At 63.9% G+C, this 108,392-nt stretch carries 132 protein-coding genes and 4 pseudogenes (2 of these 136 running past the window's edge); 90 read left to right on the top strand and 46 right to left on the bottom strand.

The genetic code is table 11. From position 1 onward, the window contains the following. A protein-coding gene (locus J8F10_RS09265) for a type IV secretory system conjugative DNA transfer family protein (protein ID WP_210653546.1) crosses the window boundary here: on the bottom strand, window positions 1-759 show its start. It extends 975 nt beyond the left edge of the window; only the first 759 of its 1,734 coding nucleotides appear in the window; its start codon is at window positions 757-759; its stop codon lies off the left edge, out of view. After that, window positions 756-950, bottom strand: a complete 195-nt coding sequence (locus tag J8F10_RS09260) for a hypothetical protein (protein WP_210653545.1) — start codon at window positions 948-950, stop codon at window positions 756-758. Before J8F10_RS09260 ends, J8F10_RS09265 begins: the two co-directional genes overlap by 4 nt. A 389-nt stretch (window positions 951-1,339) precedes the next feature. On the opposite strand from J8F10_RS09260, the pseudogene J8F10_RS09255 reads away from it, so the two are divergent. Beyond that, a pseudogene (locus tag J8F10_RS09255) lies at window positions 1,340-1,422 on the top strand. Here J8F10_RS09255 and J8F10_RS09250 read toward each other — a convergent pair. Then, window positions 1,423-2,217 (bottom strand): ParB/RepB/Spo0J family partition protein, encoded by a 795-nt coding sequence (locus J8F10_RS09250; RefSeq protein WP_210653544.1) that lies wholly within the window; start codon window positions 2,215-2,217, stop codon window positions 1,423-1,425. Between the two features lie 389 nt (window positions 2,218-2,606). Here J8F10_RS09250 and J8F10_RS09245 point away from each other — a divergent pair, with 389 nt between their 5' ends. Continuing rightward, window positions 2,607-3,152 carry a hypothetical protein gene (locus tag J8F10_RS09245; RefSeq protein WP_210653543.1) on the top strand — a complete coding sequence of 182 codons (546 nt, stop codon included), beginning with the start codon at window positions 2,607-2,609 and terminating at the stop codon, window positions 3,150-3,152. A 69-nt stretch (window positions 3,153-3,221) separates the two neighbouring features. On the opposite strand, the gene J8F10_RS09240 is transcribed toward J8F10_RS09245, so the two are convergent. Then, window positions 3,222-3,887, bottom strand: a complete 666-nt coding sequence (locus J8F10_RS09240) for a GP88 family protein (protein WP_210653542.1) — start codon at window positions 3,885-3,887, stop codon at window positions 3,222-3,224. A 175-nt stretch (window positions 3,888-4,062) separates the two neighbouring features. Between J8F10_RS09240 and J8F10_RS09235 the strand changes: the two genes are divergently transcribed. The 17 genes from J8F10_RS09235 (at window position 4,063) to J8F10_RS09155 (ending at window position 12,194) form a co-directional block, all read left to right on the top strand. Beyond that, on the top strand, window positions 4,063-4,329 hold the full coding sequence (locus J8F10_RS09235) for a hypothetical protein (protein ID WP_210653541.1): 267 nt from the start codon (window positions 4,063-4,065) through the stop codon (window positions 4,327-4,329). 112 nt (window positions 4,330-4,441) lie between these two features. Beyond that, a complete protein-coding gene (locus J8F10_RS09230) occupies window positions 4,442-5,017 on the top strand; it encodes a hypothetical protein (RefSeq protein WP_210653540.1) in 576 nt (191 codons plus the stop codon). A gap of 166 nt (window positions 5,018-5,183) precedes the next feature. Next, on the top strand, window positions 5,184-5,384 hold the full coding sequence (locus J8F10_RS09225) for a hypothetical protein (protein ID WP_210653539.1): 201 nt from the start codon (window positions 5,184-5,186) through the stop codon (window positions 5,382-5,384). Between the two features lie 197 nt (window positions 5,385-5,581). Then, on the top strand, window positions 5,582-5,806 hold the full coding sequence (locus J8F10_RS09220) for a hypothetical protein (protein ID WP_210653538.1): 225 nt from the start codon (window positions 5,582-5,584) through the stop codon (window positions 5,804-5,806). Continuing rightward, the gene (locus tag J8F10_RS09215) at window positions 5,803-5,955 is read left to right on the top strand and encodes a hypothetical protein (RefSeq protein WP_210653537.1); all 153 of its coding nucleotides are present in this window, start codon (window positions 5,803-5,805) and stop codon (window positions 5,953-5,955) included. The genes J8F10_RS09220 and J8F10_RS09215 overlap by 4 nt, the downstream gene beginning before the upstream one ends. Next, window positions 5,952-6,440 carry a hypothetical protein gene (locus J8F10_RS09210; protein WP_210653536.1) on the top strand — a complete coding sequence of 163 codons (489 nt, stop codon included), beginning with the start codon at window positions 5,952-5,954 and terminating at the stop codon, window positions 6,438-6,440. The genes J8F10_RS09215 and J8F10_RS09210 overlap by 4 nt, the downstream gene beginning before the upstream one ends. Then, entirely contained in the window at window positions 6,437-6,682 is a 246-nt protein-coding gene (locus J8F10_RS09205; RefSeq protein ID WP_210653535.1) for a hypothetical protein, read from the top strand. Before J8F10_RS09210 ends, J8F10_RS09205 begins: the two co-directional genes overlap by 4 nt. Continuing rightward, the gene (locus J8F10_RS09200) at window positions 6,679-7,047 is read left to right on the top strand and encodes a hypothetical protein (RefSeq protein WP_210653534.1); all 369 of its coding nucleotides are present in this window, start codon (window positions 6,679-6,681) and stop codon (window positions 7,045-7,047) included. The genes J8F10_RS09205 and J8F10_RS09200 overlap by 4 nt, the downstream gene beginning before the upstream one ends. 200 nt (window positions 7,048-7,247) lie before the next feature. Beyond that, window positions 7,248-7,547 carry a hypothetical protein gene (locus J8F10_RS09195; RefSeq protein ID WP_210653533.1) on the top strand — a complete coding sequence of 100 codons (300 nt, stop codon included), beginning with the start codon at window positions 7,248-7,250 and terminating at the stop codon, window positions 7,545-7,547. After that, a complete protein-coding gene (locus J8F10_RS09190; protein WP_210653532.1) occupies window positions 7,544-7,948 on the top strand; it encodes a hypothetical protein in 405 nt (134 codons plus the stop codon). Before J8F10_RS09195 ends, J8F10_RS09190 begins: the two co-directional genes overlap by 4 nt. Then, window positions 7,945-8,331 (top strand): hypothetical protein, encoded by a 387-nt coding sequence (locus J8F10_RS09185; RefSeq protein ID WP_210653531.1) that lies wholly within the window; start codon window positions 7,945-7,947, stop codon window positions 8,329-8,331. The genes J8F10_RS09190 and J8F10_RS09185 overlap by 4 nt, the downstream gene beginning before the upstream one ends. Continuing rightward, entirely contained in the window at window positions 8,328-9,989 is a 1,662-nt protein-coding gene (locus J8F10_RS09180; protein WP_210653530.1) for a DNA cytosine methyltransferase, read from the top strand. The genes J8F10_RS09185 and J8F10_RS09180 overlap by 4 nt, the downstream gene beginning before the upstream one ends. Continuing rightward, window positions 9,986-10,261, top strand: a complete 276-nt coding sequence (locus J8F10_RS09175; RefSeq protein WP_210653529.1) for a hypothetical protein — start codon at window positions 9,986-9,988, stop codon at window positions 10,259-10,261. The genes J8F10_RS09180 and J8F10_RS09175 overlap by 4 nt, the downstream gene beginning before the upstream one ends. After that, entirely contained in the window at window positions 10,251-11,231 is a 981-nt protein-coding gene (locus tag J8F10_RS09170) for a hypothetical protein (RefSeq protein ID WP_210653528.1), read from the top strand. Before J8F10_RS09175 ends, J8F10_RS09170 begins: the two co-directional genes overlap by 11 nt. Continuing rightward, window positions 11,228-11,755, top strand: a complete 528-nt coding sequence (locus J8F10_RS09165; protein WP_210653527.1) for a DNA N-6-adenine-methyltransferase — start codon at window positions 11,228-11,230, stop codon at window positions 11,753-11,755. The genes J8F10_RS09170 and J8F10_RS09165 overlap by 4 nt, the downstream gene beginning before the upstream one ends. After that, window positions 11,752-12,027, top strand: a complete 276-nt coding sequence (locus tag J8F10_RS09160; RefSeq protein WP_210653526.1) for a hypothetical protein — start codon at window positions 11,752-11,754, stop codon at window positions 12,025-12,027. The genes J8F10_RS09165 and J8F10_RS09160 overlap by 4 nt, the downstream gene beginning before the upstream one ends. Beyond that, on the top strand, window positions 12,024-12,194 hold the full coding sequence (locus J8F10_RS09155) for a hypothetical protein (protein WP_210653525.1): 171 nt from the start codon (window positions 12,024-12,026) through the stop codon (window positions 12,192-12,194). The genes J8F10_RS09160 and J8F10_RS09155 overlap by 4 nt, the downstream gene beginning before the upstream one ends. 20 nt (window positions 12,195-12,214) lie before the next feature. Here J8F10_RS09155 and J8F10_RS09150 read toward each other — a convergent pair whose 3' ends face one another. The 4 genes from J8F10_RS09150 to J8F10_RS09135 all read right to left on the bottom strand — a co-directional run bounded on the left by J8F10_RS09150 (window position 12,215) and on the right by J8F10_RS09135 (window position 16,970). Further along, entirely contained in the window at window positions 12,215-13,030 is an 816-nt protein-coding gene (locus J8F10_RS09150) for a metallophosphoesterase family protein (protein ID WP_210653524.1), read from the bottom strand. 96 nt (window positions 13,031-13,126) lie between these two features. Further along, entirely contained in the window at window positions 13,127-13,564 is a 438-nt protein-coding gene (locus tag J8F10_RS09145) for a hypothetical protein (RefSeq protein ID WP_210653523.1), read from the bottom strand. Further along, entirely contained in the window at window positions 13,554-16,334 is a 2,781-nt protein-coding gene (gene mobF / locus J8F10_RS09140; RefSeq protein WP_210653522.1) for a MobF family relaxase, read from the bottom strand. The genes J8F10_RS09145 and mobF overlap by 11 nt, the downstream gene beginning before the upstream one ends. A 255-nt stretch (window positions 16,335-16,589) precedes the next feature. Then, window positions 16,590-16,970 (bottom strand): hypothetical protein, encoded by a 381-nt coding sequence (locus tag J8F10_RS09135; protein ID WP_210653521.1) that lies wholly within the window; start codon window positions 16,968-16,970, stop codon window positions 16,590-16,592. Between the two features lie 278 nt (window positions 16,971-17,248). Here J8F10_RS09135 and J8F10_RS09130 point away from each other — a divergent pair, with 278 nt between their 5' ends. From J8F10_RS09130 to J8F10_RS09120, 3 genes are read left to right on the top strand one after another with little or no spacing between them, the layout of a single operon-like run. Next, the gene (locus J8F10_RS09130; protein ID WP_210653520.1) at window positions 17,249-17,449 is read left to right on the top strand and encodes a hypothetical protein; all 201 of its coding nucleotides are present in this window, start codon (window positions 17,249-17,251) and stop codon (window positions 17,447-17,449) included. Window positions 17,450-17,501: 52 nt separating this feature from the next. Beyond that, window positions 17,502-17,771 (top strand): hypothetical protein, encoded by a 270-nt coding sequence (locus J8F10_RS09125; protein WP_210653519.1) that lies wholly within the window; start codon window positions 17,502-17,504, stop codon window positions 17,769-17,771. Between the two features lie 50 nt (window positions 17,772-17,821). Continuing rightward, window positions 17,822-18,142, top strand: a complete 321-nt coding sequence (locus tag J8F10_RS09120; protein WP_210653518.1) for a hypothetical protein — start codon at window positions 17,822-17,824, stop codon at window positions 18,140-18,142. A gap of 150 nt (window positions 18,143-18,292) precedes the next feature. Here J8F10_RS09120 and J8F10_RS40310 read toward each other — a convergent pair whose 3' ends face one another. The 8 genes from J8F10_RS40310 to J8F10_RS09080 form a co-directional block, all read right to left on the bottom strand. After that, window positions 18,293-18,820, bottom strand: coding sequence for an AP2 domain-containing protein (locus J8F10_RS40310; protein WP_210653517.1), 528 nt, complete (start codon window positions 18,818-18,820; stop codon window positions 18,293-18,295). A 234-nt stretch (window positions 18,821-19,054) separates the two neighbouring features. Next, on the bottom strand, window positions 19,055-19,213 hold the full coding sequence (locus tag J8F10_RS09110) for a hypothetical protein (RefSeq protein ID WP_210653516.1): 159 nt from the start codon (window positions 19,211-19,213) through the stop codon (window positions 19,055-19,057). Next, window positions 19,210-19,341 carry a DUF551 domain-containing protein gene (locus J8F10_RS40735; protein WP_390891132.1) on the bottom strand — a complete coding sequence of 44 codons (132 nt, stop codon included), beginning with the start codon at window positions 19,339-19,341 and terminating at the stop codon, window positions 19,210-19,212. Before J8F10_RS40735 ends, J8F10_RS09110 begins: the two co-directional genes overlap by 4 nt. Window positions 19,342-19,628: 287 nt before the next feature. Beyond that, entirely contained in the window at window positions 19,629-19,880 is a 252-nt protein-coding gene (locus J8F10_RS09100; RefSeq protein ID WP_210653514.1) for a hypothetical protein, read from the bottom strand. Continuing rightward, on the bottom strand, window positions 19,877-20,026 hold the full coding sequence (locus J8F10_RS09095) for a hypothetical protein (protein ID WP_210653513.1): 150 nt from the start codon (window positions 20,024-20,026) through the stop codon (window positions 19,877-19,879). Before J8F10_RS09095 ends, J8F10_RS09100 begins: the two co-directional genes overlap by 4 nt. Further along, entirely contained in the window at window positions 20,023-20,319 is a 297-nt protein-coding gene (locus tag J8F10_RS09090; protein ID WP_210653512.1) for a hypothetical protein, read from the bottom strand. The genes J8F10_RS09095 and J8F10_RS09090 overlap by 4 nt, the downstream gene beginning before the upstream one ends. Further along, the gene (locus tag J8F10_RS09085; RefSeq protein ID WP_210653511.1) at window positions 20,312-20,473 is read right to left on the bottom strand and encodes a hypothetical protein; all 162 of its coding nucleotides are present in this window, start codon (window positions 20,471-20,473) and stop codon (window positions 20,312-20,314) included. Before J8F10_RS09085 ends, J8F10_RS09090 begins: the two co-directional genes overlap by 8 nt. A gap of 11 nt (window positions 20,474-20,484) precedes the next feature. Further along, complete coding sequence (locus tag J8F10_RS09080) at window positions 20,485-20,763, bottom strand: hypothetical protein (RefSeq protein ID WP_210653510.1); 279 nt, start codon at window positions 20,761-20,763, stop codon at window positions 20,485-20,487. Window positions 20,764-21,070: 307 nt separating this feature from the next. Here J8F10_RS09080 and J8F10_RS09075 point away from each other — a divergent pair, with 307 nt between their 5' ends. The 5 genes from J8F10_RS09075 to J8F10_RS09055 all read left to right on the top strand — a co-directional run bounded on the left by J8F10_RS09075 (window position 21,071) and on the right by J8F10_RS09055 (window position 22,877). Continuing rightward, on the top strand, window positions 21,071-21,241 hold the full coding sequence (locus J8F10_RS09075; RefSeq protein WP_210653509.1) for a hypothetical protein: 171 nt from the start codon (window positions 21,071-21,073) through the stop codon (window positions 21,239-21,241). Beyond that, entirely contained in the window at window positions 21,238-21,444 is a 207-nt protein-coding gene (locus J8F10_RS09070; RefSeq protein ID WP_210653508.1) for a hypothetical protein, read from the top strand. Before J8F10_RS09075 ends, J8F10_RS09070 begins: the two co-directional genes overlap by 4 nt. Beyond that, a complete protein-coding gene (locus J8F10_RS09065) occupies window positions 21,441-22,157 on the top strand; it encodes a hypothetical protein (protein WP_210653507.1) in 717 nt (238 codons plus the stop codon). Before J8F10_RS09070 ends, J8F10_RS09065 begins: the two co-directional genes overlap by 4 nt. 151 nt (window positions 22,158-22,308) lie before the next feature. Next, complete coding sequence (locus J8F10_RS09060) at window positions 22,309-22,581, top strand: hypothetical protein (protein WP_210653506.1); 273 nt, start codon at window positions 22,309-22,311, stop codon at window positions 22,579-22,581. After that, window positions 22,578-22,877 (top strand): hypothetical protein, encoded by a 300-nt coding sequence (locus J8F10_RS09055; RefSeq protein ID WP_210653505.1) that lies wholly within the window; start codon window positions 22,578-22,580, stop codon window positions 22,875-22,877. The genes J8F10_RS09060 and J8F10_RS09055 overlap by 4 nt, the downstream gene beginning before the upstream one ends. On the opposite strand, the gene J8F10_RS09050 is transcribed toward J8F10_RS09055, so the two are convergent. The 7 genes from J8F10_RS09050 to J8F10_RS09020 form a co-directional block, all read right to left on the bottom strand. Beyond that, complete coding sequence (locus J8F10_RS09050) at window positions 22,874-23,068, bottom strand: hypothetical protein (RefSeq protein WP_210653504.1); 195 nt, start codon at window positions 23,066-23,068, stop codon at window positions 22,874-22,876. The genes J8F10_RS09055 and J8F10_RS09050 overlap by 4 nt on opposite strands. Continuing rightward, window positions 23,065-23,625 (bottom strand): hypothetical protein, encoded by a 561-nt coding sequence (locus J8F10_RS09045; RefSeq protein ID WP_210653503.1) that lies wholly within the window; start codon window positions 23,623-23,625, stop codon window positions 23,065-23,067. The genes J8F10_RS09050 and J8F10_RS09045 overlap by 4 nt, the downstream gene beginning before the upstream one ends. Next, window positions 23,622-23,918: a DUF2312 domain-containing protein gene (locus J8F10_RS09040; RefSeq protein WP_210653502.1), complete on the bottom strand. Its 297-nt coding sequence runs from the start codon at window positions 23,916-23,918 to the stop codon at window positions 23,622-23,624. The genes J8F10_RS09045 and J8F10_RS09040 overlap by 4 nt, the downstream gene beginning before the upstream one ends. A gap of 64 nt (window positions 23,919-23,982) precedes the next feature. Beyond that, window positions 23,983-24,429: a single-stranded DNA-binding protein gene (ssb, locus tag J8F10_RS09035; RefSeq protein ID WP_210653501.1), complete on the bottom strand. Its 447-nt coding sequence runs from the start codon at window positions 24,427-24,429 to the stop codon at window positions 23,983-23,985. Window positions 24,430-24,449: 20 nt separating this feature from the next. After that, window positions 24,450-25,376, bottom strand: coding sequence for an AAA family ATPase (locus J8F10_RS09030; protein WP_210653500.1), 927 nt, complete (start codon window positions 25,374-25,376; stop codon window positions 24,450-24,452). 9 nt (window positions 25,377-25,385) lie between these two features. After that, window positions 25,386-26,630: an AAA family ATPase gene (locus tag J8F10_RS09025; protein ID WP_210653499.1), complete on the bottom strand. Its 1,245-nt coding sequence runs from the start codon at window positions 26,628-26,630 to the stop codon at window positions 25,386-25,388. 25 nt (window positions 26,631-26,655) lie between these two features. Next, on the bottom strand, window positions 26,656-27,729 hold the full coding sequence (locus tag J8F10_RS09020) for a PD-(D/E)XK nuclease-like domain-containing protein (protein WP_246523100.1): 1,074 nt from the start codon (window positions 27,727-27,729) through the stop codon (window positions 26,656-26,658). A 90-nt stretch (window positions 27,730-27,819) separates the two neighbouring features. Here J8F10_RS09020 and J8F10_RS09015 point away from each other — a divergent pair, with 90 nt between their 5' ends. The 6 genes from J8F10_RS09015 to J8F10_RS08990 all read left to right on the top strand — a co-directional run bounded on the left by J8F10_RS09015 (window position 27,820) and on the right by J8F10_RS08990 (window position 30,666). Continuing rightward, window positions 27,820-27,993, top strand: coding sequence for a hypothetical protein (locus J8F10_RS09015; protein ID WP_210653498.1), 174 nt, complete (start codon window positions 27,820-27,822; stop codon window positions 27,991-27,993). Then, complete coding sequence (locus J8F10_RS09010; RefSeq protein WP_210653497.1) at window positions 27,983-28,213, top strand: hypothetical protein; 231 nt, start codon at window positions 27,983-27,985, stop codon at window positions 28,211-28,213. Before J8F10_RS09015 ends, J8F10_RS09010 begins: the two co-directional genes overlap by 11 nt. After that, complete coding sequence (locus J8F10_RS09005; RefSeq protein ID WP_210653496.1) at window positions 28,210-28,584, top strand: RusA family crossover junction endodeoxyribonuclease; 375 nt, start codon at window positions 28,210-28,212, stop codon at window positions 28,582-28,584. Before J8F10_RS09010 ends, J8F10_RS09005 begins: the two co-directional genes overlap by 4 nt. Window positions 28,585-28,746: 162 nt before the next feature. Beyond that, window positions 28,747-29,562, top strand: coding sequence for a DUF1376 domain-containing protein (locus J8F10_RS09000; RefSeq protein ID WP_210653495.1), 816 nt, complete (start codon window positions 28,747-28,749; stop codon window positions 29,560-29,562). 1 nt (window position 29,563) lies between these two features. Further along, a complete protein-coding gene (locus J8F10_RS08995; RefSeq protein WP_246523098.1) occupies window positions 29,564-30,349 on the top strand; it encodes an ATP-binding protein in 786 nt (261 codons plus the stop codon). Further along, entirely contained in the window at window positions 30,346-30,666 is a 321-nt protein-coding gene (locus J8F10_RS08990) for a hypothetical protein (protein ID WP_210653493.1), read from the top strand. Before J8F10_RS08995 ends, J8F10_RS08990 begins: the two co-directional genes overlap by 4 nt. Here J8F10_RS08990 and J8F10_RS40305 read toward each other — a convergent pair. Next, the gene (locus J8F10_RS40305) at window positions 30,656-31,477 is read right to left on the bottom strand and encodes a bifunctional DNA primase/polymerase (protein ID WP_315854096.1); all 822 of its coding nucleotides are present in this window, start codon (window positions 31,475-31,477) and stop codon (window positions 30,656-30,658) included. The genes J8F10_RS08990 and J8F10_RS40305 overlap by 11 nt on opposite strands. 100 nt (window positions 31,478-31,577) lie before the next feature. Here J8F10_RS40305 and J8F10_RS08980 point away from each other — a divergent pair, with 100 nt between their 5' ends. The 26 genes from J8F10_RS08980 (at window position 31,578) to J8F10_RS08855 (ending at window position 51,909) form a co-directional block, all read left to right on the top strand. Beyond that, a complete protein-coding gene (locus J8F10_RS08980; protein WP_210653491.1) occupies window positions 31,578-32,093 on the top strand; it encodes a hypothetical protein in 516 nt (171 codons plus the stop codon). Between the two features lie 128 nt (window positions 32,094-32,221). Then, window positions 32,222-32,704 (top strand): terminase small subunit-like protein, encoded by a 483-nt coding sequence (locus tag J8F10_RS08975; protein ID WP_210653490.1) that lies wholly within the window; start codon window positions 32,222-32,224, stop codon window positions 32,702-32,704. Beyond that, the gene (terL, locus tag J8F10_RS08970) at window positions 32,679-34,091 is read left to right on the top strand and encodes a phage terminase large subunit (protein WP_210653489.1); all 1,413 of its coding nucleotides are present in this window, start codon (window positions 32,679-32,681) and stop codon (window positions 34,089-34,091) included. Before J8F10_RS08975 ends, terL begins: the two co-directional genes overlap by 26 nt. Next, window positions 34,088-35,419, top strand: a complete 1,332-nt coding sequence (locus J8F10_RS08965) for a phage portal protein (protein WP_246523096.1) — start codon at window positions 34,088-34,090, stop codon at window positions 35,417-35,419. Before terL ends, J8F10_RS08965 begins: the two co-directional genes overlap by 4 nt. Then, a complete protein-coding gene (locus tag J8F10_RS08960; protein ID WP_315854095.1) occupies window positions 35,416-36,168 on the top strand; it encodes a phage minor head protein in 753 nt (250 codons plus the stop codon). The genes J8F10_RS08965 and J8F10_RS08960 overlap by 4 nt, the downstream gene beginning before the upstream one ends. Further along, window positions 36,165-36,551, top strand: coding sequence for a multiubiquitin domain-containing protein (locus J8F10_RS08955; protein ID WP_210653488.1), 387 nt, complete (start codon window positions 36,165-36,167; stop codon window positions 36,549-36,551). Before J8F10_RS08960 ends, J8F10_RS08955 begins: the two co-directional genes overlap by 4 nt. Next, the gene (locus tag J8F10_RS08950; protein ID WP_210653487.1) at window positions 36,548-36,724 is read left to right on the top strand and encodes a hypothetical protein; all 177 of its coding nucleotides are present in this window, start codon (window positions 36,548-36,550) and stop codon (window positions 36,722-36,724) included. The genes J8F10_RS08955 and J8F10_RS08950 overlap by 4 nt, the downstream gene beginning before the upstream one ends. Window positions 36,725-36,740: 16 nt before the next feature. After that, a complete protein-coding gene (locus J8F10_RS08945) occupies window positions 36,741-37,382 on the top strand; it encodes an HK97 family phage prohead protease (RefSeq protein ID WP_210653486.1) in 642 nt (213 codons plus the stop codon). A gap of 4 nt (window positions 37,383-37,386) precedes the next feature. Then, a complete protein-coding gene (locus J8F10_RS08940; RefSeq protein ID WP_210653485.1) occupies window positions 37,387-38,706 on the top strand; it encodes a phage major capsid protein in 1,320 nt (439 codons plus the stop codon). 71 nt (window positions 38,707-38,777) lie between these two features. Then, the gene (locus tag J8F10_RS08935; RefSeq protein ID WP_210653484.1) at window positions 38,778-39,218 is read left to right on the top strand and encodes a hypothetical protein; all 441 of its coding nucleotides are present in this window, start codon (window positions 38,778-38,780) and stop codon (window positions 39,216-39,218) included. Between the two features lie 54 nt (window positions 39,219-39,272). Continuing rightward, a complete protein-coding gene (locus J8F10_RS08930) occupies window positions 39,273-39,776 on the top strand; it encodes a hypothetical protein (protein ID WP_210653483.1) in 504 nt (167 codons plus the stop codon). Continuing rightward, complete coding sequence (locus J8F10_RS08925) at window positions 39,739-40,422, top strand: head-tail connector protein (RefSeq protein WP_246523081.1); 684 nt, start codon at window positions 39,739-39,741, stop codon at window positions 40,420-40,422. The genes J8F10_RS08930 and J8F10_RS08925 overlap by 38 nt, the downstream gene beginning before the upstream one ends. After that, window positions 40,415-40,843 (top strand): phage head closure protein, encoded by a 429-nt coding sequence (locus tag J8F10_RS08920; RefSeq protein ID WP_246523076.1) that lies wholly within the window; start codon window positions 40,415-40,417, stop codon window positions 40,841-40,843. The genes J8F10_RS08925 and J8F10_RS08920 overlap by 8 nt, the downstream gene beginning before the upstream one ends. 3 nt (window positions 40,844-40,846) lie before the next feature. Further along, window positions 40,847-41,260 carry a hypothetical protein gene (locus J8F10_RS08915; protein ID WP_210653482.1) on the top strand — a complete coding sequence of 138 codons (414 nt, stop codon included), beginning with the start codon at window positions 40,847-40,849 and terminating at the stop codon, window positions 41,258-41,260. A gap of 15 nt (window positions 41,261-41,275) precedes the next feature. After that, window positions 41,276-42,364: a hypothetical protein gene (locus tag J8F10_RS08910; RefSeq protein WP_210653481.1), complete on the top strand. Its 1,089-nt coding sequence runs from the start codon at window positions 41,276-41,278 to the stop codon at window positions 42,362-42,364. After that, window positions 42,364-43,584 carry a phage head spike fiber domain-containing protein gene (locus J8F10_RS08905; protein WP_210653480.1) on the top strand — a complete coding sequence of 407 codons (1,221 nt, stop codon included), beginning with the start codon at window positions 42,364-42,366 and terminating at the stop codon, window positions 43,582-43,584. The genes J8F10_RS08910 and J8F10_RS08905 overlap by 1 nt, the downstream gene beginning before the upstream one ends. A gap of 12 nt (window positions 43,585-43,596) precedes the next feature. After that, the gene (locus J8F10_RS08900; RefSeq protein ID WP_210653479.1) at window positions 43,597-44,334 is read left to right on the top strand and encodes a hypothetical protein; all 738 of its coding nucleotides are present in this window, start codon (window positions 43,597-43,599) and stop codon (window positions 44,332-44,334) included. Window positions 44,335-44,336: 2 nt separating this feature from the next. Further along, window positions 44,337-47,045 (top strand): G8 domain-containing protein, encoded by a 2,709-nt coding sequence (locus J8F10_RS08895; RefSeq protein ID WP_210653478.1) that lies wholly within the window; start codon window positions 44,337-44,339, stop codon window positions 47,043-47,045. Window positions 47,046-47,256: 211 nt separating this feature from the next. Next, a complete protein-coding gene (locus J8F10_RS08890) occupies window positions 47,257-47,709 on the top strand; it encodes an HK97-gp10 family putative phage morphogenesis protein (RefSeq protein ID WP_210653477.1) in 453 nt (150 codons plus the stop codon). Continuing rightward, the gene (locus J8F10_RS08885; RefSeq protein WP_210653476.1) at window positions 47,709-48,188 is read left to right on the top strand and encodes a DUF3168 domain-containing protein; all 480 of its coding nucleotides are present in this window, start codon (window positions 47,709-47,711) and stop codon (window positions 48,186-48,188) included. The genes J8F10_RS08890 and J8F10_RS08885 overlap by 1 nt, the downstream gene beginning before the upstream one ends. A 23-nt stretch (window positions 48,189-48,211) precedes the next feature. Beyond that, the gene (locus tag J8F10_RS08880) at window positions 48,212-48,616 is read left to right on the top strand and encodes a phage tail tube protein (RefSeq protein WP_210653475.1); all 405 of its coding nucleotides are present in this window, start codon (window positions 48,212-48,214) and stop codon (window positions 48,614-48,616) included. 12 nt (window positions 48,617-48,628) lie between these two features. Then, window positions 48,629-48,985 (top strand): hypothetical protein, encoded by a 357-nt coding sequence (locus tag J8F10_RS08875; protein WP_210653474.1) that lies wholly within the window; start codon window positions 48,629-48,631, stop codon window positions 48,983-48,985. Next, complete coding sequence (locus J8F10_RS08870; protein ID WP_210653473.1) at window positions 48,982-49,362, top strand: hypothetical protein; 381 nt, start codon at window positions 48,982-48,984, stop codon at window positions 49,360-49,362. Before J8F10_RS08875 ends, J8F10_RS08870 begins: the two co-directional genes overlap by 4 nt. Before the next feature lie 38 nt (window positions 49,363-49,400). After that, a complete protein-coding gene (locus tag J8F10_RS08865; RefSeq protein ID WP_210653472.1) occupies window positions 49,401-49,601 on the top strand; it encodes a hypothetical protein in 201 nt (66 codons plus the stop codon). Then, window positions 49,598-51,301, top strand: coding sequence for a hypothetical protein (locus tag J8F10_RS08860; RefSeq protein ID WP_210653471.1), 1,704 nt, complete (start codon window positions 49,598-49,600; stop codon window positions 51,299-51,301). Before J8F10_RS08865 ends, J8F10_RS08860 begins: the two co-directional genes overlap by 4 nt. Further along, window positions 51,301-51,909, top strand: coding sequence for a hypothetical protein (locus tag J8F10_RS08855; protein WP_210653470.1), 609 nt, complete (start codon window positions 51,301-51,303; stop codon window positions 51,907-51,909). The genes J8F10_RS08860 and J8F10_RS08855 overlap by 1 nt, the downstream gene beginning before the upstream one ends. Window positions 51,910-51,911: 2 nt before the next feature. On the opposite strand, the gene J8F10_RS08850 is transcribed toward J8F10_RS08855, so the two are convergent. Then, the gene (locus J8F10_RS08850; RefSeq protein WP_210653469.1) at window positions 51,912-52,130 is read right to left on the bottom strand and encodes a hypothetical protein; all 219 of its coding nucleotides are present in this window, start codon (window positions 52,128-52,130) and stop codon (window positions 51,912-51,914) included. A 170-nt stretch (window positions 52,131-52,300) separates the two neighbouring features. On the opposite strand from J8F10_RS08850, the gene J8F10_RS08845 reads away from it, so the two are divergent. The 12 genes from J8F10_RS08845 to J8F10_RS08790 all read left to right on the top strand — a co-directional run bounded on the left by J8F10_RS08845 (window position 52,301) and on the right by J8F10_RS08790 (window position 66,278). After that, on the top strand, window positions 52,301-52,870 hold the full coding sequence (locus J8F10_RS08845; protein WP_210653468.1) for a hypothetical protein: 570 nt from the start codon (window positions 52,301-52,303) through the stop codon (window positions 52,868-52,870). Beyond that, window positions 52,870-53,268, top strand: coding sequence for a DUF6950 family protein (locus J8F10_RS08840; protein WP_210653467.1), 399 nt, complete (start codon window positions 52,870-52,872; stop codon window positions 53,266-53,268). Before J8F10_RS08845 ends, J8F10_RS08840 begins: the two co-directional genes overlap by 1 nt. Continuing rightward, window positions 53,268-55,508: a phage tail protein gene (locus J8F10_RS39770; RefSeq protein WP_210653466.1), complete on the top strand. Its 2,241-nt coding sequence runs from the start codon at window positions 53,268-53,270 to the stop codon at window positions 55,506-55,508. The genes J8F10_RS08840 and J8F10_RS39770 overlap by 1 nt, the downstream gene beginning before the upstream one ends. A 15-nt stretch (window positions 55,509-55,523) precedes the next feature. Continuing rightward, a complete protein-coding gene (locus J8F10_RS08830) occupies window positions 55,524-56,378 on the top strand; it encodes a hyaluronate lyase N-terminal domain-containing protein (protein ID WP_210653465.1) in 855 nt (284 codons plus the stop codon). Between the two features lie 9 nt (window positions 56,379-56,387). Further along, the gene (locus J8F10_RS08825) at window positions 56,388-56,930 is read left to right on the top strand and encodes a hypothetical protein (protein WP_210653464.1); all 543 of its coding nucleotides are present in this window, start codon (window positions 56,388-56,390) and stop codon (window positions 56,928-56,930) included. A 61-nt stretch (window positions 56,931-56,991) separates the two neighbouring features. Beyond that, window positions 56,992-57,321 carry a hypothetical protein gene (locus J8F10_RS08820; RefSeq protein ID WP_210653463.1) on the top strand — a complete coding sequence of 110 codons (330 nt, stop codon included), beginning with the start codon at window positions 56,992-56,994 and terminating at the stop codon, window positions 57,319-57,321. A gap of 157 nt (window positions 57,322-57,478) precedes the next feature. Further along, a complete protein-coding gene (locus J8F10_RS08815) occupies window positions 57,479-57,748 on the top strand; it encodes a hypothetical protein (RefSeq protein ID WP_210653462.1) in 270 nt (89 codons plus the stop codon). After that, window positions 57,745-58,245, top strand: a complete 501-nt coding sequence (locus J8F10_RS39765) for a lysozyme (RefSeq protein ID WP_210653461.1) — start codon at window positions 57,745-57,747, stop codon at window positions 58,243-58,245. The genes J8F10_RS08815 and J8F10_RS39765 overlap by 4 nt, the downstream gene beginning before the upstream one ends. Further along, window positions 58,223-58,540: a hypothetical protein gene (locus J8F10_RS08805; protein ID WP_210653460.1), complete on the top strand. Its 318-nt coding sequence runs from the start codon at window positions 58,223-58,225 to the stop codon at window positions 58,538-58,540. The genes J8F10_RS39765 and J8F10_RS08805 overlap by 23 nt, the downstream gene beginning before the upstream one ends. Before the next feature lie 543 nt (window positions 58,541-59,083). Next, window positions 59,084-59,317, top strand: a complete 234-nt coding sequence (locus tag J8F10_RS08800) for a hypothetical protein (RefSeq protein ID WP_210653459.1) — start codon at window positions 59,084-59,086, stop codon at window positions 59,315-59,317. Window positions 59,318-59,646: 329 nt separating this feature from the next. Continuing rightward, window positions 59,647-64,719: a DEAD/DEAH box helicase family protein gene (locus J8F10_RS08795; protein WP_210653458.1), complete on the top strand. Its 5,073-nt coding sequence runs from the start codon at window positions 59,647-59,649 to the stop codon at window positions 64,717-64,719. Between the two features lie 257 nt (window positions 64,720-64,976). Continuing rightward, window positions 64,977-66,278 (top strand): putative sensor domain DACNV-containing protein, encoded by a 1,302-nt coding sequence (locus J8F10_RS08790; protein ID WP_210653457.1) that lies wholly within the window; start codon window positions 64,977-64,979, stop codon window positions 66,276-66,278. Window positions 66,279-66,280: 2 nt separating this feature from the next. Here J8F10_RS08790 and J8F10_RS08785 read toward each other — a convergent pair whose 3' ends face one another. The 7 genes from J8F10_RS08785 to J8F10_RS08755 form a co-directional block, all read right to left on the bottom strand. Further along, entirely contained in the window at window positions 66,281-66,577 is a 297-nt protein-coding gene (locus tag J8F10_RS08785; protein ID WP_210653456.1) for a thermonuclease family protein, read from the bottom strand. Beyond that, the gene (locus J8F10_RS40730; protein WP_390891103.1) at window positions 66,574-66,780 is read right to left on the bottom strand and encodes a helix-turn-helix transcriptional regulator; all 207 of its coding nucleotides are present in this window, start codon (window positions 66,778-66,780) and stop codon (window positions 66,574-66,576) included. Before J8F10_RS40730 ends, J8F10_RS08785 begins: the two co-directional genes overlap by 4 nt. Further along, window positions 66,770-67,765 carry a DUF475 domain-containing protein gene (locus J8F10_RS08775; protein WP_210653454.1) on the bottom strand — a complete coding sequence of 332 codons (996 nt, stop codon included), beginning with the start codon at window positions 67,763-67,765 and terminating at the stop codon, window positions 66,770-66,772. The genes J8F10_RS40730 and J8F10_RS08775 overlap by 11 nt, the downstream gene beginning before the upstream one ends. Continuing rightward, a complete protein-coding gene (locus tag J8F10_RS08770) occupies window positions 67,762-67,965 on the bottom strand; it encodes a hypothetical protein (RefSeq protein WP_210653453.1) in 204 nt (67 codons plus the stop codon). The genes J8F10_RS08775 and J8F10_RS08770 overlap by 4 nt, the downstream gene beginning before the upstream one ends. A 247-nt stretch (window positions 67,966-68,212) precedes the next feature. Further along, window positions 68,213-68,797 (bottom strand): TerD family protein, encoded by a 585-nt coding sequence (locus tag J8F10_RS08765; RefSeq protein WP_210653452.1) that lies wholly within the window; start codon window positions 68,795-68,797, stop codon window positions 68,213-68,215. 370 nt (window positions 68,798-69,167) lie between these two features. Continuing rightward, window positions 69,168-69,812, bottom strand: a complete 645-nt coding sequence (locus J8F10_RS08760; RefSeq protein ID WP_210653451.1) for a hypothetical protein — start codon at window positions 69,810-69,812, stop codon at window positions 69,168-69,170. Between the two features lie 50 nt (window positions 69,813-69,862). Beyond that, window positions 69,863-71,344 (bottom strand): DNA phosphorothioation-associated putative methyltransferase, encoded by a 1,482-nt coding sequence (locus tag J8F10_RS08755; protein ID WP_210653450.1) that lies wholly within the window; start codon window positions 71,342-71,344, stop codon window positions 69,863-69,865. 198 nt (window positions 71,345-71,542) lie between these two features. On the opposite strand from J8F10_RS08755, the gene J8F10_RS08750 reads away from it, so the two are divergent. Genes J8F10_RS08750 through J8F10_RS08705 form a run of 10 tightly spaced genes read left to right on the top strand, consistent with a single transcriptional unit; the run spans window position 71,543 to window position 88,821 of the window. Next, window positions 71,543-72,451 carry a DUF4007 family protein gene (locus tag J8F10_RS08750; protein WP_210653449.1) on the top strand — a complete coding sequence of 303 codons (909 nt, stop codon included), beginning with the start codon at window positions 71,543-71,545 and terminating at the stop codon, window positions 72,449-72,451. Continuing rightward, on the top strand, window positions 72,448-75,954 hold the full coding sequence (locus J8F10_RS08745; RefSeq protein WP_210653448.1) for a hypothetical protein: 3,507 nt from the start codon (window positions 72,448-72,450) through the stop codon (window positions 75,952-75,954). The genes J8F10_RS08750 and J8F10_RS08745 overlap by 4 nt, the downstream gene beginning before the upstream one ends. A 49-nt stretch (window positions 75,955-76,003) precedes the next feature. Further along, window positions 76,004-76,807 (top strand): phosphoadenosine phosphosulfate reductase family protein, encoded by an 804-nt coding sequence (locus tag J8F10_RS08740; RefSeq protein WP_210653447.1) that lies wholly within the window; start codon window positions 76,004-76,006, stop codon window positions 76,805-76,807. 15 nt (window positions 76,808-76,822) lie between these two features. Further along, on the top strand, window positions 76,823-77,686 hold the full coding sequence (locus J8F10_RS08735; protein WP_210653446.1) for a DUF4007 family protein: 864 nt from the start codon (window positions 76,823-76,825) through the stop codon (window positions 77,684-77,686). Next, window positions 77,677-78,165 (top strand): hypothetical protein, encoded by a 489-nt coding sequence (locus J8F10_RS08730; RefSeq protein WP_210653445.1) that lies wholly within the window; start codon window positions 77,677-77,679, stop codon window positions 78,163-78,165. Before J8F10_RS08735 ends, J8F10_RS08730 begins: the two co-directional genes overlap by 10 nt. Beyond that, on the top strand, window positions 78,162-81,950 hold the full coding sequence (locus J8F10_RS08725) for a hypothetical protein (protein WP_210653444.1): 3,789 nt from the start codon (window positions 78,162-78,164) through the stop codon (window positions 81,948-81,950). The genes J8F10_RS08730 and J8F10_RS08725 overlap by 4 nt, the downstream gene beginning before the upstream one ends. Before the next feature lie 21 nt (window positions 81,951-81,971). Further along, window positions 81,972-84,329 (top strand): hypothetical protein, encoded by a 2,358-nt coding sequence (locus J8F10_RS08720; protein ID WP_210653443.1) that lies wholly within the window; start codon window positions 81,972-81,974, stop codon window positions 84,327-84,329. 11 nt (window positions 84,330-84,340) lie between these two features. Further along, window positions 84,341-86,563, top strand: coding sequence for a BREX system Lon protease-like protein BrxL (gene brxL, locus J8F10_RS08715; RefSeq protein ID WP_210653442.1), 2,223 nt, complete (start codon window positions 84,341-84,343; stop codon window positions 86,561-86,563). 36 nt (window positions 86,564-86,599) lie between these two features. Then, window positions 86,600-88,297: an ATP-binding protein gene (locus tag J8F10_RS08710; protein WP_210653441.1), complete on the top strand. Its 1,698-nt coding sequence runs from the start codon at window positions 86,600-86,602 to the stop codon at window positions 88,295-88,297. Between the two features lie 35 nt (window positions 88,298-88,332). Then, complete coding sequence (locus J8F10_RS08705) at window positions 88,333-88,821, top strand: hypothetical protein (RefSeq protein ID WP_210653440.1); 489 nt, start codon at window positions 88,333-88,335, stop codon at window positions 88,819-88,821. 729 nt (window positions 88,822-89,550) lie between these two features. On the opposite strand, the gene J8F10_RS08700 is transcribed toward J8F10_RS08705, so the two are convergent. Next, window positions 89,551-90,003, bottom strand: coding sequence for a transposase (locus J8F10_RS08700; protein ID WP_390891102.1), 453 nt, complete (start codon window positions 90,001-90,003; stop codon window positions 89,551-89,553). A 159-nt stretch (window positions 90,004-90,162) separates the two neighbouring features. Continuing rightward, a complete protein-coding gene (locus tag J8F10_RS08695; RefSeq protein ID WP_210653438.1) occupies window positions 90,163-90,474 on the bottom strand; it encodes a helix-turn-helix domain-containing protein in 312 nt (103 codons plus the stop codon). Window positions 90,475-90,636: 162 nt separating this feature from the next. Between J8F10_RS08695 and J8F10_RS08690 the strand changes: the two genes are divergently transcribed. After that, window positions 90,637-91,524 (top strand): tyrosine-type recombinase/integrase, encoded by an 888-nt coding sequence (locus J8F10_RS08690; protein WP_210653437.1) that lies wholly within the window; start codon window positions 90,637-90,639, stop codon window positions 91,522-91,524. A 45-nt stretch (window positions 91,525-91,569) separates the two neighbouring features. Here J8F10_RS08690 and J8F10_RS08685 read toward each other — a convergent pair whose 3' ends face one another. The 7 genes and pseudogenes from J8F10_RS08685 to J8F10_RS40725 form a co-directional block, all read right to left on the bottom strand. Then, the gene (locus tag J8F10_RS08685; RefSeq protein WP_210653436.1) at window positions 91,570-92,631 is read right to left on the bottom strand and encodes an RNA ligase (ATP); all 1,062 of its coding nucleotides are present in this window, start codon (window positions 92,629-92,631) and stop codon (window positions 91,570-91,572) included. A gap of 8 nt (window positions 92,632-92,639) precedes the next feature. Then, window positions 92,640-93,032, bottom strand: a complete 393-nt coding sequence (locus J8F10_RS08680; RefSeq protein WP_210653435.1) for a hypothetical protein — start codon at window positions 93,030-93,032, stop codon at window positions 92,640-92,642. Then, complete coding sequence (locus J8F10_RS08675; protein WP_210653434.1) at window positions 93,029-93,337, bottom strand: hypothetical protein; 309 nt, start codon at window positions 93,335-93,337, stop codon at window positions 93,029-93,031. The genes J8F10_RS08680 and J8F10_RS08675 overlap by 4 nt, the downstream gene beginning before the upstream one ends. Next, entirely contained in the window at window positions 93,334-93,672 is a 339-nt protein-coding gene (locus J8F10_RS08670; RefSeq protein ID WP_210653433.1) for a DUF6166 domain-containing protein, read from the bottom strand. Before J8F10_RS08670 ends, J8F10_RS08675 begins: the two co-directional genes overlap by 4 nt. Then, window positions 93,669-94,214, bottom strand: coding sequence for a hypothetical protein (locus J8F10_RS08665; protein WP_210653432.1), 546 nt, complete (start codon window positions 94,212-94,214; stop codon window positions 93,669-93,671). The genes J8F10_RS08670 and J8F10_RS08665 overlap by 4 nt, the downstream gene beginning before the upstream one ends. Before the next feature lie 148 nt (window positions 94,215-94,362). Continuing rightward, on the bottom strand, window positions 94,363-95,409 hold the full coding sequence (locus tag J8F10_RS08660; RefSeq protein WP_210653431.1) for an ISAs1 family transposase: 1,047 nt from the start codon (window positions 95,407-95,409) through the stop codon (window positions 94,363-94,365). A 231-nt stretch (window positions 95,410-95,640) separates the two neighbouring features. Further along, window positions 95,641-96,583: pseudogene (locus J8F10_RS40725) on the bottom strand (IS701 family transposase); the annotation flags it as partial. Window positions 96,584-96,797: 214 nt separating this feature from the next. Here J8F10_RS40725 and J8F10_RS08645 point away from each other — a divergent pair. Both J8F10_RS08645 and J8F10_RS08640 read left to right on the top strand, forming a co-directional pair. Continuing rightward, complete coding sequence (locus J8F10_RS08645; protein WP_210653428.1) at window positions 96,798-97,100, top strand: transposase; 303 nt, start codon at window positions 96,798-96,800, stop codon at window positions 97,098-97,100. Beyond that, window positions 97,097-97,306, top strand: coding sequence for a hypothetical protein (locus J8F10_RS08640; protein ID WP_210653427.1), 210 nt, complete (start codon window positions 97,097-97,099; stop codon window positions 97,304-97,306). Before J8F10_RS08645 ends, J8F10_RS08640 begins: the two co-directional genes overlap by 4 nt. A gap of 27 nt (window positions 97,307-97,333) precedes the next feature. Here J8F10_RS08640 and J8F10_RS08635 read toward each other — a convergent pair. Then, a pseudogene (locus tag J8F10_RS08635) lies at window positions 97,334-98,485 on the bottom strand (IS3 family transposase). Between the two features lie 55 nt (window positions 98,486-98,540). On the opposite strand from J8F10_RS08635, the pseudogene J8F10_RS08630 reads away from it, so the two are divergent. Further along, window positions 98,541-99,173, top strand: a pseudogene (locus J8F10_RS08630) (IS3 family transposase); the annotation flags it as partial. 359 nt (window positions 99,174-99,532) lie between these two features. Then, entirely contained in the window at window positions 99,533-99,820 is a 288-nt protein-coding gene (locus J8F10_RS08625) for a hypothetical protein (RefSeq protein WP_210653425.1), read from the top strand. A 93-nt stretch (window positions 99,821-99,913) separates the two neighbouring features. On the opposite strand, the gene J8F10_RS08620 is transcribed toward J8F10_RS08625, so the two are convergent. Beyond that, on the bottom strand, window positions 99,914-100,183 hold the full coding sequence (locus J8F10_RS08620) for a hypothetical protein (protein ID WP_210653424.1): 270 nt from the start codon (window positions 100,181-100,183) through the stop codon (window positions 99,914-99,916). A 325-nt stretch (window positions 100,184-100,508) separates the two neighbouring features. Here J8F10_RS08620 and J8F10_RS08615 point away from each other — a divergent pair, with 325 nt between their 5' ends. The 4 genes from J8F10_RS08615 (at window position 100,509) to J8F10_RS08600 (ending at window position 104,973) form a co-directional block, all read left to right on the top strand. Continuing rightward, a complete protein-coding gene (locus J8F10_RS08615) occupies window positions 100,509-100,676 on the top strand; it encodes a hypothetical protein (protein WP_210653423.1) in 168 nt (55 codons plus the stop codon). Window positions 100,677-100,897: 221 nt separating this feature from the next. Beyond that, entirely contained in the window at window positions 100,898-101,134 is a 237-nt protein-coding gene (locus tag J8F10_RS40720) for an HTH domain-containing protein (RefSeq protein ID WP_210653422.1), read from the top strand. A 12-nt stretch (window positions 101,135-101,146) separates the two neighbouring features. Further along, window positions 101,147-104,257: an HsdM family class I SAM-dependent methyltransferase gene (locus tag J8F10_RS08605; protein WP_210653421.1), complete on the top strand. Its 3,111-nt coding sequence runs from the start codon at window positions 101,147-101,149 to the stop codon at window positions 104,255-104,257. Continuing rightward, window positions 104,254-104,973, top strand: coding sequence for a hypothetical protein (locus J8F10_RS08600; RefSeq protein ID WP_210653420.1), 720 nt, complete (start codon window positions 104,254-104,256; stop codon window positions 104,971-104,973). The genes J8F10_RS08605 and J8F10_RS08600 overlap by 4 nt, the downstream gene beginning before the upstream one ends. 160 nt (window positions 104,974-105,133) lie before the next feature. On the opposite strand, the gene J8F10_RS08595 is transcribed toward J8F10_RS08600, so the two are convergent. The 3 genes from J8F10_RS08595 to J8F10_RS08585 all read right to left on the bottom strand — a co-directional run. Next, window positions 105,134-106,576: a B12-binding domain-containing radical SAM protein gene (locus J8F10_RS08595; protein WP_210653419.1), complete on the bottom strand. Its 1,443-nt coding sequence runs from the start codon at window positions 106,574-106,576 to the stop codon at window positions 105,134-105,136. A gap of 51 nt (window positions 106,577-106,627) precedes the next feature. Further along, window positions 106,628-107,962 carry an IS701 family transposase gene (locus J8F10_RS08590; protein ID WP_210651692.1) on the bottom strand — a complete coding sequence of 445 codons (1,335 nt, stop codon included), beginning with the start codon at window positions 107,960-107,962 and terminating at the stop codon, window positions 106,628-106,630. 66 nt (window positions 107,963-108,028) lie between these two features. After that, window positions 108,029-108,392, bottom strand: partial view of an ATP/GTP-binding protein gene (locus tag J8F10_RS08585; RefSeq protein ID WP_210653418.1) — the 3' portion only. It continues 230 nt past the right edge of the window; 364 of the gene's 594 nt are visible here — the last part of the coding sequence; its start codon lies beyond the right edge, outside the window; it ends in the stop codon at window positions 108,029-108,031.

Raw genomic sequence — 108,392 nt, 5'->3', positions numbered from 1 at the left:
CGTCTTCGTCCACAGCGCGGCGACAATCATCCCGGCGGTGAGGGACTCCGCGTTGTCGTTCCAGTGCGGGTCGGGTTCGTTCATGCCTCGGACGACGATCTCCTTGGCGATGGCGCGGGCCTCGTCGAGCGACTGGGGGGAGTCGTTGCGTAACCCCGCGATGGGGTTGAGCGTGTCCGGGTTCTTCGTCACCAGCCCGAACGGGTCGATGATGAAGACGCGCTGCCCCATCCGGCGGCGGGCATCGGCAGTGAGTTTGGCGTTCTCCCCCTTCGGATCTATAACCACCAAGGAGTCGAGGCAGGACAGCAGGAACGGGACGACCAACGACACACCCTTCCCAGCTCCACTCGGGGCGAACACCACCGTGTGGACGGCGTTGTTCAGCCGCACCATCTCGCTCTGCGGTGGGAGCCGCTGAAGCTTCCTGCACGAGAGCATCAACGCCACACATGCCTCGCGGGCGTGTAACCGCTTGTCGAACAGACCCTTAAGAGCCGCCCAGAAGGTCGGACGGCGGACTTCGATCTTCCCCAGCGGCAGGCCGTGCCCGCCGAGCATCCCGGCGCGCTTCAAGTCGGCGGCGTTTGCCCAGCGGGCCGTGCCGTGGCTGGTAAGCTGGATGACCCTTCGCCCGCCGAGGTATCCGACGAGGATGACGGCGAGGAAGAGGACTGCCGGGTATCGGGCGGCGAACCCGGCGGCGATGGCGGCGAGGCCGAAGATTCCGGCGATGAGGATGAGGCGGCAAAGCGTCACTGGTTGCTCTCCTTTAGTTTGAGCTTCTCCCACTTTTCGGACTCGATCTGCGCACAGAGCATGTTGGCTTCGGCCTGGAGCTGGCGGGCCTCAGCCTCCGCTCGGAATGAGTTCGAGCAAATCCAGATTCCGCGGGCCGCAACGGCGGCGTTGACGACCAGAAGCCAGTTGAACAGCGTGTCATGCAACATTGCGAATTTCCTCCAACTGCGCTCTGAGACCAGCTATCTGACAGCGAAGGTCTTCAGCCCTGTCGCTATCGCCTTCAATCTCGCCCTTAAGGTTGTGGATGCACCACATGCCTTGGAATGGAAACAGGAACATCAATGCTGGGTAAACCCAAGTGACAAAAAGCCAAAGAAGCCATCCGATCATCTCGCACCTCCAAAAGTTGTTGACTGCGTACGCCACCCGTGGCACCGTGCGGGTGCTGCGGCGGCCACGTAGGCCGGGTTAGGGCGTTCCAGGGAGTACCAGGGTGCCGGAGTGTGGAAGACCGGCCCGCAGCTATCCGCTACGCTCGTAGGCGAGCACTCAAGACCCGCAAGGGCCGCCGGGAGTCATGACCCGGCGTAGTGATGGTGGGGTAGCTCAGTTGGTAGAGCGGCGGGTTGGTGCACCATCCCCGCAGGTCGCAGGTTCAAGTCCTGCTCCCGGCCGCCATCACACCGCGACCTTCGCCTTGTCGGCCATCACACGCGCCCACGTCTTCACGTCGATTTGCTCTTTGTTGGCGCGGCGGGCGCTTTCGAGCGTCGACTGAAGCGCCTCGATGAGTTCATCCAGCCCCATCTCCGCGCCCTGCACCGTAACCACCGTCCCCGTGGACAGCGGGCAGCGAACCTTGGCCAGCTTGACCGTGGACGCGCTGGTGCTGCGAGCCTTCTTCACCACCGCTTCGAGATGGTCGCGGCTGGCACCCGACAGCTTGAGCGCGAGAAGACCCGCTTGCTTCTCCTGCGGCAGCTTGCTAGCTGAGTAGCAGTCGGTAATCCCGACCTTCCCGTCGCGCAACGCGTCCTGCCACTCCTGCACGCACTTCGACGGCGACAGGATGCGGGTGATGGTGCTGGGGTCGAGGCCCAGCGCCTCGGCCGCGTCCTTCATCTGCCAGCCTGCGTTCATGCACATCAGCTCCGCGCACGCCGTCCACTGCTCGTAGCCCGTCAGGTCGGCGCGGAGCATGTTCTCCACGAGCTGCCACACCCGCTTCTGCGAGTCGGTCAGCACCTCGTCGGCAATCTTCACTTCCAGCGTGGGCAGGCCGACGAGCGTGGCCGCCCGCCACCGCCGCTCCCCGGCGATGATGGTGCCGTCCGGCTGGCACAGCACCGGCTGCAGTTGCTTGCGCCGCAGCGATTCGCCGAGGAGACGCAATTCGGCCTCGATGAACGACTTGCGCGGCTGGTTGGGGTCAGGCTTGAGCCACGAGAGTGGCTTGTTTTCGAGCTTCGGCATGTTGCTCCTCCGGTTGGGCTACCCCCATCTGCGAAGTGGCAGGCATGAAGTCAACGCGCCGCGTAGCGCATCTCCAAAAAAGCGCAAGGCCAGAACCGGCAGAAAGAAGCGGATGCGTGCCCGCGTCGCGCAATTGCTTGAAATGAAGGCAGTTGCGCGATTTCGCGAAAAACCTGTTCGCGTTCGTGCTCCCCGCCGTCCAGAAAGTCCGTCGTGCTGCGGGCTGCTCCCCGCTGTCCAAGAGGTACGCGAGGCCGCCGCCCGCAAGCCGTCCGGGCGCAACTCAACTTCGGCAATTGACTTGGGTTACGTTCTGCGCTACCCCGGATGCGTTTGCCACGCCGTTCTCGTCAGGGCGAACACCGAACCAGAACAGAAGGAATCGCCCCATGGCACGAGCCAAGAAAAAAGCGGTCGCCGAACTCGGCCAGCCCGCCACCGAACAGCCCACCCTCACCGCCGCCGACTTCAACCCTGCCGAGTTCGACCCGGCCATAAAGGCCGCAGCCATCGTGCAGGACGTGGCGAACAGCACGCACCTACCGGCCGAGCGGGAAGCCGCCCACGAGAACGGCCACTCTGCCCGGTTCGCGCCCCACCGCCAAGATGGCCAGAGCCATGCGGACGCAGTTGGTCGCCGGGCCGGGTATTCCGCCGCGGGCATGACCGATGTGGTCGCCGGTGTTCGACTCCGCGAGCACCAGAACCCGTACCTGTCCACCATCAAGTTCGACGAGAAGCCGTCGGACGAGGTGAAGTCGAAGCTGAAGGAGCACGGCTTCCGCTGGAATCAGGACAACAAGGAGTGGATTCGCCCCATCGAGTACGAAACTCGCGTGCAGGACCGCATCCTGGCCGAGCGGGCGTTCGAGGAGGTGGCGAAGATGGTGCGTGACGAACGCGGCATCGCCCACAGCTACGGCGGCGTCGCGTAACCAGCCCGCCGACTGCCAAAAGAGAAGGCCCGTTGCGTCGCCCTTTCGGGTTCGGCAGCGGGCCTTTCTTCATTCCGTCCAGCAGTAGCGGCACGTCGCGCAGGTCGTCCCCTTCTTCTTGCCTTCCGGCGTTTCAGTGGGGCAAGCCTTTTCGAGCACGGCGAGCGGCAGTGTCAGCTTCCGGAGCGGATGGTCGAGAAAGACCAGGTCGGCCTCCCTCGTGTCCTCTTCCACGTCCGTCTGCATCCACGCCACCCTCGCACCCTCCGGCACCTCGTCGGGGTAACCCGTCTCGGCGTCGGCGGACAGCCAGAGCTGCATGTTCGGTAGCGCTGCGATGTCCTTCAGCACTGGGGCGATCGTCGGCACGCTCCAGCTCCGGGTGTAACCCCAGAACTTCGTGTGCTCGGACCGCTCGATGATGTCGAGCATCTTGCGGGCATACCCGGGGGAGTACACGTCACCCGAGCAGTGCCAGCGCATCAGCAGCACGCCCTTGCGGTAGAGTTCGTCGACCAGGCGATCGGCGAAGTCGTCCCGCTTGGACTGTTCGTGGCACCAGCGAAGGCGCTCCTGAACTTGCGGGAAGGCGAACCGGCCTTTCCGCGCGTAGCATCGGCCGTGACACAGCTTGGTTTTGCCAGGACAGGTCAGGCCAGCAGGCAGGTCGAAGTGATGAGCTTGGCTCGAAAGCTTCTCGTTTCCAGCGACCAGCAGACCTCGAACGGTGTGCATGACTGCACCTCGCACGGGTAAGAGGCCACACGGCTGGGAACACCCCAGACGCATGAACCTCGAAACCCGGCGAGGAAGTCACAGTTCAGTAATTCGCGCAAGCGTTACGAAAGTGCTGGACAGATGAAATGCGTTGCGCTACGGTCGAAACGCATATCAAACATGGAGGCACATCATGAAAGACAAGGCTCTACAAGTGAAATTTCTAAAGGGTGCAGGAGAACTGGAAGGACCGTTCGGCGGCAGCTCTTACATTCACCGCACAGCCGACGGGGATGCGTTCCTAAAGGCTGCGGAATCCGGCGGGCCCAGCACGCGATACCACTTTCACCAAGGTGACATCGGCGGGTCGTTCCCCAGCGAAGAGTCGAGGAAGCGGTACATGGACAAAATCAATACGGCCGCCGGGGAAACCGTCGTCGTCCCTGCCGAGGCCGCATGACCACCTGTCCGCAGTGCGGAAAGAAGTTCACGCCCACACGCGCATGGCAGGTGTTCTGCTCCCCCGTGTGCAGGCTGAAGGCGTGGCGGAAGAAGAAGCAGGAGGCGAAGAAATGACAGTCGTTACCCAAACAATCCGCTACGGCTGGAACACCATCCGTGAAGGCTACGAGGCGAGATGTGCCTCATGCGGAAGGGGATTCAAGCGAACAGTCTCAACCGGTTTCAACAGCATTGCAACACCTGAAAACCGTGCTGAGTATCGCTCGAAACTGAGGGTAGAAGCCCAAGCAATGAGCCAGAAGCCGATCATTTGCAACGCCTGCCAGAAAGCAGCGGTCGCAACGGCGAAGTCCGTCGAACTGGTGTCCGACGAAACGCTCGCGGCGATAGCGCAACTCGAAACGGAGCAATGCTCGCTGGATGAACGAAAGAAGGTCTTGGTGCGTGAAATCGACCAGCATCGCGGTCGGCTTTTCCTCCACGCTGGCGAAACGTACGCCCAATGGAGTTGCGGATTCGGCTGGGACGGTGACCGCTTCTGCGTGAGTGGCAACCGTGTCAGCAAGACGAGACCGTGGGAAACGACGAACTCGTCGGTGGATGCGCCGCTCGCGGAAATCACATACCTGGACGACACGCTGGAAAACCGCAAGGCGGCGGTAAGCAAGAAGCAGGGGGCGAAGTGAGCGTAGACGCGGCAACATTTAGGAATCAACGCGATGCAATGTTCACGCGCGACATCCCGGCCGACGTTGCGGCGATGCCCACGATAGCTTTGCAGCACGCTCTACGGTCGGAGCCATTCATCGACCCGTTCAAGTTCCTCGAACTCAAGCGGCGTGGTGTCCAACCATGACTCGCCGCAAACCCCGCATCAACAGCGTCGAGGAAGCCGACAAGGCGATGGAGCGCCTCGGGTGGCTCCGCGCCCAGGCGACACCGAACGCCGCTGTACGCGAACTCTGGGACTGCGCCGTGGCGTACCGCGCGGCGGTGCATCGGCAGCAGCCTGGAGAGAAGAAGCCCGGATGGGCTGAACGAGTAACGAAGTAAACCGCCCGCAGGGCAAGGAGGAGTATGAAGTCACTGTTATCACTATCGGCGGCATTTGCACTGTCGGCATTTCAAGGCGACCCGATTACATTCGTCGAGCGGGGGGCCACGTCGCTGCCCCGGTCAAAGAAGAAGACGGGCGCACGCAAGCAGCAACGGGCATCCCAGAAGCGGCGGCACCGCCTGAAGAGGGGACAATGAAAGCCGCCTCGCGTCGCTCCCCGGATAAAGCCGTCGAAGCGTTCAACCGCCAGTTCCCCGTCGGTTCCGAGGTGATGCTGAAGAAGGACTTCGAGCCCATTCCTGTTCGCACCAAGACTCGCTCGGAGGCGTTCGTCCTTTCTGGCCACAGCGCCGTGGTCTTCCTCGAAGGCATCAGCGGTTGCTACCTGCTCACGCATGTCAGCGAGCCGAAGCCATGACCGACCCCACCGACACCGCCACCTCCGACACCCCCGACCTGCTGGCCTTCGCCTTCGCCACGGCCACCTTGCTGGGAGCGTCCCTGCTCGGCTGCTTCGGGCTGAACGAACTGCTGCGGCGGAAGGAATGCCGGGAGATGGAGCGGTGAGTGCCGGGTTGCGGAGTTCGCTGGTGGAGCGCGTGGCCAAGCGTCTGGTCCGTCCCTTCTACCGGGAGCCGGATTTCTACATCGGCGGCAGGGACAACCCGTACCTGCTCCGCTGGTGGGTCATCCCGCGAAATCGACTTTTCAACATCTACCTGCACAAGTTCCTGCGGGACGATGACGACAGGGCACTCCATGACCATCCGTGGATCAGCCTGAGCGTCATCCTGAAAGGCGGCTACATCGAGCACACCACCGACGGGGTGAGCGTCCGTTTCGCTGGGGGAATCGTCTTCCGCCGGGCGACGCACGCCCACCGCCTCGAACTGTTGCGCGAGGATGGTAGAGCTGTGCCTGCCTGGACGCTGTTCATCACCGGACCGAAGATCCGCGAGTGGGGCTTTCACTGCCCGCAAGGGTGGCGGCACTGGCGCGAGTTCACCAGCGAGGTGGACAGCGGGAATGTCGGAAAGGGATGCGAGCCGTGACCGCTGTTTTGAATCCCCCACTGTTGGAGCGGGTGAAGGCCGCCCTGCATGTGTACGTCGCCCGTGGCGACCGTATCAACGCCGCCCAAGCTGCCATCGACGCCTGCCACGCAGAACAGATGCGGCAGATGCTCGAGAAGGTGACCCGCCAACTCAAAGCGGTCGAGCCTCGATATTCACGCGATAAGGCTGTCATCGCAGAGGCTGAAGCCCTCCTCGCCAAGCTGGATGGCCAGCCGTGAGCGCCCGCATCGTGTCCGAGTCCGAGTTCCACGCCCGTCTGGTCGAAGTCCTCACCGTCCTCCCGGATGACATCGGCAGCGTCACCGGCCCCGGACGCTCTGGAGCCGTGGCGGCGGCCTACGCCTCCCACCTGCTCGGGGTGCCGTTCATCCCCTACGGCTCGCCGTGCCCCAGCCATCTCGGCCGCCTGCTGATCATCGACACGGCCCGGGAGAGCGGCGCGACTCTGCGGAAGGCGGAGCGGCGGTACGCCGAGGCAAGCCCCATCGTGGTCGCCTGCTTCGAGGAGCCGCCCCGGGTGGCCTTCTGGTATGAGGCTGGGAAGCCGCAGCGGTACCGGCATGAGAAGGCTCTGGCTGCATGACCCACATCCCCCACCACTCACCCCCGCCAGGCCGTTTATCTGGTGACGATGAAGCCGGAGCCACGTCGCTCAAGGGGAAAAGACCGTTTCCCAAGAGGGAGCCTCGGCTTTTCCCCTTGCCCGCCGCAGCCACCACCGGCTTCTCACTGAACACCATACGGCCCCGATTGGCGGGGCTGAGAACTGAAGAAAGGATTTGCATGACGAAATTGACCGAACAGAAGCACGCGCCGGAAGCCAAGGCACTCGCTGACGCCGTCCTCACCGCTGCTGGAAGCGGCCTACGCCACTACAGCACGGCGAAGATGCGAGAGGCAATCCTGGTCGCTGCCCAGCAAGGCATTGACGCAGGCCGGGCCGATCTGCTGGAAGCGCTGAAGGAGGTGGAACGCCATCACATCGAACAGAATCGTGTCAAGGGTAGGGATGCAAGCAGGAGCAAAACACTTGCGATAGTTCGTGCCGCCATTGGTAACGCCACCGGCAAGGAGGCAGCATGAAGCCCTTCGACAACTACGAAATCAGCCCCTGCACCCGCACCGAGGAGCCGGACAAGCCCGGTCACTTCTACTTCGAGGTGTGCGTGCCGCACGAGGCTGATGTCTGGACGCTGTACGGCCACCTTCCCGAAGGGGGTGTGGAGGCCATCGGCGACTTTGCCACCCGCGAGCACGCCGAGCAGGTGTTCCAGCGAATCACGGGGATACCGTTTGCCGACACGAAATCAGTACGGAACCGGCTGCGGGTAATGCACGCGGGACAGAGCCTGTTGGAATCTCTCCAGTCACTTGCAGAGCACGCTGACGAGGACTGCCCACACGGCTATCGCAGCCGGCACCTCGTCGAGGCGTTGGTAGAGGCAAACGAAGTTATCGCCGAAGCGACCGGGAGGGCAGCATGACCCGCACACCCCCCGTTACCTGCCAGGCCGACATCGACGCCATGACGCAGGAACAAGCCCGCCAGTGGCTCATCGCCAACGACCGTGAGGCCGCCGACTACTGGGCTGAATTGCCTGCCGATACCGACTTCCGCGAAGCCGTCACGGTCAATTGCCGGGACTTCGGTTTCGACGAGGGGCATGTCCCCGGCGTCACCACAAGCCGCTCAGACGCCGCCCCCGACCGCGCAGACGTCCACGTCGCTGGCAAGTTCACCGTCACCGTCATTCGTACCGACCAGGGGATGGTCATCGACGTGTACCCGAATGGCTGGGACGCGCCGCTGGAAACCTTCACCGTCTGGGATGACGACGTGCCTGCGGCAGAAAGCGAGGCAGCATGACCAGACTCTCCCACGGCATCTCCTTCAGCCTCCTTCCGTCCGAACTCATCGTTGACAACTTCGCCGGTGGCGGCGGTGCCTCCCTCGGTATCGAGATGGCCCTCGGCCGCTCGCCGGACATCGCCATCAACCACGACCGCGAAGCCATCGCCATGCACTGGGCCAATCACCCGAGCACGCGGCACTACTGCGAGGACGTGTGGGAGGTGAACCCCGCCGAGGCCTGCGCCGGTCGTCCGGTCGGGCTGGCCTGGTTCTCTCCCGACTGCAAGCACTTCTCCAAGGCGAAGGGCGGCAAGCCGGTCAGCAAGAAGATCCGCGGCCTCGCGTGGATTGTGGTGAAGTGGGCAAAGGCCGTGCAGCCCCGCGTCATCATTCTGGAGAATGTCGAGGAGTTTCAGGACTGGGGGCCGCTCGACGACGAGGGCTACCCATGCCCCGAGCGGAAGGGAAAGACGTTCCAGCGGTGGCTCGCCCAGCTCCGGAACCTCGGCTACGTCGTCGAGTGGCGCGAGTTGCGGGCGTGCGATTACTCCGCGCCCACCATCCGGAAGCGGCTGTTTATCGTCGCACGGCGGGACGGACAGCGCATCGTGTGGCCGGAGCCGACCCACGCCAGCCCGAAGAAAATAGGCACCGACCTCTTCACCAGCCACCTGCAACCGTGGCGGACGGCGGCCGAGTGCATCGACTGGTCCATCCCGTGTCCGAGCATCTTCGAACGGAAGAAGCCACTCGCCGAAAACACGCTTCGCCGTGTGGCTGCAGGCCTTCGCCGGTACGTAATCGACGCACCGGAGCCGTTCATCATCAGCCTGACACATCATGGCGGCGACCGGGTGGAACCGCTGAATGAGCCGTTCCGCACCGTGACGGGCGCGAAGCGGGGCGAGAAGGCGTTGGTGACGCCTTACCTCGTAGGGGCGGGCGGCCCGACTTTTTCCGGCAAGCCGCGTGCCCTGAACCAGCCGCACGGAACACTGACCGCTGACCCGCATTCCGCCATTTGCGTCCCCACCCTTATCCAGACCGGGTACGGTGAGCGGGAAGGCCAGGCACCGCGAGTCCCGGGCATCGACAAGCCGCTCGGGACGGTGGTCGCCGGTGGGCCGAAGCACGCCTTGGTGGCTGCGTTTCTCGCCAAGCACTATGGCGGAGTAGTCGGCCACGGTGTCGGGCAGCCCATCGGCACGGTGACAGCTTCCGACCACCACAGCCTGGTCACATCAAACCTCGTGAAGCTGCGCGGCACCTGCCGCGACGGCCAGCCAGTTACCGACCCGATGGCGACGATCAGCGCCCAGGGCCTCCACCTCGCCGAGGTGCGGGCTTTTCTGGTCAAGTACTTCGGCACCGACCAGGACCCGCGGCTCGACGAACCGATGCACACCGTCACGGCAAAGCACCGCTTTGGGTTGGTGACGGTTTACGGGGAGGAGTACCTAATTGCCGACATCGGCCTGCGGATGCTGACGCCCCGCGAACTGTACCGCGCACAGGGTTTCCATGAAGAGTACATCATCGACCTAGAGTTTGAAGGGAAACCGCTGACGAAGACGGCCCAGGTGCGGATGTGCGGCAACTCGGTCAGCCCCCCGAACGCGGCGGCGATGGTACGGGCGCAGTTCGGGCTGGCGCCGATGGGGCGGGCAGCATGACCTTCCGCGTCCAGAAAACCGCTTGCTCAACCTGCATCTACCGCAAGGATTCGCCGCTCGACCTCGCCAAGCTCGAAGCCGACGTAGCCGACCCGCACGGCGGCTTCAAGGGCCACCGCATCTGCCACCACTCTGACGACGCTTGCTGCCGGGGCTTCTGGAATCGGCACAAGGACGAGTTCCCAGCGGGGCAGATTGCCCAGCGGCTCGACTTGGTGAAGTTCGTGGACGTGGACACGTTGGCGGGAAAGGATGGCTGTCATGCTGTGTGACCGCATTGCATCTGCCAAATGGCACACCGAAGCTTCGATCCGGTCCCAGGTTCCAACAGAGCTTGAGCCGGTTCACCTGATCGTCGATGCCCACCGAGCGTCCGATATCACGAATGAGCAGGCGAGAGACATGCTGGAGAAGGCCGGTTTCTCCCAAGATCAACTGCGGGCATACTTCGCCGCTCTCGACCGACAGTTGGCAATCATGAACTCGTGCGATGGCAAGACGGCGTTCCGCCTCTTGGATGGGAGCATGTCGGAGGAGCGGCACTTCGCTTTCCGTGAGGATGTCGCCCGCGCCCAGCGTTTCGCACTTACCCGCGCATTCGCGGACGCCAGCCTGACCAAACTCGCCACGCCGCAGACCGTGGCGGATGCGGCTAAGTGGTTCCGGCTGTCTCATGACCCTATGTGGATGGAGTGGGAGTTTTCGGATCATCCAGCCCATCACTTCGGGGCATTACTGACTGCAGCCGGGGACGACGGGCGAGGGGTGCAGGTCCGGCTGGCCGACGCGGCAGGGGTTGGCTACCTGCACGTCACCGAGGGAACCATCTGGCCTGACACCGTCCGGTTGGCCGAGGGCGGCGACTGCAAGGTGGAGGTGGACGGCGAACTGGAGCGCTGGCCGGGCATGGCCCTGTTGATCGTCGACTATGTCGTCCGCATCAACTCTCCTCGGATCACCGAGACCCGACCGTGCGACGACCTGACCGCTCTCAACCACAAACGGTCGAAGAACGGCAAGCCGCCTTTGTTCAGCCACCACATCGTCGACCTGAACAAGCAGGTAAAGGCCGGGTTACGATTGGCGGAACGGTTCGATGCGGATGAGGCCGCTCACGGCAAGCGGCGACTGCACTGGCGGCGTGGGCATTTCAAATGCTGCCGCACCGGTGTGTTCTGGTGGAACCCGCACTTGGCGGGTAAGGCCGAGTTGGGCCTGATAGAGAAGGATTACGTTGCATGACTCACGGCTTCAACCACGTCATCTCGGAGAGCAGCAAAGACGAGTGGCTCACCCCTCCGCACATCATCCGCGCCCTCGGCCAGTTCGACCTCGACCCGTGCGCCCCGGTTAACCGCCCGTGGGAAATGGCTTCGCGGCACTACACCGTGGACGACGACGGGCTGCGTCAACCGTGGGAAGGCCGGGTCTGGTGCAACCCGCCCTACGGTGCGGAAACCTTCAAGTGGATGAACCGCTGCGCCGAGCACGGCAACGCCATCGGGCTCATCTTCGCCCGGACGGAAACGAAGGGTTTTCACGCCGAAATCTGGGCGAAGGCCGACGCGGTGTTCTTCTTCAAGGGTCGGTTAGCCTTCCACCACGTTGACGGCACGAAGGCCGCGAGCGCGAACGCCCCGAGCTGTCTCATCGCCTACGGGCAGAACAACGTTGCCGCGATTGCCTCCTCCGGGTTGGCCGGAGTGTTGGTGAAGCCGATTCGAGCGACAGAGGACGCGGCTTCTGGCTGTGCGTTATCTGCTTGACCCTCGCCCGCGTTCACCTCGGCACTGCTCCCGGACAGTACAAGCTCGCTTTCGACGGTTGCTCGGCTTTCAAGCGTCAGCTCCGCTCCGTGCTGGCCACCCCGGCCGGGGCATCGCTTCTGACCGTCACCGACCACGGCACAATGTGGGTGGAGGCGGTGTACCCAGCGGGTGTTCCGGGTGCGGACGCCTGGGCGAAGCGGGCCGCCGAGCTTGCATCGGAAATCTGGGCGACGCTCGTCGAACGCCGCACGGTGCGGGGACGTGCATGACGGAAGAAATCACCCGCGACCTGTTCCACTGCGTCTCGCTGATTGCGTTCGCCGAGGTGTGGCGGGAAACAGGCCAATTTCCGCCGGACAGCGAGGCGGTGCGGCAGAAAGCCTACGCGCTGTACGAGGCGGAGCTGCGGGTGAAGAACGCGGGCGGGCGGGAATGACGACACGGGTGACGATGGAGTCAACCACCTTGCCCGCTGAGTTCGATGAGCCGCTGAACCTCCGGCCGCCCGTACTTCGCGCCGCCGGTGAGCACGCGAAGGTTCGGCAGGATGTCCACCCCGCCGTAGCCGTGAGTGTGGCCGCACAGCACGGTCATTGTCCGGTCAGGCGCGGCCGCCATCACCTCGAACAGTACATCCCCAACCGCCTTGCAGGAGAAGAACGGCAGCCAGTCGTCGCCGGAGACCTTCCCCTCGTGCCAGCAGGACTCGCGGAACGGCGGAACGTGCGTCGCCACGAGGACGTGCCGGAACCGGGCGAGCGCGTCCGGCAGCACGGAGCGGAAATGTGCGGCCGCCTCGTCGCCGAGGGCGTGGAGCTTGGCCAGCCGTTCGTTCGGGTCTTCCTCGAACCCGCCGAACTCCCCGATCAGCCCGAAGTCGTTCAGCAGTACGTCGGAACCGTGGTAGTCGCCGAACCGCCCGTCACCCCAGCCGTCGTGGCCGACCAGGCACGCCTCGTCGGTGAGCGGCACCACGCCCGCATCGGGCAGCCAGTGCAGGTTCGGAGTGACCGAGCATAGCGACCGCACCTTCTCCCGCACGCCGGCAATCGAACCTCGATAGAAGTCGTGGTTGCCGAGGACGAAGTACACCGGGCGAGCAACTCGGTCGGCAAATGCGTGAAGGTGAACCGCGACGTCGTCGGCCTCGGCGATGTCGCCGGTGAGGACGAATGCATCGGCCGCCGTGTCGGCGAGCATGGCAACGAAGGCCGCCTGCGCGGGCGGGCGCAGGAAGTTGAGGTGGATGTCGGTAAGCCAGGCGAGGTTCATCCAGCAGTTATGGCACGAGTGGGTGGGGGGAGTCAACCAGCGGCGGTACGAGGAGGACATCCGAACGTCGGTAGGCGCGGTCTGCTCCGCCCTGAGTCACCGCTCTTTCGGCGACACGTCCTTGATGTCGATGGAGTCGAACACCGTGTCGCCGTCGCCGGCCTTGAACCCATGCGTGGCCTCTACCAGGAACGGCCAGCGGGCGAGCGTGAGGTAATCATAAACCTCCCAGAACTTCGGCCCGCTTCCCTTGACCGTCACCTGCCAGTGCTTGGCCCCCGTGAACAGCAGCGTGAACTCGCCACCCTTGTAGGTCGCGTGGCTATCAAGGTGAAAATACATCATCGTGACCACGCTGCCGTCCTTCTTGACGATGTGCAGGCGCGGCAGCGTCTTGTTCGCCGGACGCGGCCACGACTGCGGCGTCATCGCGGTGAACGGCAGCGCCTCCTCGTCGCCCCCGGCGTCCTGTTGCGGCGGCACATCTTCCGCCACTTCGCCGTTCTTACGGAATGCCGAAAACTTACCTTGCATGGCTGTGCTCCTTCTGCTTTTGCCGCTCGGACATACCACCCTTGCTACGCCCGCGCAAGGCTTCCCACACCTGCCGTGCGCGCCGCGCCATCCACCACTCCCGTCGCCGCTTCGGCTTCATCAACTCCGTCGCTGACTTCCGCTCGTCCGCCCGCTTGATGGCGTCACGAAGCACCGCCGGAGCCATGCCGGTGAAGACGGTCGCCTGGTCGCGGCCTCGTGACACGCTGACGTAGAACTGCTCGGCGGTGATGGCCGGGAGCGACTCGTGCCCCATGGCGATGAGCACGCGGTCAACGGTCTTCCCCTGAGAAGAGTGCGAGGTGGCGACGTAGCCGTGGGCGAGGTGACCGAAGCCCGCCGGGATGTGCCAGCCGTTCGTGAGCCGGATGGCGCCGGATTCCTCGAACCCCGCCACCTGATACTGCGCCCCGTTGTCGAGGCGGTGCTTCTTGTCCGTCGTCCAGCCGCCGCCGGTGATGCGGATGCGGTCGCCCTCGGCTAGTTGCAGCTCCGCCGGCGAGTACACCGCGAAGGTAGTCGGCTTGCCCAGCCGGTCGCCCGGCTTGAAGTCCGCGATGGCGACGACCCGCCCGGCCTTGAACGTTCCCCCGTCGCGGTGGTATCGCACAACTTCGGTGCCGTCGTACCGCTCCAGGTCGGCCTTCTCGGCGTCCGTCCAGTGCAGCGGGGTGAGGGTGGGGACGGTGCGCTCCTCCGTGGCCAGCAGCCCGCGCTGCTTCAGCCCGTCGCGGATGGCCGCTGTGACCTCGTTCGCCTCGGCGTGCGTCGGCGACACGGCCAGCACGCGGTCGGTGATGTCCTGGTCGCTGCGCTTGGTGTCCACCGCTTCGAGGTAGGCGTCCACCAGGGGCTGGTTGTGGTCGAACACCGGCGTCTGCTTCACCCAGCCGAGGGCGTTCAGCTTGTCGAAACCGTCGGTGATGTTCCCCGCCGCGATGGAAGCCACCGCCTGCTTGTAATCCCCCTTCTGGCGGCGGATGTCCTTGAGCCGCGCCACTGGAAGCCCCGCGTACCGCTCCAGCACCCGGAGCATGTTCCCGTCGCGCGCCACGGCGCGGTGCTGCTTCGGGTCGCCCTGAAGCACCAGCCGGGCGTTCTGGGCTTCCGCCACGGCCACCAGCCGGGACAGGTCGCGGATGGGAAGCTGCCCGGCCTCGTCCACCCAGATGACGCCGTTCTTCACCGCCTGCTGCCGCTGCGCGCTGTTCAAGAACGCGGTGACGGTGTCGGCATTCTGGAAGCCTTCCCGCCGCAGCACGCCGCGTGACGCCTCGGCGCCGGGGGCGATGATGTCCACCGGACGGTCGATCCGCTGGAACGCCTGCCGCACCGCGAATGTCTTGCCCGTGCCCGCGTCGCCCACCACCAGCATCACCCGGTCGGGCGAGGTGAGGACGTGGTTCACCATGACGGCCTGCTCAGGGGAGAGGGCTGGCGCAGAAACCGCTTGCCGTTCGGGGGAGGGTGTGGCAGTGTGGTCGAGTCTATGGGGAGCAAGCCCTCTGCCTGAAGGCCGCTCCGACTCGTTGGGGCGGCCTTTTTCGTTGCCCATCGCCCGGCACGACCCACGCCCGCCACGGGCGAACGCGATGACCTTCTGCTCCTCGGCCAGCACGTCCCGCGTCGTCGCCTCGCCGTCCTTCAACAGCAGCCCCTGCCGCTTCGCTTCCGGCATCACGTCTTCCGGCCGCACCACGCCCATGCCGCGTTCCAGGGCGGTTATCGCGACCTGGGGCTGAGCGACCACCGACCGCCGCTCGAAGTTGTGCGACAGCGAATACTCCACCGCCTCTCGCACGCTGCCCTTCTCCGGCGGGTTCTGCCCGAGCATCGCCGACCGGATGACCTCGGCCACCTGCCGGGCTTCGTCCGGCGTCACGCGGCCGTCCCAGTAGCGGCGGTAATCCTCCAGCGTCATGTCGTCCCGCTTGAACTGCCGCGACGTTGCACCGAGCTTGTCTTTCGCCGGGCCGTCGATGCCGAGCTTCTCGGCCAGTGCCTCAACCTCCGCCGTGCGACGGGAGAATTTCTCCACCACCGACTTCGGCATGTCCTTGATGTCCCAGGTGTAGAACCGCTTGCCGCCTTGCCCGTCCGGTTTCATGCGGGTCTCGATGCCGTAGCCGAGGTCAGTCAGCTTTCTGGCTAACCGGGCGTCGAAGGCGCGGTCGAAGTACTTCCGCAGTTCCATCACGGGGCGGAACTTGATGGCCTTCCACTCACCCTCGACCGTGTCGAAGGTCAGGTTCGGGACGACCAGGTGGATGTGCCGGTCGGGGTCAGGCATCCCGTCCGACCGGGCGGGCCGCGTCTCAGGGTGCTCGAACCCGAACCACATGAGGTTGCCGGTCACCCGGTCTTCCATCGCGCCGCCCTTCCGCTTCCGGGTGGCAATCATCCCCTCGACTTCGGCCATCGTCTCGCGGGCGGCTTCCCACAGGGCGTCGTGGATGCGGGCGTCACCACGTTCGATGGCGATGGTCACGCCCTTGGGAATCGAGGCCGTGATGTCCCAGCCGGCCAGCCTGCCGTCAACGAGCTTCGAGGTGAGTTGCTCGCCGGTCTCGGGGTGCAGGCCCTGGAGGAGCCGCTTGAATTGGTCGGGGTCGGGGACACCGGAAATGCCGAGCAGGGAGGCGGCGTTGCCACCGACCTCGCGGCGGAGGTCAGACGCGCCGAGGTAATACCCGCCATCTGACTTGCCGTAATATGACGCGGCACTTTTTGCGTCGCGTATGTCTCTCATGCGAATCATCGGCCACCTGTAGCGCAGATGACCAATTGTAAGCAAGGAGTAAATGGGCGATGGCCGGGCTGCTCCGGGGTTTCGTCGCAAGCGACCCGCTTCGCGGCCCGGAGAATCCCTATCGCGGAAGTGCTTGTACGAGCGGAGCAGGCACGCTACGGTCACCTTGTGCTGCGGCGGCGTTCGCGCGACGACCACGATTCCGGGAGACTCGGCTTGCCGTGTCGGTGGTTAATCAGCCCGGCCCGCAGCACCTCACCCCGTCCGCCACAGCCATGCGGCGAACACGCCCGCGAGCACCAGGTCGGGCAGGCCGACCAGACCGGCCATCATCGGCAGCTCGCCGTTCCCCCACAAGCCGAGAAGGATGACCGCGAATGTCGCCTTCCCCGCCGTCCCGACCGTCAGGAACGTCCTGTCCGCCTTCCCCGTCCAGCCCATCCAGAAGTAAGCCACCCCGAACAGCGGCAGCCAAGCGGTCAGCACCCACAGATACAGCGGGTGCGCCTCGGGCAGGCCGACCATGTTGCGGAGGTGCGGGAACGGCGGGGCGAACACGGCGACCCCGCCTAGGTTCATCGGGCCGCACGCCATCAACAGCCACCGCATCCCGCGGCCGAAGCGGTTCTGTTCCACGAGCACCCTCCTGCTACCGCACCACGTCACCGTATTCAATGGAAGCACGGCTGACCGCCGGTTGATTCATGTCCAGGGGCCGGCTGCCCCTCGGTCGTCAAGGCCACGCCTTCGGTGGACGGTCAACGATTTTCCCCGGCCTGCGGCCTCCTCGCGGAAGTCAAAATCGCCGCCCGTCCAGCCCTGACGACCACACCCCCGCCGTTCGCCACGTGGCAGAAGGTATCGCCGCTTTGCAGCGATAACCTTCAAAACCACTTAACAAAGGAGCCTACACCATGACCACCAACACCCTTCAAGCCCTCGTCCGCCACAGCTACACCGCCACGGTGGAATTCGTCGGCACGCCCACCCTTGAGCAGCGGAAGGCGCTCAAATCCGCAGGCTACGACTACGACAAAGGCCGCTGGTTGAAGCACCAGACGCAAAGCAACGTAGTGGATGCTGAAAAAGCCGTTGCAGACGCGACCGCAGCTTAACCAACCGGGGGCGGTTAACTCCGCCCCCACCTACTACGGAAAGGACAACACCATGAGTTCACCCGCCCACAAGCTCCGCGATGGCTGCCTGCAAGTCGTAATCTGGCGGAACACCAACACCGAAGGCAAGACCTACTACACCGCCAACCCCACCCGAAGCTATCGCCAAGGCGACGAGACGTGGAAAGAAACCGACAGCCTGAACACCGACGACCTGCTGGCGATGGCGGAACTGATGCGCGAGGCGTACCGCTGGATTGTGAACCAGAAGCGGGCGGACGCCGCCGGGCGAAAGCAGTCGGACAACGTGTCCGCGAAGTGAAATCAACCGGGCGGGGTTCGCAGCCCCGCCCAACCTGAAAGGACGAAGCAATGCCACTCATCATGACCCTGCACCTATTCCCAACGAACGTTGACCCCGAAACCGGCCTCGTGCATGTGGCCGCCACGATTGAATTGTCGGCGCTCGACGCACTACTGCAACTCGAAGACGAAACCGCCACCTTGAACCCGGTTCCGGGCGAGTACGGAAAAATTGGAATCGCCTTCGAGGGGGCGACCCGGCTCGCCTCGCTACGGCTTCCCCCGGAGAAGGAAAAACGAGAGGAGGTGCTATCGCCCTGCTACGACATGCTCCAGGCCGTTGACCGACACATTCAAAACTACGCGGAGTACCTCAGCCGGGGCGAGTAAGCCGCCCGACTTAGCCGTCCTGGGCTGGGGGAGTTCCCCTGGCCCCGTTCGCGTGGGCGGTTTTGGCCGAAGATATTTTTGCTTACAGTCCCATGCCCTTCACTTTGGAAGGGGGTGCCAAGCCGGTGATTGCACGGAGCAAGAGCAAAATCAAGGGGTTAGCCCGATGCGGTTTTGGTAAGCCATTGAACCGTAAAGATGCCTCGCCAGCTCGTTGTACGCACGGGCTGCGTCGGTCTCGGAATCGAAGCCGCTGATGAAAACCCGTCCTCCCCGTGGCCCGGCGTGGACGAACCACTTGCCTGTTCTCTTGGACTGGTAAACGCCTTTGAACTGGCTCACCTTGCCTGCACGTGGTCGCCGGTTGACGTTGTTCTCTCGCGTGGTGCAAACCCGCAACTGGCTTTTCCGATTGTCGAGAGTCCGGTGGTAGATGTGGTCAACGACTTTGCCCTTGGGGGCGTTCATGACAACGCAGTGCAGGTAGCCTCCCAGATAGCTGGCAACGCGAAGCCCGCACTCCCTTCTGCACCGAGTTAGGTGCCATTTTCTAGCCGAAAGCCGCTGCAAGTCCTCGGCATCCACCAGCACCTCCAGATAGACTGGGTACAGATCGGTCAGGGAGTGCAGCAGGCACACCGCTCCGGTGTAGTCATCCTGGGCCGGGGGTGGCGGCACGGCATTGCTCGCGGGAAAAGCCGGACGTGGTGGGCGGGGTGGCTTCGGTGGCTTGGCTTGCCGCTCCGGCTTGGGCGCCAGCCGAGCATTCATCTCTTGAAGTGCAATGCGGAAGTAGTGTAAGCCTGACTCAGCCACGGCGAGTTCCTTTCGCTCCGGTAAAAAGCCGCCCCAGCATTCCAGTGCAGGGCGGCTTTGTCCTTTCTGCCACGGCGTCACGGCTGGCGCAAGTTCTCAGTAATCGCGGTACGGGTCCCGCCCGCAATCGGGGCACGTCTCCAGCCCGTACACCGCCTCGCAGGGGCACGGCGGTGACTGGGGAAGGCGTGAGTCGAGCCAGCAGAGCCAGCACATAGTGAGGAAGGAAATGGCGATGATGAAGAACTCGCTCATACCCCGTTCTCCCCGCTGATGGGCTGTGTGGGTGGGGTGGGGAGGGGCATCCAGTGGGTGGGCTGGGGCTCATGCTCATGGATCACACCTGCTGCGGTGCGCCATAGCTGCACCCTGCGGCTACCCATGTGCCCAAGTATCTCGCTCCGTGAGTAACGCCCTTCGATGACTTGCTCGTAGTGACGCAGCAAAAGGCTAGACCCGTCCTTCGGCGCGCTCTCAATCGGCATCCACCGCCCCGCCTGCGCCGCAGACCATGCTTCTTCGTAGCCTTCTTCATAAAGCAGATAGCTTGGTCTATCCGTACCGTCAGAGAGATAGCGTGACGGGCTGTTTCCAGCGTGGCGACTTTCAAACGCCTCCCGACATTGCGCCCGCTGCTCGGGGGTGAGGGGGCTTTTCGTGCGGGTGTCGGTCATGCTTCGTCCTTGATGTGCTTGGGTTGATCGTCACGCCGCTCGTAGGCCAGGATGGGTGCGGGCACCGCCTGCACCTGCCGCTCAGGGATTCCGATCTTTCTGGCCGCGAGCCTGTCGCTCTCCAAAGGCTGCACGTCGTAGATGGTCGGGTTGCAGCGATGCACCCCCATGACGCGGCCACGGCACTCGTAGTTGCCCCGTGCGTCGAGCACCATGACCTCCTGGCCGTGGGTGAAGGCGGCGGTCATGGCTGAAACCCTGCACAGAACAGGGCAAGGCTGGCGGCCACTGCGGATAGGGCGAAGAACACCGGCTTGTTTTCCCCGGAGCGGTCCATCGCGGCGATCAGGTAGCACAGCAGGGCCGTCAGAATCAGGAACTGGAAGTCGCTCATAGCCCGCTCTCCCTGAACCGCTTCCCGTCCAGCAGCTTCAGCACTGCCTCGGCCTTCGCGAGGTCGGTAACGCCCCACAACTCGGCGATCTGATCCGCCCGTGTGCCACTGTCGTACACCGCGTAGCCCTTTGGCTGCGAGGTGCTGGCGACGAGAGCGTTCATCGCCCGGCGGGACTCCGGCGAATACCCCACCGGCTCCGGCTTCATCGTCAGGGTGGTGGACATCGCCACGAGCAGGCAGCAGACTGCCGTGTGCCACAGGGTGAGGCCGGGGCGGTGCATCCTATTCATCGCCGTGCTCCACCGTCGCGGGGTTGGTGGCGACGGGTCGGCAGCGGGCTTTCCAATCGGCGAAAGGCACGTTGCTGATCACCACTTTCGGTTCCTGCATGTACTGCTGGAACAGCAGCGGGTCGAGCACTGCGGTTAACGGGTCGATCTTCATAGGTGTCTCCTTTACCATGGTGTGCGTGGTTTCCGATAAGTGCCTCGGTCGTTTGCTGCCTCAAGCCTTTCGCGTTCTTCTTCTTCGGCATTCTCTTCGCGCCGCCCGCGCCCAGCCTCCCACTTGATGGCATCCTGCTGGGCTTCGAGCGGCGTGGCGAAGAACGAGAGGCTTTCTTCGTTGCGGTTCACGTCAAGCCACGACCAGCCGCCGTGGTACTCGGCTACCTCGTAATCTGTCGCGTTCAGCGTAAAGTTCAGCATGTGCGATTCTTCGTTTTCGGTTGACATGTGTTTTCAGTGAATGCAGAGTGCCTGAAGTAAACCGTTAGCGCAACAGATATTTGCAGCCAGTGCGAACATTCACAGAAGCCGAGTTAGAACAGCTACTTACCCCCACAGAGGCAGCCGCCTTAAAGGGGTGTAGCCTCAACACGTTCAAGTACAGGGTGGAAAAACCCGGATGCCCGAAAGCGGTTCCGGTGGGGGGTGGCGAAGTGCGCTACGTCCCGGCGGAGATCGCCGCATGGAACCCGCCGACCCATGCCAAACGAAAGCCAAGGCGCCACGACTGAAAACATCAACAGGGGGAAGACACATGAAGTTCCAAATCACCAAGACGAAGCAAGGCCACGTCGTCGAGCTGCTCGACGGCAACGGCAAGCCGACACTGCGCGGCACCCGCACCTACGCTCGCCTCCGCGATGCCGAGCGTGCCGTCACCCGCATCCAGCAGGAGGCGATGTTCGCCCCCGTGGAGGCCGCATGAAGGTGGATCTCCTCGCCCTGACGCGGGAACAGTACGCCAAACTGCATCCCGAGCGTGACACCCGCGCCATGCCCACGGACGACACGTTTCTGGCGCTGGTGGCGGCCATCGAGTCCGTGCTGGCCCCGCTGGGCGACCAGCGGGTGCTCTTGCCGGGAGAGATGCATCGGTTCAACCGCCACAGCCCGAAGGACTCGAAATGACCCCGCTGCATCACGCCTTCGTGCTGAAGGGCTGGTCGCTCGACAAGAACCCACCCTCAGAGGTGAAGGCGGCGGTTGAGGCGATCATCGAGGTATTGGGCCAGGAAGCAGTGACCGTTGTGAGCACCGTTGTTCAGTTACCGCCCTTGCCGGATTCGGTTGAATCGAGCGAGACTCCGTGCCAGCCAGAAGCAGACGAGCCCGAAGCCGTTGCCGCTGATCCGGCGGACGACGAGCCAGAGCCAACCCCCGTTGCCTCGGAACCTGCTCGGGACGTTCAGCCCAGGAAGAAGCGTAACTTCTCGCCGGAAGCCCGTGCTGCGGCCTCGGAGCGGATGCGCGCCATGCAGGCCAAGAAGCGGGCGGAGAAAGAGGGCAAATCGTCGGAGGAACACTCCGTTCCCGCGCCACCCCTACCTGCACCTGTAAAGCCCTACGCCCCCGTTCCCTACGAGAAGCTGGCGTCAGACCACAGTGGTTACGCCGGCAAGCGCGACCCCGGGCAGCCGTTGACCGACGACGATTGGCCGGACATCAAAGCTCGGCTTACGAAAAGCCCGGACCGCCGCGCGATCGCTGGTGACTACGATGTCGAACTCGACGACCTGAACTTCTTCATCTCATCCTGCCAGCGGCGGGAGGGCAAGTCGCCGGGGGAAGCCCTCGCGCCGTCGTCCAGCGGGGCGAGCGGCGCAGTGAGGCGGACATGGTAGCGGAGTTCATCCGGAAACGCGGGGTGACGGCGTGCCCCGCGAGCGGTAGTCCGGAAATGGCCACGCTGCACATCGAGCGACAGCGAGCACGGGAGCTGGAAGGACGGTGGAGCTGGGGCGGAAGCAACATCCGCCGGAAGCGGAGGCAGCAATGACCAAACCGCCCATCGTGCTCTACCGCCCCAGCAAACCCTCGCCCCCGGTTAAGTCTCCGACCGAGCAGAACAAGTTCACCCCGGTAAACAAGCCTAACCCCCTATCCGTCGCCCAGGCCACTCTCGGCAGCCGCTTCGGCGAGCGTCCGGAAACCCTCCTGCTCGACGGCCAGCCTGCCAAGCTCGACCGGGTCATGCGGGAGACGAACCGCGTCCTGAAAGCCCAGGGCCTAGCGCAGGTAAATGCTAACCCGGCGTGGGTCGTGTGACCGGGTGGCGGGAGAGGGAGGCCGAGCTACGGGAACTGGTCGCAAGCGGGATGACCGACGCGGCGATCGCCGACCACTACGGCCTGCTTGACCCCAGCGCCATCAGCAACGCGAGGCGGGCGCTGGGCATCAAAACCACGCAGCGGCCGATGTTCCCCACGCCGGAGCCGGAACCCGGCCCCCAGCCCATCAGCATCTACACCGACGAGCACGGCCGGACGATCCGGGTCTACCCCGCAAGGTACGCCGTCGGGATGCAGCCGTTTACAGTCAGGCCGGGCAGGCGGCGAAGCTAAACGCCAAGCCGTCCGATTTCACCCCGGTAAGCCCATCGCTCGGCAAGCCATTCGGCCTGCTGCGCTGTTCCGCAGGACTTCCACCAGCAGGCGAACTTGCTCCGCCGCTTGTCCCCGGACAGCCGGAAGAAAGAAACGATCGCCCCATCGACCTCGGCGCGACGATTGCCGTGTTCGTAAACCAGCGTCATGCTGCCCCCTGAAGTAGTTCCCTCTCAAGCAGATAGGGCAGGCAGTCGGCGCTTCGCTTTTTGACGACGTTAGCCATCTGCTCGATCTGTCCGCAGCCGACAAAGTCGCTGATCCGCTTAGCGGAAGCGCAGGGGTCGGAAACGAGTTCCTCGAAGCTCATCACCAGTACGGGACCACCGAGCCGCCGCATGACATCGAACGCATCCCGCCGGGCGGGTGCGTAGCTACAGGCCAGCACCCGCACATCCCGCCGGGGCAGCCTGATGCCCGCAAGCTCTCGCAGCAATTTCGCCTGCGACTTCGCCTGCTGGGCATGATTGCGATCCAGCCATATCCAGCGGTACGGCCCACCGGGCGGCGGGTTGCATTCGGGGTTGATGACTTTAGAGGCACCTGCCGGCGGCGGTTCCCCGCCTAAGCCGTACTCCTCGCACTCGAACGAGGGGTAGTCGCCGGTCACCGGAAAGCCGGCCGCGTGCAGCATTTGCATCACCAGCGACGAGCCGCACCGTCCGAAGCCGCTGACGACGACAGGGGGAAGAAGCTGGGGCGTCATTCCCCGTCTTCCTCGAACAGCGGGAGCATCCCGAGGGCGCTCATGTAGGTGTCGAGGATGTTCTCCGCCTCCTCGCGCTCGCTCTGGTCCATCTTCCGGATTTTCAGGATCTGGCGGATAGCCTTCACGTCCCAGCCATTCCCCCGGGCCTCGGCGAACACGTCCTTGATGTCGTCCGCGATGCCCTTCTTTTCCTCTTCGAGCTTCTCCACGCGAGCGATGATGCTCTTGAGTTGATCTACCGCCACCCCGCCTGCGCGGGGCTTATTGCTGTTGTGTCCGACTTGGGTCATAGGCATTCTTTCTCTTTCATGCTAATCCTGGTTTTGCTTCGCACCACGCTCAGTGAATTCCTCTTCAGAAGGGGATCTCGTCGTCGAGCAGTTCGGAAGGAGGCTGTTGTGGCCGCTGGGCGGGGGGAGCATCATCTTCTTCGTGGCCCCCGTCACGATCGACCTTGTTCAGCATGGTGAGCGCCGCGCCGTAGCCCTGAAGCACCACTTCCGTGCTGTACCTATCGACGCCCGACTGGTCGGTCCACTTCCGGGTTTGAAGCTGCCCTTCGAGGTACACCTTCGAGCCTTTGGCCAGCCAGTTCTTGGCGACCTTGACCAGCCCTTCGGAGAAGATGACCACGCGATGCCATTCCGTGCGCTCCTTACGTTCTCCGCTGTTCTTGTCTTTCCAGCTCTCGGATGTGGCGACGGTGAGGTTGGCGATCTCCCGCCCGTCCTGCGTTGAGCGAATCTCGGGGTCTTTCCCCAGGTTGCCGATAAGGCAGACTTTATTTAGACTTCCGGACATTGATTTTCCTTTCGGTTGAGTTAGAAGTTGAGTTCACGAGGTGAGGGGTCGGCGACCTTCTGTCTATCGTCTGCCATCCGCGCGAGTTCCTTGTTCTCGTCGTGCTTCGGGAGCAGGAGTTTCTGCTGCTTCCCCGTCAGCGTCTCCCAGAACGCCACATAAGCGGCTGTTCCTTGGGCGGCGTATTCAGACCCCTGCCTGAACAGCACTTCGGGATTCTCCTCGGCAGGTGCGCCGCCGTCAGACCACGCGCGCAATTTGCGGCCCATCTCTTTCGTGACGAGGGGTTGCTCGCCGGCGAATAGCGGTAAGAGCGGTTCGGGGCACTTCGTGACGATCGGACGGTGCGTCCCCTCTTCCAGCAGCAGGGACAGAGTCATCTCGAACGTGAAGTTCTTCTCCTGGATCGGCTGCAGACCGATGGGCAGAAACTCCTCCTTGCCCTTATCGTTCCGCACCACCTTGATCTTCTCACGGGCGCGGAGGCAGAAGATGAGGTGCATCCCGGACGCGAGAAGGTGGTTCATCAGCCGCTTGTGCTCGCGCTTTGCCATAATCCAGTTCGGCGTCCCCCGCATCTTGTTGTTCTCGGCGATGTCCGAGCAACCGCCGTCACCTTCCCACTCGTGGGTCATGCTGTCGATCACCAGCACCCTGCACCCGTGCTTCTCGAACGCCTCGACTGCGTCGGAGTACCGCGCCGGGGCAAACGGCTCCTTCATCTCGGCGATCTCGTAGCCGTCCGGCATGGCGGCCATGATCCCTGGGCTGTCGGCGTACATGCTGCCGCGGCCGTTCTCGGTGTCGAGGAACCCAACAGGGCCCTTCCCAGCGAGGCCGGCGGCGAGTAGCAGCGCGGAGTAGGTTTTGCCCGAGCCGGAGACCCCGGCCAGGCTGATGAGCATCGGGACGGCTTTCCGCTTTGCGGGGCTGATGGTGAAGGTCATAGTCACCCCCTACGCCGCTTCGTTGGCGCGGGAGACAGCCCCGTCTTCCATCACGATGCCGATCTTCCCGGAGGAGTCGACACGCTCGATCCACACCTGGTAGCCGTTCCCCTTGGCCATCCCTTCGATGATGGCGAGTCCGTCGTCGTCGAGCAGCGACCCGTCCTTAATGCGGATCACCTTGAGTTTCGGGTTGGCGGCCATGGCAATGGCGACGCTGGTGCGGAGCTGTTCGGCCCCGGACGACTGGTCGAACGGGATGCCGTTAAGCAGCACCCGGCCTTCCGACAGCGACAGGCCGTCGATCGGCATCTTCGCGGCCGAGATGGCTCCCTCCTTCGTTTTAGTCCGCTCGGCCATCTTCGCGGTCAGGACTTCGCTCGCGGCCTCGGCCGTCTTCGCCTGATCGAGGAGCTTGGTTCGTTCAGCTCGGAGGGAGAATTCAGCGTTACGCGCCTGGGCCTCGGCAATCCGAGTACGGAGGTCATCGACCACGATTTTGGCCGGTAACGGTTCGGCCGTGTCGAGCTTCTCCTGCCAGTCGGCGACCTGCTTTTTCATGGCAGCCACTTTAGCTTCCAGCAGGACGATCTCCGCGTGGGTGGCCTGGATCTGGGCGGCGGTGTCCTCTCGACGTTGCGCCCGTGTATCAATGTCCGCGTTGTGCTGGGCCGCGGTGGAGAGTTCGTTGACCAGAGCGTCCACGTCGATCGGCTGTTCCATCGCCTCGAACTTGAACTCGAAGCCCTCCGCCCGCGTGCGATACTCCTTCTCCTCGCGGTTGCGGAGGGTTCGCGTTTCGTAATCCAGCTTGTTCTGGGCATCGAGGGCGTCCAAATCGACCTCGATCTTTGCGATGCGCTTCAGCTCGGTGTATTGCTTCGCTCCGTCCATCGTGGCGAACGCCAGTGGGTCGAACGACAACTCTCCGATGAGGTCGTCGAGCATCTTCTGAGGGGACGGGAACCGTGCCCCCTCGGCGTTCTCTACCGTCAGAGTCGAGCCCTTGTCGGTGAACTTCCGGGTCACGACGATCTCGCCGAGGTCAAGCTTGATTCGGGCACTTTCCTGCCCCTTGCGGATCGGCATCGCCTGAATCTCCTTGGTGCCGCCCAGCGCCCACCAGATGGAGTCGAGAACCGACGTCTTGCCGGACCCGTTCTTGCCCGTGATCTGGACCACGTCGGTGCCGGGGGTGATGTCCACCACCTTAAGTTTCTTCACGTTCTCGGCAGTAAGTTGGAGTATTTTCATTGGGTAAATCCTTTCAGTTGGTTGGCTAGCTGAACATCAGCATGGGAAGGTCGGTATCGTCGAGCTGGTGCGGCGGCGGGTGGTCCCGCCACGGTCCGTCGCCGTACTTGGTGATGCACTCCGCGTACAGGTTTTTCATGTCACTAATTCGCATATACGCGGACGACCAGTACACGTTCAGATCCGCCCCGACCGCGCCCGCCTCCTTCATGAGCACCATTCGCAGGTCGAACGGAGGTGCGGATTCGATGAACACCAGCACGAACCCGTGTTCCTCGCTCTCGGTGAACTCTTTCAGCCACTGCTCGCTCACGTCCCCGTGGGTGCATATTTCCCCGGCGGCCAGGAGTTGCCGGGCCTGTTCGCGGACGAAGTTGTAGAGGACGCACTGGATGAGGTAGCCCTCGTAGAAGATGGCTTCGAAGACGGCCTTCTCGACCGGCTTGCCGCGCGAGTTGGAGAACGTCTTGATGTCCACGGTGGAGCGGGGCCGCACGTAATCCATCCGTGCCTTGAGCATCACCCCCGTCTCGGGGTCTCGGACGAAGAACGATACCTCCGGCATGCCCCCGCTGAGGGCGGCCGTGACGTATGGGTCGGCGGCCATGGCCGCGCCGGCCCCGGCGATCTTCTTCGACTCTTCCTTGCCGAGGAATGTCTTGCCCGCGTGTTCGGCGGCGTGGCGCTCCAGTTCGAGGTCCCAGATGACGGCAGGGAGCCCGCTCGCGACGATGCGTTCAATGAGGTCGGACTTCTTTTTGGCAGACTTCGGCAGGCCGTTCGCTTCGAGGAACGCCTTCATGTCGTCCGCCGTGACCAGCGCGCCGGGGTAGTCCTCCGGCGACAGCTTCATGGCGAAGTGGCGGGCGAACCGCTCGGGCTCCAGGGCGTAGCAGTGCGTGGCCTTGCCGAACCGCCGCGCCCCCGTGTCCTCCTCGGGCTCGCGGTCGGGGTTCAGGTTCCGGTGCCAATAGTTCAACTTCGATACGGTGAGGTGCTTTATGCCACTGCACGACAGCCCCTCGGCAGCGTGATAGACATCCTCGGGCATATCGAAGTAAATGCCTGGCTCGACGACGGGGCGTTGCTTGTTTGCCATCCTTGGCTCCATTCATTTGTTGACATTCTTCATTCAGCGTGGCCAATTTAAACCACGGATTGAAACCACGCGCAAGCAGAAAGTGCGACCATGAATGATGTTTTTTTAGCGCGAGCTGCGGTCAAGATTGCGGGCAGCATTCGCGCACTTGAAGAGCTTTCCGGGACGAGTCGTCACTCTGTCATGCGGTTGCTGAACGGGAAAACAAAGCGGTTGCAGTCGCCGACCCGCGAAAAGCTGGAACGCTTCGTTAATGCAGAGTGAGTCGAAAACGCTGTTCCAGTCCTTCGTCAGGAGGGGCTTCTCCGACCGGGACGCTCTTTTCGCACTCATGGACTATTGGGCCGATTCCAATCACTCCGGCCGCGAACGCCAGCAGGAGCGAATCGCGTTGCTCGAGGCGGACATTGCCAAATTGACGAAGGCGGTCGCCGACCTGAAGGCGAAGGTCGCAGGGGTGGATGGCCACACGGGGCAGACTTGACCCGTCTCTGGCTTCCATTCCCCCCTTCGGTGAACAACCTGTTCGTGAACAACCCCCGCACCGGCGGCCGTTTTCCCAGCTCCCGCTACAAGGCGTGGCAAGCCGACGCTCTCGAAGCACTGCTGAAGCAACCTGACCGCTTCCACCGCCACGTGGAACCTGTGGAGGTGCTGTACGCGTTCGGCAGGCCAGACAAGCGGGCCAGAGACGTGTTCAACCTGGAGAAGGTCGTAAGCGACTTCCTCGTCAAGCGGGCGATTCTGGCGGACGATTCGCTCATCCACCGAGGCACAGTGGAGTGGGGCCACACGCCTGGAGTGACGGTCACGATAGAACCGCTATCAGCAAGCAATCTGGTTAACTACCCTTAACGATAAAATCCTCGTCAAGATGGACGGGCTGTGGTAGTGGTCGAACAGCTCCCCCGTGAGCTTATCAGAGCGGGGATAGGCGACGGGTAGCTCCCGAAGCCGACAAGGTGGACCCCCTGGCCGCTTTCCCCGACTCCCATCCAGGGAACAGCCAGGGGGCTTATGACGAGCAAATCACCAGCGTTCCAGTTCTACGCCAAGGACTGGCTATCTTCTTCCAAAATCGCACTTATGCCTCCCGAGTACGAGGGGGCATACATACGACTTCTTGCGTACTGCTGGGATTCCGGCGACTGCTCGCTGCCCGACGACGACACCGTGCTTAGCAGGCTGTCGCGTCTCGGCGAAGGGTGGTTGAACGGTGGTTCGTCGGTGGTCCGTCATTGCTTCATGCCGCACCCTGCGAAACCGGGCTTCCTCACCAACCATCGACTCCTCGAAGAGGCCGAAAAACAGGCCGCGTGGCAGCGAAAGTCAGCCGAGGGCGGGCGGAAGAGCGCCGCCAAACGTGCTGAGAAACGGGCGATTTCCAACGGTGGTTCAACCAAGTGCCAACCGGCCGCACCGCCGCCGGTTCAACCAAACGTCAACTCTTCTTCTGCTTCTTCATCTTCTACTGCAGTAATAGAAGAGGACGATGAATCGCGCGCGAAGTTGACAGCTTTCCAGCGGGTCTACGAATACGGCTGTTCCCTGTTCCCCCAGCTCGCCACCCAAAACACGAGCGTGATCCACCAATGGATTACGTCCGGAGCGAGTGTTGACCTGGACATCTTGCCCGAAATCAAGCGACTTCACGAGAAGCAGGTCCAGCCCCGCGGGTGGGGGCTATTTACCCAGGACGTAGCCAATGCCAAATCACGGAGAGAAGCCCCACTTCCGAAAGGAGAGATTCGACATGCAAAGCCCCGCACCAACCACGGCGGATTCGCCGAACAAGACTACCGCGCCGGAACCGCCGGCTTCGAGGTCACCTGAGATGTCCAGCGAGTTGAAGATGGAAGAACGGTTCGAGACGCTGGACTGCCCCACCCACGGCCCGCAGAGGGTCAGGTTGTTCAGGCTCTTTGCGGACTGGGCTCCCGCGCGGTGCCCGGTGTGCGAAGCCGAGCAGGAGCAGGCTCGCTCCGACGAGGAGGCCGCAAGGCAGATACGGGATACCGCGGAGCACCGTGACCGCCTGATCCGGAAGCACCTTCAGCACGCCGCCGTCCCGCCCCGCTTCGAGGGTAAGTCCTTCGCCGCCTTCACCGCGACCGACTCCAGCTCGGCGAAGGCCCTGGCGACCTGCCGGAGCTATGCCGACCGGTTCCTCGACCACCTCCGCACCGGCACCTCGCTGATCCTGTGCGGCAACGCCGGCACCGGGAAGACGCACCTCGCCTGCGCCGTCGCCGACCAGGTCATCCGAAATCACTCGAAGGCGGCCGTGTACATGACCGCGGGCCGGGCATTCCGCAAGGTGAAGGACACTTACCGGAAGAATTCGCAGGTGAGCGAGCAGGACGCACTCTCGGCCTTCGCCGCACCCGACCTGCTCATCCTCGACGAGATCGGGGTGCAGTACGGGTCCGACGCCGAGCGGAACATCCTCTTCGAGATCGTGAACGAGCGGTACGAGCAGATGAAGCCGACGGTCCTGATCAGCAACCTCGCGCTGCCGGCGCTGACCGAGTTCGCCGGCGAGCGGGTGATCGACCGGCTGAAGGAGAACGGCGGCAAGCTGATCGTTTTCGACTGGAAGAGCCACCGAGGCGCCGCGTGACCGACTTCGAACAGCTTCTGCAGCAGGCCCGCAAACGAGGCACGGACAAGCAGTTCCGCCGCTGGGTTAGCTTCCAGCCTTCCTGCATCTCGGGCAGGTTCAGCGAGTGGGTGGACGGGGTCGGCCGGTGCGAGGCGGCGCACGTCCGCCGCACCTGGATGGGGAGCGGTACCGGGAAGAAGGGCGAGTTCTGCTGCGTCCCACTAACCCGCGAGGAGCATCTGAACCAGCACCAGCACGGCGAGGACTTCTACGCCCCGAAGGAGTGGTGGGAGCAGCAGGCGCTGAAGTACCTCCGCCTCTGGATTAGCGGCTAACTCGATACCCGTGCCGGACGGCGTGGTAGAACAGGGTGGCGGCGTGGATGCCTTCCCCCCGGAAGCTGTCCCAGACGCGGCGGGCCTGCTCCGAGCCGGGGTATTTCTCGCCGCCCGCGCTCCACTCAACCCACAGCGGAAAGCCCGCCTCGCCGAGTTCGTCCTTCAAGGCCATGCCGACGTCTCGCCATACCGGGTAGGGGACATCTGGGGAGATGCACCGCAGCGCGTCGGCCATCCTGCCTCGGTGAGAAACCCTCGGTGTGAACAGGGCTTTCGCCGGGCGAAGTAGCCGCGCGACCTCAGCCATCGCTTCCGGCCTGAGTTCCGGCAGTTCACCCGCAGGGGTGTTTTCCAGCGTCCTCTCCGTGAGCCAGCGGTAGTTGGCGCCCTCCGGATGAACGGAAGCGGGAACGACGGTCTGCCGCCCCGTCGCGAGCACGTCGAGCACGCTCACCTTGCCGGACGAGTAGTGTCTGCTCCTCTCACCACCGAAGCGGTAGAAGGCCGTGTAGCCTCGCCGCCCCGCCTTCTTGACCGGCGAGTCGCCTACCAGCTCCACGATCCGCCCGTGCAGGCCGTCCGCGTCTTCGTCGAAGTCCAGGGCCGTGACCCCGCTTGCCGGACCGAGACATACCCCGATGTTGGCGTCCGGAACCCGCATCCACTGGCGAAGGAGGTGCGGACCAGCAGTTTCCGTGCAGAACCGCTGCCAGCCTCGAATCGCTGGCGACTTCTCACGCGGCCGCAGCGGGAGCACGCTGTAACCGTTGGCAAGAAGTTCGGGTGCTGCGAATGCGAAAGGGGACACGAGGTAAAGAGCTACCCCGCTTCTGGTTACGGCGCAAGAACTCGCTTGCCATCCCCCAACATCCTGTGCCACACTCGCCCTGAACGGCTAGGGGTGGGGTATGGCTGACACGGACGGGGATTCACGCTACTGGCTGCCGCCGGTCAAGGACGGCAAGCCCGAGGTGCTGACAGGGCACCGGAAGCAGCGCGGTGATGTCGTAGCCGTGGAAGGCACCAGCGGAGGCAGGGAATACCGCTCCCTCGACGCCCCACTCGAGTTCTACGTTGCCCGCCAGGTAATCACAGGCAGACAGTATCGGGCCGGCAAACGGCTGCACACCTTGTGGGCCAAAGCCAACCCGTCCCTTTACGTCCAGGCCCGCTACGAAGACAGCGACGGCGGGGCCAAGGCCCTGTCCTTCGCACCGCACGGGTTCGGCGCGGTCGAGTACCGCGAAGCGCTGCAAGCCATCTTCAGCCAGGACGCACGGCGTGTCGCGTTTGCCGTCTGCTGCGAGGGCACCCCGGCCAGCCATTGCGTCAAGGCGGGCAGCGTCCGCTCTGCAAAACGCCAGGGCATCGCCCTGCTACACGAAGCGCTGGAGGCGTTGGCCGATCACTTCAAGTACGACTGACGCATCTTTCGCTTTACGACCATGGCACTCACGTGCTACTATTTATGCAGAATTGATAACTGTCACCGCAGGCCAGTATTGAGCGTTTGCGGTGTTTCATTTCCCGCCAGGAGCGGGTTTTTTCGTTTATGACCGGTAGACCCAGCACCTTCACCTCCGAACTCGGCGACGCCATCTGCCTCCACCTCGCAGAAGGCAGGACGCTCCGCAAGATCGCCGAGATGGACGGCATGCCCGCCGTCTCGACCATCCTCCTGTGGGTGGTCAAGGGCTTCCGCGGGGACGAGGCATACAAAGCGTTTTCGGAGCAGTACGCGCTCGCACGCGAGGCTCAGGGCGAGATGTTCATGGACGAAGTGGTTGAGATCGCTGACGACGACAGCGAAGACTTCCACGAACTTGGCGACGGAGACGGCCCACGGGTTGCGGTAAATCACGAACACATCAGCCGCTCCAAGATCCGCATCGAGACTCGATTGAAGGTGGCCGAGAAGTTCGCTGCCAAGCGGTACGGGCCGCGCGCCGAGACCAACGTGAGCGTGAACGTCAACGGCCTGCCCCTCCCGGAGCAGGACAAGGCCATGCTTGACGAGTACGCAAAAGGTAAGTGACCAGAAGGCGTTCGACGCCCTCCTGCGCACACGCCTCGCGGCATTCACTCGCAAGACGTTTGCCACCGTAGATCCTGGTACTCCCTACAGCCATAACTGGCACGTCGACCTGATCGCCGAATACCTCGAAGCCTGCACACGGCGCGAGATCAAGCGGCTCATCATCAACATCCCGCCCCGGTACCTGAAAAGCATCTCGGTGACGGTGGCGTGGCCCGCTTGGCTGCTGGGCCTGAACCCGGCCGAACGCATCCTCGCCTCCAGCTACGCGCACAGCCTTTCGCTGAAGCACTCGACGGATTGCAGACTCGTCGTGAAATCGGACTGGTACCGTCGGATATTCCCGAACGTCCAACTCGTCGGCGACCAGGACACCAAGGAAAAGTTCGTCACCACCGAACGCGGGATGCGGTACGCCACATCCGTCGCGGGGTCGGTGATCGGCGAGGGCGGCAATTACCTGATCGTGGACGACCCGCACAGCGCCGCCGGCGCTCTGTCGGACGTGCAACGCAAGACGGCCTGCACTTGGTTCGACCAGGCATTCGCCACCCGACTGAACGACAAAGCGAACGGCGTCATCGTTGTAGTCATGCAACGGCTCCACGCCGAAGACCTGACCGGGCATCTCCTCGGTAAGGGCGGCTGGGAGCATCTCTGTATCCCCGCCGTGGCCGAAACACGCACCTTCATCGACTTCGGGCGAATCAAGCTCACACGCGAGGCGGGCGAGCCGCTGCACTCTGAGCGAGAGAACCTGCAGGCCATCGATCGCCAGAAGGTCGAACTGGGCTCCTACGCCTACGCCGGGCAGTACCAGCAACGGCCCGCCCCGCCCGAAGGCGGCATGTTCAAGGCCGGTTGGTTCCAGCGGTACGAACGCAAGGAAGAAAAGTACCTGCGCATCGTCCAGAGCTGGGACACCGCAATCAAGGCCAGCCAGATCAACGACCCGAGCTGCTGCACTACATGGGGAGAGCGCCACGGCGGATGGGACCTCCTTCAAGTCGTCGTCCGCAGGCTCGAGTACCCCGACCTGAAATCACTCGTCGTCAGCCAGGCCACCGCATGGCAGCCCGACGCGATCCTGATTGAAGACAAGGCGTCCGGTCAGCAGCTCCTGCAGGACCTACGCCGCGAGACGCAGCTCCCGATCATTGCCATCAACCCCGAGGCCGACAAGATCACGCGCGCGGCGGCCTGCTCCGCGCTGGTCGAGTCCGGGCGCGTCTACCTCCCCACGCATGCCGCGTGGCTAACCGATTACGAGATGGAAATGATGCAATTCCCCAACGGTGCGCATGACGATCAGGTGGACTCCACCACGCAGTTCCTGAACTGGATGAAGCTCTCGGCAGCCTCGCAGATTCGCATCCGCAGGTTATGATGGTCTGGCCCTTCCGCCATAAGGCCGACGACACACCGACGGCCCGTAAATCCGCCTCGTACTTCTTCTCCGTCGGGCTGGGCAAAGCCGGTCTTACCGGCGCCGGGTACGACAAGCTGTCGGCCGAGGGCTACGCCCAGTGCGTGGTCGCCTTCGCCTGCATCAACCGCGTGGCCGCTTCCGTCGCCTCGGTGGACCTGCAGCTTTACCGCCGGGGCAAGGGCGGCAAGCTGGCGAAGGTCGAGGGGCACGAGCTGCTGAAGCTGATGGAGAACCCGAACCCCGCCCAGTCGGGCCGGGAGTTCATGCGGACGCTGTCGAGCTACTACCAACTCAGCGGCAACGGCTACGTCTTCGGCAACGGCATGGACCCGAGCCGCGGTAAGAGTAAACCCCCGGCAGAGTTGCAACTCCTGAGCCCCGGCAAGGTCAAGGTCGAGGCGGGCACGGGCCTGTTCCCGAAGCAGTACGAGTACCGCCCGAACCAGAACGCTGTCACCGTCTTCCCGGTGGACCAGATCACCGGCCGCTCGGCGGTACTGCACCTGAAGTCGTTCAACCCGCTTAACCCGTGGTACGGGATGAGCCCGCTCGAAGCGGCTGCCCTCGGCGTGGACATCCACAACGGCGGGCAGCAGTGGAACAAGCGGCTCATCGAGAACGGTGCGCGCCCGAGCGGCGCTCTCGTGGTCAACGGCAGCGACGGGAAACCCGCCAGCCTGTCGGACGACCAGTTCCTTCGCCTAAAGCAGATGATGGACGAGCAGTTCAGCGGGGCCGGGAACGCCGGCCGCCCGATGCTGCTGGAAGGTGGACTCGACTGGAAGGAAATGTCCCTCAACCCGAAGGACATGGAGTTCCTGGAGGGCAAGCATTCCGCCGCCCGCGACATCGCCCTGGCGTTCGGTGTGCCGCCGCAACTCCTCGGCATCCCGGGCGACAACACCTACGCGAACTACGAGGAGGCAAAGCTCGCCTTCTGGACAGAAACCGTCCTCGCTCAACTCGGCTGGACGCTCGACGCCTTCAACCGCTGGCTCACCCCGCTGTACGGCGAGGACCTGTTCCTCTGGTACGACGAGGAGATGATCCCGGCGCTGGAGCCGCTACGGAAGCAAAAGGCCGAGCGCATCAACGCCGCGAGCTACATGACGATCAACGAGAAGCGGCGGGCGATGGGGCTGGACGACGTGGACAGCGGAGACGTGATCTTCGTGTCCAGCACGTCGATTCCCCTGGAACTGGCGGGTCAGGTTGACCTGCCGGAGCCGGGGAGCCCGGCGGATAAACCGGACGCGGGCGAACCCGACGAAGACGAGGCCGAGTGACCGACCGCCGCCTGCTCCTCCGGACGTGGCTGCTGGCGATGGACCGGCTGGAACTCACCCTCCGCGTCGAGCAGGCACGCGCCCGCAACGCGATGATCCGGACGGCGGCGACCGCGTACACGACGCGGGGACACCCGCCCGCCCACGTCTTCATCGCCCACCGCACGCGCGTGAAGGGCGTCATCGAGGACCACTACCGCCGCACCATCCCCGTCTTCGGGTCGATGGCGCTGAAGCAGGTCAAGTCCCGCCGTATCAGCCAGAAGGCCGCTCAGACCATCTTCGAAGCCCGCATCGCCGAGTGGATTGCTCGCGAGTCGCTCCGGAAGGCCCAGTTCATCGCGGACACCGACCGCGACGACGTGTTGGATGCCATCAACACGGGGCTGACCGAAGGGCTGGGCACCGAGGAAATCGGGCGGCGCATCCGCAAGGTGAGCCAACTGACTCCCTACCGCGCCGCCACGGTCGCACGCACCGAGACGCACGCCGCCGCCACCTACGGCAGCATCGAGTCGGTGCGGCAGGCCGAGCAGGACCTCGGCGTGGTGATGGTCAAGGAGTGGCTACCGACCCGGGACGACCGGACGAGGCCTGAGCACCTGGCAATGGCTGGTGTGACTGTCGGGCTGGACGAGAAGTTCAGGGTCGATGGGGAAATGATGGACCGACCGGGCGACAGCAGCGCCAGCCCGGCGAACGTGGTCAACTGCCGGTGCGGGATGGTTTTTGAGGAGAAGAGCGAGTGACGAAGGAGTGGAACGAAGTAGAGGTAACGCTTCCTGCGGTGCCGAATCAGGAAAGCAAGGTCGTGCTCAACGGAACACGTCTGAAGCACGTCCGAGGCGTCTCGATCAAGAGCGTCGTCGATGAAGTCACGGAAGTGACGATCACCTTATTCGCGCACGTTAATCGCACTGCCGTGAAGCGGATCACCGTCAATGGCAAGCAGCACGAGTTCGCCGGCGACGAGATCGGCTACCGCGAGATAGCAGAACTGGCCGGCATAGACCGGCAGGGCGCAAGCGTCACGTACAGAGGCGCGTCCGGCTCGGGCACCATCTGTAACGACGAGCGCGTCCCTGTTATGGACGGTATGGTGATCAACGCAGTGTTCACGGGGAACGCGTGAACCGCATCCGCTCCCAGCACGGCAACGTCATCGCCGCCGACTTCCGCCCGCGCGTGAACCTGGCTGACCTCGCCGTCACGCTCATCCGCTGCACCGCCAGCATGGACGGCGGGCCGATCGCCACCACTCACGTCCTCGGCGACCTCGCCACGGGCAACGTCACATCACTCTAACCACACGGATTCGCCCATGAACCTGGAGACCAAACGCTTCGCCATCGACGAGCTGAAGGCCGCGGAAGCGGATGACGGCACCCGCACCATTGAGGGCCTCGGCTCCGTCTTCGGCAACACGGACAGCTACGGCGAGATCGTCATGCCCGGCGCGTTCGCCGAGTCGATCGCCAAGCGGAAGCCCGCCATGCTCTGGCAGCACCGCTCCGACATGCCGATCGGCGTGTGGGACGAGGTGGAGGAGACGAAGAAGGGCCTCCGCCTGAAGGGCCGCATCCTTACCACCCAGGCGGGTAACGACGCCTACCTACTGGCCAAGGCGGGGGCGCTGACCGGCCTGTCCATCGGTTTCACCACCATCCGCGATGAGCGCGACCCGAAGAAGGGCGTCCGCAAGCTACTCGAAGTCGAACTGTACGAGGTGTCGCTCGTCACTTTCCCGGCCAACGAGAAGGCCACCATCACCAACGTGAAATCACGCCCGGACACGATCCGCGCGTTCGAGGAATACCTCCGGGAGGGAGGTTTCAGCCAGAAGGACGCGACCACCGTCGCACTTCACGGCTTCAAGGCACTTACGACTCAGGGGGAGCCTGACGAGGAGGTGGAGACCAACCTGCGCGACCTGCGCGATGCATTAACCAGCTTTAGGATTTAACACCATGAGTGAAGCAGTAATTACCGAAGTCAAAGATGCCCTCAAAGGCATGGAGACCAAGTTCAACACCGCAATGAGCGGCTTGGACGCCTTCAAAAGCGAAATCGCCCCCAAGCTCGGCAAGATGGACGCCTTCGACGAGGCCAAGTTCAACAAGGTCTCCGAGACGATCGCTTCTGCGGTCGAAGAGAGTCAGAAGCTTACGGGCAAGCTGAAAGCTGCCGAGGACGCGTTCGAAACCAAGCACAAGCTCCTCGAAGCCGAGCTGAACGGCGTGAAGACCGCCCTCAACCGCCCGGCTGCAGGCGGCTCGAACGACTCCGACAAGGAAGCCAAGGCCCAGCACAAGAAGCTGTTCAACCAGTTCGCCCGCTCGAAGAAATCGAACCAGCAGGACTTCCACGAGTTCATCGAAGCGTCGGACGCTCCTGCCGAGGTAAAAGCCCTCTCGGTCGGCAGCGACCCGGACGGCGGTTACCTCGTCATGCCCGAGTTCGGCGGCATCATCCAGACGAAGGTGTTCGAGACCTCGCCGATCCGTCAGCTCGCCAGCGTCGTCAACATCAGCACCGACGCCTACGAGTACGTTCTCGACAACGGCGAGGCCGACGGCGAGTGGGTGGGCGAAACGACCGCTCCCACGACCGAGACCACGCCTCAGTTCGGCAAGAAGTCGATCGTGGTGCATGAGCTGGCAGCCAAGCCGAAAGCCACGCAGAAGATGATCGATGACGGCATCGTGGACATTGAGGCATGGCTGGCCGGCAAGGTGGCCGACATCTTCGCCCGCAAGGAAGCGACCGCCTTCGTGTCGGGCAACGGCGTTGGCAAACCTCGCGGCATCCTGTCCTACGCCGCAGGCACCGACATCACCCAGGAGCAGATCGAGCAGGTTGTCACCGGCTCGGCCAGCACCTTCACCTACGACGGCATGGTGGACCTCCAGAACGCCCTGAAGGAACCCTACCAGGCGAACGCTTCGTTCCTCTACAAGCGCGCGACCAACGCCGCCCTGCTGAAGATCAAGGACCTCGAAGGCCGCCCGATCTTCAACATGACGTATGACAAGAACGCCGGCCTGCGCCCGACCCTGCTCGGCCAGACCGCGTACTTCGCCAACGACATGCCCGCGATCGCCTCGAACGCCCTGGCCATGGCTTACGGCGACATCAAGGCCGGTTACCAGATCGTGGACCGCATCGGCATCCGCGTGCTGCGCGACCCGTACACCAACAAGCCGTTCGTGATTTACTACACGACGAAGCGGGTTGGCGGCGGCGTAATCAACCACGAGGCTTTGAAGCTGGGCAAGATCAGCACCTAACCATCTCTGACTGAGCCGGGCACTTCACGGCGTCCGGCCCACATCTCCATCCCATCAAAGAAGGACTTCCCATGCGAGACATTACCAACAACCTCCTCGTGAAACGGGCCATCAGCCCGGTGAGCGTCGCCGACAACACCGCCCAGGTGTCGCAGATCATCGACCGCCAGGGCTTCGACTCCCTCATGTTCGCCATCCTCATCGGCTCCGTGGCCGACGCCGACGCGACTTTCACCGCGCTGCTTGAAGAGTCGGACGCCTCCGACCTGTCCGGCGGCAATGCGGTGGCAGACGCCGACATGACCACCCAGACCAACGGCACCGCGCCGGAGGCCGCCGCGAGCTTCCAGTTCGACGACGACAACGAAGTGCGGAAGCTGGGCTACGTCGGCAACAAGCGCTACGTCCGCCTGACCATCACGCCGGCGGGCAACGCCTCCGCCGCTGTACTGGCTGCCGTGGCGATCCTCGGCCACGCGGGTCAGAAGCCGGTCACGCAGTCCGCTTCGTAACCGAATCGGGGGCGGCTTCGGTCGCCCCCGCCCCTTTCCACGGAAGGACACGACATGAAAGAATACCTGATTCTGAAGGACTTCACCGGCTCCCAGACCGGCATCGACACCGACAGCTTCATCGCCGGCACGACCCGCAAGCTGTCCGACCCGCTGGCGACCGCCCTGGGCGGACCGGCTGGCGGTTTCATCAAGGCGGCAGGCGAAGCGGCCGCTGAGATCGCCAAGGCCCCGCCCGTTCTGTCGGACGCAGTGAAGAAAGCGATCGCCGATGCCGAACTCCAGCCCCGCGAACTCGCCGAGGGCGAGACGCTCACCGAGGCCGACCTACCCGAAGGCAGCCCGCTTAAGCGAGGCGCGTCGGTGAACCCGGCCGAACTCCGGGAGACCAAGGTCACCGGCCCGGCGGAAACGAAGCCCGCAAAGCCACTGAACAAGATGTCGAAGGCCGAACTCGTCGGCCACGCACTCGCTCAGGGCCTCGAACTCGTCCCTGACACGATGAACGTGAAGCAGATGATTGCCGCCATCGAAGCGCACACCGCTCCCGCCGCCTAACTCCGTGCTCCGCCAGTCCCTCGCCCTCATCACGCCGCCCGCCACGGAACCCGTGACGCTGGCCGAAGCGAAGGCGTGGGCGCGGGTGGACGGTACGGAAGAAGACGCGATCTTCACCGCCCTCATCACCGCCGCACGCCAGGCGGCCGAAGAGTTCCTCCGCCGCTCGCTCATCACCCAGACCTGGAAGCTTACCCTCGACCTCTGCGCGGGGGCGAACAAGCCGTGGTGGGACGGTGTGCGGGAAGGGGCGATGTCCTCGCTTTACGGCGGCCTTCCGGGCTCTGTGCCGTTGCCGAAGGGGCCGGTGCAGTCCATCTCCTCGGTCGTCACCTACGACCTGAACAACGCCGCTAGCACGTTCGCGGCCTCGAACTACCGGGTGGACGCTTCCGGCGACCGCCTGCTCCTGAACTACGGTGCCGTCTGGCCCTCGAACGTCCGCCCCGAAGCCGGGTGCGAGATCACTTACGTTGCCGGGTACGGGGCCGCTGCCGCTGTTCCCCAGCCCATCAAGACCGGCATCCTGACGCACGTTGCGGCGCTCTACGAGCAGCGCGGGCAGTGCGATGACCCGTCGGCCCTGCCGCCCGCCGCCCTGTCGCTCTACGGCCGCTACCGCGTGATGGGGGACCGTCTTGGGTAAGTGCTGCTCCACGGTCGTGAACAGCATGAAGCACCGGGTGACGGTCCAGTCGCTGACCCGCGCAGCCGACGGCCAGGGCGGATTCACCGAGGCGTGGGTAGACGGCGCGACCGTGTGGGCGGGCATCAAGCCGAAGAAGGCCTACGAGCGGTTCCAGGCGATGCAGCTCGCAACGCCCATCACCCACGAAATCACCATGCGGTACCGCCCGGACGTGACCAGCGCGTCGCGGCTGAAGTACGGCGCGCGGGTGTTCGAGGTGAAGGAAGTTATCAACGAGGACGAGCAGAATCGCTTTCTGACCGTCCGCGCCATCGAGACGGAGTCGGAATCGCTGGTTCTGACCATCGGGGCAATCGCTGTGCGCAGCGGCGGGCACCTGCTCCTGCGCGACGGCGGCAAAATCTTACTCAGGGCATAGGCAATGGCAGACACTTACATCGGCGACCTACCGGACGGCGGCACAGTTCAGGCGACGGACGACATCCCCGTCGAGCGGTCGGCGGAGAACTTCCGCGTGCGGGTCGGCACGGCAGGCACCAAGGCCGCATCGGACGCGAGCAAGGACAAGCTCGCCTCGGTAAACGGCGCCACGGTCGTCGGCAACCTCGCCGTGTTCAGCGACGAGGACGGCACCATCGCCGACGGCGGCGCTCCGGGTGCCATCATCACTGGGGCGACGACCCTCTCCCCAGTGCTCACCACCGACCAGACCATCGTGATCCGGGGCGGGCAAATCTACCTCGTCACCGTTGCCGACCTGCTCGACGCGGAAGACCCCAACGCGGGCGGTCAGTTTGACTTCTCCAATCCCATCAACTCGGCGCTCGCCGCATAATCCAGGAGCCTCTGAATGCCTTTTACCCCTTCGCCGATCATCGTCAAAGACGCCAACGACACGAACCAAGCCATGATCGCTTACAGCGACGGCACCAACAAAGCCTTCGCCCGCCCGCTGACTGACGACTCCGGCAACCTCATCAGCCCTGCGACGGCTGGCCTTCAGACCACGGCGAACAGCACCCTCGCGACTATCGCGACGAACACCACATCCCTTGCAACTGCTGCCGCGCAGACGACCGGCAACACCTCGTTGGCGACCGTGGCGACGAACACGGGCACCGTGAACACGAACCTCGGAGCGCAGGCGGATACCGTCGCCAGCACCGACACCGGTGCGTTCAGCCTCATCGCACTCGTTAAACGCGGCCTGCAGAACGGCACAAACATCCTGGCCAAGCTGCCCACACTCGTCAGCGGCCGCATCCCCGTGGACGGCTCGGGCGTGACGCAGCCGGTATCCGCCGCCTCCCTGCCGCTTCCGAGCGGCGCGGCGACTGCGGCGAACCAGAGCACCGCGAACACCTCGCTGGGAACGATTGCGACGAACACCACCGGGGCCGCCACGGCGGCGAACCAGTCGAGCGCGAACACCAAATTGGACTCTATTCTCGAATCCTGCCGACCGCGGATTGTGGCGGCTGGCTCCACGCTGACCCGCCCGGCGGACACGACCGCTTACGTCTCCGGCGACTTGCTGGCGAACAACACGACGGCCGGCTCCGTGACGCCCCTGACCATCGCAGCGGCACGGGGCAACGACGTGGCGGGGCAGGTGGTGCGCGGGCGGCTCAAGAAGTCCAGCACGGGGACTAACGGCATCTTCCGCATCCATCTCTTCAACGTCAGTCCTACGGTCGCCAATGGCGATAATGGTGCGTTTGCCCCGGCCGCTATGGCGGGCTGGCTCGGCGCGCTCGATGTCTCTACCAACCAGGTTTTCGGCGACGGCAGTGCAGGCATCGCCATCCCGGCGCTCGGAAGCAGTGTTCCGTTCGTGACAGCCTCAGGTACCCCGAACCTTTTCGCCCTGATCGAAGTGCGGGCGGGCTACACGCCTACAAGTGCCGAGGTCTTCACCTTGGAACTGGAGGTGATGTAATGCCCTTCCCAAACCTGGCGGCGAAAGCGCCACCCGCTTGGGTATTCCGGGACGCGGCCTTCGACCTGGATTTCAGAAATGGCCGCTGGTGGGGCGGGAGCATCGGGACGCGTACCAATTTCGGCAACTTGATTACGGTGTCCAACGGCGGCGTAAACGGTGCCTACACGGGCATCACAGCTGACGGAAAGGTACGCATTTTCGATGCTAACCAGTTTCGTAACGTCCTCGGTGTCGGCCTTTATGCTGAAGCCAGCAAAACCAACCGCGCGCTCCACAGCCGTGATTTGACGCAGGCATCGGCATGGACGGTAGGGGCTGGCGCGTCTGTGAGCCGTAACCAGCCCGGCGCAGATGTTGATGCCACGCCAAACACGGCTACGCTAATCACGGCCACGACTGGGGGAAGCACGGCTACAGTCCTTCAATCCATCACGCTTGCTTCCAGCCAGGTTATCTTCTCTGCCTTCGTGCGCCGTGTCAGCGGCAGTGGCACGGTCGAGATGACGCAGGACGGCGGGGCGACATGGGTAGACATTACCAGCCAGCTTAACAGCATTATCTACGTCCGCCCGAACACGGGCGCGGCCACCGTGACCAACCCACAGATTGGGTTCCGGCTCGCAACGACCGGGAATTCAATTGCTGTGGATTTTGTACAGCTTGAGCAGGGCGCGACAGTTTCCACGCCAAAGATCACGACTACCACGACGCGTGGCCTCGGCGCTGAGCTTCATTCTTTCGGGGATGACGGCTCCAGCTATAACGACGGCCAGCGCCTCATTGACACCACTCACTACAACCGCCTGCCGATGTCGCAATACATTGAGTTCTCCGGCGATTTTGACGGCGTGACCGTGGCTACGATTCTGGGTGGCGGCAACCTGACAACTGGCCGTATCCAAGCGCAGACCAGCGGTGTTGTGAGGCTCAATAGCTCCGGCCTTTCCGTGGACACTGCCAACACCCTGACAAACGGATTGGGCAACATCAACAAAGTGGCGACTCGTAGCAACGGTGCTGGCGGCGCTATCTGCCTAAACGCTGGCGCCATCGCATCAAGCACGGGGCCGAAAATCAACCTGACCGATCCGACCGATGACCATATCGGCATCGGGAATCGCGGCGCGGGCGACCAATCCCTTAACGGCTACATCCGCCGCATCACCTTCTGGCGGCGCGAGCTGACCGACGGCGAAATGCTCGAACTCACCCGATAACCCGGAGGCCGCATGGCAATAAGCGAAGGCTCAATCACCGTCCCGGCCTCGACAGGCACGGTTACTCTCAAGACCCAGCGCAACAGCGTCGGCCCGACCGACAACCCCGTCCACCCCATCGTGAACGCGACGGGGACGATCATCAACCCGGCGACGGCCGAGAATCAGACCACGGGCAACACCGCCCTCTCCGCGATTCAAGTCGCCGCCGCCCGCATCCCCGCCTCCCCCGCGACCGAGGGCAAGCAGGACGCGGGCAACGCCTCGCTGGCGTCCATCGCCGCGAACACCGGCGCGGGAATCGTGAACCTGACCGCATCCCCGACCGTGACGGCCGGGGCGTACACCAACGGCATGGTGGTGGGCGGGAAGCTGTCCTTCTCCGGCGCTGCCCGCGCCAACGGCGGCGCCGGGTACATCCAGAACGCCTTCGTGGCCAAAGCGACCGCGCTCTCCGCCTTGTTCGACCTTTTCGTGTTCCACTCCGACCCGGTTAACAGCACCTTCGACGACCACGCCGCCCTGAGCATCGCGGCGGCCGACCTGAACAAGCTCGCCGGCGTCATCCACTGCGAAGACGTCGTGGACTGCGGCACCCCCCGCCTCATCCAGATGGCCGGGCAAGCCCCCCTCGGGTTCAACCTCGCGGCCAGCGACACCGTCCTTTACGTCGTTCCCGTGATTCGCGGATCCGAGACCTACGCCTCCACTTCCGCCGTCACCGTCGGCCTCGGCATCGCCCAGAGCTGACCGTGCGGCCCCAAAGCCTTCCGCCACAGCGCCGCTACAACCCGCGCCCCGACCTGAACCGCATCCCGGAGATCACCACCCGGTTCGGCGGCCGCCCGGCGGAAGTGCCGCAGGCCTACCACGACTTCATCGCCTCGGACGCCGACACCTGCTGCAACGCGGTGGACGACCTCGGCCCGTACTCGCACAGCAGCGTGGCGGATGGCGACTGGTCGAACCCCGCCACCTGGGATGCGGGCACCGTTCCGGGAGTTGGGGCGGTCGTAAACGTCGGCCACGCCGTTACCTACGACGTGGAATCCGACGCGAAAGTCAAGGACATCAACGTCGAGGAGGCGGGCACCCTTCGCTGGGCCACCGACCGCGACACCCGGCTCTGGGTGGACACGCTCCTGGCCTACGACAACATGATCATCGGCGATGGGGCAAACCCCATCCCGGAGAGCACCACCCCCGGCAAGCCGCGGGCGGAAATCGTCATCCACAGCACCGAAGCCCCCGGCTCGACGGTGCGGCAGGGCATCGTGTGCAAAGGGGCAAGCCGTGCCGTCGGCGCAGAGAAGGCCTCCCGCCTGTTCAGTCCCCGTGACATCCCGGCGGGGAGCGTCGCCGTCACGCTCGACGGGGTCGTGGGCGCAAACTGGCGGAAGGGCGACCGGATCGTCATCGGCGCGACCTGCAACGCCGGCACGAGCGCCACCGACCCGCAATACACCGGCCCGACGCAGTTCTACGGCCCGTACCAAGGCGTCAACGGGGTTCGGATGCAGACCGAAGGCTTCCGCCTAAGCCACGACGAGTTGCGGACCATCGTCGCCATCGTGGGCAACACGCTGGTGCTGGATGCACCGCTGCAACACGCCCACGTCGTCACCACCCGCCGTCTGAAGCGCGGCCAGGTGCGGACCCGCCGCCCGGTGGTGGCGATGCTGTCCCACTCCATCCGCATCCGCTCGGAAGACCCGTCCAGCCTGCAAACCCGCGGGCACACGATGAACATGCACCACGACGACTGCCAGTGGTGGTACGTCGAGTTCAAGGACATCGGCCGCACCGACACCGATCCCTCTCTGGTGAACCCCGACGGCACGCTCGCCCGCGCCACCAACGGCGGCACCGTCATCACGAACCCCAACAACGTCCGGGGCCGCTACCCCATCCACCTGCACTGGCAGGGGCCGTACTTCGGCCGGAAGCAGTCGGTCGTCAAAGGGTGCAGCGTCTGGGGTGAGAACTACCCCATCCCCGGATGGGCGATCACCCACCACGCCAGCCGCGCCGCCATCGAGGACTGCGTGGTGTACAACGTGCGCGGCGCTGGCATCGTCTCCGAGCTGGGCAACGAGATCGGCCAGTGGCTGAACAATACGGTGATGTGGTGCCGGGGCGACGGGTTCGCGATGTCCTGGGGCAGCCGCGCCGAGCTTTGGCAGAACCACAATGGCCACGCCGGGGTGGCTTACGAGAGCCAGTCTCGCGCCATCCTCCAGCAGGGGAACATCGCCACCTCCAGCCAGGACGGCTGGGGCTTCATGCAGCAGAACGTCGATCAGCTCAACCGCATCCCCCACCAGTTCTCCATGCGCTACCAGGACCCGCTAGCGAGCGGGAAGGGGTCGGGCAGCCAGAACCCGGTGTTCTTCCAGGACGAGGAGACCTACGGCATCGAGCAGGCTCAGATCGTGGACTTCCACGACAACGCCTGCTACGGCTGCGGGGTCGGGTTCTTCATCGCCCACCGGCAGTTCACCGAGCGCACCGACAACTCACCGATGATCTCCAAGGGCTTCGACTGCATCGCCACCGAGCGGCCGTTCAACCTGATCAACTACTCGTTCTGGTACAGCTTCCACGACTTCCTGTGGACCGGGCCGGGGTTCGGCACCGCCACCCGCCTCGGCCCCGTGTCGTGGGGGATGAATTTCGTGAACGGTCACATCGAGGGTTTCGACATCGGCTTCGACGAGGCCGGGCTAGGGTTCAACTACGCCGGCTTCTTCATCGACCTCACCTTCGAGGACGTGCCCACGGAGTTCACGCACTTCACGGGCGACTTCGACATCGCCGAGTGGGAGGCGGAGAATCCGGGAATGACGTTCCCGCAGGATCACTCTTACTACAACCTGATGGGGCCGTGGGAGACCGACGCGCAGGTGAGCGTGCCGGGCGAACGTTGGGCGGGCATTCTTCGCCGGTACCAAAACCTCGACAGCGCCACCGACCTGCCGCAGGCCTACCCGGCCTCCCCGATAGGCGTGGACGGGGTGGAACCGCTGCCGGGCACTCCGAAGCCGTACTTCTACCTCGACCCGACCAGCGATACGTCGCTCGGCACCACGGGCATCGTCTCGATTAAGGCCACCATATCAGACGCGGTGGGATCGCGGACCGCCTTCACCTGGGTCAGCTCCGAGAGCTTCGGGCCGGACAAGAACGCGAGAATCATCCCGAACAGCCGGGCCAACGGCAACACGCTCGAAAACCTGGTGAAGCGCAACGGCTGCTACCAGGACGGCGGCATCTGGAAGACCCGCTGCTGGTTCGTCGACCAGGACCGGTTGAGCGGCGATTACTTCCAGTACCCGGTTGACCTCGTCCATCACTCGTCGACGGATGCTGGGCTGCTGGCCGCGAACGTCGTGCCTCCGTGGATGAGGCCGGAACTGCCCCTCCGTCCGGAGGCGCTCGGCGAACCGGCCGCCGCGCCATGATCTGCTGCTGGCTTTCCGCTGCCACCTCGCTTCTTCTGCTTCGCGGCGGCTTGAAATGCTACCGCAGGAACCTCGCGGTAGGACTGATGCTCGTGACGGCCGTGAGCGCGCTGCTGCTCGCAGGGCACGAACTGCTGCACCGGTACGACCCGAACATCTGCCGGGCGAACCGGGAATGGATTGAACAACTGGTAAGGGACTGGCACGGCGCATGGACTTCTCGGTCAAGGTAGAGGGGCTGGACAAGATTCAGAACGCCACGCTCGACGTGCAGCGTTCGATCGAGGCGGAGCTGGTGAAGGGGCTGTTCGCCTCCGCCAAAAAAGTCGAGGGTGAGGCGAAGCGGAGCATCACCGACGGCCAGAAGACGGGCCGGGTGTACACGCGCCGCACGGTCACGCACCAGGCCTCCGCGCCGGGAGAAGCCCCCGCTTCGGACACCGGGCGGCTGGTGAACTCGATCAACTCCTCCGTCGACGGGCTGGACGGCGTCGTGGTCGCCGGCGGCGGCATCGTTGACTACGCCCGCTCGCTGGAATTCGGCACCTCGAAGATGTCCGCCCGCCCGTTCATGTTCCCCGCCCTCGAAAAGAGCAAGGGCTGGATCCGCGAGCGTCTCGCCAAAGCCGTTCGCATCGCGGCGGCCAAGTCCGTGAAACGCTGATGCCCTCGCCGGATAACGCGCTCCAGGCCGGGATCTACGCCCGACTGTCCGGCTACGCGCCCCTCACGGCGGCGCTCGGCGGTCAGAAGGTGTTTGACCACGTCCCCGCCAAATTCCCGCCCCCCTACGTCCGCATCGGCGAGGACACGCTCAGCGAGTTCGACACGAAGACCGAGGACGGCTGGGACTGCACCATCACGATTCACGCCTGGGACTTCGAGAAGGCGGGTCGGAAGTCGGTGAAGTCGCTGCTATCGCTCATCTTCGACGCGCTCCACCGGCAGGAGCTGAACATGACGGTCACGGGCTTCGCGCTCGTCGAGATCCGCCGCGAGTTCCACGACACGTTCCAGGAAACGGCCGTCGAGGGTTCGAGCGACCATTACTACCACGGCGTTGCCCGCTACCGGGTGATGCTCGAACCGGTGCCTGACGTGACGCCTGTCACCGCAGGCGGATGGTTCATCGGCTTCTACTAAGCAACAACAACCAAGGAGGGTTTATGGCACTACAAAAAGGCCGCGATATGGTCATTAAGCTGGGCGATGCCGCGACTGGCACCGTCATCGGCGGGCTGCGGAGCACCACGCTCACGATGGGAAATAACGTTGTCGACGGCAGCACCAAGGACACGAACGGCTGGCGCGAGCTGGTCGAGGATGCGAGCCTCAAGTCGTTCAGCATCGCCTGCTCGGGGTTTTTCAAGGACTCCGCGTCCGACGAGGCCATCCGCCAGAACGCGATGGCGGGCTCGATCGACGAGTACACGCTGGTCCTCGCCAACGGCGACACCATCGAGTGCGACTTCCTCATCACCGGCTACAGCCGCGCGGGTGAGGTGGACGGGGTGGAAACCTTCAACTACACCCTCGAATCGCACGGCGAGCCCGTCTTCACCGCAGCCTGATAGGAGCACCTCATGGCAACCATTTCTACCCAAACCTCTAGCTTCGCCGGCTTGAATTACACGCTCGGCGCGGCCTCCACCGCAGACAAGTTCCAGAACGACGGCCGAACTGTGCTGGTCTTCAGCAACGCGAACGCCTCGTCCCGGACGCTGACCATCGCCGCCAACGACGCCCGCGCCCCCGGCTTCGGCGCCATCGCCACCCCCGACACGGTAATCACGCTGCCCGGCTCCGGTACCAACGGCGGCCGAGCCATCGTGGGACCGTTCCCAGCGGACCGGTTCAACGACCCGGACGGCTTCCTCAACTACACCCTGTCCGACGCGACCGGCATGTCCGTGGCCGCCGTCAAGATGGCCCGCGAATGACCGGGTTCGAGGCGGCACGCCCCCGGCACACACTGCCGTTCGCGGGCACGGACTACAATCTGGTCGGCACCCTGGAGATGGTCGAGGCCGTGGAAGCGGCTTTCCGGGAGAGCATCCTGCAGGTCGCCAGCCGCGTCATGTCGATGGGCCTGAACGACACCGCCAAGTTGGTCGCCACCCTGCTCACTACCGCAGGCTACCCGACGAAGACGCGGGACGTGGCCGACCACATCTTTACCGCCCTCGGCGTCCACTCTCCGGCGTTCGATGCCTTGCGGATGCACCTCTACGCCTTCCTCCGGGTCACGCTCGAACCGCCCGAACTGCGGGAGGCGATGGCCATCAAGATGGGGGAGCTCCTCGGGAAGCTCCCGTAGGCTTCCCGTGGCGGCAGTACCAGGAGTTCTGCCTCGGCATGTTGCGCTGGCCGCCGGACGCGTTCTGGCGGGCAACCACCTGGGACGTGATGCGTGCGCAGGCCGGGTATCTGGCGAGTAAAGGCGTGAAGCGAGAGGGCGGCGGCAAGGCCGGGCTGACCGGCGAAGACGTCAAGAGTTTGAAATCATTTATGGAGCGAGTTGAGCGTGAAGACGCGCAGCGGAAAAGGGTGGCATGACGGACGTCGGTGAGCTGAAGGTCAGGATTAGCGCCGACGCGGCTCAGCTTGAGCGCGGGCTGAAGAAGGCCAACGACTCGGTCCAGCAGGCCGCCGGCTCCATGGGCACCTCGCTGGCGACTCTCAAGAGCCAGTTCGCCGCCCTCGTCCCAGCCCTATCCGTGGTGGCGTTCGCCCAGTTCGCCAAGGGGGCATTCGACGCGGCCGACCACATCAACGACATGGCGCAGCGGACGGGCTTCCTCGGCAGCACCCTTTCGGCCCTGAACATCCCGCTCCAGAAGGGCGGCTCCAGCCTGGACGAGTTCTCCGGCTCAATCGCCCGCATGAACGCGATGATCGGCGAGGCCGCGAAAGGCACCAACGAAGGGGCGGTGAAAGCGTTCGACACCCTCGGCCTGTCCGTGAAGGCTCTCGCCCAACTTTCCCCGGAGCAACAGTTCTACGAGATCGCCGCCGCACTCGGCCGAGTCGGGTCACAGTCCGAACTGACCGAGAAAGGCGTCAACATCTTCGGCCGCTCGTTCGCGACGCTCATCCCGCTCATCAAGGACTCGAAGGGCGACGTTGCCGCCTTCGTCGATGAGGCGAAGAACCTGGGCAACGCCCTGACCGACGAGCAGCTCAGCAGGATCGACGACCTGGGCGACCGCTGGACCGAGTCCCTGGAGCGGATGCGGCTGAAGCTGCTGGATATCGTGCCTCTGGTCGAATCCCTGTCCAACTTGCCGGACTATCTCGGGGCCGCGTTCGTCGAAATCCCCTTCCAGGCCGGGCAGGCTATCGGCAACCGGATGAAGGGGGGAAATCCCAACGTGTCCGAGAATCGCCCCGACTCGGTTGATTACGCCGTCTTCATGGGCGACGAGGCGCAAGGCCCGGCGTATCGGCCGAACTCCGCCAAGGGGTCGAACGACGGTCTGCTCGGGCAGAAGGAGCGGGAAGCCGCCGCGAAGAAGATCGCCGAGGCGAAAAAGGCGCTGGACGAGTACAACCTGTCGCTCATGCAGGAGAACGAGATCCTGCAGCAGTCCCCGCGCGAGCAGGCGGCGCTCGAAGCCCGGTTCAAGACCGAGGAGATCGCCCGCCGCGGTGGCATCAAGGCCACGCAGGAGATGATCGAAGCGAACGAGGAACTCGCCCGCACCAACTACGACCTGGCCGAATCCATGCAGCAGGCCGCCCGCTTCCAGCAGGAACTGCACGACAAGCTCTCCGCCACCCTGACCGACGTGGTGTTCAAGGCGGGTTCGGCCAAGGAAGCCATGTTGGGCTTCGCCGAGTCGATCGCCCGAGCCGCGTTCGAGAAGAAGGTTGCCGGCCCTCTGGCCGACGCCCTGATCGGGACCGGCGGCGGCAAAGGGCTTATGGACGACGCCATTGGCGGCCTCGGCAGCATCTTCGGCGGGTTCTTCGCCGACGGCGGCCGCCCGCCCGTGGGCATCCCGTCCGTCGTGGGCGAGCGCGGCCCGGAAATCTTCGTACCTGATTCCGCCGGGACGGTCATCCCGAACCACCAAATGGGTGGGAGCACCGTCATCGTCCAGCAGACCATCCAGGTCAACCCCGGCGTGCCGGAACTGATCAACGCCCGCATCCGCGAGGCCGCCCCGGCCATCGCCGCACACGCGCAGTCCAGCGTTTTTGCGGCCCTCGAAAAGGGCGGCGCGGAATCGCAGCTCGCTCGCTTGAGGTCGTAATGCCCACCATCGACATGCCCACTTCCCCCGGAATCAGCGTCAGCCGGTTCGGACTGGAGACGAACACCCGCCGGTTCGAAAGCCCCGAGACGAAAGCCTCGCAACGCATGGTGCTGGGCGGCGCCCGGTGGATCGCCACCTACAGCTTGCCCCCCATGAAGCGCGACAAGGCGGCCAACTGGCAGGCCTTCCTGCTCAAACTGGAGGGCGGGGCCAACACGTTCAACGCCTACGACCCGGACGCGGTCAATCCCCGCGGCAGCGCGGGCGGTGCGCCCCTCGTGAAGGGCGCGGGCCAGACCGGCAACTCGCTGCTCGTGGACGGATGCCCGGCCAGTGTGACCGGCTGGCTCCTCCCCGGCGACTACATCGGCGTCAACGGCGAGATGAAGATGGTGACCGGCCAGGTCAACACGAACGGCAGCGGCGAGGGGACGATCCCGTTTAAGCCCCGCCTGCGGAACAGTCCGGCGGACAACGCCACGGTGACGCTCACCCGCCCCAGCTGCGAGATGGCCCTGATCGACGATCAGCAGGCTATCTGGGAGTGCAACGAGGTAGGCCTTTACATGCCGAAAACGTTCACGGCGGTCGAGGTTTTCAGTTGAGGCTACATCAAGATGGCAGTCTTGCCCATGAACTCCGGCTGCAAGCCCAATACTCGATCGTACCGGAGCCTGAACAGCGACTCGCCATCAGGGCCACGCGCTTGAATCAACCGAGCGATGTCCCATCGGCTGATGCGGACAAACTCATCGGGGCCAACGGCCTGCTCGACGGCGGATTTCAAGGGACATTTGTCCGGGGGATTCCCTTCGCCGTAAGCCATAGGCCATTCTCACCTGATCTTTCAATGGTGCTACGGGCCGGGCTTGATACCGGCTCCCCGCGGTGGTGGCCTCGGTATGGCCGGACGAATCCCCACACCTATCCAGCGTTTCCTTCAACGCCGCCGCAGCTCGCCAACCGTAACACAACCCATTTGACTGTCAACCGCCCATGACCGGCTCCCGCGACGCAGACACGGACACGATCACCGCCTCGCAGCAGGACGTGATCGAGCCCGTGCTCATGGCGAACCTCGAGTTCGACAGCGGCGACCTGCTCGCCCATTCCAGCCTCGGCAACCTCGTGTTCGACGGCCAGACCTATCTCGGGGTGGGCAAGTTCGGCGGCATCACGGCGGCGGAAGAGAACAGCGACCTTTCCCGCTCGCCCATCAGCCTGACCCTCTCGAACATCCCCGGCGACATGGGGGCCATCGTGCTCGGCGAGCACTACCAGGGGCGACGCGCGACCATCTACCTCGGCTACTTCGACCCGGCCACGGGCCTGCTCGTGGGCGACCCCGTCATCCTCTACCGCGGGCGCATGGACGCGGCCCGCATCAGGCAGGGCCAGACGTTTGTGGTCACCGTGTCGATCGAGAACCGCTTCGCCGCCTGGGATAAGCCGAAGGTCCGGCGCTACAACAACGCCGACCAGCAGAGCCGCCACCCCGGGGACAAGGGGTGCCAGTACGTCGAGCAGGCGGTGGAAAAGGAAATTGTGTGGGGCGGGAAAGGCTGATGAGGATCGAGGGCTGGGAAGGGTTGCTGAACGAGCACATCGAGCAGGCGCGGCACGTCGAGTTCGAGTGGGGCATGAACGACTGCGCCCTTTGGGCTGCTGATTGGGTGAAGAAGGCCAACGGCAACGACTTCGCCTCCGCCTGGCGCGGTCTCTACTCGTCCGAAGCCGAGCTTGAGCAGCTCATGGCCGAGCGCGAACTGGAACTCCCGGCCGACATCGCCGACGACGTCGGTCTGCCCCAGATGCACGTCGGGTTCGCCCAGCGGGGCGACATCGTCCAGCACCCCCAAGGGTGCCTCGGAATCTGCAACGGGATGCACAGCTACTTCCTGATGGAACGCGGCGTCACCCGCCTTCGCACGAAGGACTGCGTTAAGGCGTGGAGGGTCGGCTAGTGCCACCGGCAATCCCCATCATCGCCGCTGCTGCCGGGTACGCTGCCGCGAACGCCGCCGCCGGGGCCATCACCCTCGCCGCGTTCGGTGCGGGCGTCGGATCGTTCGGAGCCGCGATCACCATCGGTACGATCGCCTCTGGCGTGATCGGCCTGGGCGTGGCCGCAGCCATCAACGCGGTCGGGACCCGGGCCGTCTCGAACAAGCCGAAGGCGGCCGGGAACTTCACCCAGACCGCCGAGGGGCAGAAGGTCATGCTCCGCACCTCGGTGGAGAGCCACAAGATCATCTACGGGGAGTCGCGTGTCTCCGGCCCGCTCCTGTTCGCCGCCTCCACGGACAGTGGGCCGGTCCCCTCCGGTGCGCCCGTCTCCGGCACGAACGTCATGCTCCACCTGGTCATCGCCCTTGCGGGCCACGAGGTGGAGAGCATCGACACGATCTACCTCGACGACAAGCCGATCACCTTGAACGCGGACGGGTACGCCACGAACCTGCCCTACGCCTATCTCCCCGTCGGGACGGCACTTACCGCTTCGATCAGTTCGGCGGTGCGGAACAACGAGGTGGTCACCGTCACCACGTCGTCGGCCCACGGCTTCACGGCGGGCGATCAGGTGGACGTGACCGTCAACACCGACGGCTCGATGAGCGGCAACTTCATCATCCTCGCGACCCCGACTTCGACGACGTTCACCTACAGCAACGGCGGCCCGAACGTCTCGGCCTCCGGCGGCACGGCCACGGACAACACGATTTCGGGCACCCAGAACAGCTACGTCCGCGTGAAAAAGCACACCGGGGCCATCGGCCAGGACGCCGACGCTGACCTGGTCGCCGAGGTGGCAGACTGGGACAGCAGCCACCGACTGAACGGCATCGCGTACATCTACGTCCGGCTCCAGTTCTCCCGGGAGGTGTTCTCCTCGATCCCCAACTTCAGCGCCGTGGTGCGGGGCAAGAAGCTCTACGATCCCCGCGACGGGATCACCGCCTACAGCACGAACTCGGCCCTGTGCATTCGCGACTACCTGACCTCGGACTACGGCTTCGAGTGCGCAGCCGACGAGATCAACGACGACTTCTTCGAGGCCGCCGCCAACGCCTGCGACGAGGATGTCGCCCTGACCTCCGGCGGCACGCAGAAGCGATACACGACCAACGGCGTTGTCGACACCGCCATCGCCCCGCTCGACAACCTGAACGCCCTCGTGGCCTCGATGGCCGGGACGGTGACCTACGTCCAGGGGAAGTTCCGGGCCTATGCGGGTACTTACGACGCCCCCGCAGGCGACATCGATCTCGACATGCTGGCCGGGGAGATCGAGATCATCACCCGCACGCCCCGACAGCAGCTCTTCAACGCTGTGAAGGGCACCTATGTCGACCCGGCCCGGCGCTGGCAGGCGACCGACTTCCCCTTCGTGATCAACCCCACATATCAGGAGCAGGACGGGAACCAGCAAATCTTCCGGGACATCCAGCTTCCCTTCACGAGCCACCCCGAGGCCGCCCAGCGCATCGCCAAGGTAATCCTTGAGCAGGCCCGGCAGGGGATCATCGTGGATCTGACCCTCAACCACCACGCGCTGCAATTCGCGGTCTGGGACACGGTGCGGTTCACCAACGCGCCCGTGGGGTGGGAAAATAAGGTGTTCCGCCTCCGCAAGATGTCCACGACGGGCCTCGGCCCGATCCAGGTCACCCTGCAGGAGGAGAGCAGCGCCAGTTACGAATGGGCGAACGGCGAGGCCACCGTTCTCGACCCCGCTCCTGACACCAACCTGCCCAATCCGCAGATCGTCTCCGCCCCATCCGGGCTTGCGTACAGCTCGCGTGCCGTTGCGGCATCGGGCGGCATCAGCGTCTACAACCTCGTTGCTCTCTGGAACCCGCACCCGGACATCTTCGTCCAGCAGGGCGGGCAGATCGAGACGCGGTACAAGCTCTCCAGCGAGACCGAGTGGCGTCCGTCGTTCTTCGTCAGGGGCGAACTCACGGCCGCCGACATCATCACCAGCTCGCTCGGCGAGAGCTACGACATCGGCATCCGCGCGGTGAACACCGCAGGCAGGCCGTCGAACTGGACGACGCTGACCAACTGCGTCATCGGCTCGTCCGGCGGTGTGTCCATCACGAACGACTGGGGCGACTGGACGACATCTCCGGGTGCGACCCTCGACTACGGCGACTTCACCACGCCCCCGTCCGTGACGGACGACTGGGGTTATTACAGCTAAGGAAGGCACCATGGCATGACGACGACCCAAACCCAACTCCGCCGCGACACGGCGACGAACGTCCAGGCGGCCACGCCCGCCGCGGGCGAGCCCGGATACGACTCGACCAACAAGCGATTCATCATCGGCGACGGCGTGACCGCTGGGGGCATCCCGCACGCTTCGTTCGCGGACGTGCAGAAGCAGGGCTTCGCGTATTCAACCGTGGGGGGCACGGCGAACGCGATCACGCTGACCAACTCGCCCGCGGTTACCTCCTACTCCGGCGGCTGCCTCAAGCTCCAGTTCAAGGCAGCGAACACGAACAGCGGCACCACGACCGTGAACGTGGACGGCCTAGGCACCAAGAACATCTACAAGCTGTACAACGGGTCGCTCGTCGCGCTCTCTGCGGGCGACATCGTCAGCGGGGCCATCTACGAGATCGCATACGACGGCACCCAGTTCCAAATCAAGGGGCTACCGAACGCCGCACCAGATGCGTACCCCGGTGCCGTCACCGGCGCGCTGTCCGGCCACCCTTTCGCGCTCACGGTGGATTTCACCACCTACAGCGCGTACAGCCTGATCATCGTGGAGGGCAACTCGTCCGGGCTTGCCTCGAACCTCGCGCTTGAGGTGAGTTCAAATGGCGGTGGCTTATACGTTCCAATCGGGACGAGCGGGGCATTTGGCCAGACCGGCGCGGCCTTCTACCGCAGCTATATCGTCACCCAGCCCAGCGCGAGCGGCCCGGCCTACGCGGTGGGCGAACAGACCGGCGGAAAAGCGGCGATGTCCGCAGCCGTGAACCGCGTCCGAATCGGCAACGACAACGGCTACGTCTTCACCGGCGGCAGCGTCATTCTTCAGCCGCTCACGAAACGATAGAGAGGGTTCATGCTCGTAGGGGTTCTGTTCACTTCCGCCTTCGCCTTCCTCAACCGCGCCCGCGGCTCCAAGCTCTTCGACCAAACCACCTCGACCACCGTTGCTCGCCTCGTTTCGACCTTCTTCATGGCCCTGCTGGTGCTGCTGGTGTCCGTGAACTGGCCTGCCGCCGCATGGGCGTGGGTTGCACTCTTCCTCTGGGCCGTCCCGGAGTGGGGGAAGTACATGGGGGCTGCGTGCGGCAACCGGATCGACTCCACGGAGAAGGGCTTCATCCTGTCGGAGTGGGTGCTTGCCTGCGTTGCGGCCCGTGACAGCCGGGTGCGCGGTCTGATCGGGACAGCCGTCCGCATGGCCCTGGCCGCCCCGTGCGTGGCGGGCGTCGGATTCCTGACCGGCGGGGCGGTGTGGCCCGCGTCGCTCACACCGTTCATGGCCGTGCCCTACTTCTGGCTGAGCTACTTCCTGGATTCCGGGCGGTCGTGGAAGTACGGCGAGTACGCTGCGGGGGCGCTACTGGGTGCGGCGTTGTGGCTAGCGATAGCGTCGTAATCGTTGCGCGAACGCAACAGTTGGTGTAACATCTTTATGGATTCTTTATGGCAGGAGCCCGATGAGTAACACTCCCCACCGCTGGCTCTCTTTCGACCCCACCATTCATGCCGGGCATGTCCTCACCGCCGTGACCATCGCGGTCTCAGCTATTGGTATCTGGTTCGGGATGCAGAACGACATCTCCCAACTCAAGCTAGCCGACAAGGCGCACGATGCCCGCTTCTCCACAATTGAGGAGCACGCAACCGCCGACCGCCGCGAGACGGATCGAAAGTTCGAGGGCATGGTGCGTGAGAACAACCAGGCCCTCACCAAACTTCGAGACGACATGCAGGGGTGGTTTATGGTGCTGGGAGACAAACTCGACCGGAAAGCGGACAAGCGGTGACGGCGTTCGGGCTGCACCCACAGGAGCAAGCCCATGGAGCCGTCGCGTAATGCTTATCCCGAACGACTTGCTCTCCTGCTTGAGCGGGAGTGCCGCCTGGCTGGCGTCGATATTGAACCGGAAACTACGAAAATCATCGAGAAACTGAGGAGGGGACGTGAAACTGAACGCCAAACGGAAGCGCGCCATCAAGCGTCGCGTGATGAACTTTGAAACCTTCAACGGGGCGTTCGTCATGCTGCCGTGGGGTGCGGGGTTCATCTACTGCGGCCTGTACGATCTGCGGCTGGGCTACAGCTACGCACTTTTATCCGTCGGGGTGACGCTCGTCATCTGGGGGCTGCGGAAGGTGACCGTTGACCGCGTGAAGCAGAAGCTCAAGCAGGAGCGGATGCTGGAAGAGTACCTACGGGACGCCTCACGGTGATTCTCGCCTCCCTCCTCCTCATGCTTGCTGATAACCCGACGTGCCGCCCGTGCAAGGTAAGCCCGGCCGGGATTGGCCTGATCCAGCACTTCGAGGGCTACTCGCCGTTCGTATACGAGGACGTGGCTGGAAAAAAGACCATCGGCTTCGGCCACCTCATCCTGCCGGGGGAGCGGTTCCGCGAGCCGATGCTGCCGGACGAAGCCACCAAGCTGTTGGAGAAGGACGCCGCCCGCACCGTGTCCGGGGTCAACCGCATGGTCCGGGTGCCGCTGCGGCAAGGTCAGGCCGACAGCCTGCACTCGTTTGCCTTCAACCTTGGCACCGGGGCGCTGCAGTCGTCCACGCTCCTCAAGCGGGTGAACTCCGGGCGGCACGCCGACGTGCCGGGGGAGTTCCTCCTCTGGAACAAGGCGCGGGTGGGCGGCGTGCTGCGGGTGTTCCCGGGATTAACCAGACGAAGGGAGGCCGAGAGTGAGTTTTACCAACTGGATTAAACTGGGGGCTGTGCTCGCAGCTATCGCGCTGTTCGGCTACCTCAACTCCCGCCTCGACCGGGCGAACGAAGCCGACGCACTGGAGAGGCGGGTGGAAGAGCTGAACTCTGCCGCCTCCGAGAAGGACCGCAAGGCCGCCGAGCTGGAGACAGAGCTACAGGCCATGCGGCTTCAAGCCACCGAGATTAACCGAAAATGGAGTAACCTGCGTGCTGAAAAGAATCGCCCTGTGTGCCGCCTTGATGATGCCACTATCGGCCTGCTCAAATCCGCCAGCGCACCAGACGCCCGCTAACGCGAGGGCGGATTGCCCATCGGTGCGCGTCTTCGACGGCGAAATCTCCGATGACGTTGTTACGGACTATCTCGAACTCGTGGCGATGTACAAGGAGTGCGCGGCCAGGCACCGGGCGGTAAGCCAGTGAGCTGGGGGTTTTTACCGCTGGGAATCGCCGCAGCGGGGGCCGTCGAGCTGCGCCCCGCCAATACCGAGATCAAACCGCTGTGAGCCTCATCTGCGACTTCTGTTCGCGGCCGCTCAAGCGTCACGAAGGCACGATTTTCGTTGAATCGACGAGCAAACTGGTGCATATCTGCGAGCATTGCATTCCCAAGCTCGTGGCCGTTGTGGCCGCGAAGCGGGACGAAAGACAGGTAGACCAGCCTTCGTGACCAAACTCCGATTCGCATTCCTCACCAACGAGCGCCTTCGCACGCAGGCTACCGGCTTCCTGGCTCTCCTCACCGTCTGCTCGCTCTCGTTCCTCGCCGCGTGCGCCATGTGCCCTCGCACCTCTGACCGCTGCCCCCATCTTCCCATCCAGTTCGAGCCCCTCTCGTGACCCACATTCCACCCGGCATCGTTCACACCCACATTCCGCCGGGGCTGATGGGACTAGTCAAGGAAACTCAGGCGATGGCCAGCAAGTCCGAGGGCCGGATGGCACTCGTTCTGGAAAAGGTTGCCGTTGGTGCCGTCATCCTCACCGGCGTAGTCGCCGCGGTCCACGCCGCCAAAGAAGTCATGCGGATGTTCGATAAGCCCGGTCACCACCACGGCCCCGGGCGGTAGCCTTTCCGGTTGGCATCTCCGCCGCACCGTGTTAATCCTGGGCCTGCACTTCAACCAGCAAGCCCATGCCCCGCTTCTCCGACCGCTTCCGCCCGTCCAGCAAGAACCCCTCACATGTTGCCCGCGAGCAAGCCCGCCGCGGGCTGTTCGACGATCTCCTCGAGGACGACTCCCCCGAGGGGCTTTCCGGTGCCGAGATACAGCCGCAACCGCCCGGTTCAAGCTGCAATGGGGCCCTTCCCATTTCGCTTGAGCCGTCCGGCCAAGCGGCTGTTCCTGTTTCTGCCGAAAAGCCCCCGTTGGAGGGGCTTCCCACGTCAGGAGCACCCATGGAACTTTCCCCGACCGGCCTGAAGGCCAAAGCCCACGACTTGATCGCCGCCATCCGCACGCTGAAAACCGTCGAGCGGGAGCAGCGACCGCCCACCGACGACGAGATGCAGGCCCTCCGCCGGTTCGGCGGGTTTGGCCCCGTCGCCCTGCACATCTTCCCCGACCCCGCCACGAGCCTGTTCAAGAACGGCTGGGAAGACACCGGCCGCGAGCTGCGGGCCCTCCTCACCCCCTCCGAGTACGACAGCGCCAAGCGCACCGTCTTCACCCAGTTCTTCACTTCCCCCACAGTCGTCGCGTCTATCTACTCGGCCCTTTCGCGTTTCGGCGTCCCAGCCGGCGCCACCGTGCTCGAACCGGGGTGCGGCACCGGGCTGTTCATGACCGGCCAGCACCGTTACCTCGGGGTGGAGATGGACGCCGTGTCAGGCCGCATCGCCCGCCTGCTGCACCCGCAGGCCGACATCCGCATCGAGAACTTCCGGGACACCAAGCTGCCGCCGCTGGACGCGGTGATCGGCAACGTGCCGTTCGCCGACCTGAAACTGGAACTGAACGGCGAGAAACTCTCCCTGCACGACTACTTCATCGCCAAGTCGGTGGACGCGCTCAAGCCGGGCGGGGTACTGGCCGTCGTCACGTCGCACTACACGCTGGACAAGCAAAACGCCTCCGCCCGCGAGTCGCTGGCCTCCAAGGCTGACTTCCTCGGAGCAATCCGGCTGCCGTCCGACGCCTTCAAGCGGGAGGGCACGGCCGTCGTCACCGACATCCTGTTCCTGCGGAAGCGTGAGCCGGGCCAGGAACCGAAACACGCCGACCCGGCATGGACGGGAACCGGCCCGCTGATGGTCGAGGACGCCACCGTGGCGGTGAACCGCTACTTCCTGACGCACCCGGAAATGGTGCTCGGCCAGTGGAGCCGCAAGGACACGCTCTATGGCGGGGAGGGGTACAGCGTCACCGGCACCGGCGACCTCGCCTCCCAGCTCCGCATCGCCGTCGGCAAACTGCCCCGGTTCGAACCGACGCGGGTGGAGGCGCAAAGCGTCAGGCCGCCGCCGCTCAAGCATGAAAGTTCAGTTTGCGATTCCGCGCAAGTTAGCAAGTTCGTCCCGCCCCCGCCGCTCAAGCACATCGCCGAGGGCAGCTTCTTCGTCCACGACAAGCGCATTCACCAGATGGTGGACGGGAAGGCAGAGCCCGTCGTCTACGGCGGCGGGGAGCTGTGGGCGGGCGGTGCGCTCAGCGGCCGCAGGATGGGCGATCTGATCGAACTCCGCGACCTCGCCCGCCGCGTCCTCCAATCCCAGAACGAGGGCTGGCCGGAAGCCAACCGCGAGCATGTCCGCCGGTCGCTGAACGCCGCTTACGACCGCTTCCACTCCGCCTACGGGCCAATCAACAAGACCACGTTCAGCGAAACTGCAACCGCCACCATCCGCCGGATGCCCAACCTGGTGAAATTCCGGGAAGACCCGGACGCCATGCTGGTCATGTCGCTGGAGGAGTACGACGAGGCCACGGGTAAGGCGACGAAGGCCGCGATCATGCGCCAGGACGTGGTGGGGCCGAAGCCGGCTGTCACCCGCGTCACCACCGCTGAGGAGGGGCTGCTCGTGTCCCTCGACCAGCGGGGCGGTATCGACCTGCCGTTTATCGCCGGGCTGTACGGCAAGCCGGAGGCGGAGATCGTCCGCGAGCTAGGCGACCTGATCTACCGCGACCCGGAGTCGAAGCGGTGGGAGACGGCCGACGCCTACCTGTCGGGCAACGTCCGGGCCAAGCTGGCCGCAGCCGAGAAGGCCGGGCCGGAGTTCGCCCGCAACGCCGACGCCCTCCGACAGGTGCAGCCCGAGGACGTGCTGCCCGGCGACATCGACGCCAACCTCGGCGCGCCGTGGATTCCGGCGAGCGACATCCAGGCGTTCGCGGCCGAGCTGTTCGGCGTGCCGGCCGAGTCGGTGAAGGTCGGGCACCTGAAGAAGGACGCCGTGTGGAGCGTCGAGCCGGACTACCGGGCGCTAAACTCGGTGGCAGCGACCGCCGACTACGGCACCGGCCGCATCAACGGCACCGCGCTGCTCGACCAGGCGCTCAACATGAAAACACCCGTCATCTACGACACGATCACGTCGGCGACCGGCGGAGACCAGCGGGTGGTGAACACGACCGAGACGCTGGCGGCGAAGGAAAAGCAGCGGCAGATCAAGGAGCGGTTCCGCCAGTGGATCTTCGCCGACCCCGACCGCACCGAGCTGCTGGTGCGGGACTACAACGACGCCTTCAACAACCTCCGCCCCCGCCTGTTCGACGGATCGCACCTCGATTTCCCAGGGATGAGCAAGGCGTTCGAGTTGCGGCAACACCAGAAGGATGCCGTCTGGCGGTGCATGACGGGCGGCAACACCCTGCTGGCACACGTCGTCGGAGCTGGGAAAACCGCCTGCATGGTCACCTCAGCAATGAAGATGCGGCAGGCCGGGCTTGCCAAGAAACCGATGGTGGTGGTCCCCAACCACATGCTGGAGCAGATCACCCGCGAGTGGCTGCAGATTTACCCGAACGCCCGCATTCTGACCGCGTCGAAGGACGACTTCACCAAGGAGCGGCGGAAGTACCTGACGGCGAAGATCGCCACCGGCGACTGGGACGGCATCGTGGTCACCCACTCCGGGTTCGAGCGGATGGGCATGTCCAGCGAGTTCCAGGAGCGATTCCTCCGCGAGCAGATCGCCGAGTACGAGTCGCTGCTGGTGGACAAGGCGTCGAAGGGCCGGAACATCATCAAGACGCTGGAGAAGCAGAAGGCTGCCCGCGAGGAGCGGCTCAAGTCCCTCTTGGCCGAGGACAAGAAGGACGACGGGCTGGTGTTCGACGAGCTGGGCGTTGACCAGGTGTTCATCGACGAGGCCCACTACTTCAAGAACCTCGAAACCCCGACCAAGATGGAGCGGGTCGCGGGCATCCAGACCGGCGGCTCGGAGCGGGCGTTCGACCTGTACATGAAGTGCCGCTACCTGGACGAGCAGCACGCAGGCCGCGGCACCGTGTTCGCCACCGGCACCCCGATCAGCAACACGATGGTCGAGATGTACACCATGCAGCGGTTTCTCGACCCGGCGGGCCTCCGCTCCCGCGGCATCGAGCACTTCGACGCCTGGGCGGCCACCTTCGGCGAGGTGGTCGAGGCGATGGAGATCAGCCCGGACGGCGCCACGCTCAAGCCCCGCAGCCGGTTCGCCAAGTTCGTGAACCTGCCCGAGTTGGTACAGATGTTCCGGGCGTTCGCCGACGTGCAGACGGCGGACATGCTGAACCTGCCCCGGCCAACCCTGGAGGGCGGCAAGCCGCAGACGGTCGCCTGCCCGATGTCGGACGCCCAGTGCGAGGCCCAGGCCGCGCTAGTGGCCCGGTACGAGAAGATCCGCAACGAGCGGGTGGACCCGCGCATCGACAACGCCCTGGCCATCACCACCGATGGCCGCAAGCTCGCCCTCGACGGCCGGATGCTCGGTGCGGGAGGTGACTTCCCCGACTCGAAGGTGAACGCGCTGGTGCGGAACGTCGTCTGCATCTGGAAGAAGACCGAGGACCGCCGGGGCACGCAGATGGTGTTCTGCGACATGGGCGTCCACCCCAACCCGTTCTCTGTGTACGACGAGATCGCCTCGAAGCTCGCCGACCACGGCATCCCCGCCAGCCAGATCGCTGTCATTGGCGACGCCGACACCGACGCGAAGAAAAACGCCCTGTTCGAGAAGGTGCGGCAGGGCACGGTGCGGGTGCTGATCGGCAGCACCTCGAAGATGGGCACCGGCACCAACGTGCAGAAGCGTCTAGTGGCCCTCCACCACCTGGACGCCCCGTGGAAGCCCGCCGAGGTGGAGCAGCGGGAGGGCCGCATCCTCCGGCAGGGGAACACGAACGCGGAAGTCGCCATCTACCGTTACGTCACCGAGGGGAGCTTCGACGCCTACATGTGGCAAGCGCTGGAAACGAAGGCGAAGTTCATCGCCCAGATCATGACCGGCGACTGCGCGGTGCGGAAGGCGGAAGACATCGGCGGGCAAGAACTCAGCTACGCCGAGGTGAAGGCCATCGCGTCCGGGAACCCGGCCGTGCTCACACTGGCCGAGACCGACGCCGAGTTGCAGCGGCTGGCCATCCTGCGGAAGAATCACCACGACGAGCAATTCCTCGCGCGGCGGAACATCAAGGAGCTTCCCGACCGCATCCGCAGCCTGACCGGGCGAATCGAGAAGCTGGGGCAGGACATGGCTACGCTGGAAGCCCATCAGGGCGACCGGGTCACGGTCGGCAACCGCACGCTCTCGAACGCCGACGCGGTGGAGGCACTGACCGCACGGATGGAGCGCTTGCCGCAGCACGTCAGCGAGCACCGCACCGTCCCCGTCGGCACCTACCGCGGGCTTGCTTACGGCTTCCTCCTGCACCCGCTGGGCGGCATGGAGACCTACCTCGACGGCCAAGTCATGCGGCGAGCCGAGTTGCGGGACGGAGCCGGGGCGCGGGCGGCGCTGAACGCGGTGGAACGCATCGCCGCGGGCTACGGGCTGGAAAGGGAGCGTGCCGAGCAGGACAAGGACGTGGCGGAAGGGCAGCTCGCCGATTACCAGACCCGCATCGGGGCGGTGTTCCGGCACGCCGAGTACGAAAGGCAGCTAGCTGACCTGCGGGACAAGTTGAAGGCTGGGCTTTCGGAGAAGGAACCGAAGGAGGGCGAGCCGACCGTGGCCGAACTGGACGCGCGGATCAAAACGCTGCGGGCGTCGAACGCTGTCGAAGCCACCCCGGCGCGGGTCGGGAGTAAGCCGCAGACGCGGGCGGAAAAGCCGGTGACGGCGCGAATCACGAGGCCCGAGCCGGTCGCCGAGCCGCAGCCAGTTGTCGAGCCGGTGCAGGCGGCCCCACCCGCCGACGACGAGTCCGACGACACGCCGGGAGGGAACGTCATCGCGCTGCCGCCCGCGCCGAAACCGCCAGCCCCAACGCACGCCGGGCAGGTGACGCAGCGCCGCAAGCCGCAACAACTCAGCCTGTTTTAAGGCGGCCCCTCCACCCACTCCCTCCGGCTCAAGGATGGCGTGTCAGGCACCGCCGCCTCTGGCCGCAGTTCGTCGGGGCCGCACCGTCTGCGACGGCCCCGACAAACCACGACCGACGGCGACGGGATGGCAGACAGGCACTGGCTTCGCATCAAAAGCAGAAGTGGCGACCAGGATCGCTGTTTGCTAGCTTCAGCAGAGGAATACCCCATCACGGGTGACGAATGTCAGCCCGACGCGCCAAAGGGCCGAATCACATGGCCAAGCACAATACGGTTGTCCGGCATCTCGTCGGGTACGATGCGCCGCAGATCCCAAATTCGATGTGTGGCCCCGACGCGCTCGCCGAGCTCCTCGTACACGCACGAAAATGGAGAAAAGAGGCGTTCGGTGAGGATGGCGGTGCAGGTGACGCCGCTGCAAAACTGACCGACGACGGCTTACGGAAACTGATCAGCTTGACGTTCTACACAAGTCTGCTTCCTGAGGAGGGGCGATACCCACGCTTCAAACTGGTCTGCCGACGGGGGAGATCAGAGCAGACGGTGGCCAGATTTGATCCGGTGTCTTTAAGCGAATCGCAACTTCACCGCCTCGCTCCGGCTTGCACCCGGCCAGACTGTGCATTGCTCGTCACCGAAGGCGAGAGCGGGCTATTCTGCGACGGTGTAGAGCGCGTCGGAGGACTGGCTTACTCGGTCCAGCCCGGGCGTATTGGTGTCTTGGCTGAGGGGCGAGCGGCGGAGTTGCTGGTCGAAGTGTTCGGCCCGGGGCACTTCCGCGCGACAGAGGTGTACCCGGGATACGAGTATAAGGCCGGCAAGGTTCGTGCCCTCACGGGTTTCGACGCCCCACCCGCGGCGAAATCGCTCGTGAAGGCCGTACAGGGTCGGATTTTGAAATCGCTGGACAAAAGCGACGAGGAACGGAACTCAGGCATTTCAATCGATGTGCAGACGGCGGTGCTTTACGTGCTGGCGAGAATGCTCCGAGCCGCCGTCGAGGCGCGCCACGGTGGCGCGTTCGTCTTACTCCCACCGGGGGTAACCAAACCGGAAAGCTGTAAGTTGCGGGTGCTTCATCGCACCACGGATCTTCACCTGGGGAGGGATCTGGAGGAACACTGCGCGGCTTGCCAGGATGCAGACGGGCGAAGAAGCTCAATCGCGACGGCCGAGCAGTCACGCGCAAAGCTGCTGACCAACGCGGACATGGTCGCGAATTTCAGCATGGTCGATGGGTGCGTCGTTCTCGGCCAGGACCTGCGCGTGTTTGGATTCGGGGCCAAGATTGAAGTTACTTCCAAAGCCGCAAGTGACGGCCTGAAGTTTACGAACGTCGAAAGTGGCGAGGTCTTCGAGAACCACGAGTTCATGAAGGCGCTCGGCGGCACACGTCACCAGTCAGTCGCACGACTCTGCCAGGCTCACCCAGGCGTCATGGTGTACACCGTGTCCCAAGACGGGGATCTGAAGCTCTTCAGCTCCGATGCAAAACATGCCTACGTGTATGGACCGCTCGACCTGCCCACGATCGACGGGGAGGTCATCGTAACGTAGGCTCACCGCCCCCGATACCGGTCTGCCAACCCGCTCCGCAAAATCGCGTCGCTGAGTGACGGCGTGTCGGGCGTCGAGCACTCCCCCAGCAGCCGACCGTACTTCTCACGTTTGCTCACGACGCAGCGAACCGTCTTCCCCTCGATCAGCAGACGCATGGCGTCCGTCGCCTCCTGAAACCCGGCCTCCCGCCGCTCCGGCGTATCAATCCGAGCCAGGCGGACGCGCTCGTCGCTGCAGCGGAGGGTGTCGCCGTCAATGGCGGTGCAGAGGGCGAAGACGTAGAGGAGGGAGGTCACGGCAGCGGCTCGCACTGGAGGGCCGCAATGTATTGCTGAATCTCGGCCGCCCGCCACCGGACCGTCTTTCGGCTGAACCGCACAGGCAGGGGAAACCCGTCCTGCTTTGCCATCCGCCAGAGCGTCCGCTTTGTCACCCGAAGCATGTCAGCGACTTGCCCAGGCTTCAACAGCCCGTCCTCCTGCGGGCGGTCATCCGGCATGTGCCCTCCGACGGTGCCGGATCGACGAGAGCAGGGACAACCCGATCAGGGACACGCCGATCAACCCGGTTACGACCTCGGGCACGTCCACACGCATGCTGACCAGCATGATCGCGGCCAGCGCCCCGATGCCCCAGTGCGCGCCGTGCTCCAGGTACCGGTACTCCTCCAGCGTCCCCTGGCGCACCAGGTAGACGGTCATGCTCCGGACGAACATGGCCCCGATGGCCAGGCCGATCATGATGACCACGATGTCGGTGGTGATGGCGAACGCCCCGATCACCCCGTCCAGCGAGAAGCTTGCGTCGAGTACCTCGAGGTACAGGAAACCGGCCGCTCCGGTGCGAGTCGCCATGCCCACGGCCGCGTCGGGGTCGCCGCATAGCCCGGCGAAACCCTTGACAGCGACAAATGTGGCTACCCCCGCTACCCCTGCGATCATCACGGTGAGCCGCTCATTCTCGGGCAGCGCGAATTGCACGAGCAACAGAACCACAAGGGAGACCGCGACCTCGACTGCTTCCAACCGCCCGAGCGACGCCAGCTTGCGCTCGACCCACCCAATCCAGTGGACCTCCTTCATCTCGTCGCACACGAAGCCGAGGAACACGAGCAACAGGAAAAGCCCGCCAAACGCGGCGATTCCTGTGTGCGCTTCCTTCAGGTGGACGGCGTACCGGGCCGGATCGTCCACCGCCATGACGGCGACCTGCATCACGCCCAACCCGGCCGCGATCGCGACGATGAGGATCGGGAACACCAACCGCATCCCGACCACGGCGATGAGAATGCCCCAGGTCAGGAACCGCTGCTGCCACTTGGAGTCCATACGCCGCAGCACGGCGGCGTTGACCACCGCGTTGTCGAACGACAGCGACACCTCCATGACCGACAGGAGGGCAGCGACGACGAGGGCGGCGGAGCCACCCCTGGCAAACGCCGCGAGGAGGCCGACGGCGGCAATGATCCATGGCAAGGTTTTCATTTCGCGTCCAGTCCCCGGAGTTTGGCGGTCCACGCCTTGAACACCTGACTGAACTGCGCCTCGGGCAAGACGACCAGCGCGATGAACAGCAGCGCTAGGATGCTTGTGAAGCCGAGGAAAAGGAGCACGAGGCCGATGCAGCCGATCCACGCGGTGAGCTTGTCTGCCTGGCCGAGGAGGTAATTTTTAACTTGTTCCATAGTGTCGTCCTTGATGTTGAGAGTGTTAATCGCCGCACGAGCCGGAGTCCGACCCGCTATCGCAACCGGAGTCGCCGCTGAAGAAAGAAGAAGCCACGTCTGTGAAGTCGGCGGTGTCTTCGACGGTCCGGCGCGCCGACTCGCAGAAGTGCGATCCAGAGACCCGCCGTTTACAGTGTTTGCAAGTTTTCATCGAGCGCCCCTTAAAGAAGATGGGCGGGGGCCAGAACCCCCGCCCGGTTGAGAATCAGGCCGCTACGGCAAGGCCGAAGCGTGTCGCCAACGCGCCCAGCTCGCCAGCGTCCGATTCGCCAATTGCCACGAAGTTCCAGTCCGCGCCTTCACGCACCAGTTTGCCCAGCACGAAGCTCGCGCCGGTAGCAGCGATCTGCGTGATGTCGTACTTCGCCAGTTCTTGCTGGTTCTCGGCGTTAACGATGCGGATGAACGCGTTGTCGAGATCCTTGAGGCTCTGGCCTTTCTGGGCAGCCTGATAGATGGAGGCCACGAACAGGATTTCCTGAATGCCCGTCGGAACGGTGGCCAGGTTGACATCGACCACCTCGTCGTCACCGTCGCCCGCGCCGGTCAGGTTGTCGCCCTGGCTCGCAACGGAGCCGCAGGCGGACGCCTTGTTGCCGAAGTACACGAAGTAGCCCTTGCCAGAGAGCTTGCCGTTGGCGTCGAGCATGAACGCCGCGAGGTCGAGGTCCATAGTGGCGCCGGCCTTCTTGACGTCCCAGCCAGCACCGGCGAAGACCTTCGTCAGGCCGGGGGCTTTCTTGGTGAGGGAGATGCTTTCGCCCTTTGACATTGAAACGGTATCGGTCATAATTGAAATCCTTTAAGATGTGATTGATGAAGTGACGCCGGCTGTCACCCGGCGCGGGGCCAAAAGTACACCACTGACATCCATTGTCAACAAAAAGATGAGGCCCCCGGTGATGAGCCGGGGGCTTTCCCATTTCCGCACTACCGACCTTGCGCTCTCGCCGTGTTCGCGCTCTGATGGATGGCGGAGGTGCCCGATGTGCTACTGCTGCCGCCGAAGAAATGTCCTGCCGAAGAACTGTAACTGCTCGAAGCCCGGAACCTGCCGCGAGTGCTTGAAGTGCCCGCGGCACTGCGAGTGCGGGAAACGGGCGAGGCTGCCGGGATGCGCAAGGCCCAAGCCAACGACGAAAGCCATAAGCAGCGAACCGTCAACTATGGGCGTGGTCCCACGCGAGTAGGTCAAGGCATATCGTAGGCACGCTCGCCGTAGCTGCGATGTGGCGCATCAGCGCCTGGATGTTGGCATACAGCTCTGGGCTTGTCACCCAGCCCATCGACGGGGCGGCCGGTATATCAATCGGTTCCCCGAACTCCTCGGATGCTGCGCACTGGCGGACGGCAGTCAGGCTGAACTCGTCGAGCGGGACATGCAGCAACGGGATAAGCAGCTGTCGGCTTTCGGCTGGCACCTCTGTGCAACAGGTGATCCGCTTGAAAAGCAGGTCCAGCAGCTTGCGTCCCGGGCCGAACTTTAGCGGCCTCTTCCCCTCGGCTTCCCAATAGCGGGTCAAATCCGCGGCATAGGATTCGAAGAACGCATCGTATGCCACCTGATCCTCAATCGCCCCGAATGCTTCCATCACGCTGTACGAGAGCCGAGACTTGGCCCAGCCCCGAAACACCTCGGACGGCGGCTTGGCCATTTTCTGAAACGATCGGAACGTGTTCGCGCCGACCGAATTTTTGATCAATGCCTCCAGGTCAGGGTCAGGTTTGAAGTAGTCCCTAAGAAGCCGCGCGCCCTCACGCTGTAGCGCTCGGACCAATTCATCCCGCGTATATTCTTCCGCCATGGTTGTTGGCTCCCCGGTTCGCGACAGTACGGCCCCTCCGTCCTGACATCTCAATCCGCCTCAGGTCTGCCCACAGTAGCATCGGGGCGGGACTTCACCAGCTTGTGCCCCTTTAGCGCGAACCCTTTCTCTGTCAGGCGCCTCGCCCACCCGTCCCGCGTTCCGATGCCGGATGCGTCCTCCAGCAGCCCTTGCTTCTCCTCCTGCTCGGTCAGCTTGGCGAACTTCGCCCTCAGCTTGTGGTCAGGATGCAGGAATGTTTCTTTCCGGTGCAGCACCGGCGGATTCGAGCTTTCCGCGTAGTCGTAGCACTCGATCTGCCTGGTTCGCAGGTTCAGCTTCACGCAGCGCAGCAGCGCCGGGTGCGGGTCGGACTCGAACTCTGGATATATCAGGTACGACAGTTTCCCAGTTCGGCGGTGAATCTTGATGAGGTTCGCGCCCTCTACCTCGCCGAGGTATGCTCGGCCGCAGCCCTCGTAGATTCGAAGTAGCGGCTCCAGCGAATCGATCGCTGATTGATGGACGTACAGGTCGTCCGGAAGCAGCTTGCCGACCGTGGCCCGCTTGCACGCCTCGTCAATGGCCGCCGCGTCGCCCGCTTTGAACAGTAACGCGTCGGCTTCGGCGCACGCCTTCGTGTACGCCCCGAAGAAGGCCTTCATGTCCCGCTGCAGCGTGAGGGGCAGGAGGGAAATCGCAGGGCGCTTGCGGAACCGCGAGAGGGCGAGGTACACCAGGATGTCCTCCCGGCGGCGGCGGGCAATGTCGTCCCACGCTTCCGTTCCGGTGAGCCGCTGCACGGCCGCGAACGCCCGCTTCAACGAACCGAACCGCTCGACCAGCGCCGCCGCTCCGGGGAACTCGTCCGTGTCGGGCACCCGGCCCAGCCCGGCGATGACCTCCATGAACGGTTCGAGCGCCTGCCGGATCTCCTCCGTCCGCAGTTCCGCGATGCGGCGGCGTGGAACGATCTCCCGCCTGCGGTACCGGTTGGCGAGGAACGCCTGCCGCCTCTCCTCGTCGCGGAACAGGTAGAACGTGCCGATGCCCGCCGGGATGGCTTCCGTCCCCAACTCGGCTTCGAGGTACGCCTTCAGCTCACTCTGCTCGAAGAACTTTTGGAACGTGTTCCGGCTCGTCAGCACACCGTCGCCGAACTCCACCGGATTCTTACCCCGCCCGGCCACCAGTACCTGCGCGGACACCGCCAGTACCTTCCGGCACAACCCCCACGCCGCCCGCAGCGTTTCGGCCCGTTCCCGCGTGTCCTCGATCACGTTCAGGACGTAGCCGAGGTTCACCACATCGGCTTCTGCTCTTGCACCGTCCGGACGGTGCGCCGGGTCCCAGCCGGAGCACGGAACGCCGTCGCCCGCGAGCAGTTCGAGGTCTTCACCCCTTCCGCAGCCGTAGTCGAAGAAAGTAACCCCTGCGGCCACAAGACCGTCACGGAGCAAACACTTTACCGGCCGGGAGAAGTCCCCGCGCCGGATGGCCGTTTTGTGACGCTGGATCGGACCCGGCAGCATAGGGATTCCCGAATCAGGGGTGATTGGGGGGTGGCTCGTGGCCGAAGAAACGGAAGGACCGCGCCTTGCGTCACTGCCGAGATTGTAAAACTAGGCTGACTAGCTACAGTCCCGATGACTGTCAAGACCCGTCGGATACAATTTACGCAGGGTGTGCCGTGTCGGCAGCTTGCGGTTCCTTGCGGAGTCGAACCACGGATGGGATTAGCGACGCAGTACCAGTTCTCGGGGCACGAAACGTTCCCCTTCCGCTACCCGTGGCTCAAGAAGGGCTTTGACGCCGTTCGGGGCGACGCGGGCGTGTTCGTGCGCGACGACGCGATCACCACCCTCGGCGTCGGAAAGAATATGGTACGATCCATCCGGCATTGGTGCCTGGCCGCCGGGGTGTTGGTGGACTCCGAGCGCGACGGCCTGCGCCCCTCGCAGTTCGGGGATGCCCTGCTTTCCGACGACGGGTTAGACCCGTACCTCGAAGACCCGGCGAGCCTCTGGCTGATCCACTGGCAGATCGCCACCAACCGCTACCGCAGCACGACCTGGTTCTGGGCGTTCAGCCACTTCCACGAGCCGGAGTTCACACGCGAGGCACTGACCTCGGCATTGTTCCGCTGGACGCAGACCTTGTCTGGCAAGCAGGTCGCCGAAAGCTCCGTCAAGCGGGATGTCGAGGTGTTCCTCCGCACCTACGCGCCGTCGCGGCAGGGCCGGGGCGACCTGGCCGAGGACTCACTCGACTGCCCGCTGGTTGACCTCGGACTCATCGTGCAGCCCGGAGGCGGCCAAACGTTCCAGTTCCGGCGGGGCCGCCAGCAGTCTCTCCCCGACGGGGTGCTGCTGTACGCGACGCTCGCGTTCTGGGAAGCCACCGCTCCGCAGGCCGGGACATTGGCCATTGCCGACATCGCCCGCCATCCCGCCAGCCCCGGCCGGGTGTTCAAGATCGACGAGTCGTCGCTGGTCGAACGGCTCGAAGGGGTCGAGCGCCTGACCGGGGGGGCGCTTTCCTTCGGTGAGACGGCGGGGCTGCGGCAGTTATACCGGCGGGAAAAGATGGACGCACAGGATGCGCTTGCGAGAGCTTTCGCCATCGGAGGGAGGACATGAGCGAGCACCCCTCTCTCGACACCCTCGTCACGGTCAATCCGCGTTTCGCCCGATCCGTTTCCATCACACGGGACACCGGCCGGAAGGACGCCCTCGACGGCTACATCCTGACCCCCAACGGGCGTGACATGCTCCGGCGGATGGCCGCCACGCTGCACGGGGAGACGACGACCCGCGCCTGGTCGCTGACCGGCCCTTACGGGTCCGGCAAGTCCTCGCTCGCCCTGCTCATCGCGCAGCTCCTGTCGGGTGAAGACGGGGTACGCCAGCAGGCCCGCCGATTCCTGACGGCGGTGGACCCTGACCTGACAGCCAGGTTGTTCGGCGCGGGGAGCGCGCTGGCCAAGAAGACCGGCCGCCTCCTGCCGGTGCTGGTGACGGGTTCGCGGCAGCCCCTCGACAAGGCACTGGCGACAAGTCTTGCCGCCTCGCTCCGTGCCGTCGCCACCCGCGGGCGTCCGCCCCAGATCATCGAACGGCTGGAACGGCTGGCCGCTGCACCGGCCCCCGCCGGGAGCGCCGTGGCCGGGATGTTTGAAGAGGCCGTCGAGTACCTTTCGCGGGTGGAAGGCGAGGCGTCCGGGCTGCTGCTGATCGTTGATGAACTCGGTAAGTTCCTGGAGTTCGGGGCCAGTAACCCCGAGCAGGGGGACGTGTTCGTCCTGCAGGAGCTGGCGGAGGCGGCAACGCGCTCGGCCCGCCCGTTCCTGTTCGTCACTATCCTGCACCAGTCGCTGGACCGCTACGCCGACCACCTCAGCCCCGGCCGCCGTGCCGAGTGGGCGAAGGTGCAGGGGCGGTTCGACGACGTGGCCTTCGAGGAACGGAGCGAACAGCTCCTCCGGCTGCTTAGCCACGCCATCCAGCACGAAGGGTCGGACACCGACCTCAAGCCCCTCCGCAAACAGGCGAAGGGGCTGGCGCAGGAAGCGGTAACAGCCGGGATTCGGGCGGCCGCCATGCCGGCGGGCGAGCTTGAGGACTGCCTCGCAGCCTGTTACCCACTGCACCCGCTCACCGCGGTGGTGCTCGGCCCGCTGTTCCGCCAACTCGCGCAGAACGAGCGGTCGCTGTTCGCCTTCCTCGCCTCCTCGGAGGCTCACGGGTTCCGCGAGTTCCTCAGCCAGGGCACCGTCAAGGGCGGGGCGTACCGGCTCGATTGCCTCTACGACTACGTTATGGCCTCCCTCGGGCCGGGCGTGTTCGCGCAGCACCGGGGCAAGCTGTGGGCCGAAGTCCAAACCGCCCTCGACCGGCTCCACGACGCCAGCGACGTGCAGGTCCGGCTCGCCAAGACCATCGGGCTTCTCCAGGCCCTTGGCCCGGCTGCGGGGTTCCCGGCATCGAGCACTGTGCTTGTGGCTGCCCTCCGCGGCGTGGCGGGTGAAGGCGAGGTCGAAGCGGCGCTGAAAGACCTGGCAAGGCAGTCGGTGGTGGTGTTTCGCCGCCACACCGGCAGCTATGCCCTATGGGAAGGCAGCGACGTTGATATCGAGGACCGGCTGCAAGCCGCCCGGCAGTCGGTGGAACGTGACCAGAGCCTTGCCGTGTTCCTGTCACGCCAGCTCCCGCCGCAATCGCTCATCGCCCGGCGCCACTACTTCCAGACCGGCACGCTCCGCTACTTCGAAGCGGTCTATTGCGGTCGGTCCGACCTACAGGGCGACCTGTTCAGCGGCGTGCTGGGCGGCGCGGGGGATGCCGACGGGCGGGTACTCTACTGCCTGCCGCGAGACCCGAGTGACCGGAAGGCGCTTCGGGAGCAGATCACGGCGGCCGGCGGTGACGTGCCGGTTGTCGCCGCGCTTCCAGGTGACGTATTCGACCTGCGGGAACTGTGCCACGAATTGGTATGCCTGCGGTGGGTCGCCGAGCACACCCCCGAATTGGAGGCCGACCGGACGGCCCGGCGGGAACTGAGTGCCCGCCTCGCCATCGCCGAGCAGAACCTGCGGTCGCACCTGGAGTGGGTGTTTTCCCCGGCTAATCCCGGCTGTGTCTGGTTCTGCCGGGGCGTCGAAGTGAAGCTGGCGACCGCCCGCCAGCTCAATGACGCGCTCTCTCGTGCCTGCGACGAGGTCTACCACGCCACCCCGCACTGGCGGAACGAGTTGATCAACCGTCGCTCCCTGTCTTCGTCGGCCGCGGCCGCCAGGCGGAACCTCATTGAGGCGATGTTCGAGCACCCGGAGCAGGAGGCGCTCGGCTTCAAGGGAACCCCGCCCGAACGCAGCATGTACGAAACGCTGCTGAAAGGGTCGCGGCTACACCGCAAGCAGGGCGGCGAGATGGGCTTCGCCCCGCCCGACAAGCAGGCCGACCCTGCAGTCCGCGAGGTGTGGAAGGCGATTGAGAGTTTCCTTGCCGAGACCGAGAGCGGAAAGAGGTCCGTCGAGCAATTATTCGCCACGCTGCGGCAGCCGCCCTTTGGCCTGAAGGACGGAGTGTTGCCGGTCCTCCTCGCTGCCGTGCTGGTCCACGCTCACTCGCAGGTGGCGCTGTACGAGGAGGGGTCATTCGTCCCAAAGCCGAACGCAGCCGTCTTCGAGCGGCTCTTCCGCACGCCTGCGAAATACGAATTGCAGCGGTTCCGTATCGCTGGGCCGCGCGCCGAGGTGTTCCAGCACTACGCGGCTATGATTCAGCGGGCGGCTGGAGACGAAGGCGACCTGCTGACCATCGTCAAGCCCATGGTCCGGCTGGCCAGGGAGCTTCCCGACTTCGTAACCAAAACGAGGCAGATCAGCGACACCGCCCAGAAGGTATTGAAGGCGGTGCGTGAGGCACGGCAGCCGGACAAGCTCCTGTTCGTCGATCTACCCGCGGCGTGCGGGCACCCGCCTTTTGAAGCGTCGGGTAAAGCTGACCAGAAGCAGATTGACGCCTACTTCGCGCAGCTCCGGGCGGCGTTCACCGAGTTGCAGCGGGCATACCCCAACCTCCTCGCCACCATCGAGTCGCTAACGCTCAGGGCTTTCGGGGAGACAGCTCCGCTGCCCGCCGCCCGCAAGCGCATCGACCACCATGCCCGGTTGGTACTGAACGTGGCGGTGGAGGCCAAGCTCAAGGCGTTCCTGCTGCGGGTGACGGACGACGGGGTGGATGACCCTACCTGGCTGGAGTCCATTTCCACTTTGCTGGCGGGCAAGCCCCCGGCACACTGGGACGACCAGGACCGTGCCCGTTTCGAGGTGCAGCTCGCGGCAGCCGCCCGGAACTTCGAGCACTACCGAGTGCTGGCCCTGGAGATGGAGCGCACCGGCTACGCCCTGCTGGACGGCGACAAATCTATGCTGCTGGTCAGCATCACCGTCCCCGAGCGCGGAGGGGTGGAGAAGGTGGTGCAGGTGCCGCCTGAAATGTCCCCGCAGGCGAACCGCGTGCGTGAGGAAGTCCGTCGGGTGCTGCGTGATGAAAAGGTGCTGGACCGGAAGGACGTGAGCGTGGCCATCCTGGCCGAACTGGTCCGGCAGCTCATGGACGAAGCAGAGCGTGCCGGATGATGACCACCCGAGCTAACAACTGCGTGACGAGCGCGGGAGAATCCCAAGAATGACGACGCCTCGCCACATCCTGATGCTCTCCGGAGGGAAGGACAGCACCGCCCTCGCCATCCACATGCGCGGTCGCGTGCCGGGGATGGAGTACGTCTTCTGCGACACCGACAAGGAATTGCCGGAAACTTACGAATACCTGTCGAAGATCGAGTACGCACTCGGAATCAGGATTACCCGGCTGCGGGACGACCGCGGGTTCGATCACTGGCTCAAGGTCAAGGGTGGATACCTCCCGTCCTCCCGGATGCGATGGTGCACCCACGTCCTGAAGATGAAGCCTTTTGAAAAGTACGTGGGCAACGATCAGGTTCAGATGTATGTAGGAATCAGGGCCGACGAAGATCGGACGGCCTACGTCTCCACGCGGCCGAACATTGTGACGGTCCTGCCGTTCGTCGAGGAGGGTATCGTAGCCGAAGACGTCCGCCGCATCCTCGATGAGAGCGGCGTTGGGCTGCCCGATTACTATTCCTGGCGAACGAGATCCGGGTGTTACTTCTGCTTCTTCCAGCGGCGGATGGAGTGGGTTGGGCTGCTGGAAAAGCACCCCGAACTGTTCGAACTGTCCAAGCAGTACGAGAAAATCAACGAGGAGACCGGCGAGCGTTACACTTGGAACCAGCGGGAGTCGCTGGAGGAACTGTCCGCCCCGGAGCGCGTTCGGGAAATTAAGGCGCGGCACCAGAAGGCGATGGAGGGCCAGCAGAAAAAGCGAGTCAACCTGCCGCTGCTTGACGTGCTGGACGAGGTGCTGGAGGACGAGAGTGACGAGCCGCCATGCTTCATGTGCCACACCTGATGCCCAGAGGATGTCATGCCGCTGAAGAACGACAGTTTTGGATTCACGCGGCACTGGCTGGTCGCGGCGTTTAGGGAGCTGCCTCGCCAGCCCGACCTGTTCGCGGCCAAGAAGATGTCCACCGCCCGGAAGTCATTCCTCGCGGGGAGCAACCAGCTCACCGCCATAAAGAACTGGCTTAAGGCGGGCGGGGTCACCGAGTCGAAGGGCAGCAACACGACGCTGACGGAGCTGGGGCAGCTCATGGCCGCCCAGGACGCCCGTGCAGAGATGGCCTGGACGTGGTGGCTGTTTCACCTGCACCTGTGCACGAACCCCGACGCCTTCCCGTACACGGGGTTTTTCCACATCTACGACACCGAGGGGCGTTGGGTCTCTCTTGATGATATCACCGATTGCCTCGCGCAGAGCGCCGAGGAGAAGCAAATCGGCATCTCGAAAGAGACCGTGAGCTCCTACTTCAGTGGGGTCGCGCAGACCTTCCAAACGGGCGGCTTCGTGAACGAACTTGGGCTGCTGGAGGAGCGGACGGTCGGAGACGGGCGAGGCGGCCGCAAGGTCCGCCGCCGCCTCACGAAGGCCGAAGACCTGCTCGTCGCCTACGCAGCCGTGCTGTTCCAGCGCCAGCACTACCCGAACCAAGCCACGGTCGAAGCCCGGGAGATCCTCGGGAAAGGGTTCGCGCGGGTGTTGGGCCTGCGAGAATCGGACGTGCGGGAGTCACTGTCCCGCATCACCACACATAAGGATTACGGGCAGTTCGTGCAGTACCGCCAGCAGGTGAATCAGGACTCCATCCAATTCCTACGCCCCGCCGAAGCGACCCTGCGCGATCTCCGGCTAACCGGCTACCGGAGCCATGCGGTCAAATGGCAGTAACACCGCTCCGCGATCAGGTCGCCCGGCTCGTGTCTGCGGAGCTGAACCCGACTCGTCGCTACCGTTGCCTCATCCTCCAAGCCGACCGGCTCGACGTGCTGTCGCGCCTGTGCGAATACCTTCCGTCCGCGCTGGCTGACGCCGGTAGAGCGTCCCGCGTGCTCCCGTGGGAAGGGTTCTTCGACCAGGTGGGCGCTATGGCCGCCGACTCTGCCAGGGCGTGCATCAACGAGGCGGGGAAAACCGACGCCGTGGTGCTGGCCGGGCCGCTGCATTTCGTGGACTATTGGACGCCGGGGGTGCAGGAAGGGTTCTGGAACTTCCTGTCGCTGTATTCCCGTGGGCCGGGCATCGTTGTGGTGGACATTCCCCGGACGGAAGGGGTCGAAGGGCCATTCGTGGCGCGCGGCGTCATCCCCGGCACGGACATCCGGTTTCTTAGGCCGCGCCTCGTCGCTACGGAAGAGACATACTCATGAGTCACCTGAGCGAGTGGGTCTTCGTCTCGCAGGACGAGAAGCCCTACGTCAACTTCGAGGAGTCCCTGGAGGTTGACCAGGTCGCCTCCGGGTATGTGCCCGTCCGCTCAACCCTCGAAGTGTTCGACTTCCTGCGAGAGGCGGTTGGCCCGCACAGCCCCCGCGGCCGGGCCGTGATTTGCCACGGCACCTACGGCACGGGCAAGAGCCGCCTTTGCACCGTACTGGCGCGACTGTTCCAGGACGGGTTCGACTGCCCGGCGCTCCTGCCGGTCTGGGGCCGGCTGCGGGCGCGGCAGCAGGGAACCTCCCTCGACTCGCTGAAGCAGGCGATGGTGCCGAGCGGGAAGGCGTGGCGGCCGTGGCTGGTCGTTCCCTTGTACGCCGACGGCGGCGGCGGGCGGCTCTCCACCGCGTTCGTCCGGGGACTGCTCAAGGCGCTCCGCCGCGCGGGCCTGAGCGAGGAGGTGCTCGGGAAGACCGTTTTCCACGAGGCGGCCACTCGGCTCGACAACCTCGTCAGCAAGGGGAAGGTGTACCAGCCCGCACCGAACTCCCGGCTGGCGACTGCGGAACAGATGGCGCGGGCGCTTCGGCAGGACTTCGACGAGCACGCGCTTCAGGAGTTCTGCGACTGGCACATGCGCGAGACGGTGGTCGATTTCTACGACTACCTCCGGGCGTCCGGCGGGGCTTATGAGGCCCACGAAATCTACCCGCTGGTTGCAGAGCGTGTGCAGCGCCACGGGTACGAGGGCATCCTGGTCATCTGGGACGAGTTCGGGCTGGCGCTAGAGTCGCTGCTCAAGGGCGCGCAGAACGGCAAGCGCGACATGCACCTCGAAGCCATCGGCCTCCAAGACTTCGTAGAGCGGGCGTGCGGGAGCAACGACCTCGGAAAGCGGGTCGTGTTCATGGCCTTCACCCACATGAGCCTGACGGAGTACGGGCAGCGCAGCAACCTTTCCGAGACCGACCGCAACCGGCTTGAGACGGTCGCCGCCCGGTTCCGCCAGCCATCCATCTTCATCAAACTCAGCGTCACAGAAATGGAGGGGTATCACCTCCTGGCCGGGATGCTGCACCGCACGAAAGCGGGCGAGGCGGTGTTCCAGAACCCGGTGCCGCGGTTGCAGCAGATTGCCACCCGGATGCCCCGCCAGCGGTTCTGGCAGAACATCTCCGCCGAGGCAGCGTACCAGGACGTGGTCGCACCGTGCTACCCCCTCCATCCGGCCACCTCCTCGTCGCTACTGTTGCTCTCCGACCGAATCGCCCAGGTGAACCGGACGGCGTTTTACTACCTGCAAAGCCGCGAGGAGGGCGGTGTTGCCGGGGCGCTCGAAACTCGTGTGCTGCCCCCGGTCGATGAGGCCGGCGGCGGCGAGCTTCTACGCATCTCCGACCTGCTTCCGTTCTTCAGCGAACCCCTGCGGCAAAAGGAGCCGCACCTCGTCGGGCAGTACGAGCAGGCGGTGGCCCGACTGCCCGGAGCCACCCCGATGGAGGCCGCGATACTGAGGGCAGTGCTGGTGCTGGCGGGCATCAAGAGCGCCGACATGGCCCCGACCACAGTGTTTCTGAGCTTCTGCCTGTGCGACGCGGAGCGCGAGGAAATTGGGGCAACCGCGCTTCACGAGGCGCTGTCACGGCTCAAGGAAGCACACGCCCTCTGGAAGAACGAGGCGACGGACGTCTGGAACTTCGTGACCGACCGCGGCCTCGGGCAAGATCTCGAGAAGGAAATCGATGGCGAGAAAGCACTCGTCCCGGCGGACAAAACCACGGGCGAACTGCTCCGCACCTACGAGTCGTTGCGGGTGGAGGTAACCGACCGCCTTGGCGAAATGGAACTCGACCCGAACGACGCGGGCATCGTCCGACGGGTGGCTGTGCGGCTGCTTGATCCGGCCAAGGGTGAGAAGGCTATCGACGCCCAAAACCCGGCCTTGGCCGGAGGCGACTCCCCGGCGTGGCTCTCAGCCGTCATCTACCTCGCCGCAGCCGACACCGCCGCCCAGCTCGACGCCTGCCGCAAGCTAGCCGAGACTCCGATCAAGGGGGAGGCGTACATGATCCTCCCCAGCGCCCCTATGTCGCTCAGTTCTGAAAAGGCGAGAGAACTCATCGCTGTCAAGCAACTGCTGGAGAAGAAAGACTCGCAGAGCCACGCCTTCGAGGTGCTGGAGAACAAGCTGACCAAACTGCGCGAGGAACTGCGAACCGAGTTCGCACGCACCTTCGGCAACGAGGGTCTTCGGTCTGGGACGGGAGTGTTGAAGGTTGGGCAAACGCCCCGGACTGTGCCGGTGAGTTCATGGGGGCAGTTGTTGCCGTCCATCGCCCGCGACCTCGACACCACCTACCACCACCAGCCCCGGGTCCGTTGCGGCAGCTACAACGAGTGGCTGTCGTATTCCGGCGGGGCATGGAAGAAGATCGAGTACATCGTCGAAGCCATTCTCAAGTTCGACGAGCAGCCGGAGTACCAGACTGACTACTTGAACTTCAACGACACCAGCCAAGAGGGTGCCGTCATCGACGGGGTTCTTTGCGAGAACGGGTTCTTCTCGCATAACTCTGCGTCCGGCAAGTGGGAGCTGGCCGTTCCCACGTCGGAAACCCCGTCCGAGCCGATGCGCGAGACGCTAAAGTACCTCGCTTCGCGCAGCACCTCGGACAAGCCCTTTATCAAGCTGTTCGAGCGGCTTGTCGAGCCGCCGTATGGGATGCCCAACGGCATCATGCCGCTGTTCGTGGCGCTCGTTTTCCGGTCGGAACCCTCCCGCATCGGCATCTACCGCAAGAAGTACAACAACTGGGAGCGGGTCGAGACCAAGATCGCCGAGGCCATCGTGGACATGGCCCGCTTCCCCGACCGCTACCAGACTCGCTACAGCAAGCTCTCCCCGAAGCAGCGGTGGGTCTTCCGTGTCATCGGCGCAGAACTCGAAGTCAAAGTGCCAGAAGGTGGGGCGGCCGACCGTATCGAAGAGGCGTGCGAAAAGGTGAGCGCGCAACTGAGAGACATAGTCCACAAGCTGCCCGAAGCCGCCTTGACACTGCGCGACCTGAGCGAACCCGAGAAGGACATCCTGAAGGTGCTGCGAGGCGGGGTGCCGCCCCAGCCCACCTTGCTGGCCGATCACCTCATGCGGTGGATTCAGGAGGACGCCGAGGCCAGGCAGGAACTCGAAGACGCGGGCAGCACCCGTCCCACATTCCCTGCCACGGTCCGCCTCTGGAGAGACTTACGCGAGCGACTCGGGCGACAGGTGGAAGGCGCTCGCGCCCCCGTGCGGCGACAGTTGCAGAACGTGGGCAACGACCGCGATGGCGTAGTCGAGTCGCTACGCAAGGTCGAGGCGTTCGCCGGGCCCGAGAACCGCGTCATCTCTTCCATCATGGAGCGCCTGGCGGCGTCAGACGGCAAGGGCGAACTCATCGAGGAGGTGGTGGCCGCCGTCGCCAACAAGGAGGCGCGGCAGCTCAGCCAGGAGGACTACGGCCGGGCCTCGGGGATACTGGAGGTCATTCAATCTCTGGCGCCGTCCAAGGGAAAGATGACCGTCATCATGCCGGACGGCGGGCGGCGGGAGTTCCCGGAATTCACCCACGACGAGGCACTGGTCCAGGTCCGGCAGGCGCTGCGGGGGTGGCGGGACACGTTCGCCCTTGATCCCGACCAGCTCGCCGCCCTGCTACTCACCGTAGTTTTCGCTAAGTGTGAGCCGGAAGCACACAGCACCGCCGTTCGGCACGAAGCCTCGGTCGCGCCCGAGTAAACCGCGACGGGGAATCCTGCCATGAATGATGTCAGCCCGATTGACTTGGTGTACGACCCGCACCGCATCTACGCGGGCGAGGGGCAGCGCGTCGCCAGCCTCTCGCAGGAAATCGCCGCCTTCCACGCGATCGGCGAGACGCTCCGGCAGCCGGGCGACCCCGGCACACGCCGCCCCCGCACCTACATACTCGACCGCATCGGCTGGGAGCACTTCCGAAGCGTGCGGGGCCTTTCGGGCGTCCGCCTCCGCGAGTTTACACCCCGCCGGCAGATAAAGGCCGCGGTCGGCGCCGAGCCGCCGGACTGGCTGACGGACGACGCCATCGTGGGCTGCAAACTCCTTCAGCGGCCCGGCCCCGGCGCGATGGTGCAGGCGAACTGGGCGGCAACAGTTGCCGAATGGGTGCTGCCCGGCATCACGGACGCCTCGTCCTTCCAAGAGTGGCTCGTCCGTGCGGCGTCCGCCACCGATGTTTCCGAGCCGCTGGGGCTTGCGCCTTTAACGGATTGGTTGAGCGAACAGGTTCGTCTCCTCGCGGCCTCGACCATCCCCATGCCGGATGTGGTGGCAGACCTGGCCGAACACCTGCGGGAAAGCGCATCTCCCGTAACATTCGCGAACCGACTGCTTCGGCGACGGGCGCTGCTCCCGCTGACACGGCCGGCGATAGATCGCCCCCTCACGGTGCCGGGATTGCCCAGTGAGTCCCCACAGGATTTGGCGAGGGCGGGCTACCTGACGCTGCCGTTCCCCCTGCCGGACCCGATGCACGGTGAAATATCCCGACTGATGTGCCGGGCCGTCCGAAGCGCGCAGATCGAACGGCCCGATACGTTCGAGCGGGCCGTCGCCAACCTGGATGCTCTGTGGGACGGGGTGGACGCCGAACTTGACCGCTGGCTCCAGGTAAACCCCCGCGGCATGACGGAGGCCGCCGGTAGGCACCTGGCCGGACTTCCGGGGTACGCCGCCAGTGAGACGGCGCAGCGGCTCGTCCGGCTGTTCGCCCCGCCCGCTCCCGTCGCCCGATGGACCGACCTGGACGAGTCGTTCGACCAGTGGGTGAACACCTACGGCTCGTACATCGAGCGGATGTTCTACCGCCGCACGCTGCCGCCGGAGGGGGAAGACCCGGCCGCGCCGTTCGCGAAGTGGGTGAAGGCCAACCCGACCGTCTTCTTCAACCACCCGGAGCGCGGGTACCTGACCGTCGCGGGCACCGTTCAGAAGACGCTTCAGGCGGGCAGGCCGGTCATCCTCATCTTGGTGGACGCTCTCGCCATTCACGTCATCGAGGCCGCGCTGGCGGAGTTCGGTAAGGCGCTTGGAGCGTCACCGACGCAGGTGCGATACTCGTTCTGCCCGGTGCCGACCATCACCGCCGTGTGCAAGGAGGCCATCCTCGGCGGCATGTACCCAGAGCAGTGCCACGGGAACCTTCAACAAACGCTCCTGAAGCGGTACGGGCTGACCCCTGACCAGCTCCAGCTCGCCGCGCACTGGCAGGACGCGGAGCGCGTCCGGGTTACCCGGTCGGTGCGGCTCCTGGTCCACCGTGATAACCGGCTGGACGAGCAACTCAGCACCTACACCAACTACCACGCACTGAGGGAGAGCTTCACCCCCATCGTCGCCTCTCTCGCCCGGCTGGTCCAGCAGTGGGTCGAGGTGTTCAAGCACTGGCACAGCGCGTCGCCGCTCGTGATGCTCACCGGGGACCACGGGTTCACCTTCGGCCCGAAGCCGGAGAAGGACGGCGAGGCCACCGACGGCCTCCACCGCTGCGTCGAACTGGGCGACCGCAAGCCCGACGACGCGGAGTTACGGGACGAGTCGCTCACCTTCCTAGACCGGAAGGTGTTCCACCTGCGGGGCAGCTACCTCGTGGCGCGGGGGCGGTCCAGCGGCCACGGCACCATGTCCGGCTGGTGGCTTTCCCACGGCGGACTGCTGCCAGAGGAGGTCATCGTCCCGGTGGTGGAGTGGTTCGGCGACCAGCAGGCGCTGCCGTTCCCCGAGCTTTCCGTGCCGGACGGGGCCGTAAGGGACCAGGGGCGGTGGATCTTCAACCTGCTGCTGGCGAACAACCAGCCGGTGCCGACCAGCGGCGGACGCATCCGGGTGACGCCGGTGGGAGAAGGCGCGGGCGTGTCCGTGTCGTACCCGCCGCTGCGGCCCGGTACGACCCACACGCTTGCGTTCGAGGTGCCGGGCGCCGACCTACCGACCGCCCAAGAACTTGTGTTCGAGGTTACACTGAGTCCGCGGAGCGGTGACTCCCCAGCCCCCGACGTGATTCGCCACATGCAGGTCGCCCGCGCGCGGCAGTTCGTCGAGCGCACCCAGGACCAGGCGGCCTTCGAAGATATGTTTTGAGGAACCCCCCGATGAGCACCGCCGCACTGGACCAGAAGATCCAGGATACGTTCAAAGAATTCGCCATCGACAAGGGCCTCATCACCCGGCTCGGGCTGTCGCGCGACGACCGGCACATCCCGTCCTACGTGATGGATTGGGTCGTCACGTTCGCCGCGAGCAAGGTGGGCACGAACACCGGCCGCCTGCGCGACGCGGTAGTGGACTTCATCAAGAAGCACCTTCCCTCGAAGGGGGAGAAGGAGACCATCAAGTTTCGGCTGAGTCAGAACGAAACCCTGACCATCCTCGACGCCCTCTCCGTGGAAGTGAAGCTCGGTAAGACGCCCGAGTACCTGGCGACGATCCCGTGCATCGACGAGAAGAAGGCGAAGATCGACGCCGCGCTGCTGCGGCAGAACGAGGGGCTGCTCCAGAGCAACATCTGGGGAGCGGCGAAAATCTGCCACGACGACTCCAGCGACCAGGGCGGAGTGCGGGTCATCGAGTTCAAGCCGATGCAGATCGGCCGCATCTCCCTCGACGCCTTCCGCGACTGCCGCCGAGCGTTCACCGTGGAGGAGTGGATCGACCTGCTCGTCCGCACGATGGGCTACGAGCCGGCGGAGTACAGCGAGGAGGAGAAGCTCTGGCTTCTGTGCCGTCTCATCCCGATTGTCCAGAATCGCGTGAACATGATGGAGCTGGCCCCGCCCGGCTCCGGAAAATCGTTCGTTTACAACAACATCAGCCGCCACGTCTGGCTGACCGCCGCCCAGATCAGCGCCCCGGTGCTGTTCTACAACCGGCAGAGCCATACCCCCGGCCTTCTGACGCGGTACGACCTGCTCGTGCTGGACGAGGCGCAATCGCTCCAGTTCTCGAACCCCGGCGAGATTCAGGCCCAGCTCAAGGGGTATCTCGAACAAGGCGTGTACGCCCGAGGGGACTGCGCCGCCACCGCCGAGTGCGGCCTGATGCTGCTCGCCAACATCGACATCCAGACGTCGCCCGCCGGCCGCTACCGAAACGGCAAACCGTCATACCTCCCCCGGCGAAAAGACTACATCCGGCGGCTGCCCGACATCCTGCTGGAATCCCCGCTGGTCGATCGGTTCCACGGCATTATCCCCGGGTGGAAGATCCCGCCTTTCGAGACCACGCAGCAGGCCCAGGGGTACGGCCTCAAGGCCGACTACTTCGCCGAGGTGTGCCACGCGCTGCGCTCCGCTTCCGACATCGCCCAGACCGTCCGGGCGCGGCTGCGGCTGTCCGGCGGCAAGCGTGACTGCACCGCCATCGAGCGTCTCGCCTGCGGGCTGGCGAAGCTACTGCTCATCGGCCCGGATGACCCACGCTTTGAAGAGTTGGTCGTCCGCCCCGCCGAGGAGATGCGGCGGAACGTCAGGAGCCAGCTCCACGAACTCGACCCGCACGGGTACGTCCCCGAACTTCTCAGCACCCGGCTCGGCAGCAACGCCCCCGCCGCCCAAGTCGTCGACCGACTGGCCCACTATGACCTGCTCGAAGAAGTCGGGCGGGGCGGGTTCGCTCGCGTTTACAAGGGCGTCGATACCCGGACTGGCACCGTGGTGGCGGTCAAGATGGCCACCGCGAACGGCAAGCCGGACGACGAGCGTGCCATCCGCCGGGAGATGGACATCTACGAGCGGCTGAAGCAGATTCCCAACCCACACCTGCTGGCCGTGCGGGACATCTTCCGCGAAAGCGGGCGGTACGCCCTCGTGACCGAGTACGCCGACGGCGGCACCCTCTGGGAGCTGACGGAAGGCACCGCCCCCGACGCGCCTCGCAAGGCGATGGACGCGGCCACCGTGAAACCGATTGTGCTCGCCATCCTCGACGGACTGTGCGCCCTCCACGAGAACGACATCGTCCACCGGGACATCAAGCCGGAGAACATCCTCCGGTGCGACGATATCTGGAAAATCGCGGACTTCGGCATTAGCAAGCTCGTAAGCAGCCCGGTCACCGGGTTCACCATGCAGGGAGCCCACTCGATGCCGTGGGCACCACCCGAGCAGCGGGACGGGGCGGTCGCACACCCGTCCGCGGACATCTACGCCATGGGCCGTGTGATGGCCTTCCTGCTCTCCGGATCGGTGAAGATCGAGGACTACTCCCGGCTCGACCCGCAGTGGTGGGCGGTCATCAAGCCGTGCCTCTCGGTCAGCCCGGACGAACGGCCGGAAGCGCAGGGGCTTCGCACGCAGGTCGCGGCGCTGACGGTGTGAACCAAGTCCTTCAGCCTCCCTCCCAAGGATTCCGCCATGCCCGACATCCGCCGCCCGCCGGTGAACCCCGGCCGCCTGTTGAGCGCCTTCGGGCACATCGGCTACAACCCCGTGTCAGCGTTGCTGGACATCGGGGACAACTCCGTCTCGGCTCAAGCGACGAGTATCGCGATCAAGGTCGATACGGAGAACCAGCAGGGGGCGGCTGGCCGGCCGAAGGCGGTACTTAAGGCGTTCACGATCGTCGACAACGGCACCGGCATGGACGAGGCCGGGATCGACAACGCCCTCTCCCTCGGCTCGTCGCCGCAGGCGTACCACGAGTACACGCTCTCCAAGTTCGGCCTCGGCCTGAAGTCGGCCGCCGCGTCCCTCGGCCGCTGCCTGGAAATCATCACCCGCCCCAAGGCCGACCCGTCGAAGGCGTTCAAGGCCGTTCTGGACTGCTCAAAGATTACCTCAGACTACTTCTACGAGCTGGTCGCGCCGTCCGACGAGGACATCGCACTGCTCGAATCGGTAGCCTCAAAAGGCTCGGGGACGGTGATCCGCATTACGGAGCCGCTGCTCGATTCTCTGCCGCGTGCTTCGGAAATCATCGAAGAGCTGAAGCAGAGGGCCGGGGTCATCTACCACTACTACCTTCAGGGGCAGGTTCCGCACGCCGAGAAGCTGGCCATCACCGTTAACGGGGATGAAGTAAAGCCGTTCGATCCGCTGTTCACCAGCGAGATCGCCGACGGGGACGCAGGTGACTTGAACGAGAACACCTGGGCTGGGCTACAGCCGAACTTCATCCAGCGAGAACAAAGCATTCAGCTCGACAAGAAGGGAGCCATCTCCGCCGTCGTGACGATCACCCAGCTTCCCCATCCGCCGAGTGTAGGCAGGGTAGGCACGATGACGCAGGCCGCCTGCCGCGACAGGTACATGATCGGTGCCGGCAACTACGGATTCTACATCTACCGGAACCACCGGTTGATTTCCTGGGCGGCCAGCCTCGGCTACGTCCCACAAGACCAGGACCTCTACGCCTTCCGCGGCCGGTTCTTGATCAACAGCCAAGCCGATGACCTGCTCAACATCGACGTAACCAAGAGCCGCATCCACCTGTCCGAAACCGCCGAGGACCAGCTCAAGCCGTTGATCGGCGAAGCGGTGAAGAAGAGCCGGGCCGCATGGAAGAACGCAACCGCGAACGTCCAGAAGATTCTCTCCCGCACGCCTCACGATGAGGCGAACGAGGAGCTGGACAAGATTTCCAAACTGGAGGACAAAAGCGACGAGCTTGACGAGAGTGTCGCCCCACCCGCCGAGCGCGAGAAGCTCAAGACCCGGCGGACGAAGGCCGTCGGTGAAAAGCCGACGACCCCGGAAGAATCGACCAAGCTGCGGGAGCAGAAGCAGCGGGTTCAGTGGGTGGATAGCCTCGACAATAACCAGCTATGGGAGCGTGCCCACGACCCGGAAGCGGGGTTGATCGTGCGGGTGAACAGCTCCCACCGATTCGCCCGGGACATGATCGCCGCTGTCCACGGGGACGCCAACCTGCTCAAGGTGATCGACGTGCTCTTCTACGCACTGGCGAGGGGCGAGTACGGGACGGTCTACAAGTCGGACTCGGACCCGAAGGTGATCGAGAAGGTGATGGCCGAATTCCGTGAGCGTGTCGGCGGTGCGCTTTCGGATCTCACGAGGCAGCTCGACATCAGCGAGTTCCTCGGCGGGAAGTAATACGGCCACGAATTGCTGTGTTGGGAGGGTTAACGATGCCTGCCGCGCTCCGTGCGACGGTTCACGACGCGGCAGTCGCGACGCGAGCGCCGTACATCTACGGGATTCTGCTCACCTTCGACGGCACCACGATTCTGTACGTCGGGCAGACCATCAGCCAGACGGGGGCGCTCGGCCGGCTGTCCCAGCATCTCTCGGAAACGATGGGCGCCACCCTCCGCCAACGTCTACAGGCGAGGTACGAGATCACCGGGATCGAGGGGCTGGCGCTGGAGTTCGCAGCCATCCGGCTCGGGGAGCAGACGGGTTTCTGGAAAGACGAACCGGATTACCGGGAGGCTGTGGAGTCGCTCGTGCAGTACGGCATGGTGAACGAGCTGTGTTCTCGCAAGCTGCCCGTTTGCGTCATCTCGAGGGTCCAACCGAACGCCTACTCTCGGCTGGCATACGTTCGCGCCGAAGCCGACAGGGTGCGGAACGCGCTGGTGTCTTGGGTTGGGCAGCACGTCAAGCCCGCGACCTGAGCCGGTTGCAATCGGCACGGGGCCGCGTGCTTTCCGCGGTTCGGAGGCCGTCACGAGTCGTCACGAGATAGCCACGAGATCCCTGGAAACAGTGGAAATCAGGGCCAATAGGGCAAAGCCGTGCAACCGGACCGATTCGCGCAAAGCCCTTGCTTTCAAAGGCTTTAGGCGTGCAAGCGGAAACATAAATCTTGAGGGTCGATGTAGTTCATGGTGGTTTTATCTCCTTATTTGCCAGCATTTTGCATCTTGATTATCATGAATTCGGTCACGGCTTGCTGTTCTGTGTGTGACAACGTTCAGTATTTGCTCTCCCTCCCGCCAACATCCCGGACCCTTCAGGATATCACCATGAAGCCCGGCCCGAAACCGTCGGTGCGGTACTGAAGTCGAAGAAAGCCTACGGTTGCTCGATCGCAGGTGACCAGCACTTCCTCGCCCGCGGGCCGGACCGACTTACCGTGAAGCACTCGACAGGTTCCGCAGGCTCGTCGCCCAGGACGACGGGGGGAGGGCACAGATGATTATCTCGTTTCCGCCCTGATGAACCAGTACCGCGCACCTGAAGGCGGCCCGCAAGAGCGCGCACCGGGAGTGTTCGAGGTCATGGCCCGCGGGTTCACGGCGAAGTTCGGCAAACTATGCTTTACGCATTCAGGAGTGACACATTGCCCCAGGTCTGGAAGTTGTGCGTCAACAGAGTGGCCAGCTTCTGGCGGTGTTTGGTCGTCAGATCAGCCAGGCACCCGTCGATGGCGTCCTGAAACTTTTGAAATCCTGATGGTGGCGGCTGTTCAGAACTTCCATCTTGACGAACTTCCACAGTCGCTCGATCAGGTTCAGGTTGGGCGAGTAACTCGGCAGGAACAGCAACTCGATACCCAACTCCTTGGCCGCGCCCTGCACCAACGCGCACCGCTGGTACCGGGCGTTGTCCATCACCAACGTGACCGGTATCGGCATCCCTCGGTTCGCGATCGTGCGGAGCAACGCACACACCGAGGTCGCCGTGATGTAGGTCGTGTTGATCTCCGTCACCAGTTCGTGCGTGACCGCGTTGAGCGCGCCCAGCACGTTGTACCGCTGCCGGCCACTCGCCGCCCGCACATACAGCCGCACGAAGCACCACACCCACCCCAGGAACGACGCCAACACGAAGTGCGACGCGTCTACGAAATACACGGTCCGGTTACCGCCCCGAGCCTGCGCCCAGCTTCGGTTCCAGTTCCGCCTTTTAAAAAGTCCGCCTGCGTTCGGGCGTGTTCCACGACGGTCTTCTTCGGTGGGACCGGGATTGGGGCCACCTTCAGGCACTTCATCCCCAGGTCGTCCTTCAGGAACTTACGGACCCGTGATGGCTTCCGTCGGACGCCGGTCCGCTCCTCGATCCGCCGCGCCGCGTCGTGAGCCGTGTGCGGCGGACGCGCGGAACTCCTCTTCGATCGTGGCCCGGTGCGGCGTCAGGGCGCTGGGCTGGCCTTTCCAACCGAACGACCGGACGCCGTCCAGACCTTTGACCGCGAAGATCCGCAGCACCCGCTGGACCGTGGACCGCGACACATTGGCCAGCTCGGCGATGCACCCGTGGGTCTGGTTCTTGCTCTTGAGCCAAAGGATCTCCATGCTCCTGAACGCGCGGGTCCGGGTGCCCATACCGATCACGCGCGATCGCTTCGACCACGGCCTCGGGAAACGAATGTGGGGGCGCATCATCGGCCTCCCGAATACGGATTACGGCGACAGGCCTATCCTCTGCCGACGAGCGCTGACCCGCAAGGACGACTTGTGTCACTTCAGGGGACGCCGAGAATAAAGGTGGCCGAACTGAAGCCCTACGCGTTCGACCAGTGGCTGAACGCGCAGGAGACGTGGAACTCGACCACGAAGGCCCACGCTGTTGCCTTGATCCTCGGTGCCATCTCATGGGCGGTTCGCAAGGGGTTCATCCTGACCAACCCGCTGGCGGGGAAAATCGAGCGGCCAGTCCCGTTGCTGCGAGGCAGAGAAGCACGCCTGAGCGACGGCCTGATGGACATCCTGATCTCGGAGTGTTTCGAGCGGGCCACATACAACCGCAAGAACCGAACCGGCACGCCAGCCGTACATCTGCGGAACGTCGGGTTCACCGAGCAGTTCGGCAGGCTGCTGTGGTTGCTCAGATCTACGGGAGCGCGACCCATCGAACTTCGGAAGGCCGAAGCCCACAACTACCAGAACGGGAAGCTGGTGTTCCGGTGGAACGCGACGAGGGGTTACGTTCACAAAACGGCCGCCAAGACGCGACGTGACCGGATCATCTTCCTCAGCCCGGAAGCGAGGGCTTACGTCGAGGAGTGTGTCGCGAAGCATCCCGAGGGTGTGCTGTTCCGCACCTTGCGGGGCGACGAGTGGGGTTTGACGAACTGTACCCAGAAGTGGCGACAGTGGCTGCTAAAGCGTCCGCGAGTGCTGGCGTACATGCAGGAGCACGAGATCAACACGAAGGAAGTCAAAATTTACGGGTTCCGTCACGCTGCAATCAGCAAGTGGCTGGATGACGGGGGTGACATCTACGTCGCAGCACAGCTTTTCGGCACCTCGGTGAAGATGATCGAGCAACGGTACGGGTCGCCCGACATCGATCGCCTGCACGAGCGATTCATGGCGTTCGCGGGAAGGAATCCGCTGCCGCTACCGACAACTGCAGCGATTCCTCAAAGCTAAGCGACATGCCCCACGTTTCGCGGAGGGGGCTCACCGCAGCCCCGGTCACTCGTCGTACTTGAGCAGGAATTTCGGGTTGATCGCCTTGAAGCTGAGGCGGCCACCGATGTCTTCGTCGTATTCCTCGACCAGTGGCCTGAGCACAATGCCCTCGCGCTGCACCTGCGGGTTCAGCACGCTCGTCCCTTCCGAGAACGCAACTAGCTCATCGACCGTGTGGTTGAGCATGATCATCCCGAGCTGCGGCACCGGTTCGACGCCCATATCGGCCAGCACTGCCAGCTTCACGGGGTGGTCAACGAGACGGTAGGTATCCACGTTCAGAACGCTGAACACCCGGAGTGTCACCTCCTTCAGGGCGTACTTGTTCTTCTGGATGCCCGGCCCGATGACCTCGGCCTGAATCGCCACGTCGTGCCCGAGTTTCTCGCGGGCGGCACGGAGCTTCTCCTCCAGTTTTAACCCTTTGGCGACGCGAGCGAGTACGTTTGACTCGTCGGCCTCGTCCATCCACAGGTTGCGGCTACAAATGCCGAACTCGCCCTGACGCAGAAAAGCGGTGAACGACGTGCCGTCCAGTTTTTCGGTGACGTAGAACGTCTTGCCCTGATGCCGCAGCAAGGCGGCTTCCAGCACCTGCACGCGGGTCTCGTCCGTCTTCGGCAGGAAGCCGGGGAAACCGCCTTTCACCTTACCGCCCATGCCGACGGGCAACGGCGGCTCCCACTTCCGCACGCCGAGCAAGTCGGTGGCGTCGGCCCCTTCCTCGTCCGGCGCACCGGCTGGGAGGAGGGAGAGTGGGAAGCAGATGCCCTGTGACACCTGCCCGCGGAGCTTTACCGTCTTGATGCGAAATCCGGCGGGCAACGTCTCGACACCCGATGCGTCGGTCTGGGCGGGCTTGAAGCTGCTGGGGCGGAGGAACTCGAACTCCGGCCGCACGGGCAGAAGACTGTCGATTTCGCAGTAAACTAGCTTATCGCCGACCTTGTGCTCGCCCTTCTTCGACACGACCCACCAGCCGAGGACGCGGATCTTCTCGATGGCGTCAGCGTTGGGGATCGGCTCAACCGCGTTTACGGTCTGGATGCTGGCAAGTTTTCGCATGGCTACTCCTATCGGTTGACCGTGGGAACCGACACGGAGCCGGCGTATGAAGTTCGGTCGGCGGCCTTCAGCTTCCTACTGGCGTCGACGCAGGCGGCGAGGAGGGCTTCTTGAAGGGTGTCGCAATGCTGCCAGAACGGTTCGCCATCGAAACTGAGAAGCCGAACGCGAGCCACGACGCTGTCCTTGGCACAGGAAGTCTCGATCACGGCGTTGTTCGTGTCGCACCACCCACGCACCGCTTCCATGACACCGTTCAGGTCATCAAAGCGAAACCCGGTGATCTGCTCGTTGGACTTCCCATTCCAGATGACACCGTCCACCGCGAACTCGGCAGAAGCGTCGCTCCACCCCAGCACTTCACGGCAGAACTCGAGGGCGATCTGGGAGATGTCGGTCATGACAAACCGCCCGGGAAGACTTTGAACCGCAGACGCGGGCCGTGTGGCTCTATTGCTGGTAACGCGGTCAGATAAACCCATCCCTCAACGCCGGAATCCTTCCATTCGAGTGCGTACCCGTGCCGGTTGGCGATGCTCGACCTTGCCAGCATTTCGATCTGCTCGCGATTCGCCGTGTGAACGGTTCGCCCTTCGATTATCTCACCAGCCTGCATCTGCATGTGCAGCATGCCCATTTCGTAACCGTTGCAGAAACTCTCGGATGCATCGAGGAACTTCATCACCAAGCTGTATTCCTCGCTCATCGTTTCCTCCCGCGCTCGGCTTCCAGTTCCGTCACCTTCTGTCGGATGTTCTCCTCGGTCAGCTCGAAGCGGTCGCCTTCGAGGCGGCCGATCACCTTGAACTTGTAAGTCTGGTAGATGCCTTGCGCCCTGTCGTCGTCATCTAGGGCGTCGGCGAGAAGTGCTAGCGCGAGCTGGCTTGGCCCGCTCCCTGCATATCCGAAATTGAAGCCGTCCGGCGAGTGGTTCCGCAGATCGTATCGCGGGTTGAGCAAATACGCCCCGTCAGGCTTGCTTTTGTCCAGCACCAGCACTTGGCAACCGTCTGGGGTGCGTTCTCCGATGTACGTTTTCATGAGGAACGAGCCTTCCCACGCGCGGCGAGCATGGCATCAGCTAACAAGTACGAGCTTTCGGCGAGGTCTTGGAAGCTGGAAAATGATGGGTTCGTCTGATCGAACTGTTTGGATTCCGATGCCAATTGCCCCTGCAACGCGGCCATGGCGAACTCATCGAGCAAGGTCTTCCTCACTTCGGTATGTTCAGGCAACGGGACAATGTGGCTGGCATTTTCAAACGTACCGCCCTCGCCCAAGTTCAAGATGCGCACCTGCCGCAGCCAATTAGCCAAGGCCGCCATTAGTCTAGGCTTGCCTCGCGCGAGCATCGGGGCAGGTGCTTTCGGCGACGGCGTTTCACCCCATGGGCCAATGAGGTCATTTAGAGTGGTTCCAGCCGCTTCTACCCACGCGCCATCGCTGCACCAACAAGTCGGCTTCCCCTCAATATGTCCTTCGAGCGTGTACGGTTCGCTGTCGGGGCCACCGACACCCTGCACCACCGCCTTGCGGCCATCGCGCGTTTTCCATTCGCCGACTCCGAATTGCGGGGCGGTCATGCGGCAACTTGGGTCTGGAGGCGTGACCGGATGTCCGCGATGCTGTCGTCGATTAACAGCATCCCGTCATTGAACACAGGCCGAAGGCAGCAGTCTTCCGGGTCTATGCTTCCCTGCCGGTCAGCCAGACAGTCACGGCCAGCGCGTACTAATCGCCTTGTAAAGTCAGGACTTCGTCGAGGAACTGTGTGTTCATGAGGGCGCGGATCATCTTACCTCGGATACTGTCCTTGATGGGATGGCGCTTCAGTAGGGTGACGGCGAACCGTCGGAGCCAGCTCAGGTTGTTGGCCAGAACGCGCTGTCGCGTGCGGCTCTCGTCCTCACGGAACGTGACGTCCAGAACCCAGTGCATGGACTCGATGCCCCAGTGCCCACGAACCGCCTCGCCGAACCGCTTGCCACTCAGGAACCGGCTCAGCATGTAGAACCGCACCTCGTCACTCTGACTCCCGTTGGCGTGCGTGGTGATCCGCACCGCGGTGCCGATGGCCTTGATCCACGGCCACTCCCCTGGGCCGCAAAATCCGTGGGCACCTGGGCCACGAAGTAGGAGCACGCTCGTCGCGCCGACCGTGCCCGCGCGCTCGTCGGTCTCTCGGGTCCGGTGCTTGAGGGCTTTCAACTCGCCTTCCAGGTGCTTCAGGACCAGAGCCCCGATAGCCTCGGACAGCTTCGGCTGGTTGTCCTTCACGGCGATCACGAAGTCCCCGCCGCCCGTAACGATGTCACGGGCGATGTCCTTCTGGCATCCCATCGCGTCGATCGTGATCAGCGCCTTGTGAAACTCGATCTGCTTCAGCAGGAGGGGAATAGCCGTGATCTCGTTGGACTTCTCTTCGGCCGCCACTTGGCCCAAGGCGATCCCGTGTTCGCTCGCCCACGCGCTGACGATGTGCAGCGGCCCGAGCCCGTGGACCGCGTCGTGGGACCGCCGACACGTCTTGCCGTCGATGGCGATCAGGCGGGCCGGGCCGATCCCGTCGGGCTCCAGGGCGTCGGCGATCCAATCCCGGAAGCACCGCTGAAAGGCCTCGGGTTGAAGGGCGATGAGCAACCGGCGGATGCAGTCGCGGGACGGGATGCCGTTGGGGAGCGTAAGGAACCGGGTAAGCCAATCCCGGCGATTGGTGGCCCATCGGTGAATCGCGGTCGGACCGTCACACCCGCACACCAGGCCACACACCGCAATCACGACAATGTCGACGAACAGGTGCTTGCGGTTCTGGGGATGGCGGGGGGTCGGGCAGGGACTCGAAATAGGAACCGATCGATTCAATGGTAACCCGCTTGGTGGCCATAGGTCGCACCGGACTTCAGACAACGGGCCCGCGGGCGGGCGTGAGAACCACTGCCCAAGTGATAGAACGGCGCGGCACCGCGCGCAAGTCCACGCAACTTCCCCAGTCGCGCGCGTGGCCGTGTCTCGCACGGCCTCACGAATGATCGCGGTTTTGGCTTCGACCCAACTGATGCCCGTCGCAAAACAATGCGCCTCGAACCGTAGGAACGCGCGCAGGGCCAACCCGATGTGGTTGCGCTGGGCGCGGGCCGTTCGGCACTGACACCGCTCGATCCCGGTGCATTGCTTGATCCCCGGTGGTAGTGCTCGATGGCCCAACTGAACTCGGCGAGTTGCACCCGGGTTAGGTCCGTCATCCCCAGATCGTTGGTGGCCCAATACGCGGTGCCCCCGTCTGGGGTGGCAATCCCGAATACCTTGACCAACCCGAATCCGGTGAGCCACACGTCCGTGCCGGTCGCCGCGATGGTCGTGTGCTCCAGCGCCCGTGTGCCCTCTCGATCCTTGTTCACGAGCCGGTTCGACTTGAGCCGGGTGAGCCACACCCACCCGCAGTTGCGGATCAGTTTCAGATTATCCAGGCTGCTGTACCACCCGTCGAACACGACGCCCCGGGGCTTGAAGCCCCGGGCATAGCGCCCCGGATCATGTCCCCGAAGTGGTCGTTCTTGGTGCGCGTCGGCGTCCTTGTTGTAGATCCGGTAGTCGCACGGGATGTGTCGGTCCCCGTCGGTCCACAGCAGGGACACTAGGTTGATCCCCGAACGACCGCGTGGTGCTTGCCGGACCAGTGCCGGGTGACCAGTTCGATGGCTCGGGCGTAGGGCTTGTCCAGGGTCGAATCGTCCACGACCAGCACCCCGTCGTCGCGCCGGACCTGGGTTCGTGCTTCGGCCCAAAGGGTGTCGGGATCGGGTTCCACGCGCGAGCAGACGGGTAAACGCATCGTGGGCCGGCGGGTCGGGTTGGCTCGGTTGTACCCGAGCTGCCTCCGTACCGAGTACCCCTTCGGGGTCGCGATCAAGAAGTCGATGTAGTCCTGCGGGAACACCTTGGGCACGCTCATGACACGATCGTAGACCCACACCCACACCCGCGCAAGGCCCAAAATGCCGCACTGCGTAACATCTATGTCTTATTCGCAGCGCAACAACTATTACAACTATTACAACCGCGGGTACCACGGAACCGGGTACGGTGGCGCCCGCTAAACTCTATAGTGGGCCCCGAAAACTGGACCGCCGGTTAAGCTACACCGGAGGCCCAGGAAAGGGGAACCGATGGCGGGCAAGCGAAAGAGTCACTCGGCGGCGTTCAAGGCCCAGGTCGCACTGGCCGCTCTCAAGGGTGACAAGACGGTCAACGAGGTGGCCGCTCAGTTCGGGGTCCACCTGACCCTGATCCACGAGTGGAAGAAGAAGCTCCTGGCCGGGGCCGAGGCGGTGTTCGCCGCCGGGGCCAAGACCACCGGACCGCCGGACGACAAGACCGCCGAACTCTACGAGCAGATCGGGCGACTCAAGGTCGAACTCGACTGGGTGAAAAAAATCTGCCGCCCTCGGCTGACGCCAAGCGGGCCATGATCGACGACGGGCACGCCGAACTGAGCGTCCGCCGCCAGTGCCGGTTGATCGGGCTGGGTCGGGCGACCTACTACCGGGAGCCGACCGGTGAGTCGGCCGAGAACCTGGCCCTGATGCGGTTGATCGACGAGCAGTACACGGCGTGCCCGTTCTACGGCAGCCGGCGGATCACCCGGTGGCTCGTCCGGGGCGGCCACGAGGTGTGATCTTCCCCAAGGAAAATGGAGTCGAAGTTAACGGCGTTTCGGGTTGTAGGTCCGTTCAAACTCTTCGGGTGGTAAGAACCCCAGAGAGGAATGACGGCGGACGCGGTTGTGGAACACTTCCAGGTACTCGAAGATCTCGGCTCGCGCCTGATCCCGGGTCGCGAACATCTGGCCCGACGCGATCTCGCACTTGAGTCGTCCGAAGAACGATTCCATCGGCGCGTTGTCCCAGCACGGGCCCACGCCGCTCATGCTGCACACGATCCCTTCCGCCGCGAGCGCCCGCGGGTAGTGGTCACGGGCGTACTGGCTCCCACGATCCGAGTGCCACCAGACCGGCTTCGGGCCGACGGCGCTGGACCGCCATCTCCAGGGCATCGACCACCAACCGGCTCTCCATCGACTCGTCCATCGACCAGCCCACGATCATCCGGCTGAACAGGTCTTCCACCACCGCCAGGTACAACCAGCCCTCACGGGTCGGGATGTACGTGATGTCGGCACACCAGCGCGTTCGGCCCCTCGGGATCGAAGTCCCGATCGAGGACGTTGGCGGCCACCGGCAGACGGTGATTCGAGTCCGTCGTGCGGACGAACCGCCTCGGGGCCTTCGCGCGGACCCCGTGTTCCCGCATCAGTTGTGCCACGGTGTTCTCCGAGCATTCGTGCCCGCGCGTTCAACTCGGCGGTCATGCGGGGCTCCGTAACGGCCCTTCACCTCGGCGTGGATCTCCTCGATCGCGCCGACCAGCTCCCGCCGCCACGCTTCGGTCGGGCTGTCGGGTCAGGCCCCAGGCGTAGTACCCACTGACGGAAACCTCCAGCGCCTCGCACATCCAAGCGACGGGCCACTCGTCGGCGTGGTCGGCGATGAACCGGAACGTCAGGTGGGCGGGTTGGCGAAGTACGCGGCGGCTTTTTTAGCAGATCCCGCTCGGCCTTGAGTCGCGCGTTCTCGGCGCGCAGGCGGCGCACCTCGTCGTCGGCCGGTGCCGGGTTGCCGTGACCGGGAAAGGGCGCGCCGCCACCGGCGAGAACCGCCTTGCGCCAGGCGCGGAGCAGCGTCTCTGAGACATCGAGTCGGCGCGCCACCTCGGCGACGGAGAGCTTCTGGTCGGTGATCATCTTGACGGCCGCGAGCTTGTACTCGGCCGTGTATGTCGTTCGGGGACGGGGCATCGGTGAACTCCTCGCTCTGAGTGTACACCGCTAACTCGGACTCCACCAAACCTGGGGAAGGTCAGTGAACCGCAAGCGGGTCCAGCGGCTGCTGCGGGTGATGGGGCTGGAGGCCATCCACCCGAAGCCGAAGCTGTCGGCCGGGCGTGGCCACAAGGTGTACCCGTACCTGCTCCGGGACGTGCCGATCGACCGGGTCGGGCAGGTGTGGTCGGCCGACATCACGTACCTGCCGCTGGCGTCGGGGTTCATGTACCTGGCGGCGACGATCGACTGGTTCAGCCGGTACGTGGTGGCGTGGCGGCTGTCGAACACGCTCGACGGGGCGTTCTGCCGGGAGATGTTGGACGAGGCGTTGGCGACCGGGACGCCGGAGGTGTTCAACACCGACCAGGGGGTGCAGTTTACGGCCGGTGCGTGGGTCGAGCGGGTCGAGGCGGCCGGGGTGCGGGTGAGTATGGACGGGCGGGGGCGGTGCCTGGACAACGTGTTCGTCGAGCGGCTGTGGCGAACGGTGAAGTACGAGGACGTGTTCCTGCGGGGGTACGAGTCGGTGCCCGAGTTGGAGCGGGGGCTGCGGGCGTACTTCGCCTTCTACAACGAGGCCCGGTTGCATCAGTCGCTCGGGTACAAGACCCCGGTCGAAGTGTACCGGGCGGGAAGGTCTAAAGAGCCGGCGAGAGAGTAGCTAAGTGACTGTCCCATATGCCTCGAAATCGCCGTATTTTCGAGTTGTCACCCACGATTTCTCAGGCTTTTTCGCACATATGGGACAGTCACTAAGAATCGCCGGGTTTTGGTCTCGACAATGGGGTCCACTACACTCCCCCGCGGGGGCTAAAGCAACGATGGCCGTCGGGTAACACCGGCGGTTTTTTCATGCGTGGCAGTTTCCGCATCCAGTTGCAGGCCGAACGACTATTTCTTTGCCGGAATGCGGACGATCGGAATCGTGGTTCCTCACACGGCCTCCAATAATTGGTCAGTGCAAGTTAACCCAACCATCCCACCGGCCGGTCCCCGCTGGATCGACCCGAGGTGCCTACCATGCCGCAAGTCGAAACGCAGTTGGTTGCCGAGGCCGGGGACATCGAACTGGCCGCGCCGACCAAGCGCCGGGAAGACGTGATCCGCAGGTCCGTGCTGGCCGCGCTAGGCCGCCCGGACCGGTTGCTGAAGGTGGCGGTGCTACCGTTGTGGGGCAACAACTTCCGGGTCAACGTGTGGACCGCCACGGACGGTGCCGGGAACGGCATCCCCAACAGCTACTTCGTGACCGCCGACGAACGGGGCGGCATCGTGCGGTCCGAGCCGCCGATTCAGAAGCTGTACTGAACGAGTTACTCGGAGGAGTCGAGCCGGAGCCATCGGCCCTGAACAGGAAGTGAAACGCCGGACCACATTGGGTCCGGCGTCATGCAGCAAGTCTCACACCCGCTGAAGCGGCGCCAGCCGCACGAGCGTCTTCAGTTCTACACCCTTCCGTCGCAGGTCCAGGGACCGTTGCAGTACCGCCCAACCGGGCACGTTCCCGCCAGCAATCTCTTTGAGCTGCGCCGAAGCCTGATCGAGCGATTCGGCCCCGTTCCACACGGCCACGAACTGCTCTTCCGGCACCTGCCACACCCGGTCGCCCATGATGCTCCCCCGGTTCGATTCCCCAGGGGTCAGGATGCCGCCGAACATGCAGCCGAGCAACAGCGCGAAGCTCGGTTGTGGTCGGTTCGTGTGGGTTTGCTACTGAGCGGGCCGGAGAACGCGCGCGGCCGGAAAAGACGCTACCGATTCTCGTTGAGGTCTGTTGATCTGCTGAAGTCCTCGCCCCACGCCGTCCGACATAGATGCTGCGCCTGCGCATGCCGACCTCCCCTACCACCTAAATCCCGCAAACCGATTTGCTTCTCCCATCGCAATAGCGCATCTATGTTCACTATTTGCATCTGAGGGTGCGGACATGCAGCCGGTGGTACTGAACGGGACCGAGGTGTGGGCTTAAGTGGTCGAGACGGACGAGGGCCTGCGCGTGCGGTTCGATGTCGACGATTGGCAGCGCTTCGGGCTCGGGCAGGGGCAGCGAGTCCCCGTGCGTTTGGCGGGGAAGGCCGACGTGTGGCTGTTCGTGACGGGCGTGACCGAGACGCCGCCCATCGTCTGGGTCACAATGTCGCGGCGGATGCGGGCGGCTGGGTAACGATACCATATTGCACGGCAATCAAATATTCTGCAAAATTTAATATCTTCTATAGCTGGGAGGCGGGCTCGAAGTGGCGTCACTCGGCCAGAGGCCCCGTACATTCGCTGCAATCCCTTCAGCAGGCAAAAACCGCCCGCAGCGTACTGAACAAGTGTGCCCACGGTCCTTGACAAGTCTATCACGCGAGGATAGCCTTCGCCACAGGAGACGTGGCGCAGATGCTTTACGAGAAGTCTCTTGCGATCGGGCATCGCCTCGAAGATCTGGTCCGGCTACTTCGGTCCAAGAAGCACTCCGCTCCTGCTTTGGCCAAACAGCTCGGGGTTTCGGTGCCGACGCTTTCGCGCGACATCATCGCACTGAGGCAGCGGGGGTACTGCATCCGTTCTGTTCGACTTGCCCGCCGTTGGGCTTACGAGATGGTTTCTGAGCCCGGCGAAGTTCCCCAGACGTAGGGGCCGGTGAAGATGCCCACAACATCGGGAACAGATTGGCAGAAAGAGTTCGGGCTCGACGGAAGGAAACCGCCGTCGTTCTTCTCCAATCCGACCGACATCGACGAGGCCGGGAATGCTGCCGGTCAGGCGCATGTGCTGCGCCGGGCATTCGAGGACTTGCGCCTCGACGGCGTGCTGTGTTCCGATAGCAGCCCGATCATCTACTTTCGACTCATGCAGCGGCTCGACTCCGCAGAAGTATCAGCGCTCCATCGAACATTCTGGAATCAGGGCGTAGCGCCGATCCTGGTCCTGATCACGAGCGATGAGGTGCATGTCTACTCCAGCCTCTCCCAGCCGACGTTGCCGAATGCCGTACCCGGGAATCCGGGCGGGTTTGTGCAGAAAATGCAGCGTGTCGCCGAACAACTTCAATCGTTCATTCTTTCTGTCGAATCAAGGGAGTACTTCCGCGAGCACCGACCCGCGTTCGACCCCGAACAGCGGGTCGATCGCAATTTGCTTCACAACTTGGAAGCCACGCGGGCCGTGTTGGGTCAGGTTAAGGTGGCGCGGCTCGAATCAGACACCCTCGACGCTCTTTTGTGCCGCCTCGTCTTCACCTGCTACCTCTTTGATCGAGAAGTGATCGACCGAAAATACCTCGAACAGGCTGGCATCCTCGACGCTGAACATCTGCGGGATATCCTCGGCCGCGACAAGAGATCGGACGCGAAGGCAGACCTTTACAAACTATTTGTGCAACTCGGCGAGGACTTCAACGGCGATCTGTTTAGTGACGACCTTGATGCCGAGGCCAAGCAGGTTCGGGTGGAACATCTGGACGTACTGAACAACTTCTTCCGGGGCACCGATCCTCGCACCAAACAGCAGAGCTTCTGGCCTTACGAGTTCGGTATCATCCCGATCGAGACGATCAGCGCCATCTACGAACATTTTTTGAAAGTAGCGGGTGCCGAGGAAAAAAAAGCTGCCGGAGCGTTCTATACCCCGCGCTTCCTGGCGGAACTGGTGCTTGATCGGGTAATTGCAAGTGCTCCGACCTTACTCGACAAGCGATTCTTGGACCCAGCCTGCGGCTCAGGTATTTTCTTGGTCGGACTATTCAACCGCCTTGCAGAGGAATGGGGACGCGCTAATCCCAAAGCGGTTTACGATGCGAAACTGAAGGGATTGACCACGATCCTTCAGACGAATCTGTACGGAATTGACAAGAACCGGACCGCCTGCCGCATCGCGGCATTTAGCCTCTATCTGGCCTTCCTCGATCAACTTTCACCGCCGGACATCCGCCGGGTACTGAAAAAGGTAAAGGTACTGCCGCGTCTCGTCGTGGACGCGAAGAACACAGCAGGGGCGATTCGCTGTGCCGACTTCTTCACTCCAGCCGCCGACCTGCCTGAAAAGGTGGATTTCGTCGTCGGCAATCCGCCTTGGGCGACGGTGAAGGGTAAAGACGCGCCATCGGTGAAGTGGTGTTCAGGGCGTGATCTGCCGCTACCGGGCAAGCAACTCGCCGCTGCGTTCGTATGGAAATCTCCGGAACATTTGACGGAAGATGGGCTCGCATATTTGGTGTTGCCGCACGGACTGCTTTTCAATCACACAGAAAGCGCCATCGATTTTCAAAAGAAGCTGTTTCCGGCTCACGCTGTAGAACTCATCCTGAATTTAGCGGATTATCAGCGGTTCCTCTTCGAGGAAGCGGAGGCACCGGCGCTGGTAATTGGCTACACGAAGAAAAAACCCGCAGATAGTGCCCACCAGATTGATTACTGGGCACCGAAAACGGATTGGGCGGTCACGCAAGCCGAAGTTATCACCATTCTTCCTCAGGATCGAGGGCGGCTAACCGTGCGCGAGGTTCTCGACGACTTGCGCGGCGCGGATGCGCCACTGATCTGGAAAGAGCGCTACTGGGCTACGTCCCGTGATCGTCGACTGCTTGATCGCCTGAAGCTTTTCTCGCGATTACGAGACGTGCTCGGACAGCGGGGAAAGGATAAGGGCAAGCGGTGGATCATTGCCGAAGGGTTCGAGCCGTTCGGGGACAACGACCGCGCCGACTCGCGAAAAACGCTGACGCTGGCGCGGACGGCGAGGGTCGAAGCCGGAACGCACAGCCTCGATCTTTTTATGATCCCTGGAGACTGTGACACTCAAGAGAGCTTGGAGCTTTCACTACGCCGCGGGATTAGTGACACCGTCATATTCAAGAAACCTCTAGTTCTGGTAACGGAGGGGTTCTCGAAGGTGGCGTTTGCCAACCTCAACATTGCCTACCGTCACGGCATTCGCGGTATTCACGGGCCATCAAAAGATGCCGACTTGCTTGCGATGCTGACATTTTATTTGCGATCGAACCTCGCGCGGTATTTCCTCTTTCACACTTCTGCGAGTTGGGGCGTGAGCCGTGCGCGAGTGGATATAGACGATCTCATGCGTCTGCCGTTTCCATTCCCAGAAGACGCGGACAATCCAGATCGCGCGTCGGAGATCATTGCCGAAGTTGGCAAGATCATGACCGATGCCATTAAGGAAACGGCCGGGGAGGCTCTCGGACGCGACAACATCGTCAAGAAGGCCCAAGTTCGCGCCGAAGAGCTCGTTGACGAGTATTTTGACCTCAACGATATCGAACGGATGCTTATTCAAGATACCAACGCAGTTATCATCCCGAGCGTTCGCCCAACCCGGACACGAATTGCAGTTCCAACGATCTTACCCGCCAAGCCAGCGAATTGCCAGGCATATGTGGCTCTGTTATGTGAAACGCTGAATCAATGGGCGAGCAAGGATTTTCAGGTTGAAGGCCGCGCCATCACCGATGGGAAGCTGGGGGTTGGCATGGTCGTACTGGAAAAGGTTCTGCGCGGCCGTGCTGCATCGCATCTCGATTCAGCAACGAAGAACATACTCGCCACTCTCATCCGAATCCAACATGTGGCCGGTTCGAATCAAGGTAGCCTCGCGCTGGTTCGCGACTTGAAAGTTTTCGACAAGACACTGCTCTACGTCACGAAACCCATAGGCATGAGGTTTTGGACGCGGACCGCAGCTCTGAACGACGCGGACGAGATCGCCGGCACCCTCCTCATGCGCCGCAAGGAGGACGTATGACGGTGGGCGATAGCAACGAATGGGACGGCTTCCTCGAAGGTGGTGGCGTCAGCGCCGTCCTCGAACTGACCCTCGAAGCTTGGGATCAGATCTCGCCGCCGGTTCACGACGAGCTGGAAGAGGCGGTCTCGATCCGGTTGTACGCCGCCATGTTAAAGAAGCGCGACCGACAGGCGCACCGCTTCCTTATCCGTTATGAAGATGTCGAAATCGATGTTGATTTGGCGAAGGAGACCGGCAGAAAAGACATTGTGTTCTTCCCAGGCCACGATGGCAGTTATTACTACTGCCTCGAAGCGAAGCGATTGAACGCTCGCGTTGATGGCGTAATGAAGTCGCTTGCCGACCAGTACATTAAGGAAGGAATGCAGCGTTTCGTGGACGGTAAATACAGCCGACACGTCGATCATGGCGGGATGATCGGTTACGTCCTCGATGGCGACGTAACCCGGGCGATGGATAATGTCTTGAAGAACATAAAAAAACACCACCTCTCGCTGGGCCTGGAAGCACCAGGCGAATGGGAAGCCTGCCCGTACCGTCCGAACGACACGCGCGCCAAAGAATCGCGGCACACGCGTGCGGATGCGATGGTTCTTTTCCGACTGCAGCATCTCTTCGTATCAGCAATGCCAGCCCCTCCCAAAGCGAAGGCTGCCGTCAAAGCCAAAGTGAAAAAGGCACAAGGGAAGGCGACGGCTACCAAGAAGAAATAGCACCTCCCAGTGCGACTAATGAGGTCAGATCGAGTGAATAGGGAGTTGGTCAGCCCAACCCCCACTTCCAATCGCAAGTTCGTGAGAGCGTGGCGGAAAATCCACTTCCCTTCCGATACTGGGACTCCCATCGACTTTAGTATGGTCGGGGAGCGAAAAGTCACGCCGCCGGACCGACGTAGATAGAATCTTCTCGCCCCGTTGTGGAAAACGGCAGTTGGTCCGGAGCGCATGCAGCAGCGATTCGCGAGAAGTGACCGTAGTCCATCCACCGCGGGAAATAACAGAAATACTTCAGATCGTAGTAGTCCCGGTCGCTCATGAACATCTTCGAGATATGTCCCACCAACGCTTCCGAGGCCGCGTAATCGATGGATGGGCTCAGATGCATATGCGCATACCCGTCCCGACCAAGAGCCTCATGATCGACGGGAGTTGCTCCGTATTCTTCCAGGGACGTGAGGTAAGATTGGGCAGACGGTGAGCGGCCGTAAACAACAAGCGGGTTGACAGAAACTCCTTTGATGTACTGCGAGTGAGAGCTGAGCCAGTCCAGAGTCTCTCGTAGTGTGTCGTGTGTTTCGCCAGCGTAAAGCAGGACATTGACCTTAGCCCACACACCGGAGGCCTTACATTCACGCAACAGAGCACTCGCGCGACGCAGGTACACCTCAGGCAGATGTGTTTTCCCCATACGTTGTAATTGGATACGGCTCGCTGACTCCAGCCCTAGATCGACAACCTTTAGTCCCGCCCCTGCGAGGGCGCTCAGCCCAGCCGGAGTCAGGCTATCAACGCGGGTTTCGCATCTCCACCGGCATCTCAGCCCTGCTTGAGCATAGGCCTCGCAGAAGTCGATTATCCAGGGACTCGGTGGGCGGAAGAAGGACGCCTCGAAATAGGTGCCAAACTGTCCCCGTGCATACAGGTCATCGTAAGATCGGAGGGCTGTGACCACCTCGGCCGCGGGTCGCATATCTGATAGCGGAACGGAAGCCTCAAGGCAGAAACTGCACCCCATCCCGCACCCGCGAGAAACCTCCAAACTAGGGTGAAAGTCCTCATAATCGGGCATTAGCCGATAGTCGAGCGCTGGGAAGGCTGGGCGAGCCGCACTGAGCTTCCCTGGGGACGCATCGGTGTACGGAATAAACGGCCAATTGCGGGGGGAGAGGAGATCGATGATTCTCTCTTCGGCCGTTCCATACACGCAGAGATCAAGTTCCGGAATCTTTGACCGCACCCACGCTCCGTCTTCATCCATGACCCACCTGCCGCCGGCCACAATCCGTGCATCCGGGTTGTTCTGCTTAAGTTTCCGGCAGAAGCGAGCAGCCCACGGGAGTGCAAACACGCTTGGGATGGAAAGGAAGACGGGTGAGTCGTCTCTGGCCATACCGGCTGCGGTGAGACGGTCGCAAACATCTTCGGGCAGATCAAATCTACCGTGATGAACGCTGACCGTACGCCCGCAACGCGCTACCATCGACGCCAGGCCGAGCAGACCGTAATTCAAATACAAATTGTAGGAGGCGAAGGCGTTGCCGCCCTTTTTCGGTTGCGTCAAACCGGCTGACACAAAAGCTAGTGGGACATCCCCCATCACATTCCTCGTGCCCACTTAGTAACTGTACTTTCCGCGAACTTATAGCGTTTAAGCAGCCAGATCCAGGCACCGGTGCGCGAGGGCGCGGATTCTCGCGGGGTCGTGGTGCTCGCCCACAACGGCCTGAATTTCCTCGGCCAGCAGCTCCCGTTGCCAGGCCCGGCGCTTGTCCGCGTGGCTCGGGCGCCGGTTCGGATCGTCCCACGGGGAGGCCGCCCGATGGGCCACCAGTTCATCCGCCTTCTGGTTCCAGGCCCACACCTCGGTGAGCGTGAGGGACCACGCACACAGGTGGAAGCATCCCACGTTCGACGCGACCCCGCGTACCTGCTGGTGACCGGCGCCCGCGACCTGTTTGAGATCTCGAAAACAGGTTTCCAACGAGAACCGGTCCGCGATCAGGCCCAGGATGTCGGCCACGGAGGCCGTGGGGTCCGTGCAGAAGAACGCGACCCACCCCTTGGGTTCGTCCACCAGGACGACCCGGATCGTGCCCCCGGCCGGCCGCCACGTGGCCTCGAACGTCTTGTACCGCTTCTCCACGGGCTTCCCATACAGGGTGAACGTGCCCGTGGTCCACCCGCCCTTGTGCCCGGCCCGCTTGGCGAGCGACACCCGCTGCTCCCCGTACACGCGGGGCCGCCCGCGGGCGCTCGGATCGCGGGCCGGGGGCACCGTCCACAGGGCCGCGTCCTTGCGGAGCCGGCTCACCATGGTCACCCGGAGCGCGAGTAGGGCCTTGAGCACCGGGGCCTTGGCGTACGCCCCGTCGGCCACCACCCACACGGCCCGGCCCCACGTCTTCAGCCACCCGTGGGCCCACCGGACCAGGTCCACGGCCATCACCAACTTGGTTGCGAACTCGGGCCGGTCCGGCCCGGGGATGGCCCCGAGATCTTTGCGGCGGATGTACAGGCGGGCCAACAGGGGGAGGGCCACAATCCCCCCGAGGGGGTGTCCCACCAACAACCCGAGGACCACCCACACGTGCCCGTACACGAACGGGCCCCCGGCCGGCCCGGGTGTCGGGTTGTGGTGCGCCCCGGCCCCTCGAACCTTGGGCCCGTACCGCTCCGTCGGGGTGTCGTCGAGGGCCAGCACCACCCGAGGCGCACCGGCCACCATGGGCTTGAGAACCTCGACCAACAACCGCATGGCGATACGCTCGGTGCGGCGCCCCACGGCCGCGGCCGTGGCGTAGCACCGGCGGTACTGGGGCGACAGCCCGGCGGCCCGGATCCAACCCGCGAGGGTGCGGCGCCCGCGGGTCAGGATGATCCCGAGGAACAGGACCGCGAGCCGCCGCCCGGACCGCGGGTCCAGAGCCTTGGCCAGGGTTGAAAACCAGTGGCACCGAGGGGCCGGAGTATGCGAAGATGGCATGGCCGCGTCCGTTCGGGTCGGGAGGTCGTGTGGTAACGCCATCCTCCCGGACGGGCCGGCACTCGTCTACTCCCGACCCCACAACTTACGCCAACCGCCTATAACTTCGCGGAAAGTACAGTTAGTAAGTAAGTCCACACGTTCGTCTAGATCCGCCGTCTCAAGAACCCGATACCGTAACCCCCACTTGTCAAGAAAAGCCCGTATCTGAAGGTCGATCGCTTTGTGCAATTCTAGATCAGTTGGACGGTAGCCATCGGATACGAACGGTATGCTTCCGAACGGAAGGTACACGTGAAGGTCGTACTTCGCGGCCTCTTGGCGGCACTGCGTCACCAACTCGTCCCGTTCATCCTGGCCCATTCCCGCCGTGTCCCGCACCGCCCAGTAGGCGGCCACATCGACGAATGAACGGTCGGTAATAAAGGAT

The sequence above is a fragment of the Gemmata palustris genome (genome assembly GCF_017939745.1).
In the GTDB taxonomy this organism is placed as follows: Bacteria; Planctomycetota; Planctomycetia; order Gemmatales; family Gemmataceae; genus Gemmata; species Gemmata palustris.
Note: the sequence above shows the minus strand (reverse complement) of the source record. Positions and strands in the feature narration are given on the sequence as shown.

Coding starts and splice junctions, on each gene's coding strand:
- J8F10_RS09195 (WP_210653533.1), top strand. CDS start 7,248: ATGACGAAATTGACCGAACAGAAGCACGCGCCGGAAGCCAAGGCACTC.
- J8F10_RS08855 (WP_210653470.1), top strand. CDS start 51,301: ATGCCCACCATCGACATGCCCACTTCCCCCGGAATCAGCGTCAGCCGG.
- J8F10_RS08605 (WP_210653421.1), top strand. CDS start 101,147: ATGCCCACAACATCGGGAACAGATTGGCAGAAAGAGTTCGGGCTCGAC.
- J8F10_RS09090 (WP_210653512.1), bottom strand. CDS start 20,319: ATGAATAGGATGCACCGCCCCGGCCTCACCCTGTGGCACACGGCAGTC.
- J8F10_RS08595 (WP_210653419.1), bottom strand. CDS start 106,576: ATGGGGGATGTCCCACTAGCTTTTGTGTCAGCCGGTTTGACGCAACCG.
- J8F10_RS08860 (WP_210653471.1), top strand. CDS start 49,598: ATGACGGACGTCGGTGAGCTGAAGGTCAGGATTAGCGCCGACGCGGCT.
- J8F10_RS09040 (WP_210653502.1), bottom strand. CDS start 23,918: ATGACCCAAGTCGGACACAACAGCAATAAGCCCCGCGCAGGCGGGGTG.
- J8F10_RS08840 (WP_210653467.1), top strand. CDS start 52,870: ATGAGGATCGAGGGCTGGGAAGGGTTGCTGAACGAGCACATCGAGCAG.
- J8F10_RS09185 (WP_210653531.1), top strand. CDS start 7,945: ATGACCCGCACACCCCCCGTTACCTGCCAGGCCGACATCGACGCCATG.
- J8F10_RS08905 (WP_210653480.1), top strand. CDS start 42,364: ATGCCCTTCCCAAACCTGGCGGCGAAAGCGCCACCCGCTTGGGTATTC.
- J8F10_RS08885 (WP_210653476.1), top strand. CDS start 47,709: ATGCCCTCGCCGGATAACGCGCTCCAGGCCGGGATCTACGCCCGACTG.
- J8F10_RS09225 (WP_210653539.1), top strand. CDS start 5,184: ATGACTCGCCGCAAACCCCGCATCAACAGCGTCGAGGAAGCCGACAAG.
- J8F10_RS08795 (WP_210653458.1), top strand. CDS start 59,647: ATGGAACTTTCCCCGACCGGCCTGAAGGCCAAAGCCCACGACTTGATC.
- J8F10_RS09060 (WP_210653506.1), top strand. CDS start 22,309: ATGACCAAACCGCCCATCGTGCTCTACCGCCCCAGCAAACCCTCGCCC.
- J8F10_RS08845 (WP_210653468.1), top strand. CDS start 52,301: ATGACCGGCTCCCGCGACGCAGACACGGACACGATCACCGCCTCGCAG.
- J8F10_RS09240 (WP_210653542.1), bottom strand. CDS start 3,887: ATGCACACCGTTCGAGGTCTGCTGGTCGCTGGAAACGAGAAGCTTTCG.
- J8F10_RS08770 (WP_210653453.1), bottom strand. CDS start 67,965: ATGGAACAAGTTAAAAATTACCTCCTCGGCCAGGCAGACAAGCTCACC.
- mobF (WP_210653522.1), bottom strand. CDS start 16,334: ATGAGAGACATACGCGACGCAAAAAGTGCCGCGTCATATTACGGCAAG.
- J8F10_RS09170 (WP_210653528.1), top strand. CDS start 10,251: ATGCTGTGTGACCGCATTGCATCTGCCAAATGGCACACCGAAGCTTCG.
- J8F10_RS08900 (WP_210653479.1), top strand. CDS start 43,597: ATGGCAATAAGCGAAGGCTCAATCACCGTCCCGGCCTCGACAGGCACG.
- J8F10_RS08880 (WP_210653475.1), top strand. CDS start 48,212: ATGGCACTACAAAAAGGCCGCGATATGGTCATTAAGCTGGGCGATGCC.
- J8F10_RS08680 (WP_210653435.1), bottom strand. CDS start 93,032: ATGACCGACATCTCCCAGATCGCCCTCGAGTTCTGCCGTGAAGTGCTG.
- J8F10_RS08710 (WP_210653441.1), top strand. CDS start 86,600: ATGCCCGACATCCGCCGCCCGCCGGTGAACCCCGGCCGCCTGTTGAGC.
- J8F10_RS09250 (WP_210653544.1), bottom strand. CDS start 2,217: ATGCCGAAGCTCGAAAACAAGCCACTCTCGTGGCTCAAGCCTGACCCC.
- J8F10_RS09150 (WP_210653524.1), bottom strand. CDS start 13,030: ATGAACCTCGCCTGGCTTACCGACATCCACCTCAACTTCCTGCGCCCG.
- J8F10_RS09080 (WP_210653510.1), bottom strand. CDS start 20,763: ATGTCAACCGAAAACGAAGAATCGCACATGCTGAACTTTACGCTGAAC.
- J8F10_RS08825 (WP_210653464.1), top strand. CDS start 56,388: ATGCTCGTAGGGGTTCTGTTCACTTCCGCCTTCGCCTTCCTCAACCGC.
- J8F10_RS08750 (WP_210653449.1), top strand. CDS start 71,543: ATGGGATTAGCGACGCAGTACCAGTTCTCGGGGCACGAAACGTTCCCC.
- J8F10_RS08820 (WP_210653463.1), top strand. CDS start 56,992: ATGAGTAACACTCCCCACCGCTGGCTCTCTTTCGACCCCACCATTCAT.
- J8F10_RS08740 (WP_210653447.1), top strand. CDS start 76,004: ATGACGACGCCTCGCCACATCCTGATGCTCTCCGGAGGGAAGGACAGC.
- J8F10_RS40720 (WP_210653422.1), top strand. CDS start 100,898: ATGCTTTACGAGAAGTCTCTTGCGATCGGGCATCGCCTCGAAGATCTG.
- J8F10_RS09025 (WP_210653499.1), bottom strand. CDS start 26,630: ATGAAAATACTCCAACTTACTGCCGAGAACGTGAAGAAACTTAAGGTG.
- J8F10_RS08975 (WP_210653490.1), top strand. CDS start 32,222: ATGACCGGTAGACCCAGCACCTTCACCTCCGAACTCGGCGACGCCATC.
- J8F10_RS09235 (WP_210653541.1), top strand. CDS start 4,063: ATGAAAGACAAGGCTCTACAAGTGAAATTTCTAAAGGGTGCAGGAGAA.
- J8F10_RS09020 (WP_246523100.1), bottom strand. CDS start 27,729: ATGGCAAACAAGCAACGCCCCGTCGTCGAGCCAGGCATTTACTTCGAT.
- J8F10_RS09165 (WP_210653527.1), top strand. CDS start 11,228: ATGACTCACGGCTTCAACCACGTCATCTCGGAGAGCAGCAAAGACGAG.
- J8F10_RS09130 (WP_210653520.1), top strand. CDS start 17,249: ATGACCACCAACACCCTTCAAGCCCTCGTCCGCCACAGCTACACCGCC.
- J8F10_RS09175 (WP_210653529.1), top strand. CDS start 9,986: ATGACCTTCCGCGTCCAGAAAACCGCTTGCTCAACCTGCATCTACCGC.
- J8F10_RS08705 (WP_210653440.1), top strand. CDS start 88,333: ATGCCTGCCGCGCTCCGTGCGACGGTTCACGACGCGGCAGTCGCGACG.
- J8F10_RS40730 (WP_390891103.1), bottom strand. CDS start 66,780: ATGCCGGATGACCGCCCGCAGGAGGACGGGCTGTTGAAGCCTGGGCAA.
- J8F10_RS08935 (WP_210653484.1), top strand. CDS start 38,778: ATGCGAGACATTACCAACAACCTCCTCGTGAAACGGGCCATCAGCCCG.
- J8F10_RS09095 (WP_210653513.1), bottom strand. CDS start 20,026: ATGAGCGACTTCCAGTTCCTGATTCTGACGGCCCTGCTGTGCTACCTG.
- J8F10_RS40735 (WP_390891132.1), bottom strand. CDS start 19,341: ATGGGTAGCCGCAGGGTGCAGCTATGGCGCACCGCAGCAGGTGTGATC.
- J8F10_RS08930 (WP_210653483.1), top strand. CDS start 39,273: ATGAAAGAATACCTGATTCTGAAGGACTTCACCGGCTCCCAGACCGGC.
- J8F10_RS08695 (WP_210653438.1), bottom strand. CDS start 90,474: ATGGGCACCCGGACCCGCGCGTTCAGGAGCATGGAGATCCTTTGGCTC.
- J8F10_RS09100 (WP_210653514.1), bottom strand. CDS start 19,880: ATGACCGCCGCCTTCACCCACGGCCAGGAGGTCATGGTGCTCGACGCA.
- J8F10_RS08665 (WP_210653432.1), bottom strand. CDS start 94,214: ATGACCGCCCCGCAATTCGGAGTCGGCGAATGGAAAACGCGCGATGGC.
- J8F10_RS08890 (WP_210653477.1), top strand. CDS start 47,257: ATGGACTTCTCGGTCAAGGTAGAGGGGCTGGACAAGATTCAGAACGCC.
- J8F10_RS09245 (WP_210653543.1), top strand. CDS start 2,607: ATGGCACGAGCCAAGAAAAAAGCGGTCGCCGAACTCGGCCAGCCCGCC.
- J8F10_RS09010 (WP_210653497.1), top strand. CDS start 27,983: ATGCAGAGTGAGTCGAAAACGCTGTTCCAGTCCTTCGTCAGGAGGGGC.
- J8F10_RS09190 (WP_210653532.1), top strand. CDS start 7,544: ATGAAGCCCTTCGACAACTACGAAATCAGCCCCTGCACCCGCACCGAG.
- J8F10_RS08830 (WP_210653465.1), top strand. CDS start 55,524: ATGACGACGACCCAAACCCAACTCCGCCGCGACACGGCGACGAACGTC.
- J8F10_RS08590 (WP_210651692.1), bottom strand. CDS start 107,962: ATGCCATCTTCGCATACTCCGGCCCCTCGGTGCCACTGGTTTTCAACC.
- J8F10_RS08670 (WP_210653433.1), bottom strand. CDS start 93,672: ATGAAAACGTACATCGGAGAACGCACCCCAGACGGTTGCCAAGTGCTG.
- J8F10_RS08875 (WP_210653474.1), top strand. CDS start 48,629: ATGGCAACCATTTCTACCCAAACCTCTAGCTTCGCCGGCTTGAATTAC.
- J8F10_RS09155 (WP_210653525.1), top strand. CDS start 12,024: ATGACGGAAGAAATCACCCGCGACCTGTTCCACTGCGTCTCGCTGATT.
- J8F10_RS08760 (WP_210653451.1), bottom strand. CDS start 69,812: ATGGCGGAAGAATATACGCGGGATGAATTGGTCCGAGCGCTACAGCGT.
- J8F10_RS08725 (WP_210653444.1), top strand. CDS start 78,162: ATGAGTCACCTGAGCGAGTGGGTCTTCGTCTCGCAGGACGAGAAGCCC.
- J8F10_RS09125 (WP_210653519.1), top strand. CDS start 17,502: ATGAGTTCACCCGCCCACAAGCTCCGCGATGGCTGCCTGCAAGTCGTA.
- J8F10_RS09070 (WP_210653508.1), top strand. CDS start 21,238: ATGAAGGTGGATCTCCTCGCCCTGACGCGGGAACAGTACGCCAAACTG.
- J8F10_RS09145 (WP_210653523.1), bottom strand. CDS start 13,564: ATGCAAGGTAAGTTTTCGGCATTCCGTAAGAACGGCGAAGTGGCGGAA.
- J8F10_RS08775 (WP_210653454.1), bottom strand. CDS start 67,765: ATGAAAACCTTGCCATGGATCATTGCCGCCGTCGGCCTCCTCGCGGCG.
- J8F10_RS09065 (WP_210653507.1), top strand. CDS start 21,441: ATGACCCCGCTGCATCACGCCTTCGTGCTGAAGGGCTGGTCGCTCGAC.
- J8F10_RS08865 (WP_210653472.1), top strand. CDS start 49,401: ATGTTGCGCTGGCCGCCGGACGCGTTCTGGCGGGCAACCACCTGGGAC.
- J8F10_RS08915 (WP_210653482.1), top strand. CDS start 40,847: ATGGCAGACACTTACATCGGCGACCTACCGGACGGCGGCACAGTTCAG.
- J8F10_RS08645 (WP_210653428.1), top strand. CDS start 96,798: ATGGCGGGCAAGCGAAAGAGTCACTCGGCGGCGTTCAAGGCCCAGGTC.
- J8F10_RS08730 (WP_210653445.1), top strand. CDS start 77,677: ATGGCAGTAACACCGCTCCGCGATCAGGTCGCCCGGCTCGTGTCTGCG.
- J8F10_RS09045 (WP_210653503.1), bottom strand. CDS start 23,625: ATGACGCCCCAGCTTCTTCCCCCTGTCGTCGTCAGCGGCTTCGGACGG.
- J8F10_RS08625 (WP_210653425.1), top strand. CDS start 99,533: ATGCCGCAAGTCGAAACGCAGTTGGTTGCCGAGGCCGGGGACATCGAA.
- J8F10_RS08980 (WP_210653491.1), top strand. CDS start 31,578: ATGGCTGACACGGACGGGGATTCACGCTACTGGCTGCCGCCGGTCAAG.
- J8F10_RS08910 (WP_210653481.1), top strand. CDS start 41,276: ATGCCTTTTACCCCTTCGCCGATCATCGTCAAAGACGCCAACGACACG.
- J8F10_RS09220 (WP_210653538.1), top strand. CDS start 5,582: ATGAAAGCCGCCTCGCGTCGCTCCCCGGATAAAGCCGTCGAAGCGTTC.
- J8F10_RS08745 (WP_210653448.1), top strand. CDS start 72,448: ATGAGCGAGCACCCCTCTCTCGACACCCTCGTCACGGTCAATCCGCGT.
- J8F10_RS08735 (WP_210653446.1), top strand. CDS start 76,823: ATGCCGCTGAAGAACGACAGTTTTGGATTCACGCGGCACTGGCTGGTC.
- J8F10_RS09075 (WP_210653509.1), top strand. CDS start 21,071: ATGAAGTTCCAAATCACCAAGACGAAGCAAGGCCACGTCGTCGAGCTG.
- J8F10_RS08995 (WP_246523098.1), top strand. CDS start 29,564: ATGTCCAGCGAGTTGAAGATGGAAGAACGGTTCGAGACGCTGGACTGC.
- J8F10_RS09180 (WP_210653530.1), top strand. CDS start 8,328: ATGACCAGACTCTCCCACGGCATCTCCTTCAGCCTCCTTCCGTCCGAA.
- J8F10_RS08640 (WP_210653427.1), top strand. CDS start 97,097: ATGATCGACGACGGGCACGCCGAACTGAGCGTCCGCCGCCAGTGCCGG.
- J8F10_RS08685 (WP_210653436.1), bottom strand. CDS start 92,631: ATGCGAAAACTTGCCAGCATCCAGACCGTAAACGCGGTTGAGCCGATC.
- J8F10_RS08965 (WP_246523096.1), top strand. CDS start 34,088: ATGATGGTCTGGCCCTTCCGCCATAAGGCCGACGACACACCGACGGCC.
- brxL (WP_210653442.1), top strand. CDS start 84,341: ATGAGCACCGCCGCACTGGACCAGAAGATCCAGGATACGTTCAAAGAA.
- J8F10_RS09015 (WP_210653498.1), top strand. CDS start 27,820: ATGAATGATGTTTTTTTAGCGCGAGCTGCGGTCAAGATTGCGGGCAGC.
- J8F10_RS08600 (WP_210653420.1), top strand. CDS start 104,254: ATGACGGTGGGCGATAGCAACGAATGGGACGGCTTCCTCGAAGGTGGT.
- J8F10_RS09120 (WP_210653518.1), top strand. CDS start 17,822: ATGCCACTCATCATGACCCTGCACCTATTCCCAACGAACGTTGACCCC.
- J8F10_RS09085 (WP_210653511.1), bottom strand. CDS start 20,473: ATGAAGATCGACCCGTTAACCGCAGTGCTCGACCCGCTGCTGTTCCAG.
- J8F10_RS08850 (WP_210653469.1), bottom strand. CDS start 52,130: ATGGCTTACGGCGAAGGGAATCCCCCGGACAAATGTCCCTTGAAATCC.
- J8F10_RS08790 (WP_210653457.1), top strand. CDS start 64,977: ATGGCCAAGCACAATACGGTTGTCCGGCATCTCGTCGGGTACGATGCG.
- ssb (WP_210653501.1), bottom strand. CDS start 24,429: ATGTCCGGAAGTCTAAATAAAGTCTGCCTTATCGGCAACCTGGGGAAA.
- J8F10_RS09230 (WP_210653540.1), top strand. CDS start 4,442: ATGACAGTCGTTACCCAAACAATCCGCTACGGCTGGAACACCATCCGT.
- J8F10_RS09000 (WP_210653495.1), top strand. CDS start 28,747: ATGACGAGCAAATCACCAGCGTTCCAGTTCTACGCCAAGGACTGGCTA.
- J8F10_RS09050 (WP_210653504.1), bottom strand. CDS start 23,068: ATGACGCTGGTTTACGAACACGGCAATCGTCGCGCCGAGGTCGATGGG.
- J8F10_RS09215 (WP_210653537.1), top strand. CDS start 5,803: ATGACCGACCCCACCGACACCGCCACCTCCGACACCCCCGACCTGCTG.
- J8F10_RS08675 (WP_210653434.1), bottom strand. CDS start 93,337: ATGAGCGAGGAATACAGCTTGGTGATGAAGTTCCTCGATGCATCCGAG.
- J8F10_RS09110 (WP_210653516.1), bottom strand. CDS start 19,213: ATGAGCGAGTTCTTCATCATCGCCATTTCCTTCCTCACTATGTGCTGG.
- J8F10_RS08945 (WP_210653486.1), top strand. CDS start 36,741: ATGAACCTGGAGACCAAACGCTTCGCCATCGACGAGCTGAAGGCCGCG.
- J8F10_RS09260 (WP_210653545.1), bottom strand. CDS start 950: ATGTTGCATGACACGCTGTTCAACTGGCTTCTGGTCGTCAACGCCGCC.
- J8F10_RS08755 (WP_210653450.1), bottom strand. CDS start 71,344: ATGCTGCCGGGTCCGATCCAGCGTCACAAAACGGCCATCCGGCGCGGG.
- J8F10_RS08870 (WP_210653473.1), top strand. CDS start 48,982: ATGACCGGGTTCGAGGCGGCACGCCCCCGGCACACACTGCCGTTCGCG.
- J8F10_RS09030 (WP_210653500.1), bottom strand. CDS start 25,376: ATGACCTTCACCATCAGCCCCGCAAAGCGGAAAGCCGTCCCGATGCTC.
- J8F10_RS08940 (WP_210653485.1), top strand. CDS start 37,387: ATGAGTGAAGCAGTAATTACCGAAGTCAAAGATGCCCTCAAAGGCATG.
- J8F10_RS08720 (WP_210653443.1), top strand. CDS start 81,972: ATGAATGATGTCAGCCCGATTGACTTGGTGTACGACCCGCACCGCATC.
- J8F10_RS08765 (WP_210653452.1), bottom strand. CDS start 68,797: ATGACCGATACCGTTTCAATGTCAAAGGGCGAAAGCATCTCCCTCACC.